The sequence below is a fragment of the Myxococcaceae bacterium JPH2 genome (assembly GCA_016458225.1).
Classification (GTDB): Bacteria; Myxococcota; Myxococcia; order Myxococcales; family Myxococcaceae; genus Citreicoccus.
The window spans coordinates 1-115,343 of sequence record JAEMGR010000041.1; the positions used below are offsets into that span (position 1 = coordinate 1).

Annotated in this window: 77 protein-coding genes and 2 pseudogenes (1 of these 79 running past the window's edge); 38 read left to right on the plus strand and 41 right to left on the minus strand. The window is 69.8% G+C overall.

Annotated elements, in window-relative coordinates; all coding sequences use genetic code 11:
• Nucleotides 1-14,154, plus strand: a 14,154-nt coding sequence (locus JGU66_33850) for an amino acid adenylation domain-containing protein (protein ID MBJ6765766.1), incomplete at its 5' end; no start/stop codon positions are given.
• A gap of 66 nt (nt 14,155-14,220) precedes the next feature.
• Here the strand turns inward: JGU66_33850 and JGU66_33855 are convergent.
• Nucleotides 14,221-14,550: a helix-turn-helix transcriptional regulator gene (locus JGU66_33855; protein MBJ6765767.1), complete on the minus strand. Its 330-nt coding sequence runs from the start codon at nt 14,548-14,550 to the stop codon at nt 14,221-14,223.
• A gap of 176 nt (nt 14,551-14,726) precedes the next feature.
• Here JGU66_33855 and JGU66_33860 point away from each other — a divergent pair, with 176 nt between their 5' ends.
• Complete coding sequence (locus JGU66_33860) at nt 14,727-15,677, plus strand: NmrA/HSCARG family protein (GenBank protein MBJ6765768.1); 951 nt, start codon at nt 14,727-14,729, stop codon at nt 15,675-15,677.
• Between the two features lie 194 nt (nt 15,678-15,871).
• A complete protein-coding gene (locus JGU66_33865) occupies nt 15,872-17,479 on the plus strand; it encodes a hypothetical protein (protein ID MBJ6765769.1) in 1,608 nt (535 codons plus the stop codon).
• Nucleotides 17,480-17,511: 32 nt separating this feature from the next.
• Here JGU66_33865 and JGU66_33870 read toward each other — a convergent pair whose 3' ends face one another.
• Nucleotides 17,512-18,423 (minus strand): LysR family transcriptional regulator, encoded by a 912-nt coding sequence (locus tag JGU66_33870; GenBank protein ID MBJ6765770.1) that lies wholly within the window; start codon nt 18,421-18,423, stop codon nt 17,512-17,514.
• A gap of 20 nt (nt 18,424-18,443) precedes the next feature.
• Between JGU66_33870 and JGU66_33875 the strand changes: the two genes are divergently transcribed.
• From JGU66_33875 to JGU66_33885, 3 genes are all read left to right on the plus strand, one after another.
• The gene (locus JGU66_33875; protein ID MBJ6765771.1) at nt 18,444-18,893 is read left to right on the plus strand and encodes a cupin domain-containing protein; all 450 of its coding nucleotides are present in this window, start codon (nt 18,444-18,446) and stop codon (nt 18,891-18,893) included.
• Nucleotides 18,890-19,807, plus strand: coding sequence for an MBL fold metallo-hydrolase (locus JGU66_33880; protein MBJ6765772.1), 918 nt, complete (start codon nt 18,890-18,892; stop codon nt 19,805-19,807). The genes JGU66_33875 and JGU66_33880 overlap by 4 nt, the downstream gene beginning before the upstream one ends.
• A gap of 204 nt (nt 19,808-20,011) precedes the next feature.
• Nucleotides 20,012-21,679: an AAA family ATPase gene (locus tag JGU66_33885; GenBank protein MBJ6765773.1), complete on the plus strand. Its 1,668-nt coding sequence runs from the start codon at nt 20,012-20,014 to the stop codon at nt 21,677-21,679.
• Nucleotides 21,680-21,681: 2 nt separating this feature from the next.
• Here JGU66_33885 and JGU66_33890 read toward each other — a convergent pair whose 3' ends face one another.
• A complete protein-coding gene (locus JGU66_33890; GenBank protein MBJ6765774.1) occupies nt 21,682-22,737 on the minus strand; it encodes an alcohol dehydrogenase catalytic domain-containing protein in 1,056 nt (351 codons plus the stop codon).
• Between the two features lie 283 nt (nt 22,738-23,020).
• Between JGU66_33890 and JGU66_33895 the strand changes: the two genes are divergently transcribed.
• The gene (locus JGU66_33895; GenBank protein MBJ6765775.1) at nt 23,021-25,354 is read left to right on the plus strand and encodes a glycoside hydrolase family 88 protein; all 2,334 of its coding nucleotides are present in this window, start codon (nt 23,021-23,023) and stop codon (nt 25,352-25,354) included.
• A 63-nt stretch (nt 25,355-25,417) separates the two neighbouring features.
• On the plus strand, nt 25,418-25,951 hold the full coding sequence (locus JGU66_33900; protein MBJ6765776.1) for a hypothetical protein: 534 nt from the start codon (nt 25,418-25,420) through the stop codon (nt 25,949-25,951).
• Here the strand turns inward: JGU66_33900 and JGU66_33905 are convergent.
• A complete protein-coding gene (locus tag JGU66_33905) occupies nt 25,929-26,639 on the minus strand; it encodes a helix-turn-helix transcriptional regulator (GenBank protein ID MBJ6765777.1) in 711 nt (236 codons plus the stop codon). The two genes, JGU66_33900 and JGU66_33905, sit on opposite strands and share 23 nt — an antisense overlap.
• A gap of 149 nt (nt 26,640-26,788) precedes the next feature.
• On the opposite strand from JGU66_33905, the gene JGU66_33910 reads away from it, so the two are divergent.
• The gene (locus JGU66_33910; GenBank protein MBJ6765778.1) at nt 26,789-27,046 is read left to right on the plus strand and encodes a hypothetical protein; all 258 of its coding nucleotides are present in this window, start codon (nt 26,789-26,791) and stop codon (nt 27,044-27,046) included.
• A 150-nt stretch (nt 27,047-27,196) separates the two neighbouring features.
• Here the strand turns inward: JGU66_33910 and JGU66_33915 are convergent, their stop codons facing one another.
• From JGU66_33915 to JGU66_33925, 3 genes are all read right to left on the minus strand, one after another.
• On the minus strand, nt 27,197-28,534 hold the full coding sequence (locus tag JGU66_33915; GenBank protein ID MBJ6765779.1) for a glycosyltransferase family 39 protein: 1,338 nt from the start codon (nt 28,532-28,534) through the stop codon (nt 27,197-27,199).
• On the minus strand, nt 28,531-29,226 hold the full coding sequence (locus JGU66_33920) for a methyltransferase domain-containing protein (protein ID MBJ6765780.1): 696 nt from the start codon (nt 29,224-29,226) through the stop codon (nt 28,531-28,533). Before JGU66_33920 ends, JGU66_33915 begins: the two co-directional genes overlap by 4 nt.
• A 76-nt stretch (nt 29,227-29,302) precedes the next feature.
• Nucleotides 29,303-30,181: a hypothetical protein gene (locus JGU66_33925; protein MBJ6765781.1), complete on the minus strand. Its 879-nt coding sequence runs from the start codon at nt 30,179-30,181 to the stop codon at nt 29,303-29,305.
• Between the two features lie 98 nt (nt 30,182-30,279).
• Here JGU66_33925 and JGU66_33930 point away from each other — a divergent pair, with 98 nt between their 5' ends.
• The 3 genes from JGU66_33930 to JGU66_33940 all read left to right on the plus strand — a co-directional run bounded on the left by JGU66_33930 (nt 30,280) and on the right by JGU66_33940 (nt 36,514).
• Entirely contained in the window at nt 30,280-30,444 is a 165-nt protein-coding gene (locus JGU66_33930; GenBank protein MBJ6765782.1) for a hypothetical protein, read from the plus strand.
• A complete protein-coding gene (locus JGU66_33935) occupies nt 30,441-30,563 on the plus strand; it encodes a helix-turn-helix transcriptional regulator (protein ID MBJ6765783.1) in 123 nt (40 codons plus the stop codon). Before JGU66_33930 ends, JGU66_33935 begins: the two co-directional genes overlap by 4 nt.
• Nucleotides 30,564-30,685: 122 nt before the next feature.
• Nucleotides 30,686-36,514, plus strand: coding sequence for a DUF3320 domain-containing protein (locus JGU66_33940; GenBank protein MBJ6765784.1), 5,829 nt, complete (start codon nt 30,686-30,688; stop codon nt 36,512-36,514).
• A gap of 9 nt (nt 36,515-36,523) precedes the next feature.
• Here the strand turns inward: JGU66_33940 and JGU66_33945 are convergent, their stop codons facing one another.
• The 7 genes from JGU66_33945 to JGU66_33975 all read right to left on the minus strand — a co-directional run bounded on the left by JGU66_33945 (nt 36,524) and on the right by JGU66_33975 (nt 49,469).
• Complete coding sequence (locus JGU66_33945) at nt 36,524-39,154, minus strand: chitinase C-terminal domain-containing protein (GenBank protein ID MBJ6765785.1); 2,631 nt, start codon at nt 39,152-39,154, stop codon at nt 36,524-36,526.
• Between the two features lie 47 nt (nt 39,155-39,201).
• Nucleotides 39,202-39,819 carry a sigma-70 family RNA polymerase sigma factor gene (locus JGU66_33950; protein ID MBJ6765786.1) on the minus strand — a complete coding sequence of 206 codons (618 nt, stop codon included), beginning with the start codon at nt 39,817-39,819 and terminating at the stop codon, nt 39,202-39,204.
• A 208-nt stretch (nt 39,820-40,027) separates the two neighbouring features.
• Nucleotides 40,028-42,721: a carbohydate-binding domain-containing protein gene (locus JGU66_33955; protein MBJ6765787.1), complete on the minus strand. Its 2,694-nt coding sequence runs from the start codon at nt 42,719-42,721 to the stop codon at nt 40,028-40,030.
• A gap of 63 nt (nt 42,722-42,784) precedes the next feature.
• Nucleotides 42,785-44,158 carry a carbohydrate porin gene (locus tag JGU66_33960; GenBank protein MBJ6765788.1) on the minus strand — a complete coding sequence of 458 codons (1,374 nt, stop codon included), beginning with the start codon at nt 44,156-44,158 and terminating at the stop codon, nt 42,785-42,787.
• Between the two features lie 88 nt (nt 44,159-44,246).
• Nucleotides 44,247-45,965: a PTS transporter subunit EIIC gene (locus tag JGU66_33965; protein ID MBJ6765789.1), complete on the minus strand. Its 1,719-nt coding sequence runs from the start codon at nt 45,963-45,965 to the stop codon at nt 44,247-44,249.
• A gap of 28 nt (nt 45,966-45,993) precedes the next feature.
• On the minus strand, nt 45,994-48,570 hold the full coding sequence (ptsP, locus tag JGU66_33970; GenBank protein ID MBJ6765790.1) for a phosphoenolpyruvate--protein phosphotransferase: 2,577 nt from the start codon (nt 48,568-48,570) through the stop codon (nt 45,994-45,996).
• Complete coding sequence (locus JGU66_33975) at nt 48,567-49,469, minus strand: N-acetylmuramic acid 6-phosphate etherase (protein MBJ6765791.1); 903 nt, start codon at nt 49,467-49,469, stop codon at nt 48,567-48,569. Before JGU66_33975 ends, ptsP begins: the two co-directional genes overlap by 4 nt.
• A gap of 245 nt (nt 49,470-49,714) precedes the next feature.
• On the opposite strand from JGU66_33975, the gene JGU66_33980 reads away from it, so the two are divergent.
• From JGU66_33980 to JGU66_34000, 5 genes and pseudogenes are all read left to right on the plus strand, one after another.
• Nucleotides 49,715-50,506 (plus strand): GntR family transcriptional regulator, encoded by a 792-nt coding sequence (locus tag JGU66_33980; protein ID MBJ6765792.1) that lies wholly within the window; start codon nt 49,715-49,717, stop codon nt 50,504-50,506.
• Nucleotides 50,503-51,540, plus strand: coding sequence for an SIS domain-containing protein (locus tag JGU66_33985; protein MBJ6765793.1), 1,038 nt, complete (start codon nt 50,503-50,505; stop codon nt 51,538-51,540). Before JGU66_33980 ends, JGU66_33985 begins: the two co-directional genes overlap by 4 nt.
• The gene (nagA, locus tag JGU66_33990) at nt 51,540-52,727 is read left to right on the plus strand and encodes an N-acetylglucosamine-6-phosphate deacetylase (protein ID MBJ6765794.1); all 1,188 of its coding nucleotides are present in this window, start codon (nt 51,540-51,542) and stop codon (nt 52,725-52,727) included. The genes JGU66_33985 and nagA overlap by 1 nt, the downstream gene beginning before the upstream one ends.
• Nucleotides 52,728-52,833: 106 nt before the next feature.
• Nucleotides 52,834-53,385, plus strand: a pseudogene (locus JGU66_33995) (glycosyl hydrolase).
• Nucleotides 53,386-53,655: 270 nt separating this feature from the next.
• Entirely contained in the window at nt 53,656-55,422 is a 1,767-nt protein-coding gene (locus JGU66_34000; GenBank protein ID MBJ6765795.1) for a glycosyl hydrolase, read from the plus strand.
• Nucleotides 55,423-55,478: 56 nt separating this feature from the next.
• Here the strand turns inward: JGU66_34000 and JGU66_34005 are convergent, their stop codons facing one another.
• Nucleotides 55,479-56,162 carry a glutathione S-transferase family protein gene (locus JGU66_34005; protein ID MBJ6765796.1) on the minus strand — a complete coding sequence of 228 codons (684 nt, stop codon included), beginning with the start codon at nt 56,160-56,162 and terminating at the stop codon, nt 55,479-55,481.
• 86 nt (nt 56,163-56,248) lie between these two features.
• Complete coding sequence (locus tag JGU66_34010) at nt 56,249-56,824, minus strand: TMEM165/GDT1 family protein (GenBank protein ID MBJ6765797.1); 576 nt, start codon at nt 56,822-56,824, stop codon at nt 56,249-56,251.
• 372 nt (nt 56,825-57,196) lie between these two features.
• On the opposite strand from JGU66_34010, the gene JGU66_34015 reads away from it, so the two are divergent.
• A complete protein-coding gene (locus JGU66_34015; GenBank protein ID MBJ6765798.1) occupies nt 57,197-57,451 on the plus strand; it encodes a ribbon-helix-helix domain-containing protein in 255 nt (84 codons plus the stop codon).
• A gap of 152 nt (nt 57,452-57,603) precedes the next feature.
• On the plus strand, nt 57,604-58,071 hold the full coding sequence (locus tag JGU66_34020) for a hypothetical protein (GenBank protein ID MBJ6765799.1): 468 nt from the start codon (nt 57,604-57,606) through the stop codon (nt 58,069-58,071).
• A gap of 3 nt (nt 58,072-58,074) precedes the next feature.
• Here the strand turns inward: JGU66_34020 and JGU66_34025 are convergent, their stop codons facing one another.
• Genes JGU66_34025 through JGU66_34035 form a run of 3 tightly spaced genes read right to left on the minus strand, consistent with a single transcriptional unit; the run spans nt 58,075 to nt 60,103 of the window.
• Nucleotides 58,075-59,151 carry a flippase-like domain-containing protein gene (locus JGU66_34025; protein MBJ6765800.1) on the minus strand — a complete coding sequence of 359 codons (1,077 nt, stop codon included), beginning with the start codon at nt 59,149-59,151 and terminating at the stop codon, nt 58,075-58,077.
• A 17-nt stretch (nt 59,152-59,168) separates the two neighbouring features.
• Nucleotides 59,169-59,900, minus strand: coding sequence for a protein tyrosine phosphatase (locus JGU66_34030; protein ID MBJ6765801.1), 732 nt, complete (start codon nt 59,898-59,900; stop codon nt 59,169-59,171).
• Entirely contained in the window at nt 59,897-60,103 is a 207-nt protein-coding gene (locus JGU66_34035) for a DNA gyrase inhibitor YacG (GenBank protein ID MBJ6765802.1), read from the minus strand. The genes JGU66_34030 and JGU66_34035 overlap by 4 nt, the downstream gene beginning before the upstream one ends.
• A 118-nt stretch (nt 60,104-60,221) precedes the next feature.
• Between JGU66_34035 and JGU66_34040 the strand changes: the two genes are divergently transcribed.
• Nucleotides 60,222-61,211 carry an NAD(P)H-quinone oxidoreductase gene (locus JGU66_34040; GenBank protein ID MBJ6765803.1) on the plus strand — a complete coding sequence of 330 codons (990 nt, stop codon included), beginning with the start codon at nt 60,222-60,224 and terminating at the stop codon, nt 61,209-61,211.
• Nucleotides 61,212-61,220: 9 nt separating this feature from the next.
• Here JGU66_34040 and JGU66_34045 read toward each other — a convergent pair whose 3' ends face one another.
• The 4 genes from JGU66_34045 to JGU66_34060 form a co-directional block, all read right to left on the minus strand.
• A complete protein-coding gene (locus tag JGU66_34045) occupies nt 61,221-61,607 on the minus strand; it encodes an MmcQ/YjbR family DNA-binding protein (GenBank protein ID MBJ6765804.1) in 387 nt (128 codons plus the stop codon).
• Entirely contained in the window at nt 61,604-62,818 is a 1,215-nt protein-coding gene (locus JGU66_34050; protein MBJ6765805.1) for a cyclic nucleotide-binding domain-containing protein, read from the minus strand. Before JGU66_34050 ends, JGU66_34045 begins: the two co-directional genes overlap by 4 nt.
• Before the next feature lie 99 nt (nt 62,819-62,917).
• Nucleotides 62,918-63,721, minus strand: coding sequence for an arylamine N-acetyltransferase (locus tag JGU66_34055; protein ID MBJ6765806.1), 804 nt, complete (start codon nt 63,719-63,721; stop codon nt 62,918-62,920).
• Nucleotides 63,722-63,765: 44 nt separating this feature from the next.
• Nucleotides 63,766-64,650, minus strand: a complete 885-nt coding sequence (locus tag JGU66_34060; GenBank protein ID MBJ6765807.1) for a LysR family transcriptional regulator — start codon at nt 64,648-64,650, stop codon at nt 63,766-63,768.
• Between the two features lie 81 nt (nt 64,651-64,731).
• Between JGU66_34060 and JGU66_34065 the strand changes: the two genes are divergently transcribed.
• Entirely contained in the window at nt 64,732-65,682 is a 951-nt protein-coding gene (locus JGU66_34065) for an MBL fold metallo-hydrolase (GenBank protein MBJ6765808.1), read from the plus strand.
• Between the two features lie 70 nt (nt 65,683-65,752).
• Entirely contained in the window at nt 65,753-66,790 is a 1,038-nt protein-coding gene (gene speB / locus JGU66_34070) for an agmatinase (GenBank protein ID MBJ6765809.1), read from the plus strand.
• A 64-nt stretch (nt 66,791-66,854) separates the two neighbouring features.
• On the opposite strand, the gene JGU66_34075 is transcribed toward speB, so the two are convergent.
• Entirely contained in the window at nt 66,855-68,246 is a 1,392-nt protein-coding gene (locus JGU66_34075; protein MBJ6765810.1) for a hypothetical protein, read from the minus strand.
• A 172-nt stretch (nt 68,247-68,418) separates the two neighbouring features.
• Nucleotides 68,419-69,432 (minus strand): response regulator, encoded by a 1,014-nt coding sequence (locus JGU66_34080; GenBank protein MBJ6765811.1) that lies wholly within the window; start codon nt 69,430-69,432, stop codon nt 68,419-68,421.
• Nucleotides 69,433-69,690: 258 nt separating this feature from the next.
• Here JGU66_34080 and JGU66_34085 point away from each other — a divergent pair, with 258 nt between their 5' ends.
• The 3 genes from JGU66_34085 to JGU66_34095 are packed head-to-tail and all read left to right on the plus strand — an operon-like array spanning nt 69,691 to nt 74,159.
• Nucleotides 69,691-71,031 (plus strand): trypsin-like peptidase domain-containing protein, encoded by a 1,341-nt coding sequence (locus JGU66_34085; protein MBJ6765812.1) that lies wholly within the window; start codon nt 69,691-69,693, stop codon nt 71,029-71,031.
• 51 nt (nt 71,032-71,082) lie between these two features.
• The gene (locus JGU66_34090; GenBank protein ID MBJ6765813.1) at nt 71,083-73,134 is read left to right on the plus strand and encodes a PEGA domain-containing protein; all 2,052 of its coding nucleotides are present in this window, start codon (nt 71,083-71,085) and stop codon (nt 73,132-73,134) included.
• A 29-nt stretch (nt 73,135-73,163) separates the two neighbouring features.
• A complete protein-coding gene (locus tag JGU66_34095; GenBank protein ID MBJ6765814.1) occupies nt 73,164-74,159 on the plus strand; it encodes a hypothetical protein in 996 nt (331 codons plus the stop codon).
• A gap of 42 nt (nt 74,160-74,201) precedes the next feature.
• Here the strand turns inward: JGU66_34095 and JGU66_34100 are convergent, their stop codons facing one another.
• Nucleotides 74,202-74,786 carry a superoxide dismutase gene (locus JGU66_34100; GenBank protein ID MBJ6765815.1) on the minus strand — a complete coding sequence of 195 codons (585 nt, stop codon included), beginning with the start codon at nt 74,784-74,786 and terminating at the stop codon, nt 74,202-74,204.
• A 369-nt stretch (nt 74,787-75,155) separates the two neighbouring features.
• Here JGU66_34100 and JGU66_34105 point away from each other — a divergent pair, with 369 nt between their 5' ends.
• The 6 genes from JGU66_34105 to JGU66_34130 all read left to right on the plus strand — a co-directional run bounded on the left by JGU66_34105 (nt 75,156) and on the right by JGU66_34130 (nt 83,641).
• Entirely contained in the window at nt 75,156-75,491 is a 336-nt protein-coding gene (locus tag JGU66_34105; protein MBJ6765816.1) for a PEGA domain-containing protein, read from the plus strand.
• A gap of 103 nt (nt 75,492-75,594) precedes the next feature.
• Complete coding sequence (locus tag JGU66_34110) at nt 75,595-77,580, plus strand: protein kinase (GenBank protein ID MBJ6765817.1); 1,986 nt, start codon at nt 75,595-75,597, stop codon at nt 77,578-77,580.
• A complete protein-coding gene (locus JGU66_34115; protein MBJ6765818.1) occupies nt 77,577-79,505 on the plus strand; it encodes a hypothetical protein in 1,929 nt (642 codons plus the stop codon). Before JGU66_34110 ends, JGU66_34115 begins: the two co-directional genes overlap by 4 nt.
• Nucleotides 79,505-80,881, plus strand: a complete 1,377-nt coding sequence (locus JGU66_34120; protein ID MBJ6765819.1) for a hypothetical protein — start codon at nt 79,505-79,507, stop codon at nt 80,879-80,881. Before JGU66_34115 ends, JGU66_34120 begins: the two co-directional genes overlap by 1 nt.
• On the plus strand, nt 80,878-82,329 hold the full coding sequence (locus JGU66_34125; GenBank protein MBJ6765820.1) for an IPT/TIG domain-containing protein: 1,452 nt from the start codon (nt 80,878-80,880) through the stop codon (nt 82,327-82,329). Before JGU66_34120 ends, JGU66_34125 begins: the two co-directional genes overlap by 4 nt.
• Before the next feature lie 19 nt (nt 82,330-82,348).
• Entirely contained in the window at nt 82,349-83,641 is a 1,293-nt protein-coding gene (locus JGU66_34130; protein MBJ6765821.1) for a hypothetical protein, read from the plus strand.
• 22 nt (nt 83,642-83,663) lie between these two features.
• Here the strand turns inward: JGU66_34130 and JGU66_34135 are convergent, their stop codons facing one another.
• Complete coding sequence (locus JGU66_34135; protein MBJ6765822.1) at nt 83,664-85,508, minus strand: general secretion pathway protein GspE; 1,845 nt, start codon at nt 85,506-85,508, stop codon at nt 83,664-83,666.
• A 60-nt stretch (nt 85,509-85,568) separates the two neighbouring features.
• Nucleotides 85,569-85,955 (minus strand): VOC family protein, encoded by a 387-nt coding sequence (locus tag JGU66_34140; GenBank protein MBJ6765823.1) that lies wholly within the window; start codon nt 85,953-85,955, stop codon nt 85,569-85,571.
• Between the two features lie 27 nt (nt 85,956-85,982).
• Between JGU66_34140 and JGU66_34145 the strand changes: the two genes are divergently transcribed.
• A complete protein-coding gene (locus tag JGU66_34145; protein MBJ6765824.1) occupies nt 85,983-87,344 on the plus strand; it encodes a response regulator in 1,362 nt (453 codons plus the stop codon).
• Here JGU66_34145 and JGU66_34150 read toward each other — a convergent pair.
• From JGU66_34150 to JGU66_34180, 7 genes and pseudogenes are all read right to left on the minus strand, one after another.
• On the minus strand, nt 87,341-90,403 hold the full coding sequence (locus tag JGU66_34150; protein ID MBJ6765825.1) for a hypothetical protein: 3,063 nt from the start codon (nt 90,401-90,403) through the stop codon (nt 87,341-87,343). The two genes, JGU66_34145 and JGU66_34150, sit on opposite strands and share 4 nt — an antisense overlap.
• A gap of 15 nt (nt 90,404-90,418) precedes the next feature.
• The gene (locus JGU66_34155; GenBank protein ID MBJ6765826.1) at nt 90,419-94,021 is read right to left on the minus strand and encodes a flagellar motor protein; all 3,603 of its coding nucleotides are present in this window, start codon (nt 94,019-94,021) and stop codon (nt 90,419-90,421) included.
• On the minus strand, nt 94,018-95,916 hold the full coding sequence (locus JGU66_34160; protein MBJ6765827.1) for a hypothetical protein: 1,899 nt from the start codon (nt 95,914-95,916) through the stop codon (nt 94,018-94,020). The genes JGU66_34155 and JGU66_34160 overlap by 4 nt, the downstream gene beginning before the upstream one ends.
• Nucleotides 95,917-95,989: 73 nt before the next feature.
• A pseudogene (locus JGU66_34165) lies at nt 95,990-97,820 on the minus strand (hypothetical protein).
• Between the two features lie 106 nt (nt 97,821-97,926).
• Nucleotides 97,927-98,886 carry a FecR domain-containing protein gene (locus JGU66_34170; protein MBJ6765828.1) on the minus strand — a complete coding sequence of 320 codons (960 nt, stop codon included), beginning with the start codon at nt 98,884-98,886 and terminating at the stop codon, nt 97,927-97,929.
• 33 nt (nt 98,887-98,919) lie between these two features.
• Nucleotides 98,920-100,761, minus strand: a complete 1,842-nt coding sequence (locus tag JGU66_34175; protein ID MBJ6765829.1) for a HAMP domain-containing protein — start codon at nt 100,759-100,761, stop codon at nt 98,920-98,922.
• On the minus strand, nt 100,758-104,090 hold the full coding sequence (locus tag JGU66_34180; protein MBJ6765830.1) for a response regulator: 3,333 nt from the start codon (nt 104,088-104,090) through the stop codon (nt 100,758-100,760). Before JGU66_34180 ends, JGU66_34175 begins: the two co-directional genes overlap by 4 nt.
• Nucleotides 104,091-104,287: 197 nt before the next feature.
• Here JGU66_34180 and lexA point away from each other — a divergent pair, with 197 nt between their 5' ends.
• A complete protein-coding gene (lexA, locus tag JGU66_34185) occupies nt 104,288-104,953 on the plus strand; it encodes a transcriptional repressor LexA (GenBank protein ID MBJ6765831.1) in 666 nt (221 codons plus the stop codon).
• Between the two features lie 16 nt (nt 104,954-104,969).
• Here lexA and JGU66_34190 read toward each other — a convergent pair whose 3' ends face one another.
• Nucleotides 104,970-106,109, minus strand: a complete 1,140-nt coding sequence (locus JGU66_34190) for a tetratricopeptide repeat protein (protein ID MBJ6765832.1) — start codon at nt 106,107-106,109, stop codon at nt 104,970-104,972.
• 14 nt (nt 106,110-106,123) lie between these two features.
• Nucleotides 106,124-107,347: a hypothetical protein gene (locus tag JGU66_34195; GenBank protein MBJ6765833.1), complete on the minus strand. Its 1,224-nt coding sequence runs from the start codon at nt 107,345-107,347 to the stop codon at nt 106,124-106,126.
• Nucleotides 107,348-107,495: 148 nt separating this feature from the next.
• Between JGU66_34195 and JGU66_34200 the strand changes: the two genes are divergently transcribed.
• Together JGU66_34200 and JGU66_34205 are read left to right on the plus strand one after the other, a co-directional pair.
• On the plus strand, nt 107,496-108,611 hold the full coding sequence (locus tag JGU66_34200) for an acyltransferase (protein ID MBJ6765834.1): 1,116 nt from the start codon (nt 107,496-107,498) through the stop codon (nt 108,609-108,611).
• A gap of 11 nt (nt 108,612-108,622) precedes the next feature.
• Entirely contained in the window at nt 108,623-109,867 is a 1,245-nt protein-coding gene (locus tag JGU66_34205; GenBank protein ID MBJ6765835.1) for a P1 family peptidase, read from the plus strand.
• Between the two features lie 73 nt (nt 109,868-109,940).
• Here the strand turns inward: JGU66_34205 and JGU66_34210 are convergent, their stop codons facing one another.
• Nucleotides 109,941-110,657 carry a tetratricopeptide repeat protein gene (locus tag JGU66_34210; GenBank protein ID MBJ6765836.1) on the minus strand — a complete coding sequence of 239 codons (717 nt, stop codon included), beginning with the start codon at nt 110,655-110,657 and terminating at the stop codon, nt 109,941-109,943.
• Nucleotides 110,658-111,125: 468 nt separating this feature from the next.
• Complete coding sequence (locus JGU66_34215; protein MBJ6765837.1) at nt 111,126-111,587, minus strand: YaiI/YqxD family protein; 462 nt, start codon at nt 111,585-111,587, stop codon at nt 111,126-111,128.
• A gap of 55 nt (nt 111,588-111,642) precedes the next feature.
• Between JGU66_34215 and JGU66_34220 the strand changes: the two genes are divergently transcribed.
• From JGU66_34220 to JGU66_34230, 3 genes are all read left to right on the plus strand, one after another.
• Entirely contained in the window at nt 111,643-112,692 is a 1,050-nt protein-coding gene (locus JGU66_34220) for an alpha/beta hydrolase (GenBank protein MBJ6765838.1), read from the plus strand.
• The gene (locus JGU66_34225) at nt 112,689-112,964 is read left to right on the plus strand and encodes a hypothetical protein (GenBank protein MBJ6765839.1); all 276 of its coding nucleotides are present in this window, start codon (nt 112,689-112,691) and stop codon (nt 112,962-112,964) included. The genes JGU66_34220 and JGU66_34225 overlap by 4 nt, the downstream gene beginning before the upstream one ends.
• Before the next feature lie 120 nt (nt 112,965-113,084).
• The gene (locus JGU66_34230) at nt 113,085-113,465 is read left to right on the plus strand and encodes a hypothetical protein (protein MBJ6765840.1); all 381 of its coding nucleotides are present in this window, start codon (nt 113,085-113,087) and stop codon (nt 113,463-113,465) included.
• A gap of 9 nt (nt 113,466-113,474) precedes the next feature.
• On the opposite strand, the gene JGU66_34235 is transcribed toward JGU66_34230, so the two are convergent.
• Nucleotides 113,475-114,389, minus strand: a complete 915-nt coding sequence (locus tag JGU66_34235) for a class I SAM-dependent methyltransferase (protein MBJ6765841.1) — start codon at nt 114,387-114,389, stop codon at nt 113,475-113,477.
• Nucleotides 114,390-114,536: 147 nt separating this feature from the next.
• Nucleotides 114,537-115,343 carry the 3' portion of a M23 family metallopeptidase gene (locus JGU66_34240; protein MBJ6765842.1) on the minus strand. It continues 153 nt past the right edge of the window, so only the last 807 of its 960 coding nucleotides appear in the window; its start codon lies off the right edge, out of view; the stop codon is at nt 114,537-114,539.

The following is a 115,343-nucleotide window of genomic DNA, read 5'->3' on the forward strand; positions in this document are numbered from 1 at the left end:
ACCTCTCACGGCAAGCTCGACCGTCGTGCCCTCCCTCCTCCCGAGGCCACCGATGCAGCAGCAGCGGCTCACGTCGCGCCGCGCACTCCCACGGAGGAACTGCTCGCCGGACTCTGGGCGGAGGTGTTGCGACTGGAGCGTGTCGGCGCCGAGGACGATTTCTTCGCGCTCGGGGGGCACTCACTGCTGGCCACGCAGGTCGTGGCGCGCTTGCGCAGCACCTTCCGGATCGATCTCCCGCTGCGAGCACTCTTCGAGTCACCCACGGTGGCTCGGCTCGCCGCGAACATCGATGCCGTGCTCCAGGCCCACCACGGCAGTGAGATTCCGCCACTCGTCCCCACCGCGTCCGAGGCCGATGCCCCGCTGTCGTTCGCGCAGCAACGCCTGTGGTTCCTGGATCAACTCCAGCCCGGGACGGGCACGTACAACATGCCCCGAGCGCTCCGGCTGGAAGGGCTGCTGGACGTCGCTGCCCTGGAGCGTGCCTTCACCGAACTGCTCCATCGTCACGCGGCGCTCCGCACGTCATTCCCCCAGCAGGACGGCGAACCCACGCAACGCATCACGCCGTCCGGTCCCTTTGCCCTGGAGGTCCTCGACCTGAGTGCCCGGGAGGATCGCGAGGATGCAGCCCGCCGCCTGACCGAAGCCGAAGCCTCAACGCCCTTCTTGCTCGCCACCGGGCCCGCGATCCGCGTTCGCCTGCTTCGTCTGGAGGCGCGCCGCCACATCCTCCTCCTGACGATGCATCACATCGTCTCGGATGGATGGACCATGGGCATCCTCGTGCGCGAGCTGTCCGAGCTGTACCAGGCCTTCACGCGCGACCTGCCCTCGCCCCTGTCGAAGCTTGGCCCGAGCTACGCCGACTATGCGCGCTGGCAACGCAGCTGGCTCCAGGGAGAGCACCTGGATCAGCAGCGCGAGTGGTGGCGCAAGCAGCTCGCGGGAGCAAACCAGGCGCTCGAACTGCCCACCGACTTCCCACGTCCGCCCACGCAGTCCTTCGACGGCGCGACGCTCCACTTCCAGCTCCCCCTCGCGCTGAGCGAGTCGCTCCAAGCGCTCGGACGGAAGCACGGCGCCACGCTGTTCATGACGTTGCTCGCCTCCATCCAGACGCTGCTGGCGCGTCACGCGGGACAGGAGGACATCGTCGTCGGCTCGCCCATCGCGGGGCGCCGCTTCGCGGAGCTGGAGGGACTCGTCGGCCTCTTCGTCAACACCATCGCCCTGCGCTCACGTCTGGATGATGACCCCACGTTCGTTCAGCTTCTCGGTCGCGTGCGCGAGGCCACGCTCGGCGCGTATGCCCACCAGGACATCCCCTTCGAGAAGCTCGTCGAGGAGCTTCAGCCCCGCCGAGACCTGAGCCGCGCCCCGCTCTTCCAGGCGATGCTCATCCTCCAGAACGCGCCGCAGTCGGTCGCGGATGCCTCAGTTCCCGACGCCCTCACCATCCAGCCCATCGAGGTGGACAACGGCGCGGCGAAGTTCGACCTCACGTTCACCTTCACGGCCTCCAGCCAGGGACTGGTCGGTGCGCTGAACTACGCCACCGCGCTGTTCCAAGAGGACACCGCGCGGCGCATGCTCGCGAGGCTGCGTGTCCTGCTGGAGGCCGTGGTCCAGACACCTGAGTCCCGCGTCCAGGACCTTCCCCTGCTCACGAGCGACGAGCGGCGGGAGGTGCTGCGAGCCTGGAACGACACCGCGCGCCCCTTCGACGCCACGTGCCTCCATCTCCAGTTCGAGGCGCAAGCCTCGCGGACACCCGATGCGCTCGCGGTCGCCTTCGGAGACACACGACTCACGTACCGACAGCTCCACGAGCGGGTGCTGCGCATGTCTCGCCAGCTCCGCGACTTCGGACTCCAGGCGGACGAGCGCGTGGCCCTGTGTGTGCGCCGCTCGCCGGACATGGTCGTGGCGCTGCTGGCCATCCTTCACGCGGGTGGCGCCTACGTCCCGCTGGATCCGGCCTATCCCATCGAGCGCCTGACCTGGATGCTCCAGGACTCTGGCGCGAAGGTCCTCCTCACGCAGCGGGACCTGCTCGGCTTCATCCCCGCGGAGGGACTCCCGACCGTCCTCCTCGACGAGGTCGCCCAGGCGCCCGAGTCAGCCCTCCCACCGAGCGACGTGCGAGCGGACAATCTCGCGTACATCATCTACACGTCGGGCAGCACGGGACGCCCCAAGGGCGTCATGGTGACGCATCGGACCGCAGCCAACTTCCTGCACGCGATGGATGCGCTGCTGGACAAGAACGCGGGCGGCACATGGCTGGCCGTCACCAGCATCTCCTTCGACATCCACGTCCTGGAGCTGCTGTGGACATTGTCGCGAGGCTTCCACGTCGTCCTGCATGACGAGCAGGCCGCGGCCCGAGGCGCCGCGCTCCCACTCCCGGAAGTGCTGCGTCGCCACACCATCACCCACTTGCAGTGCACGCCGCCCTTCGCGCGAGCGCTGCTCCTGGCGCCCGAGTCCCTCGCCTCGCTCGGCGCACTGCGGCACCTGATGATGGGCGGCGAGGCCCTGCCGCGCCCGCTGGCTGAACAGCTCAAACAGGTCCTGCCCAGCACGGCGCTGACGAACATGTACGGGCCGACCGAGGTCACCGTCTGGTCCTCCACGCACACCGTCGCCTCGGGGGAGGACTCCGCGACCGTCTCCATTGGCGCGCCCGTCGCGAACACCCAGTACTACGTGCTCGACACGAAGGGACGGCCCACGCCCCGGGGCGTTCCCGGTGAGCTGTTCATCGCGGGTGCTGGCGTGGTGCGCGGCTATCACGGACGACCGGAGCTCACGGCGGAGCGGTTCATTCCAGATGCGTATTCGGATCGTCCGGGCGCGCGCATGTACCGCACGGGAGACCTGGCGCGCTGGCGGCATGACGGCACGCTCGACTTCCTCGGCCGCACCGACTTCCAGGTGAAGGTGCGAGGCTTCCGCATCGAACTCGGCGAGGTTGAAGCAGTCCTCGCACGCCACGAAGCCGTGCGTCAGGCGGTGGTGGGCGCGCAGCAAGACAGCGCGGGAGACGGCCGGCTGGTGGCCTGGGTCGTGCCAACCACTGGGAACGGGGTGAGCGCGAGCGCCCTGCGCGAGTACGCCCGCAAGCACCTGCCCGAGCACATGGTTCCATCGCTCGTGGTGCCAATGGACGCCTTCCCGCTCACGCCGAGCGGCAAGGTGGATCGCAAGGCGCTGCCTTCGCCCGACACGTCGGGGTTGGAGCGCCGGCACGTGCCCCCCGCCACGGAAGCGGAGCAGCGCGTCGCGGACATCTACGCGGAGCTCCTCGGCGTTCCCACCGTGGGCGCCACGGATGGGTTCTTCGAGTTGGGAGGCCACTCCTTGCTCGCCACGCGGCTGATGTCGCGCATCCGCAACGCGTTCGCGGTGGAGCTGCCGCTCCAGGTGGTCTTCGAGGCGCCGACGGTGGCCGCCCTCGCCGCACGCATCGAGGCGTCGCTGCGGACTGGCGCCCACGCCGCGCGGGCCGCCATCGAGCCCGTGTCTCGCACGGACGAGCTTCCCGCGACGCACGCGCAGCAGCGCCTGTGGCTGCTCGATCAGCTCGCGCCAGGGAGCCCCGCCTACAACATCCCCATCGCCCTGCCGCTGTCCGGCACCTTGGACGTCGAGGCGCTCCGACAGGCCCTCGAGGCACTCGTGCATCGCCACGAATCGCTGCGCACGCGCTTCCGAGAGGGAACAGCCGGGCCGGTGCAGGTCATCGAGGCACCGTCTTCGCTGACACTCGACCTCGTCGATCTGCGTGAGCAGCCACGCGAGCACCGAGAGGCCGAGGCGGCGCGGCTCGCGGAGGCCGATGCGCAGCGGCCCTTCGACTTGGGGACGGGGCCGCTCTTGCGCGCTTCGCTCATCGTCTTGGAGGAGCACGAGCACGTGCTGCTCCTCAACGTCCACCACATCATCTCGGACGGCTGGTCCCTGGGAGTGATGGTGCGCGAGATGGCGGAGCTGTATCGCGGCTTCACCTCGGGCACGCCCGCGCGCCTCGCGCCGCTCCCGTACCAGTTCGTCGACCACGCGGTGTGGCAGCGACGCTGGCTGGAGTCCGGTGAGCTGGAGCGTCAGCTCGCGTGGTGGAAGACGCAACTCGATGACGTGCCGAGAGAGCTGGAGCTGCCCACGGACCGTCCGCGCGTCCATCGCGACATTCCCCGGGGCGAGCACCTGTCGGTGAACCTGCCGCTCGCGCTGTCCGAGGCGCTGGAGGCGTTCTGCATCCGAGAAGGCGTCACGCCCTACATGTTCCTGCTCGCCGGGTTCCAGCTCTTGCTGGCGCGCTACTCGGGACAGGACGACATCAACGTGGGCTCGCCGCTCTCGGGGCGCGATCGCTCCGAGATGGAGGGGCTGGTCGGCTTCTTCACGAACACGGTGGTGATGCGCACGCGCTTGGGAGGAGACCCCACCGTGCGCGAGCTGCTGCGCCGCGTCCGCACCACCACGCTGGATGCCTTCGCCCATCAGCATGTCCCGTATGAGCAGCTCCAGCCCATGCGCGACCTGCGGCAGGCCCCGCTCTTCCAGGTCATGTTCATCCTGCAGAACATGCCGCCCGCGGAGCTGGCGGTGACGGGCCTCACGTTCCGCCACGTGACGCGCCAGCCTCGGGCCGCCAAGTTCGACCTGACGCTCACCCTGCTGCGAGGCCCGCAGGGCTTCACCGGCGACCTGGAGTACGCCAGCGACCTGTTCGACCCCTCCACGGTCGCCAGGATGATGCGGCACCTGGAGACCTTGCTCGCGGCGTTCCTCGCGAAGCCCGAGCAGCGCGTCTCCACGCTGGACCTGCTCGGCGGAGAGGAGCGGGCCCAGCTCCTGTTCGCCTGGAACGACACGCGCGCGGACTTCCCCGACGCGTGCATCCACACCCTCTTCGAGGCACAAGCGCGCCGTGCCCCGCGCGCCATCGCCGCCCGCTACGAGGGCGTGGACCTCACGTACCAGGAGCTGGATGCCCGAGCGAACCAACTCGCGCACGCGCTGCGACGCCGAGGCGTGGGGCCCGAGACGCGCGTGGCCCTGAGCGTCGAGCGCTCGCTGGATGTGGTCATCGGATTGCTGGGCATCCTCAAGTCCGGCGGCGCGTGGGTCCCAGTGGATCCGCAGCTCCCGCGCGAACGCCTGGCCTTCATGCTGGAGGACAGCGAGGCCGCCGCCCTGGTGACACGCGCGTCGCTGCTGGAGCGATTCCCCGCGTCGCTCCATCCCCAAGCGCTCTGCCTGGACACGGATGCCGGGACGCTCGCGCGGGAGAGCGCCGAGGCGCCTCGGTCCGGAGTGACGCCCGAGCACCTCGCCTACCTGCTCTACACGAGCGGCAGCACGGGCAAGCCCAAGGGCACGGCGATCATCCACCGGGCCGTGGCCAACCTCGTCACACACGAGGCGGTGGCGTATGGCATTGGCCCCGGCAGCCGCGTGTTGCAGTTCGCCAGCCTGAGCTTCGACCTGTCGGTGGAGGAGATCTTCACCACGCTCTGCACCGGTGGAACGCTGGTGCTCGCGCCGCTGGAGAAGCTGATGCCCGGCGTGCCGCTCCAGGAGTTCCTGCGCGCCGAGGCCCTCACGGTCATCAGCCTCACGCCCGCCGCCCTGGCCGCCACGTCTCCCGAGGGACTGCCCGCCCTGCGCACGGTCATCTCCGGCGGAGAGGCGCTGCCGGTGGATGTCCTCGCCCGATGGGCCCCCTCGCGAACGGTCCTCAACACCTACGGCCCCACCGAGGCCACGGTCGTGGCGACGCTCGCGGAGGTCCGCGCGGATGGTCGCCGTCCCTCCATCGGTCGTCCGCTCGCCAACGTCCGCGCCTACGTGCTCGACGCGCAGGGCTCCCCCGTGCCCATCGGCGTGAAGGGCGAGCTGTATCTGGGCGGCGTCGGCGTGGCGCGAGGCTACCCAGGCCGCCCGTCGCTCACCGCCGAGCGCTTCATCCCGGATGCGCTGGGCACCGAGCCCGGAGCCCGGCTCTATCGCACGGGTGACGTGGTCCGCTGGCGCGATGACGGCACGTTGGACTTCGTGGGCCGCGCCGATGCACAGGTGAAGGTGCGCGGCTTCCGCATCGAGCTGGGTGAAGTGGAGGCCGCGCTCGCGCGACTGCCGCAGGTGCGCGAGGCCGTGGTGTTGGCGCGCGAGGACGGGCCCGGTGGGAAGCGGCTCGTCGGCTACGTCGTGGCACACGAGGGCGTGGAGACCGAAGGCACGCAGGTACGCGAGGCGCTCAAGGCCGAGCTGCCCGAGTACATGGTCCCCTCCGCGGTCGTCGTCCTCCCGCGCCTGCCGCTGACCTCCAACGGCAAGGTGGACCGCAAGGCCCTCCCCGCGCCGGACTACTCGGGAGACGCGCGCGCCTACGTCGCGCCCGCGACGCCCACCGAGGAGCAGCTCGCGGCGCTGTATGGCCAGTTGCTCGGCGTCCCGCGCGTGAGCGCCCGTGACAGCTTCTTCGACCTGGGAGGCCACTCGCTCCTGGCGACACAGGCCATCAGCCGGATCCGCCAGGGCTTCGCGGTGGAGCTGCCGCTGCGCACCCTGTTCGAGGCCCCCACCGTCGAGGGACTCGCGCGTCGCATCGACTCGGCCCTCGCGGGACAGGGACTCTCGCCGACGCCGCGGCAGGCCCGCGCGCGTCCGGTCCTGCCCCAGCCCATCCTCCCGCTGGAGGAGGCCGCCGCGAACGAAGCCCTGCGCCCGACGCCCGTCGAGGAGCAAGGTGTCCCCGAGGCCTGGAACGCCACGGACACGGCCTATGCGCCCGACGCATATCCCGTCCGGGGGCTCGCGGAACAAGCCGCGCGTCATCCCGAGCGCCTCGCGGTCGAGGGGAACGGCACGCGCCTCACCTATCGAGAGCTGTACGACCGCGTGCTGCGCATCTCCGGTCGACTTCAAGCCCTGGGCGTCCGAGCGGATGACCGCGTCGCGCTGTGCGTGCGCCGGTCTCCCGAGATGGTCGCGGCGATGTACGCCATCCACCACGCGGGCGCGGCCTACCTGCCGCTGGATCCGAGCTACCCCGTCGACCGCCTGGGCTGGATGCTCCAGGACTCGGGTGCGCGGGTGCTCATCACCGAGTCCCCGTTGTTGGGGCTCGTGCCCACGGAGGATCGCACCGTCGTCCTGCTCGACGAGGCGATGCAGGGCCCGCCTGCCACGGCGGAGGGCGCGGTCCATCCCGACAACATCGCGTACGTCATCTACACCTCGGGCAGCACCGGCCGCCCCAAGGGCGTGATGGTTCCGCACCGAGCCGTCACCAACTTCCTGCCGACGCTGGATGGGCCGCTCGAGAGCGCTCGGCCCGGCACGTGGTTGGCCGTCACCAGCATCTCCTTCGACATCCACGTCCTGGAGTTGCTGTGGACGCTGTCGCGCGGCCTCCAGGTCATCCTCCACGACGAGCACGCCGCCGCCCGAGGCACCGCGCCGTCCCTGTCACGGCTGCTCCGCGAGAACACCGTCACCCACTTCCAGTGCACGCCCGCGTTCTCGCGCTCGTTGGTGCTCGCGCCGGACTCCCTCCCGTTCCTCGGCTCGCTGCGACACATGATCGTCGGTGGCGAGGCGCTCTCGGGTCCGCTCGGCCAGAGCCTGCGCGCGGCCCTGCCGCAGGCAGCGCTCACCAACATGTACGGGCCCACGGAGACCACCGTCTACTCGACCCGCTACCCGGTGCCGGAGGGAGAGCTTCCGGCCACGGTCTCCATCGGCACGCCGCTCGCCAACACGCGCGTGTACGTGCTGGATGCCGAGGGGCAGCGCGTGCCCGTGGGCGTTCCCGGTGAGCTGTACATCGCGGGCGACGGCGTGGTGCGTGGCTATCACGGACGCCCCGACCTCACGGCCGAGCGCTTCGTGCCGGATCCGTTCTCGACGACGCCGGGTGCTCGCATGTATCGCAGCGGCGACCTGACGCACTGGAGCACCGAAGGCACGCTCGAGTTCATGGGCCGCACGGACTTCCAGGTGAAGGTGCGCGGCTTCCGCATCGAGCTGGGCGAGGTCGAGGCCGTCCTCGCGCGACACCCGGACGTGCGCCAGGTGGTCGCGGGCGCGCACCGCGATGCCTCGGGCGATGGGCGCCTGGTGGCCTGGGTGGTGCCACAGCCGGGGATGGACGTGAACGCGACCGCCCTGCGCGAGCACGCACGCCAGCACCTGCCCGAGCACATGGTGCCGTCGCTCTTCACCGCGATGGAGTCCTTCCCCCTCACGCCCAACGGCAAGGTGGATCGCAAGGCGCTGCCCGCACCGGACGCCTCTGGACTGGCACATCAGTACGTCGCGCCCGCGTCCGCGCGAGAGCGACAGGTCGCGGACCTCTACGCCAGCCTGCTCCGCGTGGGACGCGTGGGAGCCCTGGACAGCTTCTTCGAGCTGGGCGGTCACTCCCTGAGCGCGACCCAGGTCCTCTCCCGCATCCGGCAATCCTTCGGGGTCGACCTCCCGCTGAGCGACTTCTTCTCCGCCGCCACGGTGCGAGCCGTGGCGCGGCGAATCGACGAAGAGGCCGCGTCACAGCCCGTCACGACCTTGCCCGCCCTGAGGGCACGACAGGACATCGAGCATCCACCGCTCTCCTTCGCGCAGCAGCGCCTGTGGTTCCTCGCGAAGCTCGAGCCCGACAGCGCCTCGTACAACATCCCCGTCGCGGTGCTCCTGGACGGTGTGCTCGACGTGGCCGCACTCGCGGGCGCCTTCCGCGACCTCCAGCTGCGACATGAGTCGCTGCGCACCACCTTCCACGAGCACGCCCATCAGCCGTTCCAGCACATCGAGGCTCGGCCCGCGTTGCCCGCGAGCTGGGTGGACCTGAGCGGGCCTTCGAGCCAGGCGGCAGACACCCTCGTGCGAGACCTCTTCCAGTACGAGGCATGGCTGCCCTTCGACGTGGAGACGGGCCCCCTGTGGCGCGTCCTCGTGGCGCGTCTGTCGGAGGAGCGGCACGCGCTGCTGCTCACGATGCACCACGCCATCTCGGATGGCTGGTCCATGGGTGTGCTCATCCAGGAGCTGACCGCGCTCTACTCCGCGCGAGCGACCGGAGTGGCTCCGCGTTTGGAGCCGCTCCCCATCCAGTACGCGGACTTTGCGCTCTGGCAACGGGACTGGCTGCGCGATGACGTGTTGGAGGCCCAGCTCGACTGGTGGAAGGGCCAGCTCCAGGGCGCGCCGTCGTTCCTGGCCCTGCCCACGGACAAGCCACGGCCCGCCACGCGCAGCGTCCACGGCGCGGCGCATCCGTTCCAGTTCCCTCGGGAACTCTCCGACGCGCTGCACGCGCTCTGTCGCCAGGAAGGCGTCACGCCGTCCATGGTCATTCTCGCGGCGTTCCAGCTCCTGCTGTCCTGGTACAGCGGACAGGACGACATCAGCGTGGGCTCGCCCATCGCGGGCCGGACGCAGCCGGAGCTGGAGGGGCTCATCGGCTTCTTCGTCAACACGCTGGTGCTGCGCACCCGCCTCGACGGAGTCACGACCTTCCGCGAACTGCTCGACCGCGTGCGCACCCTGACGCTCGGGGCCTACGCGCATCAGGACGTCCCGTTCGAGAAGCTCGTGGAGGCGCTGCGCCCCGAGCGCGTCCCGGGCCGCTCGCCGCTCTTCCAGGTCATGGTCGCGTACCAGAACGCCCCCATGCCCGAGGTGCTGGGGCCCCAGCTGCGGATGTCGCCCTACAAGCTGGAGCACCGCGCCGCGCTGTTCGATCTCACCCTGGCCATCAGTGACCGAGGCCAGGGGCTTCGTGGACAGCTCGAATACAGCACCGACCTGTTCGAGCCCTCCACGGCGGCGCGCATCGTGGGACACCTGCGCATGCTCCTGGAGTCGGTCCTCGCGAATCCCTCGCGACCGCTCGCGACCGTCTCGCTGCTGACGGAGGACGAGCGCCGGCTCCTCATGGAGCGCTGGCGCGACGCGGACGCCGCGACCCTCGCCGACGCCAGCCTCTATCGCCTGTTCAAGGCAAAGGCGCTGGCGACCCCGGACGCGCTCGCGGCGGAGTGGGAAGGCCACACGCTCACGTGGCGGGAGCTGCACGAACGCGCCCGCACCATCTACCGGGCACTGCTCGCCCAAGGCGTCCTCTCGCTTCCCGCCGCGCCGCCCGTGGTCGCCGTGCCGCGCACGGAGTCGCTGCCGCTCTCCTTCGCGCAGCAACGCCTGTGGCTGATCCACCAACTCGAACCGGACAGCCCCAGCTACAACATCCCCTCGGCGGTCCGCCTGGAGGGCGCGCTGCACGTCGACGCGCTCCAGCAGGGACTCTCGGAGCTGGTGCGTCGGCACGAGGCGCTGCGCACGCTGTTCCAGGAGCACGCGGGCAACCCCGTCCAGCGCATCCTGCCGCCGACGCCGTTGGAGCTGACGCGCGTGGACCTGATGCACCTCGGCGCGGGCGCGTTGGACGAGGCCCGACGCCTCGTGTTCGACGAGAGCACGCGGGGTTTCGACCTCGCCAAGGGGCCGCTGCTGCGGGCCTCGCTCCTGAAGCTCAAGCCCGAGGAGCACCTGCTCGTGCTCAACATGCACCACATCGTCTCGGACGGCTGGTCCATGGGCGTGCTGGTGCGCGAGCTGGCCGCGCTCTACCAAGCCTTCTCCGAGCGACGCCCGTCACCGCTCCCCGAGCTACCGCTGCAGTACGCCGACTTCGCCGTGTGGCAACGAAAGTGGCTCGACGGTGACGCGCTCGACGCGCAGCTCACCTATTGGAAGCGGCAGCTCACGGGAGCGCCCGCGATGCTCGAGCTGCCCACGGACAAGCCGCGCCCCGCCGTGCAGACCTCGCGCGGCGCCTATGTCCCCGTGCAGTTCTCCACCGCGCAGAGCGAGGCGCTCGCCACGCTCTGCCAGCGCGAGGGCGTCACGCCGTTCATGGCCCTGCTGGCCCTCTGGCAGGTGCTGCTCGCCCGGTACTCAGGGCAGGAGGACATCAGCGTCGGCTCGCCCATCGCGGGCCGTCAGCGCGGCGAGACGGAGAGCCTCATCGGCTTCTTCGTCAACACGCTCGTCCTCCGAGGACGCGTGGAGGGCGCGCGATCCTTCCGACAGCTCGTCCAGGACGCGAAGGAGACCGCGCTCGGAGCGTACGCACACCAGGATCTCCCCTTCGAGAAGCTCGTCGAGGAACTCCAACCACAGCGCAGCCTCAGCCACTCGCCGCTGTTCCAGGTGCTGCTCGTGCTGCAGAACACGCCGGCCACCACGCTCGCCCTGCCGGGGCTCACCTTCCTGCCCTTCGAGCGGGACTTCGAAGCCGCGAAGGCCGACCTCACCCTGTCCCTGGTCCAGGCGCCCACCGGACTGTCTGGCTGGCTGGGCTACCGCACGGACCTCTTCGAGCGACGGACGGTGCTTCAGCTCGTCGAGCACCTGCGCACGTTGATGGACTCGGCGCTCGCGAATCCGGAGGCACGGCTCGACTCGCTGTCGTGGCTGACCGCCTCGGAGCGGACGCGCGTGCTGGAGACCCTCCAGGTCGCGCCGCTCGTGGAGACCCCGCCTCGCCTCCTGCACACGCTCATCGCGGAGCAGGCGGCACAGCATCCCGAGCGCCCCGCGGTCGCGAGTGAGGGACGCGTCCTCACGTATGGCGAGCTGGACGCACGGGCGAATCAGCTCGCGTGGCACTTGCGAGAACTGGGAGTGGGGCCGGACGCTCGCGTCGCGCTCTGCCTGGAGCGCTCGGTGGACACGGTCATCGCCCTGCTTGGCATCTGGAAGGCAGGGGGCGCGTATGTCCCGATGGATCCCGCCCAGCCGTCGCTGCGCCTGCAGTCCCTGGTGGAAGAGATCGGCGCCGCCGCGCTGGTGACCGTCACCACCCGCTCCCAGACCCTGCAAACGCCCCATACGCCGCACGTATGCCTGGATGGCGATGCACCGCGAATCACGCGGCATCCCACGTCCGCGCCTTCCGTCACCCAGCATCCGGAGCAACTGGCCTACGTGCTGTTCACCTCCGGCTCCACGGGACGGCCCAAGGGCGTGGGAGTCACGCACGCGAACCTGCACGCCTACGTCGAAGCCGTCACCGAGCGGCTCTCGCTCACCGAGTGCGCGAGCTTCGCGATGGTCTCCACCTTCGTGGCGGACCTGGGCAACACCGTGCTCTTCCCCGCGCTCCGCACGGGTGGATGGCTCCACGTGCTGTCCCAGGAGTGCGCGTCCAGCCCGGACCTGCTGGCGGAGTACTTCCGACGCCACGCCATCGACTGCATGAAGATCGTCCCGTCGCACCTCTCCGCGCTGCTGACCGCACGACACCCGCGCGACGTGCTGCCACGCAAGCGGTTGGTGTTGGGCGGAGAGTCCTCCACCTGGCCGCTGCTGGAGACCGTGCATGCCCTGGCTCCCGAGTGCGAGGTCCACAATCACTACGGCCCCACCGAGACGACCGTGGGTGTGCTGGCGGGGCGCGTGACGATGCCCGTCCCCCAGCCCGCGCCAACGTCGGTGCCGCTCGGATGGCCGCTGGCCGGGACGCGCCTGTACGTCCTCGACGCCACGCTGCGCCCTGTTCCCATGGGAGTCCCGGGCGAGCTGTACGTCGCGGGGGCGCAGGTGACGCGGGGATACCTCGGCCGGCCTGAGCTGACCGCGGAGCGCTACGTGCCGGACCTGCACGCCCCCACGCCGGGCGCGCGCATGTATCGCACGGGAGACCGGGTGCGCTGGCTCACGGACGGTCGGGTGGAGTTCCTCGGCCGCGTGGACTTCCAGGTGAAGGTACGCGGGTTCCGCGTCGAGCCAGGAGAAGTGGCCCAGGTCCTGCGCGAGCTGCCCACCGTGAACGACGTGGTCGTCGTCGCGCGCGCGGACGCCACGGGAGACCAGCGGCTGGTGGCTTATGTGGTGCCGGCGTCGCTGTCCGCGTCGGAGCTGCGTGAAGCCCTCCAGCAGCGGCTACCCGAGTACATGGTGCCGTCTACCTTCGTGCTGTTGGACGCCCTGCCCCTGACGCCCAACGGCAAGGTCGATCGAAACGCACTGCCTGCGCCCACGGCCATGGCCTCCACGGTCGAGCACGTCGCCCCCGCGACCGAGCAGGAGACCCAGGTGGCGCGGGCCTTCGCGGAGGTGCTGCGACTGGAGCGCGTGGGCGCCGAGGATGACTTCTTCCAGCTCGGTGGACATTCGCTCCTCGCGGTCCGGCTGATGGCGCTGCTGCGCGAACGGACAGGCGTGGCGCTCCCGCTCGCGGCGCTGTTCCAGGGCTCCACGGTGAGACGCCTCGCGGCGCGGCTCGAAGCCGGAGTCCACGCACGCCGCCCCAACCTCGCGCGGCTCGATGCGGGCCGAGCCGAGAGCCGCCCCGTCTTCTTCATCCACGGCGGCGGCGGCGAGGTGCTCAGCTACACGGAGCTGGTCCATCAACTGGGAGATGCGCACGTCCTCTACGGGGTGTCCGCACCGGGACTGGAAGGCGGAGCCCTTCCGCCGCCGACGATGGAGGCGCTCGTCCGCCACTACCTGGAGCAACTCCGAGACGTGCAGCCCAGCGGGCCGTACCGACTCGCGGGCTGGTCGTTCGGAGGCGTCGCGGCCTACGAGCTGGCGCGTCAGCTCGAAGCCCTCGGAGAGCAGGTCGAGCTGTTGGCGCTGCTGGACAGCTACGCGCCCAGCGGCACCCCAGAGCCCGAGCCGCCGCCGCTCGCGAGGCTGGCGCGCTTCGCGAAGATGCTGGGAGTCACCCTGGACGATGTCCCCGAGGACGAATTGGAGCGCCTGACCGAGCTGCGCGGGCAGGAGCAAGTGACACGGATGATGGAGTTGGTGCGCACGATGCCGACGGCGGGCGCCCTGGACGCGGCGCAGGCCGAGCGCGTCTTCTCCGTGCATGAGCGTTTGAGCGAGGCCCAACGCGGCTACGTGCCCGCGAGTCCCTTCGGAGGCACGGCGCACTTCTTCCCAGCGGAGTCACGTCGAGCCACCCCGGGCCTGGCCTCGGATGGAGGCTGGTCCACCTGGATCCACGGGGGCCTCACGGTGTGCGAGCTGCCCGGAGACCATCAGTCCATCCTCCAAGCGCCCCAGGTGGCGACGCTCGCGGAGCACCTGAAAGCGCTCTTGCTCGCGCTGGAGGAACAGCCTCTCTGACGCGAGGCAAGCAGTCCGTGAAGCTCAAGCCGGTCGGCGCCAGTGGATGGATGGCGCCGACCTCGGTCACGGAAGCCGTCGCCGATAGCGCTCCCCCCACTCCTTCAGCTCGAGGAGGACGGGGACGAGGCTGCGCCCGAATGGCGTCAGCTCATACTCCACGCGTGGAGGGACCTCGGCGAAGACCGTGCGCTTGACCAGCCCGTCCTGCTCGAGTTCGCGCAACTGCAACGTCAGCATGCGCTGGGTGCAGTTGGGCAACAGGCGGCGAAGCTCTCCGAACCGGAGCGTCCGCGTCGACAGCCAGTAGAGGACGACGCCCTTCCAGCGCCCACCAATCACCGCGAGCGCTGACTCCACCGAGCATCCGCTCTTGCCTTCCGTGCGTCGTGCCATCCCAATGGTTCCTTTTTGGGTACTACCTACCAACATTGTGCGTACTTGCGGATGCGCATGAATCTGACGAGAACGCACGTTATCAAGCCGCTGCGCGGGCGTACTCGTGAGCGACCTCGGGTGACGTGGGTTCAAGAGGTCCGACGAGGGACGGGGCAACCACAAGGAGAATGTCGATGTCGTCGACCAGCAAGCCACTCATCACGGTCGTAGGCGCAACGAGCAAGCAGGGGCGCAGCGCGGTCCAGTCGCTGCTCCAGAGCGGTCGCTACCGCGTGCGCGCCTTGACGCGCAAGACGGACACGCCGGAGGCCAGGAGCCTCGCGGAGAAGGGCGCGGAGCTCGTCGCCGTGCCGCTCGAACTCGGGCACAAGAAGGCGCTCGTCGAGGCGTTCCGCGGGTCCTCCGGCGCGTTCCTGATGACGCCACCCATGGCGCCCGGTTCAGGCGAAGTGGAGGTCGGCAAGCAGCAGGCGGACGCGGCCGTCGAAGCGGGCGTGCAGCACGTGCTCTTCACGGGCCTGGAGAACGTCGACACGATCTCCGGCGGGAAGAAGTACGCGCCGCACTTCACGGAGAAGGCCCAGGTCGAGGAGCACATCCGCACGCTCCCCGTCGCCAGCTCGTTCATCTACCTCGCGTACTTCTACACGAACTTCGTCGAGTACTACCCGCCGCACGTAGAGGGCGACACGGTCGTCTTCCCCATGTACCTCCCGAAGGACTTCCGAGCGCCGTTCGTGGATCCGCTCACCGCGGCCGGCCCAGCCGTTCTGGAGATCTTCAGCAACCGGGACAAGTACGCAGGTCAGGCGCTGCCAGTCATCGGAGAGTTGCTCACGCCCCAGGAGATGGTCGAGACGTTCACGCGCGTGACAGGCAAGAAGGCCGCCTACGCCTCCGCGTTCAAGCGGGAAGAGTTCATCCACCACTTCCCGCAGTTCGCTGGCAACGAGGCCTTCCTCCGAGAGGCGGAAGGGATGGTCCAGTACACCGTCGAGTACGGCTACTACCGCAAGGACCGCGACCTCGAGTGGAGCCGGCGGGTCGATCCCCACGCGGCCACCTGGGAGCAGTTCCTGCGCCGGACGGGCTGGCAAGGTGAAGCGCGGCGCTTCGGGCAGTAGGTCGGCGAGGCCCGTCGTTGACACTCCCGTGACATGAGCCACGGGAGCACCTCGCGCAAGGCGCGAAGGTTGACTGCGGGAATGCAGTTTCAGTGACAACCCGCAGTGGCTTCGGTGTTCTCTTGCGGTGCGTTCGCCACCTGCTCCCGCGCTTCTCGCGGACCGTGGCGTCACGCCTCAAGGGAAGAACCATCATGACTCCGTCACTCTCGTCACGGGCGTCCTCCATCCACGGCGCTCGACGCCCTCGATTCTTGAGGTGGAGGGCTCCCGTCGCGCTCGGGCTCTGCACCCTCATCGCCGTGGGCTGCGGAGACGACCCCAAGAATCCGGAGAACCCGAATCCGGTGCCCGAGTACACGCGCGTCGACAACGCGGCCCTGGACGCGATGCCGGGTGTCTACCCCAACACCCTCCGCAACTCGGACAGCGGGGACCTTCCGGTCGCCTTGCTGGGGTCTGAAGGACTCGATGTCACCACCGTTGACCTCAACACGGTGGCGCTCACGTCTCGCACGGGGAAAGGAAAGGTGCCGGCGCGCAGCGTGGAGACTCCGCGGGACGTGAACGGCGACGGACGCCTGGATGCCGTCTTCAACTTTCCCCTGTCGGCCCTGCGCGACGCGGGCGTGATCTCCGAGGAGGACAACCGGGTCCTCTTCGATGCGAAGACCCAGAGCGGCGCGGTCATCTCCGCGCAGGATGGCGTGAGCGACGCCCGCCATGTCGTGGCGAAGCTCCCCATCCCCACCGGGAAGTACGCGCTGGGTACCACCGAGTTCACGTGGACGGACTCGGCGCGAGAGGAGTCGTTCACCCAGGCCCCCGACGATCATCGCGTCGTGCAAGTGCGGCTCTGGTATCCCGCGCGCCCAATGCCGCAGGCCCAGCCGGCCCCCTACTTCCTCCATCCTGTCGAGGGAGAGTTGCTCGCCACGGATCAAGGCTTCCCGACGCAGATGTTCGGGTTCTACTTCGCCCATTCGGTGCGCGACGCGGCGCTGGCAGAAGGCTCCGAGCGCTTCCCCGTCGTGCTCTTCTCCCCAGGCTATGGCACGGGGACGGCGCTCTACAGCGGCGCGATCGAGGAGCTGACGAGCCAGGGCTACGTCGTGGCGGCCATCTCCCATCCCTTCACCGGAGGGCCCGTCGTGTTGCCGGACGGCAAGGTGCTGCCGCACACCATCGAGATCTCTCCGACCAATGAGGCCCAGAACGCCCACATCCAGGCGGTCTGGACCGGGGATGCGCGGTTCGTGCTCGACCAACTCGAGAAGCTCGGCACCGAGGCATCGGGCAGTCGCTTCGCGGGGAGGCTCGACTTCACGCGGGTGGGCATGTTCGGTCACTCGTTCGGCGGCTCGACCTCCGCGGATGCCTGCCGCACGGACGCGCGCTTCAAAGCGGGACTCAACATGGATGGGAGCTTCCACGGAGACATGGACGTCGAGGTCCACGCCCCGTTCCTGATGCTGAACAGCGAAGAGGCCGCCCTGGACCCCACGCGGTCCGCCTTCTTCAAGAAGCTGCGCGCCATCGGTTACAACGCGACCGTCCACGGCACCCAGCATTTCAGCTTCAGCGACATCGCCCTCGCCCTCCCGTTGGTGCAGGTCTATGTCCCCCAGCTCACCGGCAAGGACATCCAGATCGGGAGCCTGGAGGGCTCACGCGCGTTCTCGCTGACCAACACGTACGTGCGAGCCTTCTTCGACAAGCACCTGCGCGGGAACACCGCGCCCCTGCTGGACGGTCCCTCACCGGAGAACCCGGAAGTGGACTTCGCGGTCTACCGCCCCTGAGGGTGCACGCCCCACGAGCGCGGTGGCGCACGTCACCGCGCGCCAGCACGCGGTCCTGACGGACCAGACCGCGTGAAGCGCTCCCGCAGGAGTTCGATGAAGTGGGTCAGCGGCGCGGGCCGCTGGCGGGTCGCGCGGGTGACGGCGCTCCAACGACGCCGGACGCCCCGAGGCGTCAGCCGAACCGTGTGCAACCCCTGGCGCTGAGTCGGCAGCATCCACTCGGGCAGTGCCGTCACGCCAATGCCCCCACGCACCAGCTCGATGAGTGCCTCCGTGAGCGGCACGGGGGACACCCGCTGCGGCTCGACGCCCGCGGGCCAGAGCACGCGCGTGAAGACATCGAGCTGCTCGCGAGGCGCCGCGTACGTGAGCAAGTGCTCATGCACCAGGTCCTCCGCCGTCGCGTAGCTCCGACGCGCCAGCACGTGATCCGAGGGGACCACCAGCAACAGTTCATCCTGGAAGAGCGCGGTCTGCGCCAGCCGAGGCTGCCGGGGCACATCCGTCGTCAGCGCGAGATCCAACTCACCGTTCAGCAATGCCCCGAGCGGCTGACGCGTGGCCTCCAGGACGATGCGCAGCTCGACGCGTGGGAACTCGGCCTGCCATCGCCCCAGGATGGGCGGCAGCCAGCCGTATACCGTGTAGCAACCCGTGCTGAGCCGGAGCAGATCATCCTGCGGATTGGCGCGGCAGGCCGCCTCGGCCTGGGCCACCTCGTTCAGGACCCGCCGAGCGGAGAGGAGCAGCTTCTCCCCCGAGCCCGTCAGCAGCAGGCGCCGCTGACGGCGCTGAAAGAGCTGGACGCCCAAGCGCTCCTCGGCGTCGCGAAGTTGGTGGCTCAAGGCCGAGGACGTGAGGTGCAGCCGCCGGCTCGCGGCGGCAAGGCTCCCGGTGTCCGCGACCGCGGCGATCAGCTTGAAGTGGCGAAGCTCGAGCATGCACGCTGAGCTTCACATGAATGAAGTTCAGCATCTTCTCAAAATCGTTTCGCTGCGCTCATGACGGGGTCATCCCTAACGTAGGCGTCCCCCACCCAGGAGGACGAATGCCCCCGTCAGACCAAGCCCCAAGGAAGCCGATTCCCGTTGAATCTCCATGGACCACCCTGCGCGTCGATGACATCGAGCCAGTCGTCGTCGGCCCTGGGTGCATTCGAATCGACCTGCCGAGCCCACCCAACGTGAGGGTCTGGGTCGTGGACATGGCCCCAGGGAGTCAGTGGCCCATCGTGGACTTCCACGAAGCAGGTGAAGCGGTGTTCGTGGTGAGGGGAGAACTCATCGAAGGGGACCAGCGCCTGGGGCCGGGCTCGTACGTGGCCTTTGCTCCCGACAGTCGCCATCGCTCCCGAACCGAGACCGGCGTGCGCCTCTTCGGCATGAACCCTCTGGCCCCGGTGGAGCGATGAGCCAGAACGCCCTCCCCTCATCGCCCCACGAGGAACCGTCGAGCGAGCCAGCCGCGCACACGCCAACGCGTCGCCGAGACTTCCTGCGCGCGGCGGTGACGCTCTCCGCGGGCGCGCTGCTGCTCCCGCCTACGACGGCCCATGCACAGAAGCCCACCGACAGCGCCCCGCTCCGTGCGCAGCGGCTGGCCTGGGCCGGCGTGCGACTCCAACTGGGGCAGGACACCCTCTTCCTGGACCCGCTGGTCGATCCCGCCGTCTGGGGACCCGCGCTGAAGGATCCACTCACCGCAATGGAAGCCAGTGGAGGCAACCGCTTCGTCCTGGTGACGCATCGCCATCCGGACCACTTCGACCGGTTGGCCGTGAGACAAGCGCTGGGAGACTCCGGGACCCTGGTGTGCGCTCCAGACATGGCCGCCCTGGCTGCCGCAGCGGGATTCCGCGTGCGCACCGCTCCGCTCTACGAGCCCCTCCTGCTCAACGACTTCACCGCGACCGCCGTCCCGGCCGTGGATGGCTATGGAGACCCTCAGGTGTCGTGGATCGTCTCTGGCGGAGGCCGCCGCATCATCCACTGTGGCGACACGCTGTGGCACGGCTCGTGGTGGCACATCGGGCGCCAGTTCGGTCCGTTCGATGCGGCCTTCCTGCCCATCAATGGCGCACGCTTCGGCTGGCGCAAACCCGTGAGTGACGTGCATGCCGTCCTCACGCCTGAACAAGCGGTGGCGGCGGCCGTCGTCCTGGGCGCCCGACTCCTCGTGCCCATTCACTACGGCATCGCTCCCTCCGACGACTACCGCGAGGTGCCCAACGCGGAGGCCCAGCTCCTGGCCGCCGCGCGGGCGCGCAAGGTCGACGTGGAAGTGGCGCGCCCCGGAGAGTGGCTGACCTGGCGAGCCCGGACTTGACGAAGCGCGACACCGAGCATTTCAGCGTTCGCCGGCCCCAGACCGTGGTTTCGCGCCTCGCGGATCCACCCAGCAGCCGAGCCAGGGAGCGCTGAAGGGCACTGCCTCCCTCCCGAGCGACCCTCCCACGGGCCATTGCAGGAATGCCCTCGGGCGACTGCGCGCGACAGCAAGGGACCTCACCTTCTGTCCGAGGCACATGCCATGAGCCCGACCACGCCCAATGACCTGTCGCACGTGGTGGAGCAGCTCCGCCACAGGGATGCCTATGACCATCCCGTGGACCGCGTGAAGGTTCTCCAGACTCACATCTCGTACGTCCTGCTTGCGGGCGACTACGCCTACAAGCTCAAGAAGCCGGTCGACTTCGGCTTCTTGGACTTCCGCACGCTGGAGCAGCGCAAGCACTTCTGCCTGAGCGAGGTGGCGCTGAACTCCCGCCTCTCGCCCGAGATGTACCTCGGCGTGGAGCCCATCGTTCGCAGGGGCTCGCGGCTCCATCTGGGCGGAGAAGGCGAAGTGGTCGAGTACGCGGTGAAGATGCAGCGTCTGCCCTCGGAGCAGATGCTGGACGCGCGAATCGCCGCGGGGCGCGTGTCCACCGCGGACATCGAGCGACTCGCTCGGATGATGGAGCGCTTCCACCGCGCGGCCCCGAGCGGCCCCAGCGTGTCGCGCTTCGGAGTTCCCGCCGAGATTGCGCGCGACTGGGCGGAGAACTTCGACCAGTCCCGGCCCTTCATCGGGACGACGCACTCGGCCGCCCAGCATCGGCTGTGCCTCGAGTTCGTCCGCTCATCCCTGGTGCGCCTCCACAGCCTGTTCCTGGCGCGCATGCGGCAGCATCGGATTCGCGAGGGGCACGGGGATCTCCGCACGTCGGCGGTGTGCTTCGACGCGATGTGCCCCGATGGCATCTGTGTCTTCGACTGCATCGAGTTCAATCGCCGCTTCCGCTGCTGCGACGTGGCCTCGGAGATTGCCTTTCTCGCCATGGACCTGGAGCTGCACGAGCGCCCGGACCTGTCGGACGCGTTCGTGGACACCTATGTCGAGGCGAGCGGAGACCCAGGCGTGCGACGGCTCCTCCCCTTCTATGGCTGCTATCGCGCGTATGTGCGCGGCAAGGTGGACGGCTTCCGGCTCGACCAGTCCGAGTCCAGCCCACACGAGCGCGCCGAAGCCCTGCTCCAGTCTCGCAAGGCCTTCGAGCTGGCCTGTGGCTACGCGGACGAGGACCGGCCACCGCTGCTCGTCCTCATGAGCGGCCTGTCCGCCACGGGCAAGACGACCGTGGCACAAGCCCTCGCACGCCTGCGTGTCTTCGACGTGCTGTCATCGGACCGGATCCGCCGAGAACTCGCGGGCCTGACCTCCAATGCACGACACGTGACCGCCTATGGAGCGGGGCTCTACTCGAAGGAGCGTCGGCAGCGCGTGTACCAAGAGCTGCACCGCCGCGCCGCGGAGGCGCTCGCCGACGGGCGCTCGGTCATCCTCGATGCCACCCATGGAGAGCGGGCCCAGCGCGAGGAAGCGGCCTCACTCGCCCGCGAGCACGGGGCGTACTTCTTCGTCATCGAGTGTCGTGCGGACGAGTCCGCCGTGCGCCAGCGCATGGATGCCCGGGAGCGCGTCCACTCCGTCTCGGATGCACGCTTCGACACCTACCTCCAGCAACTCAGCCACTTCGAACCACTCGACGAACTGGATGACTGGAGCCACATCATCGTGGACACCTCGGCCTCGCTGGACGTGAGCACCGCGCGAGCGCTCCATGCGCTGGATGAGCGCCTGACTCCACGGGGCCTCGCGCCCGGGCCTCGCATCGACACGGCGCGACGACGCGAGGCCCTGGGCCTGCGAGGCTGACGTCAGGGTTGGATGGCGACCTTGAATACACCGTCCCGGCGCTCTCCGAAGAGGGCATAGGCCTCCTGGATGTCCGCGAGCCGGAAGCGATGGGTGATGAGCGGAGACAGGTCCACGCGCTTGCTGCGAACCACGTCCATGAGCCGCCGCATGCGCTCCTTGCCGCCCGGACAGAGCGTGGTGACGATGCGGTAGTCCCCGAGCCCAGCGGCGAACGCGTCATACGGAATCTGCAGCTTCCCCGAGTACACGCCCAAGCTGGACACCGTTCCACCGGGCCGGAGGCACCGCAGGCAGCTCTCGAAGGTCTGCGGCGTCCCGAGCGCTTCAATGGCGACATCCACGCCGCCACCGGTGAGTCGCCGCACCTCGGCCACGACGTCCTGCTGGCGGTAGTCGAGCACCACATCCACGCCCATCCGCTTGGCCATCTTCAGGCGCGACTCATCGCCATCGACCCCAATGACCAGCGTCGCGCCCATCAGCCGCGCGCCAATGGCAGCGCACAAGCCAATGGGCCCTTGCGCGAACACCACCACCGAGTCACCGATTCGCACCCCGGCCGACTCCGCGCCACTGAAGCCCGTGGAGGCAATGTCCGACAGGAGCACCACCTGCTCGTCCGTCAGCGCATCCGGGATGGGTGCGAGGTTCGCTTGGGCCGAGGGAACGAGGATGGACTCGGCCTGCGCACCGTTGAGGGTGTTGCCCAGGCGCCAGCCGCCCGCCTGCTCCCACCCACCCCCATGTCCACACTGCGCCGCCTGCCCAGACAGACACGCCCGACACTGGCCGCACGGCGTGATGGCGCCCACCAGCACGCGGTCCCCCACCTGGTAGCCCGTCACCCCCGGCCCCAGCTCCTGGATGACACCCACGGGCTCGTGCCCGATGACGAGCCCCGGCTTCACGGGGAACTCGCCCCGAACGATGTGCAAGTCCGTGCCGCACACCGTGGTGAGCGTCATCCGGATGACCGCCTCACCCGGTCCGGCACGGGGCGTCTTCACCTCTTCGATGCCGAAGCGGTTCACGCCGTGAAAGACATTGGCTCGCATGCGCTTCCTCCCTTGGGACATCCAATGGATGAAGTGTCTGCACGATGCCAACGGACGAGGCGCCCGGGGGCACACGGCCCCAGGCGCCCGCGCCCCCGTCCGCCGCGCGCGCCAGCAAGCGCCCAATCCGATGCTGAACGGCCAGCAGGACTGCCTCGACGGCCTCGTTCGCGCCGCGCGTCACTGACACCGATCGTGCTCCACCGGATACGTCATGCACCTCCAGGCCCGGCTGCTTCTCTCCTGGGTCGAAAACACTCTCCCTCCTCAAAAGGGGGTGGAAATGGCTCTTCGTGCGAGGACTTGGACATATCTCTTGGGGCTCGGCTGCATGCTCCTGGCTGGCGCAGCCCAGGCCATGGACGAGGCGACAGCGAATCGAGTCCTGCAGTTCGCCCAGCAGCAGGCGACCAAGACAGATGCGCTGGTCCCGGCGGGCCGCTATCCCCAGAGCACCACGAACGGCGGGTGGACCACCATCGACGCCGCCTCCCAAATTGACTGGACCCAGGGCTTCTTCCCTGGCGAGCTCTGGTACCTCTTCGAGGGCTCGGGCGTCGCCACCTTCAAGTCCCTGGCGACCACCCGCACGAACCCGCTGAAGGTCCAGCAGACCAACTCGACGACGCACGACACGGGCTTCAAGCTCATCACCAGCTTCGGCAACGCGTACCGCTTCACGGGGGACGAGGCCCAGCGGCAGGTGCTGCTCACGGGCGCGGCTTCGCTCGCCAAGCGATACAACGCCAATCTCGGCTACGTCGTGTGCTGCGATTGGAACCGGCCCAAGTGGCTCGCGCCGCTCTTCGTGGACACGATGATGGACATCGAGCTGCTCCTCTGGGGCGCCGCGCATGGTGGACAAGCCACCTGGCGGGACATGGCGGTCAACCACGCCCTCAAGACGCTCAATGTGCTCGTGCGCGCGGATGGCAGCTCCTTCCACATGGCGGACTTCGATCCGACCACGGGCGTCATGCGCCTGCGCGGCACCTTCCAGGGGGCCTCGGACAACTCCACCTGGGCTCGCGGCCAGACCTGGCTCATGTATGGCTACACCATGGTGTACCGGTACACGCGCGACCCGCGCATGCTGGCCGCGGCCCAGAAGACCACGGATTGGTATTTGAGCCACCTGCCCGCGGACAAGATCCCACTCTGGGATTTCAATGCTCCGGCGAACCAGCAGTTCAAGGACACCTCCGCGGCAGCCATCGCGGCCTCGGCGCTGTTGGAACTGGGCGGCTACGTGTCGGACACGGCCACCCGGCAACGCTACGGTGACGCGGCCCTCCGCATTCTCGATGCCCTCAGCGCGGCCCCCTACCTCGCCAGTGGGACGAGCAAGGCCAGCGTCCTCCAGCACGCCGTGGGCAACCTGCCCGCGGGCAAGGAGATCGATGTCGGCCTCATCTACGGGGACTACTACTTCGTCGAGGCCCTCCAGCGATTCCTGCAATGGGTGCGCATCCAGGCGGGCTTCGGCGCGCGGACCAGCTTCCCTGCGGGGGTGCATGCGCTCGGGACCAACAACACGGGCGTCGTCACGGTGAAGTTCGACGTGACGCCGCTGCGCTACCCCATGGATGGCGTCATCGGCTTCGCCGATACCTCCACGACCGTCACCGCCTTCTCCAGCCTCGCCATGGCCATCCGAATGAACACGGATGGCCGCTTCGACGTGCGCAATGGAGGCAGCTACGCCGCGCTCACCGCGGTGCCCTACGCGTTCAACACCACGTACCACGTGCGAATGGTGACGGACCTCAACGCCAAACGCTACAGCGTATGGGTAAGCCCTCCGGGCGGCGCCGAGATCCAGCTCGCGAACAACTATGCCTTCCGCACGGACGCGCCTCCCACGGATGATGTCGGCCAGGCGGTGCTCAACAGCACCACCGCCGACGACGCGTACTCGGTGACCAATCCCGTGGTGTCGGGCGCTCCTTCGACGGTCTGGCCTTCGCGGGTCGACTTCTCGGCGGCGGTGCACGACCTGGGAACCAACAACACCGGCACGGTTACGGCCGAGTTCGACGTGAAGCCCGCCCTGAGCCCGATGGATGGCGTCATCGGCTATGCCGACACGTCCACCCCCATCACCGGGTTCTCCAGCTCGGCCATGCTCATTCGCATGAGCACGGACGGCCGCTTCGACGTGCGCAACGGCGGGGGCTACACCGCGCTCACCACGGTGCCCTACACGGCCAACACGACGTACCACGTGCGCATGGTGACGGACCTCAACGCCAAACGGTACAGCGTGTGGGTGCGGCCCCCAGGCGGTTCGGAAATCCAGATCGCGAGCAACTATGCCTTCCGTTCGGACGCCCCCCTCACCAATGACCTGGGAAAGGTGACGCTCAATGGCACCACGGGGAATGACACGTACACGGTGACGAACCACATCGTGAGGCTCGGGGCCACCGTGATGCCTCCGCCCGAAGCCGCGGCCCTCGAAGGGGACAGTCCACTCGATGCCTCACTGCGGACCGAGGAGGGCTGCGCCGCGGCCCCGGGTCCCGGTGCGCTGGCCCTCTGCGGCGTCGTGCTGTGGTTGATGCGTCAGGGCAGGCGCTCGCGCAGGGCAGCCTCACCCGGTCCGACAGAGGGGTAACCCGATCTCGAGACCGCCGTTGCGTTCAAGCGTTCCATTTGAGCGCAGCCTATTCAGGGAGGCATGAACCCTCATCCTCCCATTGAGTCCGCTGTTGAGCCCGTCGCGCCCACGCCCCTCCTGACCCTCATGACGCACACCGCGTGGGCGAACCGGCAGCTCTTTGCCACCCTTCGCGCGGTCGAGTCCTGGGAGTCCCAGAAGGGCGCGGACTTGATCCTGCGGGTCCTCGATCACATCCATGTCGTCCGGCGCGTCTTTCAAGCTCACTTGCTGGGCGAGGCGCACGGCTTCCAGTCTCCCCAGCGGGCGCTCATTCCCTCACTCCAGGAACTCGACCTCGAATTCGAGACCATCGACCGCTGGTATGTGGAGACCACGGCGTTGCTCCGCCCAGAGGAACTCGCACGACCTCGCGAGGTGCGCTTCACCGACGGGAAGCTCGTGACGATGACCGCGGCCACGATGCTCCTCCACGTGGTCACCCATACCATCCATCATCGAGGCAACGTGGACGCCATCCTGTATCAAGCGGGACTGCCACGTCGGAGGGATGGCGTCCCCGAGTTCCTCGTCAGCCAAGCGTCCGCCACGTGACCGAGGTGAGCCCTTGCGTCGGCGTCATGCCGAACTGCTCCCGGAAGACGCGACTCAGGTGAGCGCTGTCCGCGAACCCGGCGGAGATCGCGGCAGCGCTCAGGCTCTCTCCGGCCTCCACGGCGGCGATGGCGCGGCGCAAGCGCTTCCACCGCAGATACGCGCGCATCGGGAGTCCAAAGTCACGCGCGAAGGCATGACGCATCTGCCGGGGAGACAGCCCGGCCTCGCGTGAAAGGCTTGCGAGGTCGACGGGGTCGGCGCGGTCGAGGTACTCGCACATCTTGCGTGCCGCCGGGTGACGCGGCCTCGGCGGCAGTCGCAATTCGACGGAGGCGAGGATCGCGGCGATGAGTGTGCGTGCCTGCTCCGGCGTCGGATTGCGAGGGATTGTCACCTCGAGCGTCTCACGCCTCCAGGTCTCGCACCGAGGCTCGGCGGAGCGAGCGAGCGCGCGGCTCACCCAGTCGTCTCCGTCGAGAAACAGCATGGCGGCATGAGAGCACGCGCCGTGTCCATGAGACAGGCGCGGAGGAATGACGGCCGTGCACGCATGAATGCGACCGTTGGCACCATCCTCGATGTCGAGCCCCGCTGGCGCGACGATGATCTGCGCCGCATGGTGCGCGTGCCGCTTCGTGGCCACCAGCGGCCCCACGTAGAGCATCGGCGCCCCAGACGCGAACAAGGTACCGTCCAACCGTGCCAGCGTGTTCAAAGGACCTCCTCGGCTCACGTTGATAATCACCGCCCCTTCCGCGGACCACCCTAAACCCGTTCTCGCCCTATCCCTTGATGTCCTGAGTTCCTCATGACAATCTATCCAGAGGAGGGCTCATGAAGCCACTGGCCAGTGCGTTGTCTGTTCTTGCATTCACGCTGCTTCTGGTGAAGGGGTTCAGTTCAAGTGCCGTGATATCAACGGCCGAGGCGGCGGCACCACCGGTCGGCCAGACGGTGCTTGCAACCGCGAAGACTGCAACCAAAACGGTAACGCAGACAGCAGCGCCAAAAACAACGCAAACCGCGATAACGAAGAAAGTAACGCAAACAAAAACAGTCACGAAGACTGGATCCGCGCCCAAGGATGAGTGAGACACCTCGCTGGGGATGACCTCTCTCGCAAGAGAGGGCGCCCTCAAGGGCAGGTTCCACAGGCGCACCTTCTGGAGCGTGTCGTCTGGTGGCAAGAAATAGAGAGTACCGGGGGGACTCTTTTTGCCAGACAGCCAATGCTCCAGGGACCTACTCCCAAGGAGCGAGCGGATTGCGTGGGAATCCATAGAAGAACCACGCCAGGACTCCGACACAGAATGTCAGCATGGCTCCGCGTGGCAGCTTCGAAAGTGCCAGCGCCGACAGGATGCATTGGCTGGGAACAAACACAAGCATGTAGAACGGATAGGTGACGCGCACGTGCGCGATCAAAATGAAGAGCAGGTACGGCACTCCGACCAGCAGAAAGGCGAGGAGTGCCAGCGGATGTCGCTCCTGAATGTCTGACCAGACGAGCGGGAGAGCCAGCCAGATGAACAGCAGAATGACCAGGTTGGGCTGATCCAGGTACTGCAAAACATAGCGCGGAATACTGCCGTCTTCGACCTGCATGGATGTGACGAAATACGGCGAATTCTGAAACCCTGAAAACCAATGAAGCGGATGCACGCTGTCGCTCACGCCCGGCGATCCCAGGGTCCGGTGGTAGCTCGCCATGCTCGCGAGGTGATGGAGCGGGCTGGGAAAGGCTCCATAGACGATGTCGTAGATGCCCAGACCCGCGAGAAAACACAGTGCCGCGGGAATGCCGACGCTGAACCCGACCCGTGCGGTCGCCTTGAGCGCGGCCTTGGAGAGCCAGCGTTCCTGGCTGATCCAAACGTAGAGGACAAGCACGATGAAGACCATCGCAACGACGCCCTTGGCGAGCATGCCAATGCCGAGCGCGAGTCCAGAGAGCCACCACCTTTGCCCCGTGAATAAGTAGACCCCCAGCATCGCGAAGAAGAACGCCGGGATGTCCAGCATGGCGATCGACGAGTGAACGAACCAGAGATTCTCGAACCCGAGCAAGAAGGCGGCAAGCAGCGCGACACCGCCGTTGGTGAACCTGCGCGTGAGCAGGTAGACCAGCACGAGCGTGAAGCTGCCGGCGAGGACGGAGGGCAGACGCCAGCCGAATCCGCGGTCACCGAACATCTGGATGCTGAGTGCGATGAGCGCCTTGGCAAGAGGTGGGTGTTCCTCGTTGCATACGGTCCCATTGATCAGACACTTGGCTGCCGGTACGTAGTGTGCCTCGTCGAAAACATAGGACGCAGGCGGCTGATCGATGATGAGCAAGTGAAGCAGCATGACGACCGCCACGAGCCCCACCAGCGCCCAGTCATAATTGAGAGTCGCAGGCTTCAAACCGGTGGTGCCCTCGGACAGAAAGGCATGACGAATCAATCGAGAAAGAACGCCCATCTTTTCCATGAAGAAGAGGCGGGTTGCTCGCTCGGAGTCACCGTACCCCTGAAGTGGCGCATCCTGTTCCTGGCGCAACTCCAGTTCGAGAGTCGCGTGCGGCCGTTGAGGGCTCAAGACCGAAACCAGAGGCCCGTACACTCGGGGTAGATGGTGCTGCCGAGGCTCGAGAACGAGCGGGCGCACTCTTCCCCAAAGAAGAAGTCCAGAAGGCGCACCCCTTCGTCCATCGAAGGGAACTCATAGTCCGTGCGAATCCACATGCGCTTGAAGCCCCAGGTGTCTTCAAGCAGTTCGTAGTAGCGACGGAGCTGCTCAGGAGGCTGAAACGGGACGGAGTGCCCTGTCCCGAGCGTCTCGATAACAATGGCCGTTCCGCCAGGGCGGAGGACCCGAAGCATCTGACGAAGCCCCGCCTCGACCAGCTCTCTCCACTGGGCGGGATCCCAGAAGGTCTGGTGGCCATACGTCCATCCCGCGATGGAGAGGTCTGCGCTCGCATCTGGCACGGGGAGCGAGCCATTGTCGGCCAAGTTGACGGAGCAGTTTGTCAGCCCGAGGCGCGTCAACTCTCGCTGGGCCAGGCGGAGCATGGGGGCGGAACCGTCGAAGGCGCGCACCGAGCGAACGTGGGGCCCCAGCAACGTGGTCACACGCCCCGTTCCGGCACCGAGTTCAACGACCTCCAGACCCGCCAACGAGACCCGAGACCGGATGGCCTTGAGGAGATTGCCCTCACGGTCTTCATGCTGAACCAGGGCAGCGTACTGGTCCGGGTACGACTCGTAGACCTCGCGGGCGTCGATCATGTGTCCCTCTCTCCAAGTCCAGGCCAAGCCACCAAGGCTCGGCCTACGTCACGACATCGACCGGCACTCACTCCGGTCACTCCCAGCGCTGCCATTCTGCGCCGTCGAATGAGCAGACGTTCTTCTGCCCAATCGACCAGAGCATGCCCTCCGCATCGGTGAGCTTGTAGAAACTCTTCGGCGCGTTGCGTCCGAAGTCGACCGCCACCAGCGCCCCATTCTCCAGCACATACAATGCGCTCAGGGTCGCCACGTACAGATGCCCCTTGAACCATCGGATGTCCCAGATGTCTTCACCCAGCCCGGTCTTCAGGGCCTCCCACTTCTTCCCGCGCCCTCGCAACAACGTCCCTGACTGCCCGCCGGCGTAGACTTGTCCATCTCCGGCACAGCACACGGCGCTCAGGATGACCCGCGCTGGGCTCGTACACTGCGTCCACGCTCCCTGGTCGCAGTGCCAGATCTCTCCGTCCCAGCCGACCGCGTAGAGGTCCTTCGCGTCGAATCCGTCGAGCGCCTCGAACCCCACCACCTGGTCGCCCTTGGCCTTGGGCGCATGCATGGCCCGCCAGCGCCCTTCCCCCTCACGGCGGAAGACCTCTCGCCCCATCCCGAAGGCATAGGCATGTCCCGCGATGCACGCGCAGCCTCGAAGGTCCGCGGGCTTGGCAATCGTCTCCGAGCCCTCTTTTCCGCCGACGTATGTGAAGACCTTCCCGTCGCCCGAGACCACCACCAGCTTCTCGCTCGGTTCCTTGACGACGCACATGCCCGCTGCGTTCCAGGGAAGATCCGCGACGCTGCCGAGCGCGCCTTTGTAGACGCCTCCAAGCCGCGTGTGGGCGACCTCCTTCTTGTGCAGCTTCTTGTCCTGCAGCGCCAAATAGACAAGGTCCTTGAACCGCGCCGCTCCGCGGGAGAGCAGATGCTCCTTCGACACGCCAAGACTCGCCATTGCACGTTCCTTGAATCGGGCCCCTCCCCACTTCGAGAGAAGCCCTCTGTCCACGAACCCGTCGCTCGCGATGCAGGACCTTCATACTGGATACCCCCATGAGCAACGAGCCCTCCGTGGCGTGCCTCCACAACACACCGTGGCGGATCCGCAGCCAGGACGCCCTGGTGGAGCGCTTCCGGCGCGTCGTGGGGGCAGCTCCCAAGCAGCTCGCCTCCATCATCCGCGTCCGCCATGCGGTGGGGCCTACCGACCGGGCATGAGCCTGTCTCGACTCTCGCTCGACGCGGGCTCCTGCGACCCGTCCCACTTCATCCGAGAGTTCCGCGCCGTCACTGGGAGCCCGCCGCAGCGCTTCTCCCGCGCGGACGAGCACTGCTGACCGCGCCCGCGAACGTTCGAGAGCGGGCGGCGCGACGAAGAGAGCACGACACGTTCCTCCCTCGGCGTGGCAATCTGCGCGCGTGGCTGGGAGGCACGTTGCCCCCTCCCTCGCGAGGCTCCATGTCCACTCTTGATTCCGGCCCCGTGACCTCCTCGGTCCGGGTGGAACTCCTGACCGCGCCCTCCCTGAACTTCGCCATGGAGCAGAGTGGCGTCCCGCTCATCCGCGAAGCACGGATCCGCAACCTGGGGACTCGCGCCGTCGGGCCCATGGTCCTGGACGTTCGCCTCGAACCCGAGCTGGGGGACTCCGTTCGTATCCCCGTCCCGCTCTTACCCGCGGGAGAGGAGGTCAGCCTTGGGGTGATCGACCTGCGCCCGCCCGCCGGACACCTGCGCACCGTGCTGGAGACGGAGCGGGCCCAGCTTCGCTGGTCGCTCCAGCAGGAAGCCCAGGTGCTCGCCGAGGGGACCGCGCCGGTGGAGATCCTCCCGTACAACCACTGGCCCGGAGCGAGCGCGCCGCTCGGTCTGCTGACCACCTTCGTCACGCCCAACCATCCCGTCATCCCCGAGATCCTCAAGGACGTCCGCGCTCGGCTCGAGAAGGCCCTCGGGGATGGCGACCTGCCGGGGTACCAGCGGCACCAGCCGCAGCATGTCCTGTCGATGATGGCGGCGCTCTATGGCGCCATCCAGGACCTGGGGCTCAGCTACATCGAGGCGCCTCCCAGCTTCGAGTCCCTGGGACAAAAGGTGCGCCTGCCGGATCAGCTCCTCCGGGAGCGGATGGGCTGCTGCCTCGACGTGACGCTGCTCTTCGCGTCCGCCCTCGAGGCCATGGGGCTCCACCCGGTAATCCTCCTCGTCCACGGTCACGCGCTGCTCGCCACGTGGCTCATCGACGAGCGGTTCCCGGAGGGCCTGGTCGAGGACGCGGCCCGGTTGCGGAACCTGGTGTCGCTGGGCGCGCTGATTCCCTTCGACGCCACGGCCGCGCTGGTCGCCGGGCGCCCCCACTTCGAGCAGGCGATGCTCAAGGGACGCGAGCACCTCGCGGAGGACTCGCACTTCCGCGCCGCGCTCGACGTGCGCGTCCTGCGCCACGATGGCTACCGTCCCCTGCCCCTTCGCAAGGTCGAAGCCCCTCCCGCAGACTTCGAGTCCACCGAGCCAGCGCGCGCCCGCCTCCACACCATCCTCGCGAGCGCAGCCGCCGCGATGCCCGCGCAGGAGCCGCCACCACCACCGCCCCAGGTCGTCTCACGCTTCGCGCGGTGGAAGGAGAAGCTGCTCGACCTCACGTTGCGGAACAAGCTGCTCAACTTCCGCCTGGAGACGCGCGGCGCGCTGCCGCTGCACATGCCCGACCTCGCCGTGTTCGAGGACACCTTCTCCAGCGGTGAGAGCTTCGAGATCCACCCCGCCCCCGAGTCCAGCGGCGCGGACGTGCGCGATACCAAGCTCCAACTCGCGCGGGGAACGGCGGATGAGCTGACCGCGCGCCGCCTGCAGGACCTGGACAAGTGCCTGCTGCACTCCCCACTGCGAGAGACCGAGCTGTGGACCCGCGCGCGCCACCTGGAGCGGACCGCGCGCACCGACCTGGAGGAAGGTGGCGCTCACACGCTGTACCTCTCGCTGGGGCTGTTGCGCTGGTTGGAGCCGGGGGATCCCACCCCGCGACTCGCGCCGCTCATCCTCTACCCCGCGACGTTCCGGATCGACCGCGCCCGCAAGCGCCTGCGCATCGAGCGGCTCGCCGACGAGCCGATGGGCAACGTCACCCTCGCGGAGAAGCTGAAGCAAGACTTCGGACTCGACGCGCGGGCGCTCACGGCCTTGGAGTCCGATGAGAAGGGATTGGATGTCCCCGGCATCCTTCGCGCGGTGCGGACCGCCATCCAGAGTCGCGCGGGATGGGAGGTGCTCGAAGAGGCCCACGTTGGACTCTTCGCCTTCACGAAGTTCCTGATGTGGAAGGACCTCGCGGACAACGAGGCGGGACTGTTGTCCAATCCCCTGGTGCGACACATCGCCGCGGCGGGGACGTCCGCGCCTCCGGTGGGCGGCACCGAGTTCCGTCCCGAGAAGCTGGATGACGAGGTCCCCGTCGCCGACCTGCCCTGTGTCGTCAACGGGGACTCCACGCAGCTCGCGGCGATCGCCTCCGCGCTCTCGGGGCGCTCCTTCGTCCTTCAAGGCCCACCGGGAACGGGCAAGTCGCAGACCATCACCAACCTGATCGCCGCCGCCGTCGCGCGCGGCAAGTCCGTCCTCTTCGTCTCGGAGAAGATGGCCGCGCTGGAGGTCGTGCATCGGCGCCTGAAGGACGTGGGGCTGGACGACTTCTGCCTCGAGCTGCACAGCCACAAGAGCAACAAGAAGGAAGTGCTCGAATCCTTCGGTCGCGCCCAGGACCGGATGCGTGGCATCCACGAACCCCCGTGGGAAGACCGGTCGCGCGAGTTGGGCAAGGCCAGGACCGCGCTCAATGACTACGTGCGCGCGGTTCATCAGCGTTGGCCCTTGGGCCAGAGTTCCTACGACGGAACGAACCGACTGCTGCGCCTGCGTGAAGCCCCGTCCATCGCCCTGCCCCATCCTGCTCCCGAGGCGCTCACCGAGTCCGAACTCCGCGCGGCCCAGGAAGAGGTCGCGGCGCTCGTCAGCCCGCTGCGCAACGTCCGGGCCCTGGGGGCTCACCCCTGGGGTGCCGTGCGCGGCGTCCATTGGACGAATGCCCTGGAGGATCAGCTGCTCCGGCTGCTGGGAGAAGTTCGCACCAGCCTCGACGGCGTGGAGGCGACAGCGACGGGCCTCGCCTCGGCCCTGGGGCTCGAAGCCATTCCGAACACGACCGCGAAGCTCCGCGACCTCGCGGAGTTGGGGCTCGTGCTGTCCACAGGTCCCCTTCCTCCCGCGGCCCAACAGGACGACGGGTGGGCGCTCACCGCGCAGCGCATCCGCGAGCAGGCCGGGTGCCTGCGCGAACAGTCCTCTCGCGAGGCGGACGTCGCGTCCCGCTGGAGTCCGAGTCTCTTCTCGTTGGATCTCACCCCGCTCCAGGCCCGCTTCGAGAAGTGGGCCGGCGCCTTCGTGCTCTTCGCGTTCCTCTTCCTGTGGAGCGCGCGACGCCTGCTGACGCCTCACGTCACCCGCGCACTGCCCGGCAACCGCGACATCGCCCGAGACCTCACCACGGCGCGACAGATCGTCGCGGGCCGCCAGCGCATCGAGACGCAAGGACGGGCGCTCGAAGAGCCCCTGCGCGTCCTCACGCCCGCCGAGCAGACCCAGCCCGACGCACTGGAGAGCCTCACCCAGCGCGCCTCCCAGGCTCGCGCGCTGAAGGAAACGCTGGGCGTCGCGCGATTGCAGCTCCCGGGAACTGCGCCGGCCCGTGACGCGCTGCGGACGCAAGCCAGCGCGATGCAGAGTGCACTCGAGCGGCTCGCCCGCGCCGAGGCGGCCCTGGCCGAGACCGTGAAGGCGCATCCCTGGGAACAGCCGACCTCCGCGCAGCACCGCGCGTCCCTGCGGAGCCAGGTCGACGCCTGGCGGGTCCACCTGCGCGCGCTCAAGCCGTGGTGTCAGTACCAGGCCCAGGCCGACCGGATCCGTGCCCTCGGCTTTGGTGCCTTCATCGACGCGGTCGAGCAAGAGAACGTCGCGCCCGACGCGCTGAGCGCCGCCTTTGAGCGGGCCGTGCTGACCACCTGGTCGCGCGCCCTCCGCGACAGCGAGCCATCACTCCGGGACTTCGACGCGGACGCCCACACGGGGCGCATCGAGCGCTTCCGCCAGCTCGACCTCGCGCACGTGAGCCTCTCCCGACAGCGCGTCCTGCATCAGCTCGAACAGCGACTGCCCGTGGGCCTCGGCGCGAGCGCGGAGAGCTCCGAGCCGGGAATCCTCGCCCGAGAGCTGCGCAAGAAGCGGGGACAGATGGCGCTGCGCAAGCTGCTCGCCTCCATCCCCAACCTCGCGCGCCGACTCAAGCCGTGCTTCCTCATGAGTCCGCTGTCCATCGCGCAGTACCTGCCCGCCGACGGGCAGCGGTTCGATCTGCTTGTCTTTGACGAGGCCTCGCAGATCGGCACCCATGACGCCATCGGCGCGATCGCCCGAGCCAACCAGGTCATCGTCGTGGGTGACTCCAAGCAGCTCCCGCCCACGAGCTTCTTCAGCCGCGGCGACGACGCGGAGGCCACGCCCGACGAGAACGACGTCGTCGAGCTGGAGAGCATTCTCGAAGAGGCGCTCGCCAAGCAGTTCCCCCAGCAGATGCTGGGCTGGCACTACCGCAGCCGCCACGACAGCCTCATCGACTTCAGCAACCGGCAGTACTACGAGGGCCGCCTCCAGGTCTTCCCGGCGGCGCGTGCGCGCGTGGCGGACCTGGGCGTGAAGTGGCACCCCGTCCCGGACGGCGTCTATCAATCCAAGACCTCCGGCAAGACAGCGGCCATCAATCCCCGCGAGGCCGAGGTCCTCGTCGCGGAGCTGGTGAAGGCGCTCCGCAAGCACACGCCCCAGGAGCGCACGTTCGGCGTCGTCACCTTCAGCATGGTGCAGCAGCAGGTCATCCTGGATCTGCTCGACGCCGAGCGCGCGAAGCACCCGGAGCTCGAGGCGCACTTCACGTCCTCCGAGCCCGTCTTCGTCAAGAACCTGGAGAACGTCCAGGGCGACGAGCGCGACGAGATCTTCTTCAGCATCTGCTACGCCAAGGACACCGAAGGGAAGCTGCGGATGAACTTCGGCCCCTTGAGTCGCGCGGGCGGCGAGCGGCGACTCAACGTGGCGGTGACACGTGCCCGCTGTGCCCTGCGCATCTTCTCCACCCTGACGCATGAGCAGATCGACTTGTCGCGCACGACCTCGGTGGGCGCTCGCCATCTGCGCGAGTTCCTGCGTCGCGCCGCGGAGTCCGCCGCCCCGTCGAGCGCGAGCACACGAGAGCCCGAGGACGCGCTCCCGCAGGACGTGGCGATGGCGTTGCGCGCGCGGGGCTACACGGTCCACGCGGACGTGGGCACGGGCGGCTATCGGGTGGACCTCGCCGTGGAGCATCCTTCGCGGCCTGGGGAGTACGTGCTCGGCATCGAGTGCGATGGTCCCCACTATCGCGCGGCGTCGAGTGCCCGAGACCGTGAGCGGCTGCGGCCCGAGGTCCTGCAAGGGCTGGGGTGGCGCCTGGTTCGCGTCTGGTCGCTCGCCTGGGAGGAGGACCGTGAGGGGCAGCTCCAGCGCCTCGCGGCGGCGGTGAAGGACGCGGTGGAAGGTGCGCCACCGGCTTCGCTGGCGCCCCCGGTCGAAGACACGCCCGCCGAGGTGGACACCCTGAGCGCACCGCCGGCGGACGGGCCCGTGGCCGCAGCCACGATGCGCAGCGCGGCGGTGCAGTCCTACGTCCCCGCGACGCTCCCGGCCGTGAAGGAGGGCACGGACTTCTTCGCGCCCACGTCGGCCTCGCGCCTGCGTGAGCAACTCCAGTCCGTGCTCGAACAGGAGGGCCCCATCCACGAGGAGCTGCTCGCGCGACGCATCCAGGAGGCGTGGGGCTTGGGCAAGCTGACGCCACGGGTCCGCAAGCGGATGGAGGAGCAGCTCGCGCAGCTGATTCAGCGCGGCGCCATCCTGGCGCAGGGCGAGTTCCTCTGGCCGGAGTCTCGGAAGCCCGCGCAGTTCACGGGCTTCCGAGGCGCGCATGACGACCGGGATGTCAGCCAGATTCCTCCCGAGGAGCTGGCCAACGCCGCCGCCGCCGTGCTCGCGCATGCGCTCTCGCTGGAGCGCGATGAGTTGCTGCGCGAGACGGGGCGGCACTTCGGAGTGAGCCGGCTGACGCGCACCGTGGTGCCCGTGCTCGAAGCCGGCCTGGAGCTGCTCACCCGCGAGGGGCGGTGCACCCTCGCGGGCGAGCGGGTCATCTGGCGGGAGTAGGCGCCGGGCTCAGCGCGCGGCGTCCTGCTTCAACCCATACGTCTTGCCGCCGAACGCGAGCGTGAAGTTGGCGGGGCTGGAGACGGGGAGCTGGTAGGAGAGCTTCACCGTCACGCTGCTTCCGCTGGGGAGGGTCTGCCACGTCGGCAGCGTGAGCTGCACCCGGTGGAAGTCCCCCTTGAGGCCGCCCACGTTCGAGCCGCTGTGGTCGCTGCGAATCACGCTCAGCGTCCAACCGGACTGCTGCGACATGGTCGCGGGCGCGGACGTGGCGTAGTCAAACTGAAGCAGCGCGCCTCCGGGGATGGTCTGCCCGGAGTTGTTGGTGAGCTTCATCGCGGGGTTGATGGGGTAGTTCGCATCACCGACGGCGAAGTCTCCTACCTCCACGGCCACGTCGAGCACGTCCGTGGGCATCCCCTGGTTCGCGCGCAGGTTGCGGTACGGCGAGGCGGTCTTGAACTTGTCGTAGATGAGGTTCGTCAGCGTCGAGCCCATGAAGTACTCGCCCTGGCCGTTGTTGCGGGTGGCATCGAAGGCGTAGTCCCCCGCCAGCTCCCAGAACATGATGCCGCCGATGCCCCGGTCCACCACGTACTGGGCCTTCACCGCGATGGACTCCTCGTCCTCGGTGGAGAGGAAGACCTTCTTCGTCGCGTTCCACAGCCACGGCGCGACCATGGAGGCGCTGTAGCTGCGGACATAGGTGCCCGTGAGCTTGTCCGTGGGGTCGTTCACCGGATCCAACCCATACGCCGTCACGTAGGTGCCCTGGAGCCCCGCCTGGAGGTTCTTCGCGTGCCACATCGGGTTGCTGCCCGAGCCCACCTCGGCCCCCAGCGAGTTCTTGTCGTGCCAGAGGTTGTCGATGCCAATGGCCCCGTTGCCACACGGCACCGTCGAGCCCACGTTCGGCCCCGTGCCCGGCGGGCACTTCGTCTGGTCTCCCAGCGGCGCCGTGCCCCACAGGCCGTTCGTGCCATTGCTCACGTTCTGCCAGCCACGGGTGTAGTACGGCACGCCCAGGTTGATGCGCCCCGCTTGCAGCGCGCCTCGGAAGTAGTGATAGGCCCAGTCCGTGTTCAGGTACCCGATGCCGCCGTAGGTCCCATACACGTTCCAGTTGAGCAGCTCGCCATCCTTGCCGTCGTCGAACAGCGGCGCGTTCGGCCCCACGAACTGGTTCCAGGCACCGTGCAGGTCGTACGTCATCAGGTTGGCGTAATCCAGATACTGGGTGACCTGATACGTCTCCGTCCCTCGCAGGATCCAGCCCGAGGCCGTGGTGGCCGCCGTCAGCAGGTAGTACTTGCCGTCCGCCGCGCTCGCCGCGTCGAGCTTCTCGCGCAGCGTCTTCATCAGCGCGACATATCCCTTCATGAGTCCCGAGCGCCGAGGCGTGGCGATGGAGAAGTCATCCGGGTTGCCCGCGTTGGGCATGGACGTGGCGTACTCGAAGTCGATGTCCGCGCCGTCAAACCCATACGTGCGCAGGAACGCGACGACCGAGTCCGCGAACGTGTTGATGGCCGCCTGGTTCACCGTGTTGCTGCTCGTCGTCGTCAGCGTATAGAAGCCGCCGCTCGCCACGCGGTTGCCATTGTCATCCAGGTAGCCACCCGACTCCGCCCAGCCCCCAATGGACACCAGCGTCTTCACCGCCGGGTACTGCTTCTTGAACTTGTTGAGCAGGTTGAAGTGCCCCTTGTAGGGGAAGGCGGGATCCATCTCCGCGCCGGCCACGCCGGGCCACTCCTGCCCCGTGGCGGGGTTGTTCGGCGTGTTCGCTCCCACGGAGACCTTGTTCTGGCCATCCACGTGCGCGAACGCGTAGTTGATGTGAGTCACCTTGTTCCAGGGAATCTTCGGCACCAGATAGGACGGGGCGCCGTTCTTGCCGTCTCGCCAGCTCGTGAAGTACCCGATGATGCGGCGCGGGTGGTCCGCCCCCATCTTCTCGCGGCCCGCCGAGTCGTAGACGAGGCAGTACGGCACCGTCACGCCCGGCGTCGAGTACAGGCCATCCGGACGGCAGCCCACCGGCTCGCTTCCGCCGTTGGTGGTCGTCACGGGGAGCGCGGTGCTCGCCGCGGAGACGTTGCCCGCCGCGTCGCGCGCCTTGACAGTGAATGAGTAGGCCGTGTTCGCGGTCAGGCCCGAAACGATCGCCGAGGGGTCCGTGACGGACACGGCCAGGGTGCTGCCCTGGTACACGTCGTAGCCCGTCACGCCCTTGTTGTCCGTCGACGCGGTCCACGCCAGCGCGACGCTGGTCGGGCCCACGCTGGTGGTGCGCAGGCCGGCCGGCACGGAGGGAGGAACCGTGTCCACCTCACCGCCGGTGCCGCACGCGCCCACCAGCTTGTACCAGCCGCTCGCCGTTCCGTAGACCGGGTCCGCGGTCCAGATGGCGACGAGGGCCTCATAGAGATTGTTCTGATACACGACGCGGTCGCCGGCCTTGTAGATGGTGCTGGCGTTCCACGCGGGGACGCCGGTGCAGTCCACCGCCAGCGCCGCGCGGCTTCCCTCCAGCGACGAGGGCGACGCATCGGCGGCGTCCGAAGACAGACACGCGGTCGTGCTCGAGAGCAGCAGCATCCCCGCCAGGGACGCGCTCCTCCAAGAAAGGCAATGCATTGCATTCTCCTCGGGACACGCGGCGCGCCAGGACAGCGCACCGGGTTTCAGGACCAGGGGCCCTGTCTCAAAGAGGAAGGCACCCGCGAGTTCGGGTCACCACCCGTCCGCCGGCGCGCCTCCGCGTTCGGCAGCCGATGCACGCCGCCTGGCACACCCTCTCGCGCCACCAGCGCGCGCAGGTGCGCTCGCCCGAGCCGCAGCCGGCTGCGCACCGTCTCGAACGGAACGCAGAGCACGCCCGCCAGCTCCGGCACGCTCATGCCATGCACGTGATGCATGACCAGCACGCGGCGCTGCTCACCCGGAAGCCGCTCCAGCAGCGCATCCACGCGCTGACGCCAGAGACAGTCCTCGCGGGTGTCGTCGAGGCTCGGCGCGGCCACCTCGGCCAGCGCCTCCTCGTCGAGGCGCGAGCGCTCCAGCCGCGCGCGACGGGAGGCCGCGAAGCTCACGCGCCGCACCACCTGGTCCGCCCAGGCGACGAGCGCCCCATCGCCTCGGTAGCTGGGCAACCCTCGGTAGATGGCGACGAGGGCCTCTTGCGTGACGTCGTCCACCTCGGTGTCTCGCCGGAGCAGCCCGCGCACCCGCGTGCGGACTCGCGGCAACAGCTCCGTGAGGAGCGCTCCCACCGAGTCACGCGACCACGCATGCGGGGCCATCAAAGGGAAGCCCTGCCCCACGCCCCGCCCGCCTCCGTCCCTGCGTCTGACGCTCGCCATGTGTTCTCCCATCGCGTGCGCTGGAAAGGTCGGGCACGGGGCCGCCCGGCCCATCGGGCGCACCCGATGGGCTGGCTCGCGGCACGTCAACGCGGCACCCGCGCCCCGTGCTCCTCCGGACCCGGAGCAGCACGGGTGCCGCGGTGCCTCAGTTCAGCTCGACCACGCGGCTGGTACGGCCATCCTCGGCGCGCGCCCGCAGCAGCACCCGGCCCGCGACCCGGACCGGCTGCGCGTAGGGCAGCCAACGCTTGCCACCATCGAGCGAGTACTCGAGGCCCAGTCCGGGGAAGCGCACGTTGGCGAAGAGCTGACCGCCGCGACGCTCGGCCCCCGGCAAGGGGATGCGGTAGTTGACGCCCACCCCGTCCGGCAGCTCCCCGCGCACGTCCACGGGACGATAGGCCCCGAGCCGCGGCAGCACGTACTGGCCCAGGCTGTTGGCGAAGCGCGCCCACAGCGCGGGCATCTCGGAGACGGGCGGCAGGTCCGGGTTCCACGCGCGCTCGGCCACGCCCAGCAGCTTGGGGAACGCGAGGTACTCCATCACCTCGGGCGTCTTCACGTTCTCGCCAAAGAGCAGGCCGTGCATGCCCAGGATGTTGCGGCGGCCCTCGGCGGTGAGGTGCTCCTTCGCGTCCCAGGACTCGGGCGGAATGGGGTTGCCCATCCGGTCATGCGTCCCGTTCACGTAGACATCGAACGGGCGGTACTCGAAGGTCTTCTTCTCGTCGACGAAGTTGGCCCAGTAGTAGCCGGGCTCGTCGGGGTCCTTGTTGTACGCGAGGTCCATGTACAGGTTCGTCGCGTGCGACAGGATGACCCGGTAGCCCTGGTTGGCGTACCGGTAGGCATCATCCTCGCGGCCCCAACCCCAGACATTGCTCCACGGCATGGGGATGAAGCCCGGCAGCGCCAGCCCGTGGTGGATGATGTCGTCCCAGCCCGTCACCGCGGCGCCCGATTGGGCAATGAGGCCACCCCACCGCGAGAAGAACAGGTTGAAGCGCTCCAGGTCGCTCAGGCCCTGCGTCTCCGGATTGCCCTGGCACGCGGGAGAGCCCGCCCACCACACGTTCGCCGCCAGCGAGGGCAGCTCATCGCCGCCCGCGTGGATGGCCACCAGCCGGGCCGCGGGCACCGCGTCGTAGCGGGCCTTCAGCTCGCGCACCACCTTGCCCAGGAAGGCATACGTGGAAGACAGACACGGGTTGACGAAGTTGTCCGTATAGCCTTGCACGCTGGTGTGGCGGGACGCGTCGTTGGGGTCCACCAGGCGATACTCCTGGGCCCGCGTGGGGTCCGAGTCCCGATACTGGCGATAGCGATACTCCATGGCCTTCACCGCGGCCCGCGCGTGGCCCGGCATGTCGATCTCCGGGATGATGTCGATGTGGCGCTCGGCCGCGTAGGCGAGCAGCTCCTCGAACTCCTTCGTCGTGTAATAGCCGCTGCCCCGGCCCACGAAGTTGAGCGTCGCGGTCTCGAAGCCCTGGTAGCTCGGGGCCGCGCCCCCATTGGCCTCGGTGGGGGAGCTGGCCTTGAAGGCGACGCGATCGCCAGACCCCAGGTCGCTGCCACTACCCAGGCCGATCTGCAGCATCTCCGCCTCTTGCAGATCATGGCCGCGCCGCGAGCCGTACGTCGTCAGCTCGGGGATGCCGGGCACCTCGATGCGCCAGCCCTCGTCATCCGCCAGCCGCAGGTGCAAGGCATTGAGCTTGTAGTGGGCCATCACGTCGAGCAGCTTCTTCACCGTCTCCTTCGACTGGAAGTGCCGCGCCACATCCAGGCTCATGCCGCGGTACGCGAAGCCCGGCGCGTCGACAATGCGCACGCGGGGGAGCGCCACGGACGCAGGCCGCGCCTCGCGCTTCACCGAGGCGGTGTAGGCCGCCACGGGGACGAGCTGGCGCAGCGTCTGGATGCCATGGAACACACCCGTGGCATCCGAGCCCACCAGGGACACGGCCGAGTCCGTGACCTCCAGGGTGTAGCCCTCCGCGTCTCGGGCGCCGTCGCCATCGACATCCAGCGTGGCGTCCACGCGCAGCTCGATCCGCTCCGAGCCCGCATTCGCCTCGCGCACACTCACCGGCGCGGCGATGACGTCACCGAGCGCCGCGGCCAGATAGGCGGCCTCGCCGGACAGGCCCGGCGCGTAGCGGATGCCCACCGCGCCCTCCAGCGTCAGCACGCCGTCGCGCGCCTCCACCTGGCGGGGCTGCGGCAGCAAGCGGCCCTTGAGGTCGAGCGCCTGGAACGAGGGGTTCTCCGCATAGCGCAGGCCCGGCGTCTGGACGGGGAGCACGTCTCCCTCGAAGCGCGTGGTCTGCTTGGGGTCCGCCGCGTCCAGCCGCACGGTGGCGGGGACCGCGATGGACACCGCGTCCTGGAGGGCGCCCCCCTCGAAGACGACGCGGAAGCCGGCGGGCGCGTCCGTCTTCAGGATGGCCCAGTCGGAGGCGAGCACGGACAGCGTGCGCCGCTCCCCTGGCCGCAGGGGCGTGAAGTTCGCCAGGGGCTCCAACACGTAGGCGTCGCCGCTCTGCGCCTGCCCCGCCTTGGAGATGCGGATGCCCTGCGCCGCGAGCGCCTGGATGCCCGTCGCATCCCCCTCGCCTTCATCGAGGACGCGGCGCACGAAGCTGAAGTAGAGCTTCCATCCGGTGGCCCCCAGCTCGCGCGTGCCGCGATTCTCCAGGGTGAACTCGGAGCGGAAGAACTTCCAGCTCCCCACCGAGTTGTCCACCGGCTGCCACTCGACGGCCAGCTCCGTCGGGCGACGGCAGGCCGAGGCCAGCAACGTCACGACTGCGAGGCACAGCACGAGCCGCTTCATCGGTTCTCCCTTCGCCACGTCGCCGTGGCCATGGAAACGAATGGGTTGGAGACAGCCAGGGACTCAGAGCCACCACTCGACGCGCGCGCCCAGGTAGTGACCGACCTTCGAGCCGCCCACCGTCTGGAGGTACGGCGAGATGACGCGATCCACCGCGGCCTGGTTGTAGAGCGCGAGCGTGTAGAACAGCCGCAGGTGCGGGCGGGCCCACACGTCACGCTTCCCGGTGGGCACCAGCGTGGGGACGATGGACAGCTTCATCGCCGTGCCGAACTTCTGGTGGCCCTCGCGCAACCCCTGGAAGCTCGCCTCGTTGACCAGGTGGAACTGATCATGGAGGTACAGGGTGCTCTGCGCGCCGACCGCGTACTCGACGTACCGGTCAGAGACCGCGCCGCTCGCGCCACGCCCCGCGTGGAGGATGCCGTAGCCATTGAGGCTGAGCAGCGGGTTCACGTTGACGAGGAAGTGATCGACCGCTTCCACGCCATAGGCTCCCGAGTACTTGCCGCTCTCGGAGGGCAGGCCATAGGTGTTCCAGGTCGGCGTACCGCCCAGGCTGCCATTCGCGATGCGGCTGCCGAAGCGCACGGACGCGTCGTTGAAGCTGCCATTGCCCAGGTCCAGGTGGCCCTTCACGCCGGCCACCACGCCCACGTCCTTCGGGAGGGTCCGCTGCTCATCGCCCAGGCGGGTGACGGCCTGGGGCAGCGAGTGCACCTCGGCCAGCAGGTGCACGGAGTGCTTGTTGGGGAAGGCTTGCGTGTACTGCGCCACCAGCACCGTGCGCTGGCGCCGCTGATCCGGCTTGCCGTCGCCATCCGTGTCGATGGCGTACTCCGCGAGGGTCGCGGAGGTCTGGAGCAGCACCGCCACGTCCAGCGGGCCGTACTGCATGCCCAGGCCCTGCGCGGACAGGTTGTTGAAGTACCAGTAGTCAGACAGGTACACGTTCGTGCCGCGATAGAAGCGCACGCCGCCCCAGAACTTCAGGCCCGGCAGCAGGATGTTCCCCGCCGCGACGTAGGCCTCGCCCAGCTCGAGCGCCAGCGTCGAGCTGAAGCGGTTGCTGGTGAGGCCAATGAACAGGCCGTTGTCCGCCCACATCGCCGGCGTCAGCACCGCGTACGCATAGGGCGCGTCCGGGCTGCTCTCCGCTTGCTTCAGCAGGTGCAGCTTGAGGGAGGGCTCCAGATAGTCACCCTCCTCCAGCCGACCGCCCACGGAGCGGCCCGTGAGGTTGAAGGTCTTTCCCTGGATGAACTCGCCGCTGGTGGGCGCCCAGCCCACGCCGACGCGGCCGTACATGGAGAACTCCAGCCGGTCCGCCAGGGATTGCGCGCTCGCGGACGACGCCAGCAAGAGACTCAGCGCGGCCACGAGCAGGCGCGCCGGACGGGACTGGAACAGGGGAACTGCGGGGCCACCGGGAATCATGTGTGAACCTCCGGGCAAGGCACGGCCAGCCCCTCCTCTTCGGAGGGGTTGAATCAGTGAGGGAGACTGCGACTGGAAGGGGTGTCGGCTAGAGCATGGCGCGCAGCTCGTCCGCGACGCGGTCCGCGGTGGGGCCGAGGATGACCTGCACGCTGCCACTGGCGGGCTTCACCACGCCGCGCGTCCCGAGCCCCTGGAGCTTCGCGTCGTTGACGAGCTGCTCATCGGCCACGCTCAACCGCAGCCGCGTGGTGCAGCTCTCCACGACGCGCACGTTGCCAGCGCCGCCCAGCGCATCGAGCATGGCGCGCGCGAGGATGCGGTGCTCGCCGCCCGAGGCCCCCTGGGCCTGGAGCACGCGCTGCACCTCGCCTGCAATGACATCCGCCTCGGGCCCGATGATGACCTGCACGCTGCCCGCCGCCGGGCGCAGCACCCCGCGCACGCCCAGCTGCTTCAGCGCGACCTCATCCACCCGCGCGCCGTCCTGGACCTGAAGCCGAAGCCGCGTGGTGCAGGCGTCGACCTCCTTCACGTTGAGCGCACCGCCGAGGGCTCGCAGGTAGGCCTCGCCGCGCGCCAGCACGGGCACCGCGTCTCCGATGCCGACAGGCGCGCTCGCGACGACGGCCTGCTCATCCTCGCGGCCCAGCGTCTTGAGGTTGAAGCGCGCGATGACCACGCGGAAGACGCCGTAGTAGACGAGGCCGTAGCCCAGGCCCACCGGCAGCAACCAGAGCGGGTGCGTGGACTTGCCGTAGTTCAGCACGTAGTCGAACAGCCCCGCGGAGAAGCCAAAGCCCAGCTTCACGCCGAGGGCATCCATGATGACGTGCGACAGGCCCGTCATCACCGCGTGCAGCACGTAGAGCAGCGGCGCCAGGAACATGAAGGCGAACTCGACGGGCTCGGTGACACCCGTCAGCGCCGAGGTGAGCGCCATGGACAGCAGCACCCCGCCCACGCGCGCGCGGTTCTTCGAGGGTGCCGCGTGGTACATCGCGAGGCACGCGGCGGGCAGGCCGAACATCATCACCGGGAAGAAGCCCGCCATCATCGCGCCCGCGGACGGGTCTCCCGCGAAGAAGCGCTTCAGGTCGCCCGTCACGCCGTTGTAGTCACCGAGCACGAACCACGCGAGGTTGTTGATGATGTGGTGCAGCCCCGTGACGATGAGCAGGCGGTTGAGGAAGCCGTAGACGAACAGCCCCAGGCTCCCCGCGCTCATCACCGAGCGGCTGAACCCATCCAGCCCCATCTCGACCACGGGCCAGCCGTACCCGAACGCGAGCGCATAGAGAAGACAGACGCTGCCCGTCACGATGGGCACGAAGCGCCGACCACCGAAGAACGCGAGGTACTCGGGCAGCTTCATGTCCTTGAAGCGGTTGTAGAGAAAGCCCGCGCTCAGGCCCGAGAGGAGACCGACGGGCGTGCTGATCTTCGCCGCGAGCCGCGCCTTGTACGTCGAGAGCGCCAGGTCGCGTGCGGCACCCGCCAGGCCCGCCGTCACCTCGGGGGGAATGGTGATGAGCGCCTCCGTCCCCTTGATGACGATGAAGTAGCCCACCGCGCCCGCGAGCCCCGCCGCGCCGTGGTTCTCCCGAGCGAAGCCCACGGCCACGCCCACCGCGAACAACAGCCCGAGGTTGGAGAAGATGGCGTCGCCCGCCGCCGCCAGGAAGGCGATGTCGAGCAGGTCCGGTTGCCCCAAGCGGAGCAACAAGCCCGCGATGGGCAGCACGGCAATGGGCAGCATCAGCGCGCGCCCGAGCTGTTGCACTCCACCAAACGTGTTTCTCACCACGATGTACCTCCGTTGTGGGGCCGGCCGCCTACAGGCCGGGCCAGGTGCTCCTCACCAGCGCGCGTACCGCCTCCGCGCTCTCCAGCGACAAAGCCGCCCGCGCGACCTGCTCGCAGTGCGCGAGCGAGAGCGTGCGGAGGGCCGCCTTCACATCCGGGATGACGGCGGGCGTGGCGGACAACTCCGTCACGCCCAGCCCCACGAGCAGCGGCGCGGCGAGCGGCTCCGAGGCCACGCCGCCACACACCGCCACCGGCCGGCCATGCACGCGCGCGCCCTCCACCGTCTTCGCCACCAGCCGCAGCACTCCGGGGTGCAGTCCATCCAACCGCGACGCCAGCTCCGCGTTGCCGCGGTCCATGGCCAGCACGTACTGCGTGAGGTCATTGGTCCCGATGGAGAGGAAGTCCGCCGCCGCCGCGAGCTGATCTGCGAGCACGGCCGCCGCGGGCACCTCCACCATCGCGCCCAGGGCAATGGGCTCCGCGCGCCCCAGGGCCCCGCGCTCGGCCTCGACCACGGCGCGCACGGCCCGCAGCTCGTCAGCGGACGTCACCATCGGGACGAGGATGCGGCACGCGCCCCGAGGCTGGACGCGCAAGATGGCGCGCACCTGAGCACGCAGCAGCTCCGGTGAGCGCAGGGACACGCGCACGCCGCGCAGGCCGAGCACGGGGTTCTCCTCCCGAGGGAGCGGCAGGTAGGCCAGCGGCTTGTCTCCGCCGACATCCAGCGTGCGGATGACCAGCGGCCGCCCCTGCAGGGCATCGGCGATCTCTTGATAGCGCGCGGTCTGCTCCTCCTCGTCGGGCGCGTGGACCCGCTCCAGGAAGAGGAACTCGGTGCGCAAGAGGCCACAGCCCTCCGCGCCCTTCTCAAAGGCAGACAGGGCATCGGCGGGCCGGCCCAGGTTGGCGAACACCTCGATGCGCACGCCGTCCGCGGTGCGGCACTCCTCGTGCGCGTTCGCGAGCCGCGCGCTGCGACGCTCCGCTCGCGCCGCGAGGCCTCGCGTGGTGACCTCACGCGTGGACTCGGACGGGAAGACGCGCACCTGCCCCGAGTCGCCTTCGAGCACGAGCGGCGCACCGTCCGGAATGCCCAGCGCCGAGGCGCCCATCGCGACCACCGCGGGGATGCCCATCCCCGCGGCCAGGATGGCCACATGCGAGGTGGGCCCGCCGCGCGCCATACACAAACCTGCAACGCGCCGAGGGTCGAGCGCCGCCAGCTCCGAGGGCAGCAGCTCGTCCGCGACGAGGATGGCATCGGGCGGAAGCTCGGCGGGCACTCGCGAGTGCGCACGCCCCATCAACTCCGCGACCACGCGCCGCGCCAGGTCCCGCAGGTCCGAGGCACGCTCAGCCAGACGCGCATCCTCCAACCCCACGAGGGCGGCGGCCTGACGCTCGACGACGGCACGCCAGGCCCACGGGGCGCTGCGACCTTGGGCCACCTCACGGCGCGCGGCCTCGAGCAACTCCGGATCCTCCAGCAGCGCGAGGTGCGCGCCGAAGATGTCTCCGCGCGCTCCAGCCCCTGGCCCCGCCGCGTGCGCGGCCTGAATCTCGGCGCGCACGCGCGCGAGGGCTTCATCGAGGCGCGCCGACTCATGCTCCAGACCCGCGCCTACCTCGGGTACCTCGAAGGTCAGCTCCGTGACACGCACCGCGCGCCCCAGCGCGAGCCCCGGAGACGCGAGCGTGCCGGAGAGGATCCGCTCGCCCTGCGCGGCATCCAGCTCGGGCACGGTCGAGGCAGGCACCGGAACGGGCATCGACACGGCCACGCCGGGCGCGGCCCGAAGGTGAATCGCCTCGCCGAGTCCCGCGGCCACCCACTCCACCAACTCGCGCGCCACCTGCTCCGCGCCCTCGCCTTCCACCTGGAGGGACAAGGTGTCGCCGTGCACCGCGCCCAGCGCCATGAGCGCGGACACGCTCTTGCCGTTGGCCGTACGCCCCTTGCAGGTCAGCACCACACCGCCCAGGTGCTGCCGGGCGCGCAGCGCGAACGCCGCCGCCGGACGCGCATGCAGTCCGTGCGCGAGGAGCAAGCGGACCTCACGCAGCACCCGCGCTTCTGCCTCCGCCTCGCTCGCGCGCGCCGCATCCCCGGTGACGGTGAGCAGCGGCTCACCCGCCTGGACCGAGCGACCCTCCACACAGTCCGACACGGTGTAGCCCTCGGCGTTGACCACCACCATGAGGGTCTGGAGGCTGCGCGCCTTGCGAGCGAGCAGGTCCATGTCGAAGGTGATGAGCAACGCTCCAGCGCGCACCTGCTGCCCGGTCTGGACGTGGCTGGTGAAGCCCTCTCCGCGCAGCATCACGGTGTCGATGCCGATGTGCAGGAGGATCTCCGCACCCGTCGACGCGCGCAGCGTGCACGCGTGACGTGAGGCATGCACGGACATGACGACGCCATCACACGGCGCGCGCAGCTCGGGGGACGTAGGGTCCACGGCCACGCCGTCACCCATCAGTCGCTGGGAGAAGGCCGGATCCGGCACCTCCTCCAAGCGCGCGGCCCACCCCGAGACGGGTGAGACCAACCGCAGACGCGCCGCCGCGACATCCGCGCGGGCCACCGAAGCACGGCTCATCGCTCACCCTCCTGCCGCAGCCACGTCATCGCGCGTCGCAGATTGCCGCCGGCTCGCGCCAACGCCGCGTCCACGCGCCCGTCATCCCATCCGCCCAGCCGCAGCACCGCCCGCTTGACGGTGCCATGTCGCGCGAGGGCCTCCGCGGCACTCGCCCCATCCACGTTCGCCAGTCGAGCCACCATCGCCACGCAGCGCTGACGCAGCTTCGCGTTCTCGGGCCGCACGTCGACCATCAGGTTGTCGAACACGTGCCCCAGGCGCGCCATGACCGCCGACGAGAAGAGGTTGAGCACGACCTTCTGCGCCGTGCCCGCACCGAGTCGCGTCGAGCCCGCGATGACCTCCGCCCCGGTCGAGACCACGAGCGAGTGCGCGGCCGTCCGCCCCAGCGGTGAGTCCGGACGACATGCCACCGCCACCGTGAGCGCATCGCGACCGCGCGCCTCGGACACCACGCCGACCGTGAAGGCACTGTGGCCACTGGCCGAGACGCCCACCACCACGTCCCCCGGCCCCAGTCGCGCCGCGCGCGCCCGCTCCGCGCCAGCAGCCGCGTCATCCTCCGCCGCGGCGTCGAAGCCGTGCGTGAGGTCCAACCCACCCGCGATCAACGTCAGCGTCCGCGCGGTGGGCCAATCGAACGTGGGCCCCAGCTCCAGCGCGTCCAACGCCGCCAGCACTCCGGACGAACCCGCGCCGGCGTACACCAGCCGGCCGTCCGTCTTCGACAGCCGCTCCACCGCCGCATCCACCGCCCCACCCAGCCCCGGCAGCACGGACAGGCACGCCGCCACCGCCCGGGACTGCCCGCTCCACAGCGACTCCAGGACGTCCACCGTCCCCCAGGTATCCAACCCCTGGAAGCGGCAGGCCATCTCCTCCGTGTCCTCCACCATGACCGTGTCCCCCCGTTCAAACTGGTATCAAACTGGACTCAACGACAATACCAGCAAAAAACGCGTTTTCAAGGACCACCACGCAAATCAAACTAGCCACATTGCGTCAACGAACGGCCATTGCACAGAATCTCACAGTTAATTCAGCAAGGTACGCGGGCGACTTCTCAGCACTTTCAGGATTGGCCGAGAGGACCTCTGGTGCTATATTGGTATTCAACTGGTTCGACACCTGGAGTAACGACATGTCGGTGGATCCCCGCAGAGGCGCCCCGTTCGACAAGGGAGCGATCTCGAGCGCGCTTCCCATGCCGCTCTATCTCCAGCTCGCGCGACACCTGCGAGGCCTCATCGTGGGCGGGCATCTGGGCCACCTGGACGCGTTGCCCGGCGAGCGCGAGTTGGTGGAGACCTTCGGCGTGTCACGCGTCACGGTGCGCAAGGCGCTGCGTGAACTCCAGACGGAGGGCCTGCTCCAGCAACGTCAGGGCGCCGGCACGTTCGTCAACCGCGTGCCGTATGTGGAGCAGCGCCTGTCCACGCTGACGAGCTTCTCGGATGACATGGCCTCGCGCGGGTTGTCGGCGGGCTCGGTGTGGCTCCAGCGACTGGTGGCGGTCGCCACGCCGGAAGAGACGCTGTCCTTGGGCTTGAGTCCGGGCGCGACGGTGAGCCGCCTGCATCGACTGCGCACGGCCAATGACACGCCCATGGCGCTGGAGCTGGCCGTGGTGCCCACGCGGTTCCTGCCGGATCCGCGCACGGTGGAGGGCTCGCTGTACGGCGTGCTGCGCGCCCGAGGCCACACGCCGTTCCGTGCGCTCCAACGACTGTCCGCGGTGCAGCTCACCGCCGAGCAGGCCGGACACCTGGGCGTGCGCGAAGGCACGGCGGCCCTGTCCATCGAGCGGCGCACGCTGCTGGAGGACGGCACGCCGCTGGAGCTGGTGCGCTCTCAGTACCGCGGGGACGCCTATGACTTCGTCGTCGAGCTGAACATGACCGGAGGCCCGAGCCCCCAGGAGCCCCACCGATGATCTCCTCTCATCCCCTGCCCGTCATGGCGCGCGAGGCAGCGCAGAGCGCGGAGGTCGCGCGGCTCCAGCTCCTGCACTGCGAGGACGCCTTCGCGGAGCTGGGCGAGCGGCTGAGGCACCATCCGCCGCGCTTCGTCGTCACCTGCGCGCGCGGCAGCTCGGACCACGCGACCGTGTACGGCAAGTACCTCATCGAGACGGTGATGGGTCGCGCCGTCGCCTCGGTGGGCCCCAGCATCGCGTCCATCTACGGCGCGCACGCGCTCGACTTGCGCGACGCGCTCTTCATCGCCGTCTCGCAGTCCGGGCGCAGTCCCGACCTGCTGCGCATGACGGAGGCCGCGCGCGCGGGCGGCGCCTTCGTGGTGGGCTTCGTCAACGACCCAACCGCGCCGCTCACCTCGCGCTGTGACCTCGCGCTGCCGCTGTGCGCGGGACCCGAGCGGAGCGTCGCCGCCACCAAGTCCTATCTGCTCTCGGGCCTCGCCTTCCTTCGACTGGTGGCGCACTGGTCCGGAGATGCGTCGCTGCGCGAGGCAGTGGCCGCGCTCCCCGAGGCGCTGGAGGCCGCGCGCGCGCTCGACTGGTGGCCGGCGCTGAGCGGACTCACGGACGCGCGAAGCCTGTACGTCGTCGGCCGTGGCAGTGGCCTGGGCGCCGCGCTGGAGCTGGCGCTCAAGCTCAAGGAGACCTGCCGCCTGCACGCGGAAGCCTTCAGCTCGGCCGAGGTGCTTCATGGTCCCCTCGGGCTCGTGCGGCCAGGGTTCCCGGTGCTCGCGCTGGGGCAGGACGATGGAACCGCGGAGGGGACGCGCGCGGTGGTGAAGCGCATGCTGGAGCTGGGCGCCGAGGTCCGCTCGGTGCTCCCCGTCCCCGGCGCGACGCCACTGCCGACTGTTTCAGACCTGCCCGCGGTCCTCGCCCCGCTGTGTCAGGTGCAGAGCTTCTACATGGCGGTCCATCGGCTCGCCTCGGCTCGCGGGTTGGATCCCGACGCGCCGGCCCACTTGCGCAAGGTGACGGAGACCGTGTGATGACGCAGGCACTGCTGGGCCCACGCGTGTTCACGGGAGACCGCATGCTCGACGGGCACGCGGTCGTGTTCGAGTCCGGCCGCATCGTCGCGGTGACGCCCGCGCACGCGCTGCCCGAGGGCGTCGCGAAGCACCGACTCCCCGATGACCACCTGCTCGCCCCGGGCTTCATCGACCTCCAGGTCAACGGCGCGGGCGGCGTGCTCTTCAACGACACGCCCACCGTCGATGCCGCGCTCGCCATCGCGGCGGCCATGCGACGCAGCGGCACCACGGGCCTCTTGCCCACGTTCATCACGGACGCGCCCGACCGGACCGCGCGAGCCTGTGCGGCCATCGAAGCGGCCCTCGAGCGCGAGGGCAGCGGCGTCCTCGGCTTGCACCTGGAGGGCCCCTTCATCAGCCCGGAGCGCCCCGGCGTGCATGACACCCGCTACATCCGGGAGCCGGACGAAGCCACGCTCGCCGCCCTCTGCACCCTCGCGCAGCGCCTCACACGACAGGGGGCGCGCCTGCTCATGACCCTGGCCCCCGAGCGCGTGCCGGACGCGGCCATCGCGCGACTGGTCGCGGCGGGGGCGGTGCTGGCCGCTGGACACACCGCCGCCAGCCATGAGCGCACGCGACAGGCGGTCCGCGCGGGCGTGCGCGGCTTCACGCATCTCTTCAACGCCATGCCGCCCCTGGGGAACCGACAGCCTGGACCCGTGCTCGCGGGACTGGATTCGGACGAGGCGTGGTGCAGCGTCATCGCGGACGGCTTTCACGTGCACCCCGCCAACCTCCGCCTGCTGCTCAAGGTGAAGCCGCCCGGCAAGGTCGTGCTCGTGACGGATGCCATGTCTCCCGTGGGCACGGCCGCGACGTCGTTCACGCTGTGCGGTCGCACCATCCTTCGCCGCGACGGCCGGCTCGTGACCGAGGACGGGACGCTGGCGGGCGCGGACATCGACCTCGCGCAAGCGGTGCGCAACGCCGTCGAGTGGCTCGGCGTATCGCTCGACGAGGCGCTGCGCATGGCCTCGCTGTATCCGGCGCGCGCGCTCGGAATGGAGCAGGAGCGCGGGCGCATCGCGGCGGGACATCGCGCGGACCTCACGCTGCTGCGCGCGGATCTCACCATCGCGGCCACGTGGGTGGCGGGAAGAGAACATCGCCCGGAGGACCTCGCGGTCGCGACGGATTGACCCGGATTAATGCGGGCGCACCTCTCCAGGGATGCGAGCCCGGGAAGCGATCGCCGCTCGGCGATCCGCGCTCCGGCGCTCATCCACCGCAGCGAGGAGAGCAAGCATGCGTCGCAGCAAGTGGTTCATCGGATTGATGGTGTCGGCCCTGTCCGTGACGGGCTGTGGCCAGAGCGGCTTCACGACCCACGACGAGGGCGCGGGCAGCGTGATGCGCGCCCCGCTCGTCGCGGAGTGGGCGGTGGGTGTCGCGTACACGACGGGGACGCAGGTCACCTACGGCGGACGGCTGTATCAGTGCCGCCAGCCGCACACGTCGCAGGCGGACTGGACGCCTCCCGCGGTGGCCTCCCTCTGGCTGGACCTGGGGCCGGCGGGCGGTGGTGACACCACGGCCCCCACCGTCACGCTGAGCGCCAGCGCCACGAGCATCACCGCCGCGGGCTCACTCACCCTCACCGCCACCGCCACGGACAACGTCGGCGTGGACAAAGTGGAGCTGCTGGAGAACGGCGTCGTGGTGGCGACGAGCACCAGCTACACACGCGCGTTCTCGGGCTCGGCGCAGAACGGCACGTACACCTACGTGGTGAAGGCCTATGACAAGGCCGGCAACGTGGGCTCGCAGTCCGTCTCCGTCAGCGTCGCCATCCCGGGCACGGGCGACACGATTCCGCCCACCGCCACGCTCAGCGCGAGCGCCACGAGCATCACCGCGCCGGGCTCACTCACCCTCACCGCCACCGCCACGGACAACGTCGGCGTGGACAGGGTGGAGCTGCTGGAGAACGGCGTCGTGGTGGCGACGAGCACCAGCTACACACGCGCGTTCTCGGGCTCGGCGCAGAACGGCACGTACACCTACGTGGTGAAGGCCTATGACAAGGCCGGCAACGTGGGCTCGCAGTCCGTCTCCGTCAGCGTCGCCATCCCGGGCACGGGCGACACGATTCCGCCCACCGCCACGCTCAGCGCGAGCGCCACGAGCATCACCGCGCCGGGCTCACTCACCCTCACCGCCACCGCCACGGACAACGTCGGCGTGGACAAAGTGGAGCTGCTGGAGAACGGCGTCGTGGTGGCGACGAGCACCAGCTACACACGCGCGTTCTCGGGCTCGGCGCAGAACGGCACGTACACCTACGTGGTGAAGGCCTATGACAAGGCCGGCAACGTGGGCTCGCAGTCCGTCTCCGTCAGCGTCGCCATCCCGGGCACGGGCGACACGATTCCGCCCACCGCCACGCTCAGCGCGAGCGCCACGAGCATCACCGCGCCGGGCTCACTCACCCTCACCGCCACCGCCACGGACAACGTCGGCGTGGACAGGGTGGAGCTGCTGGAGAACGGCGTCGTGGTGGCGACGAGCACCAGCTACACGCGCGCGTTCTCCGGCGCGGCGCAGAACGGCACGTACACCTACGTGGTGAAGGCCTACGACAAGGCCGGCAACGTGGGCTCGCAGTCCGTCTCCGTCAGCGTCGCCATCCCTGGGGGAGATCCGACGGGCAAGCGCATCGTCGCGTACTTCACCGCCTGGGGCATCTACGGCCGCAACTACCAGGTCAGCAACGTGCCGGCGGCGAAGGTGACGCACATCAACTACGCGTTCTCCAACATCTCCGCGGACGGCAAGTGCGTCCTCGGGGATTCCTACGCGGACATCGACAAGGCAGGCGGGTGGCCGGGCGAGTGGGACGCGGGCCAGCTGCGCGGCAACTTCCGCGCGTTCAAGGAGCTGAAGAAGAAGCAGACGCAGCTCAAGTTCATCATCTCCATCGGCGGGTGGACCTGGTCCAAGTACTTCTCACAGGTGGCGGCGTCGGCGGCGTCTCGCGCGTCGTTCGTGAAGTCCTGCGTCGACCTCTTCATCAAGGGCCAGTTCCCGGGCGTGGACCCGGCGAACGGCGCGGGCGTCTTCGACGGCATCGACATCGACTGGGAGTACCCCGTGGGCGGCGGGTTGGCGGGCAACACCAACAGCCCGGCGGACAAGCAGAACTACACGCTGCTGATGTCGGAGTTCCGCAGCCAGCTCAACGCGGTGACGGCGCAGACGGGCAGGCCCTACCTGCTCACCATCGCCACGGGCGCGTCACCGGACCTCCTCATGAACAAGCAGGAGACGAAGGCGCTGTCCGACGTGCTCGATTGGATCAACGTGATGAGCTACGACTACCACGGGGCCTTCGAGAGCACGGTGAACTTCCACTCGCCGCTCTACCGCGTGACGGGCGACCCCATGGCGAGCACCGGCTTCTACACGGACGCCACGGTGGCGAAGATGCTCGAGCTGGGCGTCTCGCCCTCGAAGATCGTCCTGGGCATCCCCTTCTATGGCCGCGGCTGGGGCAACGTGCCCAACGTCAACAACGGCCTGTTCCAGACGGGCACGCCCACCAAGGGCACCTGGGATGATGGCCAGTCCGGGCTCACGGGCGTGTTCGACTACAAGGACCTCAAGGCCAACTACGAGCGCGCCGGCTCCGGCTACACCAAGTACACCCATCCGGAGAGCAAGCAGGCCTACGTCTTCAATCCGTCCGCGAAGATCTGGATCTCCTATGACGACGCCCAGACGCTCAACGCCAAGGCCGACTACATCCTCGGCAAGGGCCTGGGTGGCGCCATGTTCTGGGAGCTGAGCGGCGACGACGGCTCGCTGGTGGATGTGCTGTACCAGCGCCTGCACTGAGTCATCGAACCTCGCGGCGCCGGCAGTCTTCAGGGCTGCCGGCGCCCACTCGAGGCTCAGCCCGCCTTGGCCCGGAGGTCCTCCAACCAGGTGCCAGCGTGCTGGGCCTCTTCCTCGTGCGCGGGCTCGCGCCACGTCTCCTTCAGCGCGTCCGCGTACCAGGTCCGCATCGACGGGAGCGCCAGCAGCCGCGGCGCGTACTCCGCCGCCCGGCCGTCGAGGACCAGCCCGTAGGTCTGCACACGGAACGCGACGGGCGCGAAGAACCCGTCCACCGCCGTGAAGCGCTTGCCCGCGAGGAACGGACCGCCGAACCGGGCCAGACCCTCGTTCCACAGCTCCGACACGCGCGCGATGTCTCGAATGAGCTCCGGGGGCATCTCATGCAGGCGCACGCGAATGCCGCAGTTCATCGTGCAGCGCATGCGCAGCACACCGAAGCCCGAGTGCATCTCCGCGGCGGCGGAGCGCGCCCACGCGCGGGCCCGAGCATCCTCGGGCCACACGCCCGGATGACGCTCGGCCAGATACTCGGCGATGGCCAGCGAGTCCCACACGGCCGTGTCCCCATCCTTGAGCAACGGCACCCGCCCCGACGGGGAGATGGTGCGCATCACGGCGTCCCCTTGCCCGAGCTTGATCAGATGCTCGTTGAAGGGGATGCCCAGCTCCTTCATCAGCCCCCACGGGCGCAGGGACCACGACGAGTAGTTCTTGTTGGCGACGTACAAGTCATACATGCGCTGGTGACTCCCGGCAGAGCCCCGCTTCGGGGCATGGACGGCGCGGCATTATGCGGCAACCGCGCCTCGGGCACGACGCGCGTCTAGCCCGCGCGCCACGCGGTCCACAGGGACACCGCGCCGAAGATGAAGAAGAGCGCGGCGGCCACCCACCGCACCCAGCTCATCTGCACCTTGCCCGCGAGCTTCTCGCCCAGGAACACCGCGAGTCCGTCCGACACCATCATCCCCGCGGTGGTGCCCAGCGTGACTGCCACCGGCATCTGGTAGCGCGCGGCCACGGCCATGGTGGCGAACTGCGTCTTGTCCCCCATCTCCGCGAGGAAGAAGAGCACCACCGTCGTGAGGAAGGGACCGAAGCGCGACGCCTTCTCGCCCTCGTCATCCAGGGTGTCGGGCTTGAGCGTCCAGAGCCCGAAGCCAATGAACAGCGCGCCGAGAATCAGGGCCATGATCCGCGCCGGCACGTGCGAGGACACCCACGCGCCCACGGTGGAGGCCAGCGCGTGATTGGCCACGGTGGCCACGAAGATTCCCGCCAGCACCACCCACGGGCGGCGGAAGCGTGACGCCAGGGAGAACGCGAGCAACTGCGTCTTGTCCCCCATCTCACTGGCGGCGACCAACACGAACGAGCTGACGATTGATTCCAGTACCATCACGACTCCACGGTTGAGTCCTGGCCTGGGTACGTGGGAGCAGTGCGAGCGCACGACGGACCTCGGCCAGGAAGGTGTCTTCCTGTCCGAAGGTCTCGTTCGCCTCGCGTGCTGCGAGGTGGGGGCCCGGGCTGTCACCAGCCAGTGTGTCGAGCGTCCCGACGCCGATGACTCCGGCGTGAACTACTCCCCTTGCGTGAGGGGGCACGTAGCAGTCCCCCTGCCCTCGCGTCAACGCGAAGGGCGCACGCGAGCAGGCCAGCGACGCAGCGGCGGCCCGGCCCTTTTTTTGACGGCGTGCCGGGGTGCCCCCCTAATGCCCGGGTCAGGTCAGTAGCGGCCTGTAGCAATTCCCCCGTGGAGGAAGCCCCGATGCAGGATGGAAGCGCCAACCCGCTGAGCCCCGAAGCTCCGTCTTCGCCGTCCACGGCGGAGTCGGTCGCCGTCCGCGGGCCCGATGCCGACGTCGTCTCCACCCACGTGCTCGTGCCGGAGGAGCAGGTCCAGAAGCTGCGCGAGCTGGCGCGCCGCACGCGCATCCACCAGAGCGAGTACCTGCGTGAGGCCGTGGAGGACCTGCTGTCCAAATATGGACGGATGCCCGAGCGCCCCGAAGGTGAGTCGTGACCACCTCCTCGCCGAGCGCGCCCGCGTCCATCGGCGAGGCGCTGCTGCGCTGGCTCGAACAGGCGCAGTGACTCACTGACCCGCGGTGGCTGGAGATGCATCGGGCGGGGCTCGTAGGATGGGTGGATTCCACCCTGCTTCCGGAGCCCCCCATGCGCACCTCGCGATTCACCGCCATCTGCGCGCTTGCCCTGACGGGCTGCGCCTCGACGGGCGGATTCGACAAGCTCTATCCCGGAATGACGGCCGCGCAGGTCGCCGAGACCATGGGACGTGGGCCCACCCAAGCCGAGCCGTACGCGGATGGCTGGGCCGCCTGGTACTACGGCGAGGATCGCTGCGTGCTCATGCGCGACGACAAGCTCGTCGGCAAGTCCGTCTCCGAGGAGCGGGCCGCCCTGAACACGCCCGTCCTCAGCGTGCGCGACACCGCCCGCGCGCAGTGCTCGCCCCCCGGAGTGGCAGGCAAGCCCGCGCGTCGGCAGGAGATCGACACGCCCTTTGGCACCATCAAGGGCAACATCGATCCCGCGACGCTCAGCAACCGCGCCAAGCGACTGGTGTCTCCCGAGGAGGCGCCCAAGCCCGCCGAGGCCCAGGCGCCCGCCCCCACCCCGTAGCGACTACGCGGCGGACGAAGGCGACGACGAGGCCGGCCCGCCATCGGGCCCCATCTTCCCGGCAATCTCGCGGAAGGACAGGTGGCCCAGCGACATCAGCAGCAGGCCGAAGCCCACCGTCTGCACCGTCTGCGCAAGCCACAGCACGTTGGCGTAGGCCAGCCCGCCCGCATTCACCACCGCGGGCGGCAGGAAGAGGCTCAGGCCCACCAGCGTCGCGGCCTGGAAGGTGCCCAGCATGCCGGGCGCCGCGGGGATCATCAGGCCCACCACCAGCACGCACAGCACCACGTAGGCCTGGAACAGCGACAGGTTGAGCGGCTGGCACATCGCCCCGGCCGCCGCGCCCGAGCAATCAAAGGCGCGCGCCAGCATCATCATGCCCACGCCGTTGATGCCCCAGTACGCCGCCGTGTAGGCGAAGAAGGCGAGGAGCTGCTTCGCGTCCGGGAGCTGGCGCATCGCGCCCACGAACGTGTCCACGATGTCCGCGACCTTGTCGGCCACGCCCGGGGACACACGGCCCACCGTGGCGCGGATCAACCGGACGGTGCGCTCCTGCTGCCACAGCCCGAAGAGCAGGAACAGGAGGCCGCCGCCGAACACGGCGAACATCAGCCACGAGCCCAGCTTCACGTAGCGGACCTCGGCCGTCTCAGCGGGCACGAAGAACAGGAGGATGCGCATGGAGGCCGCGACGAACAGGCCATCCACGATGCGCTCCAGCACCACGGAGGTCATCGCCGCGCTGCGCCGGATGGAGCTGCGCTGGGCGATGAGGAACGGCCGGGCGAACTCACCCAACCGGAACGGGAGGACCAGCAGCATCATGAACCCGATGCCCGAGGCCTCGTTCAACTGGCGGAAGGGGACGCGCTCCATGCCCGACAAGAGCGAGCCCCACCGCAGGGTGCGGCAGATGTGGATGAGCGTCAGGCAGACGAAATAGGGCAGCAGCCACAGGTAGTTCGCCGACTTCAGGCTGGCGAACTGGGCCGCCCAATCAGTCCGGCGAAAGGCCCACCACATGAATGCGACGGTGACCAGCACACTGGCCAACAGCTTGACGGCTCGTTTCACGGCGGGCGGGTATAGCGTCACTCCCCGCCAGACTCCAGCGACTCTCCCGCCAGCAGGCGAGCAGGGTGCTCGCGCATGAGCTGAACGAAGGCCTGCTCCCCTGCCCGGCCTCGCAGCTCGGCCAGTGCCGCCCCCACCCACTCGCGCGCACCCACGGGGCTGTGCAGATCCGTGGCTCCCACCGCGTAGAGCCCCTCGTCCAGGAAGGCCCGCGCCAGCTTGCGCGCCTGGGGACCGTAGCGCCCGGTGAGCGCCCCCACGTCCAGTTGGAGGAGCGCGCCGGCCCGTACCACCTCCGCGGCGCGGCCCTTGCGCTCGAACTCCAGGCAACGCTCCGGGTGGGCGATGACAGGGGTGACGCCACGGGTCCGGATGCGAAAGAGGACGTCCGGCAAGGCGGGCACGGGGGAGGTGTACGGCACCTCCACCAGCACGTGACGCCCGACGCCGAGCATGCGCGCGTGCGGCGTGCCCAGGCCGCGCACGAAGTCCTCGTCGAGGAAGTTCTCCGCGTTCTGCCCCAGGGTGAGGGGGATCCGGGCCGCGCCGAGCGCCTCACGCAGCTCGGTGAGCTTCTGCGCGACGACCTCGGGCGACGCGTACTCGGGCCGCGCGTGGGGGCTGGGCGCCACCGTCGCGAAGCCGAGGTCCACGAGCGCGCGCGCCATCTCCAGCGCGTCGTCCAGCGTTCGCGCGCCGTCGTCCACGCCAGGAATGAGGTGGCAGTGCAGATCGACGAAGCCGCTCACGCGTCCCCGCCCCGCCCGGGGAACCCGTCGGGGGGCAGTTCGTCCTCCCGCTCCTCGGCGTGGCGCTCGGGCATGCGGTACTCCTCGCCGAGCCAGCGGCCCAGGTCCACCGCGCGACAGCGGCGCGAGCAGAAAGGGAACGCGGGGTTCTCCGCGCGAAGAGCGACGGGCTTCTTGCAGATGGGGCAGTTGGGCAGCGACATGGTGAACGGTGTTCTAGATAAGCCTTGACGCTCCGCCGAGCCAGGACGTTTCGTGCCAGGGCGAGGAACTCCAGCGGCTGTCCCCCTGGGAGCCCGGGCCCTCGGGAGGCGTGTTCCCATGAAGGTCGTGCGCATCACGGAGTCGGGCGGCCCCGAGGTCCTCTCCTTCGACGAGCGTCCCCGCCCCGAGCCCGGCCCTGGCGAGCTTCTCGTGCGCGTGCGCGCCAGCGCGCTCAACCGGGCGGATCTCCTGCAGACGCTCGGCGTCTACCCTGCCCCGCCGGACGTGCCCCCGGACGTGCCCGGCCTGGAGTACGCGGGCGAGGTCGAGGCGGTGGGCCCTGGCACTCGCCGCTTCCGGGTCGGCGACCGGGTGATGGGCCTGGTCGGCGGCGGCGCGTGGAGCGAGTCCCTGACGACGCGCGAGCGCGAGGCACTGCCCATGCCCGCGGGGCTCAGCTTCGCGGAGGCCGCGGCCCTGCCCGAGGCGTACCTCACCGCGTATGACGCGCTGGTGCTCCAAGGCTGCCTGCGCGCCGGGGAGACGGTCCTCATCAACGCCGTGGCGAGCGGGGTGGGCTCGGCGGCGGCGCAGCTGTGCCGGGCCTCGGGCGCGCGCGTGGTGGGCACGGGCCGCAGCGCGACGAAGCTGGCGCGGGCCGCCGAGTGGGGCGTCACCCGCACCCTGCTCTGCGAGGACTCGCCCCCGAGGTTCGCCCACGCGGTCCGCGAGGAGACGGAGGGACGCGGCGCGGACCTGTGCCTGGAGCTGGTGGGCGGAGATTACGTCCCGGAGTCGCTCAGCGCCCTGGCGCCTCGGGGACGCCTGCTGCTCGTCGGGCTCGTGGCGGGAAGCACCACCGAGGTGGACCTGGGCATGGTGCTGGGCAAGCGCCTGAACATCATCGGCACCGTGCTGCGCAGCCGCCCGCCCGAAGAAAAGATGGCGCTGGCCCAGAGCGCGGAGCGGCACCTGTTGCCCCTCTTTCGCACGGGGGCCCTCAAGCCCGTGGTGGACGCGGTGCTGCCCATGCGCGACATCCGCACCGCCGCGACACGGCTCGCCACCAACGACTCGGTGGGCAAGCTCGTGGTGGCGTGGGAGTAAGACAGGCGCTCAGCGCGCGCTGCGCTTGCGGGCAGGCTTCGCCCCCAGCAGCCGAGGCGAAGCGCACCGCCGCCACGCCTCGGTCAACAGCGCGCGCAGGAGCGGCCGTCCCACGTGGGCCAGCCGCACGATGACCATGGGATAGTCCTGGTAGTGTGGCGTCACCGCGAACACGTCCGGCTGGTCGCGCAGCAGCGCCTCGCGGTGCTCGAAGTCCACCTTGACGACGATGGAGTCCTCGTCGAGCACCCGCGCGAAGAGCGTGTCGCTGACCCGGAACCCAGGCGTCCCGTAGGACGGGCGCTCCACCGCCTCGGGCAGCGCGAGCGCGAGCGCCCGCACATCCTCCACGGTGAGCCCCCGCCGCCGCGACACCGCTGACTTCGCCGCGCTCACGAGCTCAGCGCCCGGACTCGCGACGCGAGCGTGTGCGTGAAGAGCTTGTAGATGCGCAGCGCCGCCGCATCGTGCGTGTCCAGGTAGTGCTGGAAGCCCGCGCGGGTGATGCGCAGCGCGCGCACCGACGTGCGTGCCCGGACGTGCGCGGACACCGGGCCCTCCTGCACCAGGGAGATCTCCCCCAGGTGCGCCCCGGGCCCCAAGGTGTTCAGGTGCCGAGCCTCCGCCTCGGGCCCGCTGAAGACATCCACGGTGCCCTCCATCAACACGAAGAGCCCCACGCTCGCCGCGCCCTTCTCCAGCAGCACCGCGCCCGGCGCGATGATGACCTGACGCGCCAGCCGGTACAGGTCCTTCATGTCCTCCAGCGACAGGTCGCCGAAGATGGGAATCGCCTTGAGGTAGCGGTAGCCGTTGCCCGCCGGCACGGTCGTCCCCGCGTTGAGCCGCGCGAGCACCGCCTCGGCCTCCGCGTCCATGCCCATGCGCCGCAGGAGCCGCGCCTTCTCCGTCATCAGCGCGGGGTCCGCTCGCGCCACCTCGGAGTTGCTCAGCGCATCCGCCAGCACCGCGAGCGCCCGGTGCGTGAAGCCCTCCGCGTCCAGGAGCTTGCAGATCCGCAGCACGCCCTCGACGAAGCGCGCGTCGTCCGAGCGCACGCCCCCGAGCGCCTCCACCTCCGCGTGCGCCTGGCCCAGCTCCCGGTAGATGGCCGCCGCCTCGAAGGGGCGCCCCAGCCGCACCAGGCACTGCGCCATGGAGTCGCGCACGCCCAGGCCGCGGTACACCTCCAGCGCCCGCTCCAGCGCGCCCGCGCGCTCGAAGGCCGCCGCGGCCCGCTCCACGTCACCGTTGCGAAGGTAGGCCTCCGCCGCCGCCACGTACTGCCCACCCTGCGCGTAGAGGTCCGCGATGGTCGCGTCGTCGCCACTGCCGTCCAACAGGCGGGCCGCACCCGAGAAGTCATGCGCGCGCCGCAGCACATCCACCAGCCGCCGGCGCTCCGTCACCGAGCCCTGCGAGGCCTCACGCAGCAAGCGCTCGCGCTGCGCCGCGCCCAGCTCCTCGTAGAGCTGCACGGCCTTGTCCGCGTCATCGATCGCCACCAGCGACTGCACAGCCTGCAAGGGCCCCTCCACCACCGAGCCGGCCCGGGTGTCCACCGGTGCCAGAACATCCGCCACGCCTGTCATGTCGCTTCCCCCCATCTCCCCGGGGCCATCGAGGGTTGCCCTCGGCACCCCGTCAATTGCGATGAATCCGGAATCGAGTCAAGACGCTATCACTCCGCCCCCACCCCACGCACATCACCCTGGGGTGAGTTCCGGGAGGGGGCGCAGGTGCGCTCCCTCGGGGAGGACGAGCAGGAACTCACGCTCGAGGACCTCGCGATACTCCGCCTCGCTGTGGAGCTGGCGCACCTCCACGGAGGCGCCGCGACGGATCTTCAGCTCGGCGTTGAGCATGGTGCGCCGCACGCCGGGAGTGCAGCGGGCCAGCAGGCGCGACTTCACGAAGTGGGACTCGGGGAACGTGGAGGTGAAGTGGTTGCCTGACTCGATGTCCAGGTCCAGCACAGGCTCGCGCGGATCGAAGACATACATCGCCTTCCACTCGTCCTGGATGAGCAGGTGCAGCTCGTAGCCGGGCACCCACTGCGACTCCACCAGGCGCCAGCGCTCGCCGTGCGCCTCATGCTCGCGGCCTACCTCCAGCGGCATGGGGCTGATGAGCCCGTTGCCACCGAAGCCCACGTCCACGAGCCATTCGCGCCCGCCCAGCTCCACCCGAAGGACCTGATGCGTGCGAGCCCCCGGGCGCTCTCGCCCCCAGATGACGCGTCCAATCGAGCGGTGTACGCGGAAGCCCACCTGGCTCAGCACCGCGTTGAACAGAGTGTTCTGTTCAAAACAGTAGCCGCCACGGCGCGTGCCCACGAGCTTCGCCTCGATGCTCGGCAGATCCACGCGGATGGGCCGCCCCAGGTGGATGTCCAGGTTCTCGAAGGGGAACGTCCCCACATGCGCGCGGTGCAGGGCGTCGAGCGTCTCCAGATCGACGCGCACGGGCCCGACATAGCCCAACCGCTCCAGGTATGCCTCCAACGACATTCGCACTCCACGGACAAGCGGTGGGCATCAGGCCGCGCCGCGCATCAATCCTTCCGCGCGCGCTCCAGTTCTTCAACGAGGAGTTCTGCCACACGACGGACACGCGGAATGTCGAGCGCGGATTTCGCGCAGACCACATATAGGGGGCTGCGCTGATGAGGCCCCAGGTCGATGGGGAGCGGCACCAGTGAGGTCGTGCGCGCGAAGCGATGGCGCAGGCGCGGCAGCACCATGGCCCCGACTCCCGCCTCCGCCGCCGCGAGCTGGACGAGGAACTGATCCGACGCGAAGACGGGCGTGAACCCGGGAATGATGGCCGCGAGCTGCGGGTTGGGCGTCACCTCGTCGAATGGCGGCGCCCAGGCAATCCACGGCAGGTCCTGGAGTCGAGGCTTGCGCGGCAAGCGCTGCGCGAGCGTGCGTGACACGAAGACGGCGTTCTCCACCTCCACCGTGTGGACCAGGGTGAGGTCCGCCTGCGTGGGCGCGCGCGAGCGCAGCGCCAGGTCCGCCTCGCCACGTCCCAGGTCCAGGTGCGTCACCGACGAGAGCACCTCCACGCGCATCCCGGGATGCTTCTGCAGGAGCTTCCCCGCGAACGGGGCGAGGAAGTCGAAGGCGACGAAGGGCATGGTGGTGATGCGGATGACGCCTCGGGGCTCGCGGTCCGCGGTGTCCGCGGCGCGGCCCACCTCCCCTGCCCACTCAGCCATCCGCCGCGCGGGCCCCAACAAGCGCTCTCCAGCCTCCGTCAGGGCGGCGCCACTGACGCCCCGGCGAAACAGCGCCTCCCCCATCGCGTACTCCAGGGCCGCCAGTCGGCGGCTCACCGTGGGCTGCCCGAGCCGCAGCTTGCGCGCCGCACCGCTCACGCTGCCGGCTTCCGCCACGGCCAGGAAGAGTCGGACGTCATCCCAGGGGATATCCATATTCGGATGGCATCATGCGCGATTCGCTGTTTTCCATCCACCTGCGGATGGGTACCTTGAGGCCACTTCAGGAGACACACCATGCGCATCGCCCTCGCCATCCTCGCCGCCGCGGTCATCGCCGTTGCCCTCTGCGTCCTCATCGGCTTCGCCCCCACCCACCACCCGGTGCGTCCCACGACGAGCCTGGGCGTGGCGCGCTCCTCGCGCGATCTGCGGGCCGTGCTCGACACGCCGGGCCCCGTCGTCCTGGAGACCGTCAACTCGGCGGACTGGGCCGTCACCCGCGACGGCCTCATCAACCTGAAGCACCCCAAGGCCGTGGCCGCGGGGCTCACCGATAGCGACGAGCCCATCCAGATCTTCTTCCACGCGCTGCACCACCCCACGAAGGGCCTCTTCATCGTGGACACGGGCGTAGAGAAGGCCCTGCGTGATCAGCCCGACCACGCGGCCATCCGCGGGCTCGTCTCGTCGGCGATGCACCTGGAGAAGATGAAGTTCCACCAGCCGTTGGGGGACTACCTCGCGGCGCACGCCAACGAGCCGCTCCAGGGCGTGCTCCTCACGCACCTGCATCTGGACCACGTGACGGGCATGGCGGACGTGCCCGCGGGGACGCCCGTCTACACGGGCCCGGGTGAGGCCACGGACCGCAACGTGCTCAACGCCCTGATGGCCCCCAACATCGACCGCGCGCTCGCCGGCAAGGGCGACATCAGCGAGTGGCCCTTCCAGCCGGACGCCGACAATCGCTTCGACGGCGTGGTGGATGTCTTCGGCGACGGCTCGGTGTGGGCCCTCTGGGTGCCGGGCCACACGGCGGGCACCACGGCCTACCTCGTGCGCACGACCGAGGGCCCGGTGCTGCTCACCGGAGATTCGTGCCACACGCGCTGGGGCTGGGACAACGAGGTGGAGCCGGGCTCGTTCACCGCGGACGCGCCGCGCGGCATCGCCAGCCTGGGCCGCCTGCACGCGCTGGTGAAGGAGCACCCCGCCATCAACGTGCGCCTGGGCCACCAGCGCTGAAGCCCCAGAGCCAACGCTCCCCGCGCGACACCCATTGCGCCCCCGAGCGGGGCCTCTATCCTGCGCCGCCATGGCAACCCACTTCGACCCCAGCGCCGCGGCGCAGTCCGACTCCGGCATCTTCGGCCTCCCTCACACGCCTGAAGAGGCCCACGTCGTCGTCATCCCCGTCCCCTTCGAGGCCACCACCAGCTACGGCGGTGGCACGTCGGATGGCCCCTCGGCCGTGCTGGAGGCGAGCCGCCAGGTGGACCTGTTCGACGTGGAGACGGGCCGCCCCTATGAGCGCGGCATCGCCCTGCTCCCCGAGTCCGAGGACCTGCGCGCCTGGAACACCGAGGCCAAGGCGCGCGCCGAGGTCGTCATCGAGGCCGGCGGCATCCACTCCGGTGACGCTGCGCTCGTGGCCGCGGCCAACGACGTCAACGTGCTGTGCGAGAAGATGAACGACGCCGTCTACACCGAGGCGAAGCGCTGGCTGGCCGAGGGCAAGCGCGTGTGCGTGCTGGGCGGAGACCACTCCGTCTCCTACGGCATCATCCGCGCCCACGCGGAGAAGTACCCGGGCATGGGCGTGCTGCACCTGGACGCGCACGCCGACCTGCGCGTGGCGTACGAGGGGTTCACCTGGTCGCACGCGTCCATCATGTACAACGTGGCGCGCAACCTGCCGGGCGTGAAGACGCTGGTCCAGGTGGGCCTGCGCGACATGAGCCAGGAGGAGTTCAAGTACATCGAGGACTCGAAGGGCCGCATCCACGGCTTCTTCGACGCCACCCTCCAGCAGAACCGCTTCGACGGCATGACGTGGAACCAGCAGGTGAAGCAGATGGTGGAGCTGCTCCCCCAGCAGGTCTACCTGTCGTTCGACATCGACGGCTTGGATCCCACGCTGTGCCCGAACACCGGCACGCCCGTTCCGGGCGGTCTGTCCTTCGCGGAGACCGTGGCCATCGTCGCCGGCATCGTCCGCTCGGGCCGGACCATCATCGGCCTGGATCTGGTGGAGGTGGCGCCGGATCCGAACGGCGGTGAGTGGGACGCGAACGTCGGCGCCCGCCTCCTCTACAAGATGATCGGCTGGATGCTGAAGTCCGAGCAGCGCTAGTCACGCACCACACTGGCGCTCGAGTGGAACGCCCTCCACCCGAGCGCCGAGGCGAATCACGGCACTACAGCCTTGGACGGTCCTCGACCACGGGGGCGATGTCCTCGGTGGACGCAGGGGCCAGGGCCCGCGCGTTGACGTCCGGCAGAGTGACGCCCATCCAGGAAGCCAGTCGCGTCATGGCCAGCGTGCGCTCGGCCTCGGGCAGTCGAACAATCTGCGCGGTGAGGTGGTTGGCATTCGGCACCGTGAAGCGGAGCGAGTCGTTGCAAGCCCGCACGTCGAACGGGCCCGCGGACCAGGGATCGCGGTCCCCATAGAGGAACATCATCCGCGTCCCCTCGCGCCGGACCCAGTGCTCCACTCGGAGCATCAAGGCGTGGTCGAACCGCTTCTCCAGCGGGAACGCGAGATACTCAGACGGCACGTCCTCGCGCGGGTACTGCAACAACCCATGCAGGTGCCGCGTGGGGTAGCGGTTCCAGCCCAGCTCCGTGGCGGATTGGTAGTAATAGGCCGCGAAGTAGTCGAGCGAGGAGTCCCCATACGTGGACGCCATGCCAGTGATGTAGTCGAGGAAGGCGAAGACTTGGGTTGCCGTCGCGCCGGGCGCGGGAATCGCATCACACAAGGACGGCGTGCCGTACTGCCAGAAATAGAAAGGCATCTCGACGATGCCAAACTCCAGTGACCGCTCAACGCCCAGCACGCCATAGGTGTCCCCCGTGTCCGCCATGAAGGGGAGCAGCTCCGAGCGACGCGACAAGGCGTCTCGCTGGAAGACGCGCAGCTTCTCGCGGCACGTCTCATCGCCCACCCGCTCGAGGAAGTGGACGAAGCGACCGTCATCCAAGCCATGCGTGTTCGGCGCCACGTAGGCCACGGTGGCGTCCACATCATTCGGATAGTAATAGCGATGGTAGACGGCAGCCATGCCTCCCTTGCTGCCGCCCGTCGTCAGCCAATGGCCAGAATAGACAGGCTTGAAGGCCTGGATGATGCAGTGGTAGTCGCTCGCGGCCTGCCAGATGTCGAGCAGCTTCCAGTCATTGGACGCCGGCCGAGAAGGGCCGAAGAAGCGGTGCTCCAACGAGAGCTGATTGGCCCCGAGCAGCGCGGTGGGCTCGTACTGCGAGGGGCGACTGCTCAAGCTGTACCCGCCCGAATACACCACCACGGGCGCGGTCGTGGAGCGATGCAGCAACGTGGCCCGGAGCTGGAAGTGCTCCCCATTCGGGCGGTGGTGGTCCGCCGGCTGCTCGAAAGTGAGGCGGAAGAAGCGCGTGCCCTGGATGGGCGAGGGCGCCTCTGTCACCACCGTCAGCCCTGGGATGGACTGGAGCCGAGTGAGGATGTCCTCGGTCTCCGCCCCGGCCTCCAAGGCGCCCGCGACCTGGGCTGGCCGCACATCCAGGGCCTCGGGGCCCTCCGAGACAGGCCCCCCACAGGCTTGCATCACCAGGGCCGCGACCCACCACCCCAGGCTCCGAGACAAGCCAACGCGTCTTGACGAATTCATTCACGCTCCGCTGCTTGGGTTTGCGCTACGGAATGCCCCGCGCGGCCCGAGGCATCACAAACCTAACAGATGCGTGTGCGAGCTCCTCGGAGTGGAATCCTAGACTTCGTCAATTGTTGCGCGGCAGCTGGAAGTTGAATGCGGTGCCGGCCCCGACCGCGCTCGGCTCGACGGACATCCGGCCTCCGTGCAGCTTCGCCAGCTCGGCGGCGAGATAGAGGCCCAATCCCTCACTTCCGCGCGGGCCGTTTGGAAAGGGCTCGGTCCAGGAAGGCGGCGCCTCGGCGGGTGACTGGCTCCGCTCGTCCGCCACGCGCACCGTGACGAACGAGCAGGACGCGCGCAGCTCCACCGACACCCCGCCCCCGGGCCCCATCGCGCTCGCCAACAGGGCGTCCAGCGCCAGGCGGATCCGGTCCGCATCGAAGGTCAGTCCCACTGGCTCAGACGGGAGGGCCAGCCGCACCGCCGCGCCCGGCATTCGCTGTTGCCACTGGGCCACGACATCGCGCAGGGGCGCGCGGAGGTCGCCCATCACGGGCCGCAGGCGCAACGACCCCTCAGCCAGGAGCGCCGCGTCATGGAGGTGTCGTCCCAGCAGCTCCAGCGACTGGAGCTGGAAGCCCAGCGCGCTCACCGTGCCCAGGTCCACACCGGGGCTCTCGCGCAGGCGAGCGAGGTGCTCACGCGCCTGCCACAGCGGCCCCTGAAGCGCCTGCCCCACCCACTGCCCCAGCGCCTCCGCCGTGGTGTTCGCGGGCGCGGGCGGCGGAGGTTCGGCTTCGAGTGACTGGCGCACGAGCGCCTCGAAGTCGGTGATCTCGAAAGGCTTGTTGAGGAAGGCCCATGCATCGGGTGTCCCCGTGGACAGCACCCCACTCAGCAGGATGACCGGGACATGGTGAAGCACGGGCTCGGCCTTCATGCGCCGGCACAACTCCACGCCGCTCATTCGCGGCATCACATGGTCCGTCACCACCAGGTGGGGACTTCGCGCCCGGGCCAGCCCCAACGCCTCCTCTCCATCTCGTGCCTGCACCACGTCATGGCCCAGGTCTTCCACCACCTGACTCAGGACCTCCAACACCGCGGGTTCATCGTCCGCAACCAGGACGAGACTCATGCGTCCACTTCCTCTCGGCGGCCACGCACAGGGGAGTTCCACGCGTGCCTTCGCGCCACCCACACCGCTGCCCGCTCCCACGCCCGCCCCCTCGAGGGCCATGGGACCGCGGGACAGAAGGTCCACGGGTTCACGAAAGAGAGACCTGGACTATGAAGGTCCGAGCACTCATTCCGGACATCCTCGGGAATGCAGGAGCCTTCCCAACAGTCCGGATGTTGCTCGGAAGACACTCCGACACGGTGCATGGAGGAAGACATGAAGCCCGGAGTCATGGCGTGGGGTCTGATGGCGGTGTCCTGCCTCGTCACCTTCCCCGCCCGCGCGGACCTCGCCCGGCGGCGTGACGCCGTCGTGGAGGTCGTCCAGAAGGTCTCTCCCGCGGTCGTCTACATCGGGACCGAGCAGGAGGTGGAGTCACGCTTCCGCGGCCGTTCCCGCTCCCCCCTGGAGGACTTCTTCGGCCTGGGTCAGCCGGACTCCGGGGGACGGGAGAAGATTCAAGGGCTCGGCAGCGGCGCGCTCATCGACCCGAGCGGCATCATCGTCACGAATGACCACGTCATCCGCGGCGCCTCGGCCATCCACGTCGTGCTGGCCGACGGCCGCACCTTCGACGCCGAGGTGATGGGCAGCGACGCCACCAATGACCTGGCCGTCCTCAAGGTGAGCGCGAAGGAGCCGCTCCCCGCGGCCCGCCTGGGCACCAGCGCCGACCTCATGATTGGCGAGACGGTGGTGGCCATCGGCAGCCCGTTCGGCTTGAGCAAGACGGTGACGGCGGGCGTGGTGTCCGCCACCGGCCGCACGTTCCGCGCGGATGACCGCGTCTACAACGACTTCATCCAGACGGACGCCGCCATCAACCCCGGCAACTCGGGCGGCCCGCTGCTCAACGTGGACGGGGAGATCATCGGCATCAACACCGCCATCTTCGCCAACGGCCAGGGCATCGGCTTCGCCATCCCCGCGGACAAGGTGCGCCGCATCGTCGAGGAGCTCACGCGCTTCGGGAAGGTGCGCCCGGCGTGGGTGGGCCTGGACACGGAGGACCTCACGCCTCGGCTCGCGGCGCGGCTCGGTTGGGACCGGACGTACGGCGTCGTCGTCTCCAACGTGGATCCAGACAGCCCGGCCGCCCAGGCAGGCGTGCGCCGGGGCGACGTGGTGGCCGAGCTGGGAGGCTCGCGCATCCAGGACGCCGAGGACTTCGACTCACGCGTGCGCGGCTACCCCGCGCGCTCCGCCTTCCCGCTCGTGCTCTTCCGCGAGGGCACCTCGCGCACCGTGCAGGTGGCCCCCGTCGAGTTCCCCCGCCGGCTCATCGAGACCCTCGCGTGGGAGCGGCTGGGTCTACGAGTGAAGGAGGGCAAGGGACTGATGGCCGTGTCCTCGGTGCGGCCGGACTCCGCGGCGGCGCAGATCGGCCTGGAGCCGGGCGACGTCATCCTCCGGGTGAACAACCAGCCGGTGCCGGACGGAGACACCTTCCGTGAGGCGCTGCTCACGGCGCGACGGGGACGTAGCGTCCTGATGCTCGTGCGCCGGGGCCGATACGGCTACCACATCACCCTCCCCTTCGAGGGACAGCGCATCTAGTCCTTACAGGGATTCCAGGATCGGCGGGAACGGCACTAGCATGGGTCCCCCATGAGTCCGGTCCGCTACGTGTCGCTCGGTCCCCTTCTTTCCGGAGAGGGCTCGCGGGCCTTCCTCGGCCTGTCGATGGAGGAAGCCCGCCCCCCCATTCCCGTGGTGCTCATCTGGGCACCGCCGGAGATTGCGCAAGACGCGGACCTGACGGCGCGGCTGGAGCGCGAGACGGAGCGCGCGCTCGTCTTCGAGCACCCGAACATCCTGCGGGTGCACGGGCTGACGCGGCTGGACGGTGGGCTGGCGCGCGTCACCGAGTTCGCCGATGGCGAGCCGCTGCGCAAGGTGCTGGAGGCGCACCCGCGCATGCCGGCGCACTTCGCCGCGCTGGTGGTGGCCGACGCCGCGAAGGGCCTGCACTACGCCCACGTGGCCGGCAATGACGACGGCTCGCCGCTGGTGCACGGCGACATCCGGCCCGAGACGCTGATGGTCTCCTTCAGCGGCGTCACGAAGGTGACGGGCTACGGGGCGCTGACGGTGGCGCCCCGCGAGCGCGGCGGCAAGCGCGTGAAGAACCGGCGCGCGTACACCGCGCCCGAGCAACTCCTGGGAGGCCGCGAGGCCGTCAACGTGCAGTCCGACGTGTTCCTGCTGGGGCTCACGCTGCACGAGTGCCTCACCGGGAAGATGCCGTTCAAGGAGTCGGCGGATCCGGACAAGGCGGTCATCAACCGCGCCTTGCCGCCCATGCCCAACGACGTGCCGCTGAAGCTGGACGCGGTGGTGCGTCGCGCCACCAGCAAGCGCGCGATGGAGCGCTATCCCTCGGCGCTCGCGTTCCGCGAGGCGCTGGTGGACGCGGTGGGCAAGCTGCCCTCCTACGAGTCGTTCGCGGAGTATCTGGCCAAGCTGTTCCCGCCCGAGAGCGACGCGCGCTCGGCACGACGTCAGCTCATGGAGCGGGGTGCGGCGGAGGCGCTCGCCAAGGCCGGTGTTCCGGCGCCGCGCATCGCGGAGCTGATCGCGAAGGGAATCGGCTTCACCACGGAGACGCCGGGAGATCCCAACGGCGAGCCGGCCAGCGGCTCCCTTGCAGCGGTCCCGAGCGTCACCAGCACGGGCGCGGCCTCCACGGATCCGCGCCTCTCCGTTTCGACGGGCACCTCCGCGCCCCAGGCTGTCGCGAACGGAACGGGTCCGCACGCCTCCACCCAGCCCGTCGTCGCGCGCGCAGCCGGCCCTGCGAACGGAGCCGGCGCCAACGCCCCCGCTGCCCTGCCCGGCCACGGCTCGGCGCACGCGGCGAGCGTGTCAGCGCCTCCCTCGCAGGTGACGGGTGGATCCAACGCAGCGCCTGTTTCCGCCACGCCTCCGGGTTCGCAGGTCGTGCCGCTGGCGTCGCCGCCGCCGCCCCAGACCGCTGGCGCTCCAGGCGGGATGACGTCCGCCGCGCCTCCCGCTGCGCGCTCCTGGTGGCCCATGGTCGCCGCGGGCTTCGTGCTCGTCGCGGGCGCGGGCGCCTTCGTCGTGCAGCGCGTGTTGCACGGCACGGCCAGCAGCGAGCCTCCTCCCTCGCAGCCAGCTCCCGTGGCGCCCATCCTGGCCGCGGTCGACGCGGGCGTGCTCGTGGACGCGGGCACCGACGCGGGTTCGCACGATGCGGGAGCCCCGGCCGTCGTGAGCGAGAACCTGGGCATCCTCGATCTCGTCGTCGAGCCGCGCGTGGAGGTGTCGCTCAACGCCGCGCTGCTGGGGCGCACGCCGCTCACCGTCTCGCTGCCCCCTGGACGGCACACCCTCACCCTGACCAACGGCGCGCTCGGCATCACCGTGGCGCGCACCGTGACGGTGGCGCCCACGGGCAAGACGTCCGTGCAGATCTACCTCAACAAGGCGTTCGTCAATGTCCGCGCCCCGGACGGCGCGAACGTCACCGTCGACGGCCGCCCCGTGGGCACCGCCCCTGTCGATGAACTCGACGTGTACGAGGGTTCGCATCGGCTGCTCGTCACCGTGGGCGCGGCTCGCTGGCAGAAGTCCTTCACCCTCGAAGCCGGACAGCGCACGACCTTCACCGTGGACTTCCAGGAGCCGCCCGAGGAGTAGGCTCCCCGCCTCGGACACCCTTTCGCCCCATGAGTCTGTCCCTCCTCGCCGCGCTCCTCCTTCACGCCAGCCCAGCGGAAGGAACCCTCTCCCTGCTGGAACCCACCGCGCACGGCTGTGACTGGGTGCGCGTCGATGCGCGCACCTCCGAGCGCCGCGTCCTCACCACGCTCGACGTGGACTGCCAGGGAGGCACCACCGCGGTGAGCAAGGACGGCGCGCGCGGCGCACTCCGCTTCTGGCGAGGCGGCGTCAGCGCGCCCGTGCTGGGCCGCCCCACGTTCCCGGAGAAGTTCCCCTCGCCCGCCTTCAAGGACCGCCTCTTCGAGGTGGAGACGGCCACCGGCACCCATCAGGAGCTGCCGCTGCCTCCCATCGGCGAACTCATCGAGTTCGGCTACGACGCGAGCCAGCGACTCCTCGGCCTCACCGTGCAGCGGGTGACGCCTGAGCAGGAACAGGCGGGCTTCGCCGAGGTGGAGGGTCAGCGCATCGTCTTCGACAGCGAGGCACCGGGCCGCCCGCTGCTGGCCCACGCCTTCGTCTTCCGGGACAAGGCCTGGGTTCGGCTGACCACGGAGGCCACCGACAGCATCCGCGGCATTCGCGGCATGCCGCTGCGCAAGAAGCTGGGTGAGCGCGCCAGCGCGGCGCTCGACCCTCGCTTCACGCCGGGCGACCTCGACGACAACACGCTGCTGGATCAGCTCGACACGCTCGCCCCCGAGCAGCCCGAGGGAGAGTGGTCCCTGCTCAAGCGCGGGGGCGTGTCGCTCGCGGTCTGGGCCACGCCCTTCGAGGACGACATGCTCTCCACGGGGCTGGTGCGTCGGGTGGAGGGGCATCAGGCGCTCGCGCTGCCCGGCCACGCGCTCCACGAGAACGACCTGGCGGGAGTCCAGGTCCGTGGCACGTGGCTGCTCGTGACGCTCGCGGACTCGGGAGGACACCCTCGGCTCTATCGGGGCAAGACGCTCATCTGGAGCTCGGAGAGCGCCCGAGCCGTGACGTTCTGGCCCCGCTGAGCGCGGCACCCGGCGACTGCCGAGCACCGCGCTCGGGACGACTCAGCCGCCCTTGAGGTTCTGGGCGACGAAGTCCCAGTTCACCAGGTGGTTGAGGAACGTCTCGATGTACTTCGGCCGCAGGTTGCGGAAGTCGATGTAGTAGGCGTGCTCCCACACGTCGATGGTCAGCAGCGCCTTCTGGCCGTGCTTCATCGGGAGGTCCGCGTTGCCCGTCTTCGTGATGGACAGGCGGCCCTTGTCCAGCACCAGCCACGCCCAGCCCGAGCCGAACTGCGTGGCGGCCGCGGCGGAGAACTCCTCCTTGAACTTCTCGAAGGAGCCAAAGTCACGGGTGATGGCGGCGGCGAGCTCGCCCGTCGGCTGACCGCCCCCGTTCGGCTTCATGCAGTGCCAGTAGAAGGTGTGGTTCCACACCTGGGCCGCGTTGTTGAACACGCCGCCGTCGCTGCTGAGGATGATCTCCTCCAGGGTGCGGCTCGCCTCGGGCTTGCCGTCCAGCAGCTTGTTGAGGTTCACCACGTAGGCGTTGTGGTGCTTGCCGTGGTGGTACTCGAGCGTCTCCTTGCTGATGTGCGGCGCGAGCGCGTCCAGGGCGTACGGAAGGTTCGGGAGCGTGAAGGGCATGTTCGGATTCCTTTCGGGAGCGGGCACGTTACCCGCCTTCGGAGCGTGGTGTGAACGGGAACTACACCCGCCCTGACCACGAATCGTCCGGGGCGCCAATATATTGGCGGGAAGTCAATCCCGTGGAAGTCCCTGGACGCGGTGCTCGCGAGCCAACGATTCGTGGGGACGCCCCTGCTTCAATCCCTCACATCGGAAACGACTCACGCTTTTGACTTTAAGCTTGAGATAGCGGACGGAGCCCCGCGGAGCGTGTGAGGGAAGGAACACCCCTCCTCCGCGGGCCAGAGCGTGTCTTGACTCTGTTTCGGCGCGGGCGCTCCATGGACAGTCATGGATGCACGCAAACCGCTATGTCTGGTATTGGCCATGGCCACCGGAGGGGGAGCCTGCGCGACCCACCCGGTCCGTGTGGCCACGGCGGAGCAGGTGGCGGTCTCGGTGTCTCCCGCGACCGAGGCGCCCAAGCCACTGGAAGGCCCGGGCCTGCGCTTCGACGTCCAGCCGGGCGCCGCGCGCGTGTTCGTGGACGGGCGCGCCGTGGGCACCGCGGGGAGCCTGCGCGACGCGGGCGGATTGCTGACCCTGGCGCCCGGCGTCCATCAAGTGAGCATCCGGCACGCGGGCTATGCGACCTGGCGCGCCGAAGTGACCGTGGGCGAGGAGGCCGAGGCGATTCAAGTACGTCTTTCTCAAGACCCCTGACGCGAGGGCACATCCCGACTTGCAACGGACCGGGTGACGCGCGCGGACGATGGGTGACGGCACGTCTCCCCCCCTTCCGCGAGCCGCTCCCCTGGGAGGCTGCGTGAAACAGACCAGGAAGCACCATCGGGTATTCCGACTCCCCTTCGCGGACGAACCGGCCTCACGCGCACGGCTGAACCAGAGTCTCGCGTCGCATGGCCTCTTCGTCCCCGCGGATCCACCCGAGCCCATCGGCGCGGAGTTCCCCCTCCAGCTCACGTTCCTGGGCGGCGCGCCCATCGCCGCGGGGCGCGCTCGCGTCACGGAGCATGGACTCGCGGGCCGACTGCGCGGCTACTTCGTCAAGTACGTGGAGCTGGAGCCCGGAAGCTGCGACCTGCCCCTGACGCCTCGGCACTCGGTCACCTCGCGAAGCGTCGTCCGCCCCCCGCCCTTCCGACACCGGGAGCCCATCACGGAGAGCTGGGGCACGCAGCGCCTCGCCCTCTCCACCGTGCCCGAGGAGCTGACCCCCGCGGGCATCATCCCGCGCACCGCCGAAGGCGACACGCTGTCGCTCGCGGACTACACCCACGAGGAGCTGCTGCACGCGAGGGATCCGCACGCATGGCAAGGCGGGCTGCGTCCCTTCGACTTCTTCGGCAGCTACCAGCTCATCAAACGGCTGGGCGCCGGAGGCATGGCCGAGGTCATCCTCGCGCGGCGTCGCATGGGCGAGGGCGTGGACAAGCTCGTGGCCCTCAAGCTGGTGTTTCACGAGTACGCGTGCCACCCGCGCCTCTCCGAGCTGTTCCTCACCGAGGCCCGCGTCAGCGCGACGCTCCAACACCCCAACGTCATCCAGGTCTTCGACGTCAGCTCCGCGGCGGGGCGCCCCTTCCTCGCCATGGAGTATGTGAATGGCCGCAACGGCGCGGAGCTCATCCACCGCTTGCGCGAGCGCCGGCAACCTCCGCCCGTGGGGCTGGCGGTGGCGCTGGGGCTGGAGCTGAGCAAGGCGCTCGAGTATCTGCACGGGAAGCGCGACCTGGATGGACGTCCGCTCCAACTGGTTCATCGCGACGTCAGCCCCAGCAACCTGCTCATCAGCCTGCACGGCGCGGTGAAGCTGGTGGACATGGGCGTCGCGTCCGCCAGCTTCGCCAGTGGGGACTCCGCGCTGACCGTGGGCAAGCGCGCGTACATGGCCCCCGAGCAGGCCCTGGGAGGTACGCCCGAGCCCGCGTGGGACCTCTACGGCATGGGGCTCGTCATCCACGAACTGCTCACGCTGGAGCGCCCCTTCGAGCGCATCTCCAGCCCCGCCGCCATCGCCGCGTCGCGGCAGGTGCGCCTGCGTCCGTCCGCCTTCCGCCCCGGGGTGCCAGAGGCGCTGGATCGCCTGGTGCAGTGGGCCACTGAATATGACCGCGAGCGCCGCGCGCCCAGTGCGCACGCGCTGCGCGAAGCGCTGGAGAAGGTCCGCGATTCGCTGCCGCCCTTCGACCTCGTGCAGACCATGCGCGAGCTGTTCGGTGACGAGCTGGCCGAGTCCCAGCGCGAGACGGAGACGCTCATCGGCGTGGCCCGACAACGCGACGGCACGGACGCAGCGCTTGTCTGGCGCCGGTTCGCCAAGCGCGTCTGGGGTTGGGTGCCGCGCCCGGTGAGACTCGTCGCCGCGAGGCACCCGCGTGCCTTGCGAGGGTTCGCGCTGAGCGCCTGGGTCGCGCTCACCGTGGCGGGGGGCGTGCTCTGGACGCGACACCAACGTGGCGCCGCGCTGGAGGCCCACCTGATGGCGGCGGATCGCCTCATCGCGGCGGCGCGATTGGTGGGACCGGGTGAGGACACCGCGCTCGCCCAGCTCAAGGCGGCCCGGACCTTGAAGCCCGATGACCCACGCATCCGCGCGCGCCTGCAAGCGCTCGCCGCGACCTTCGAGTGGCTGGGCGACGTGGCGGACTCGCGCGGAGACGTGGCCGAGGCCGTGGCGCACTTCCGCGCGGCGCTGGAGGCAGACCCCGAACGCGAGGCCCTGCGCGCGCGCGTGCTGGCCCTGGAGTCCTCGCTGCGGGCTCGCCCCGTGGGCCGGAGAAGCCCATGAGGACGGCCGTCGCGCTGCTGGTGCTGCTCGCCCTGGAGCGCTCGGCGTTCGCGGCCTCGCTGGAGCTGGACGCCGAACCCATCGTGCTCGGCAAGACCGAGGCCGTGGGCGTCACCTTCCACGTCCAGGAGCCCGCGCTCACGCCGCTCCCCGCGCTGCGCCTCGTCGTCAACGTGGGCGCGTTCAGCGAGGTGACGCGCCAAAGCCCGGGCGTCTATCGCGCCGTGTACACGCCGCCCGTGACGCGCTTTCCGCAAGTGGCGCGCGTGGTGGTGTGGCACGACACCGGGCCTGACGCCGAGCTCTCCGCGCTGACCATTCCCTTGTCGGGGACCACGCGCGTGGAAGTTCGCACGCGACCGCGCGCCCTGGTGCGAGGCACGCTAGGAGGGCGCACGTTCGGCCCTGTGCGAGCCGGGGCTCGCGGCCTCGCCTTGCTCCCCATCGAGGTGAGCCCGGACATCCACACGCTGGAGGTCACGACGCGCCAGCGCGATGGCGCCACGGCCACCCATCGCGTGCCCATCCAGGTGCCGCCCTACAACCGCATCGCCGTGGCGCTCGTCACGCCCGCGCTGCTCGCGGATGGGCGCGGGCGTGCGCGCGTGGACGTGTTTCATCCAGGCGTCGAGGACGGAGTGAGCGCCACCTCGGTGCAGCTCCGCGCGGAGTTGGGCACCGTCACGCGCGTGGCGTCGAGCGACGGTCATGAGCAGTTCCAGTACCAGCCCCCGGCTGGCACGCTGGAGACCGAAGCGCGCCTCCAGGCACGCATCGAGGATGAGGCCGCGTCCGAAGTCAGCCTCCGCGTGGCGCTGGCTCTGCCCGCGCCCGCCAACCTCGTGCTGCACCCACCCGAGACACCTCTGCCCGCGGATGGCACCTCGCGCGCGGAGCTGTCGCTCCAGGTGTTCTCCGCCTCGGGCTCCGGACTCCCTGCCCAGCAGGTCGAAGTCTCCGCCAACGGCCAGCCCCTCCGCGGAATCACCGATGCGGGCAACGGCCTGTATCGCGTGCCGTTCGTGGCGCCTGCGTTCTTTCCGCCGGGCGGCGTGGTGCGCTTCGAGGCCACCGTGAGCGGACGCTCGGGCCCTTCGGCGCGCACGGAGGTTCGCTATCAACTGCGCCCTCCCCCCATCCCCCGAGCCTTGCACGTCGCGCTGGCCCAGGTGCCCGTGCCCGCGGATGGTTCGACGCGCGTGAGACTGGCGCTCGACGTGCGCGACGCGGCGGGGCTCCCGCTCGAGGGCGCGCGGCTCATCGTCGTGGCGAACCAGGGCGCGGTGAGTCCCCCCCGTGCGCTCGCGGATGGCCAGTACGAATCGATGTATCTGGCGCCCGCGGGACTTCCCGACGACCCCGTCGAGCTGACCATCACGGATGCGTCCGGGCAGTTCATGCAACGCGTGCCCGTACCGCTGCGCGCGGCACCTCACCGACTGCTGGTGGGCGTGCGCGCGGGCGTGGTCCGAGGCGCGGACCTGGGGCCCCGCGCGGGCCTGGAGGCGTGGGTGCCCTTCACGGTGCGGGGGCATTGGTGGGGCTTGGGACTCGCCGCCGCGGCATCGCGGTTCCAGCGAAACGTGCAGGACACCACGGGTTCGCTCACGTCCCGGTCTGAGGCCTGGGCGCTGCCCGTGAGCCTCCGTGCAGGCGTGGAGCTGTTCGCCTCGCGTCGCGCGAGCCTCATCCTGGGGGCCGGGGCCACGGCCACCTGGGCGCGCTTCCGGACCTCGCTCTCCGACACACGCGTCGAGGCGATGGGCCTGGGCGGGCTGGGCTTCCTCACGGCCAGCTACGCGCTCGGCCCCGGCCAGTTCTTCACCGAGGCCTCCTTTGTCCACGCCCCGGTCTCCGCGAGCGGCTTCCGCCTCGATGCGGGCGGTCCCGGGCTCGACGTGGGCTATCGCCTCGGAGTGCTCTGATGCGCGCCGCGAGCCTCCTGCCGCGCGGTGGCGCCCTGGGCCTGAGCCTCATGCTCACGTCGTGCGCGCCCGGCGACGACTCTCCCGCACGCGTGCTGGCCGTCCGCCCGGCGCAAGGCGCGATGACGGCCACTGTGGCCGTGGACATCCTCGGACGCGACCTCCACCCCCAAGTGCAGACCGACTTCTCGGCCAAGACCGGCTCGCTGGACGCCACGTTCCAAGCGTGGCTCTCCCCCCTCGACGCAACAGGCGAGGACGTCGCCCTGCTCGATGTGCGGTTCCTCTCCGATGACCACCTGAGCGCGCGAGTGCCCGCGGGGCTCTCGCGCGGGGACTATGCCCTTCGCGTGGTGGAGCCCTCCGGCGCCGAGGCCGAGGGACGGCTCCGCTACCGCGTCACGCCCGCGCCACCTCCGGTCGCCGGCTTCCAGGTCGTGATGGAGGCCGTGCAACACGCGGGCATCCCCTTCCCCATCACCGTCACGGCGGTGGATGCGCAGGGTCAGCCGGTGCCGGACTTCCAGGAGACGGTGCGGCTGGGCGCGAGCAGCGGCGCGGTCGTCCCCGCGAGCGTGGGTCCCTTCTTCCAAGGACGCGCGAGTGCCCTCGTGACGCTCGCCATGCCCACGCCGCAGAATCGCCTGCGCCTCGAAGCCACGGGCGGAGTGACTTCCGAGTCCGCGACCATCGACGTGCGCCAGGCACCTCCCGCGCAGGTCGTCTGGTCGAGCCCCGCGCTCACCGCCGAGGCCGGCACGTGCATGGGGCCCGCCACGCTGGAGGTGCGCGACGCGCTGGGCGCGGTGACCGCGTTCGATGGCCCCATGCGCGTCGCGATTCGAGCGGATCCTTCCGACGGAGTCGGGCTGTTTGCCGATGCGACCTGCACCCAGCCCCTGCCAGCCGAGGGACTCTCCCTCACGCGTGCCACGCAGTCGCTCTATGTCAGCGCGCGACACGCGGGGCCCTTGCTCCTTCGAGCCCGTCCCGCCGCGCTTCCCGGGGACAGCCAGCAGCATGAAATCCAACCCGGTGTCGCGGTCGCGCTGGCCTTCACGTCCCCGGCGCGCGTCGTGAGCGCGGGTGGCTGTTCCGCCACCTTGACGGTCTCCGCGCGCGATCGCTTCGGCAACATCCATGGCCCCAGCACCCCCATCGAACTGGGAATGAGCGTTCCCGCCGCGGCTCGGCTCACGCTGCACGCGGATCCAAGCTGTACGACGCCCAGCGGACCGCTCGCGGTCTCCGAGCGCACACCGAGCGTCACCGTCTACGTCCGCGCCCCCGTCGCGGGCACCTGGCTCGTGGAATCCGCCGCGCCCACGGCCTCGGGACTTGGCCGTGCCTCGCAAGAACTCCGGGTGGATCCATGAGCCTGTCCATCCACGTTCGCACGCATGCGCTCTACCTCGCGCTGGGTGGGTTGGTGGCCTGCGGCGCTGCTGTCGATTCCGAGCCGCGTCTGCTCTCACTGTCCCCCACGCGTGGCGAAGCCAGCGCCCCCCTGCGCGTCACCATCACCGGCGAGGGCCTGCGTCCGAGCGTCTGGACCGACTTCTCCCACGATGGCCGCGACACCGTGGATACGACCTTCCAGGCGCGACTCGGCCCGGAGGCGCTCGACGAGGTCCAGCTCATCGGACCGGATCAACTGGAAGCCACCGTCCCCGCGGGACTGGCCAGTGGGTTGTATGACCTGACCGTGGTGGATCCCTCGGGCCGAGAGGCGACGCTGGCGCGAGCCTTCGAGGTGCTCGCCACCTCGGGTGAGCGCACGCGCGCGCTCGCGGGCTTTCGCTTCGAGGCCGTGAACGCGCAGCACGCCTGGGAGCCCTTCACCGTCACGGTGCTCGCGGTGGATGGAGAGGGCCAGCGACTGAGCGGCTTCAACGGCTCGGCGAAGCTCACGGACGACTCCGGAACCGCCGTGCCGTCGATGGTGGGGCCCTTTCGCGATGGTGTCTGGAGCGGACAGTTGGAGGTGCGCCGCACCATGAGCGCGAACGTGCTGCGGCTCGATGACAGCACCGGACACACCGGAGTGTCCGCGCCCTTCGAGGTCACCGCCCGCGCGGCCGTGGCGCTGCGCTTCGTCACCCCGGCGAGGAGTGTCACCGCGGGCGAGTGCACCTCCGTGGTGACGCTCGCGCGCATCGATGACCAGGGCGATCGCGTGGCAACGCGCGAGGCGCTCGACATTTCCCTGGAGGAAGACCTGCCGCGCACGCGCACGCTCTACGCCGACGCGAGCTGCGCGACACCGCTCGCGCGACTCTCGATGGACGCGGGCGCGGACTCGGTCAGCTTCTATCTGCGCATCGAGCGCGCGGGCGGCTCGTCCCTGACCGCGAGCACGGGCACCTTGCGCTCGGCGGTGCAGCCGCTGAAGGTCGTCCCGGCCGCACCCGCGCGGCTCGCCTTCGCCTCGTTCCCGGATGCGCTCGTCCTGGGGACTTGCTCGGGCCCCGTGGCGCTGGAGGTTCGCGACGCCTTCGACAATCCCACCCTCACTCCAGGCCCGACCCAGGTGGACCTCGCGGCCGAGCCCACGCAGGACTACACCTTCAACGGAGACCCAACCTGCGCGAGTTCCATCGCGGGGCTTGCCTTGACGCCCGCCTCGCGCGTCGCGTTGTTCTACGTGCGCGGCATGAGCGCGGGGACGGTGATCATGCGCGCGTCCGCGCCGGGGCTCGACAGCGCGAGGGGCGCAATCTCCGTGCGCGCTCCGCTGCGCCCAGAGGCCATCTCTTCGAACCGCCCCGCTCGCGACACCACGGAGGTCTTCACGCTCGACCTCGACGACCGCGAGCGCCCCTGAGGTGAGAGGACCCGCGCGAATGCACGTCCCCCTTCCATCGCGAGCGCGCCCTTGGGTCTGGGCCCTCCCGCTCGCGTGGTTCGCGTGCCTTGGGTGCACGAACGCACCTGCGTCAGCCCAGGACACCGAGCAACTGGCGCGGCGCCTCTCCTCCATCGTGGCCACGTGCGCGGCGTCCACGGGGCAAGTCGAGGTGATGCGCGCGGGGCAGTCCTTCTGGGAGCGCATCGAGGAAGGCGCCACGTTCCGCCCCGGAGACTGGGTCCGGACGGGAGCGCTCGCGTCCGCGCGCATCGAGTTCCTCGAGGGAGGCCGCATCGAGCTGGAGGAACAATCCGTGGCCCTGGTGGAGCGCGCTCCCGAGGGCGACGCGGGCACGCATCACAGTCCGCTCGTCGCGCTGGAGAGCGGCTCGGCGCGGGGCTTCCTCCCTGCCAGCGCGAACGGGGACGCGCATGCGCTGTTGGTGCGGACCGAGGACGGCTCCATCGTGGCCGTCTCCCCAGGAGAGGCGGGCCAGCCCGCCGAGTTCCGGCTCACTCGGACACATCGCGGCGCCCTGCTGTCCGTCGCGCGGGGACGGCTGACGCTCGTCTCGGGACAACGGCAGCAAGCGGTCCTCGAGGGACACGGCGTGGAGCTGAGCCGGGGCCTCGCCGCTCCGGTGTTCCCGCTGCCGGTGTTCCCCACCAGTCTGGAGCCCGGCATCGATGCGCGCTTCACGTGGGCCGCGGGGTTGCGCGTCGCGCTGGCGTGGAGCGAGGTGATTGGCGCGGACCACTACCGCGTCCAGATTGCTCGGGACCTGGGCTTCGAGCAGCTCGTGGTGAGCACCACGTCCGCGCGAGGCCCCTTCACCTTCACCCCCGAGGGCCCCGGCACCTACGTCTGGCGCGTGGCCACCGCCGACGCGGACGGACACCAGAGTGAGTTTGGCTTCGCGCGCCGCATCTACGTGGACGCGGAGGTGAACCGCGACCTGCTCGTCACCCCGAGCGATGGCCATGAGACGCCCTTCGTCGCGTCGCGAGGCATCGTCTTCGCGTGGCAGTCCATGGGCGGGCGACAGCGCTTCCGGTTGGTGGTGGCGCGCGACCCCGAGCTTCAGCAGGTGGTGCGCGTGCAGCGAAGCAGCATGCAGCAGCTCACCTTGATGCGCCTGCGACCGGGCACGTACTACTGGGGGGCCTACGTGGACTCGAGTCCAGCCAGGCCCTTGTTCCAGAAGGCGCGCAAGCTGGTGGTGCTCCCGCCCGTGACGAAGAAGGCTCGGCTCAAGACGCCGAAGGTCGTCGACACCTGGGGACACTGAGTTCCCCAGGTCAGCGCGACGCTCAGGAGCCCTTGCGGCGGCGCATCATGGCTTCGTACGAGCGGCCCACGCTCTGCGAGAGGATGAGCAGCTCGCCCACGTCCGGCGTCGTGAGCTGATCCGGACCGTTGTCCACGTAGAGCAGGTGGACCACCTTGCCGCGCACGAGGAGCGGAAGGATGACCGCGGTCGTCGGAAAGCCTCCACCGACGAGCTTGTAGAACACCCCCATCGCCGCATCGCGCTTCACCGGCCCGACGTAGTGCGAGCGCGTGTCGCGCACGAGGCGGAAGGTGCTCTGGTCTCGCAACGCGACGCCGATGCGCCGCACCGCCGCGTCACGGACGCCCTGCCCCATGCCGTGCCAGCCCGTCACGAGGCTGCCCTGCACGGACAGCAACAGGCAGCGCCGCCACTTGCCCACGGCGAAGCGGAGCACGGTGCGCGCCACGTCCTCGCGGTCCGAGCTGCGTCCCAGCTCGGCCTGCGCCTCCGCGAAGGTCAGAGGGGACGGAGGCGGCTCGGGCGGACGCGCCGGGGCCTGGGGAACGGGAGTCCGTGCGGCGGCATCGCTCGGAGGCGCGGCCACCGGGACGGCTCCCCCCAGCGCCCCCACGGAAGGTGGCGCGGCCGGGGGCACACCACCGCGAGCAGCGACAGGCGCTCCACCGACTCGCCCCGGAGCCTGGACCGCTGCGGGCGGAGGAACCTGCGGAGTCCCGCCCGGCACAGGGAAGGAAGCGGGAGCCTGAGGTGGAAGCGCGCTCGGCCCCGCCGCGGGCTGCGGCTGGCTGGGAAGCGCCCCTGGCAACACGTTGCCCTTGGGCGCCCCACCGAGCGGCGCGGGCGGCACAGCCCCCCGAGGCATGGGCACGGCAGCGTTCGGCGCACCGCCCTGCGGGGCCAACGCGCCCGGAGGAACGCCACCACCGCCCTGCGGAACCAGCGCCCCCGGCAGCACCGCGCCCTGCGGACGCGCGGCAGCATGGCCTCCCGCCTGCGGAGGCATCGGCGCGCTCGGATGGGAAGGAACGCCGGCCTGCGGCCTGGCCCCTTGCGCCTGGACAGCGGCCGGGGGCGCGCCTCCCGTCATGGGCTGCAACGTTCCTGGCGGAGGTGCGCTCGCGCCGCGCGAAACCGCACCGGCCGGAGCCATGCCTCCCGGCACCACCGCTCCCGCGTGCGCGGCCCCCGGGAACGCACCAGGTCGCTGCGCCGCGATGGGGGCCGGAGCAACCTCCTCCAGCACCACCCCCGTGATGACCTCCTCGGAGTCGACCCCGTCCGCGTCCTGCTCCCCGCCCCCGCGCAGCGCCTGCGCGTAGACCGCCTGGAACTCCTCCTCGCTCATGAGGTCGGGCGGCCGCTCCTGCACCTTCTCCACCGCGCCGGAGACACCCACGGGTTTGCGAGGCCGAGCCGCGTCGACGTCAATGGCCCGCAGCGGCCGGAACGCCTTGCAGTAGCGGCGCAGCAGCTGGTTCATCCGGAACTCGGGGATGACCACCGGCACCACGCGCTTGCCCGTCTTGAACGCCACCGCGTCCAGCGTCGTGAAGTCGTGCGGGTTGACCACGGCGAGGCTCAGCCGCGTCGCATCCACCCGCATGGGCAGGAACTCCTTGTCGTCCGCCTGGTGCGCGTCCACCAGCGCGATCGCCTTCGGGTCGGGCACCATCTCACCCGAGGCGTGCGCGCAGTTGTGGAGCTTGCCCAGCGAACGCGCCAGGTCCTGCTCCGACAACAGCCCCAGCTCGACGAGGTTCGTCCCCAGCCGACCGCCGTGCACCACCTGGGATTCGAGCGCCTCTTCCAGGGCCTCAGCGGTCACGAGGCCTTCGTTCACGAGCTGTTCACCGAGGCGCATGGGCTCGCTTGTAGTCGCGGCCCCTCGCGCTTCGCAAGCCAGCAACCGGGCATCCGGACGCTAGTCCTCGGGGTGGTGACTGAGCGCCACCCGGTTGCCCTCGGGGTCGCGTACGTACACCGTCCACCGCGTCTCGTGCTCCAGCGGAACCCCGGCGCGCGCCAGGGTCTCCACCGCCTCCGCCCGCTCCCCGCGCGGTATCCGGAACGCCAGCATCAGCAGGCCGGGATGCTCGTGGCGGAACGGCAGCTCCGGGGGAGCCCCCTCCACCGCCTCGATGGCCAGGAAGGCCCCCCCAGGGACCCCGACCCAGATGCTCCGCAGGGAGCCGTCCGGCCTCCGGTGTCGGGTCAGCTCCGGGAAGCCCAGAAGGTCGCGATAGAAGGCGGTAACGCGCTCCACGTCCCTCGCCTGGATGGCCACGTGGTGGAAGCCCTGAACGTGCATGGGGTTGATGGTAGGGTCTGCCCGCCCATGGCGCGACTGCTCATCGTCGAGGACAATCACGAACTGGCCTCCCTGGTCGCCACCATGGCGCAGAACCGGGGCCATGACGCCATCGCCGTGCACACCGGCGAGGCGGCACTGGAGACGCTCGGTCCGAGCGCGCGCTTCGACGCCGCCCTCGTGGATCTGCTGCTCCCCGACATCCGTGGCAGCGAGGTGCTGGGCGCGCTGCGTGCCCATCGCATCCCGGCCATCGCCGTCAGCGGCGTCTACAAGGGCGACCGCTTCGCGCAGGAGGCCACGCAGGTGCACGGCGCACGGGCCTTCTTCGAGAAGCCCTTCGAGCTGGACACCGTCCTCGATGCCCTGGAACTCGCGGGCGGAGTGCCGCGCGCCCGACGCCCCGACGCCGCGGACGCAGTGGAGACGGTGCCCGCGCCACAGCAGGAGGAGCTGCTCGACGAGGTGGACCTGCTCGTCCTGGAGGAGCTGGTCCCCGAGCCGGACGACGCCGCCGATGCGGAGCTGGCGCCTCTGGAGCCGGTGGAGGACGAGGCGCAGCCCCTGCCCTTCGCCCAGCGCGAGAAGGTCTGGGCCGAGGGCGCCACGCCCCTCCCCGAGCGCCGCCGCCGCGCGCTGCCCGAGTGGTCGCTCGGAGGGGACCTGCGAGACACGTCCGTGCCGCGCCTCCTCAACGCCTACTACGAGGCGCGCCATCACGGAGAGCTGAAGCTCAAGCAGGGCTCGGTGCTGAAGGTCGTCTACTTCGAGTCCGGGCGCATCGTGTACGCGGCCTCCAACCTCGCCCCGGAGCGCTTCGGCCGCTTCTGCGTGCGGCGCGGCGTGCTGACCGAGGCGAAGCTCGCGGAGGTCGCCGCCTACGCGAAGGCTCACGCGCTGCGCACCGGCGAGGCCATGCTTCGCATGGGCGTGCTGGACGCGGGCAAGCGCCAGGCCTTGCTGGGCGAGCAGGTCAAGGAACTCATCTGGTCCACGTTCGCGTGGACCGAGGGCGCGTATGGGTTCAGCCCCATGCGTCCCCAGCGCGCGGACCTCGTTCGCCTGTCCGTGTTCCCGGGCGACCTCATCCTCGAAGGCACGGAGCGCACCGAGACGCTCGTGGCCCTGCGCCAGCGGCTCGCGCGCACCCGCCGCCTGTCGCCCACCGCGGATCCGCCGTACGCGCTGCACGAGCTGAAGCTCGGCGGTCCCCAGGCCCTGCTGCTGGCCTATGCGGATGGCACCAAGACGGTGGCGGACCTGCTCGCCGTGAGCGACCTCTCCGAGCGCGAGGCCCTGGCCACGCTGCGAGGATTGGAGCTGCTCGGGGTGCTGGAGGAGCGCCAGGACGCGCCCACGCGGCGTCAGCGCATCTCGTTCGGTCTCTAGCGCGCGGCGCGGCGCCGCAGCACGCGGGTCAGCGCCAGCAGGCCGAAGAGGGCGGCGCTCGAACCGCCCCCCGAGCATCCGCAGCCCGACGGTGGCGAGCGAGGCCCCTGCCCCGTCGTCAACGGCACCCCGCGCAGCAGCGCCACCCCGCCGAAGCTCGCCTCGGACAGCAAGCGCGAGCGCGCCACATACGTCACGCGCGTGACGCCGTCCGGCCGAAGCGCGAGCCCCTCCACCGCGAAGCCATCGCTCGTGGTGTTGGCGACGACGGGCACCCCATCCACCTTCACGCTGCTGGGCACCAGCTCCGCGCCGCGCAGGGACTCTTCGTAGCGCACCGTGCTCACGCCGCAGGTCGTGGTGTTGCTCAGCACCACCTCCACGCCCACGAGCCCGCCCTCCGCCCCCGAGGGCGTCTCCATGCGACGCCGCAGCTCGACGAAGGGCTTCACGCCGATGGACACCACATGCCGAGCGACAGCGGGCGCGGAGCCCTCCGCCGAGGCCGTCACGCGCAAGGTGACGTCGCGCCCCACCAGCGCATCGAGCTCCGTGTCTCGCGTGGATACAGCAACGGTGGCACCTGACACCGAGGGCTCCGTCAAAGCCGGACCGTCCTCCTGGGCCCACGCGAGGTTCACGACCGAGCACGCCCCCGGGGGCAGCACCTGCGTCAGCGAACCCGTGGCGCCCTGACCGCAGGTCGCCACGAGCGAGCCCTCCACGTCCCCCAGCGCTGCGGCGCGCGCGGACACCTCGACGCTCTGGTCGATGGTGCGGCCCTGCTCCTGCGTGACGGCGTCGGACAAGCGAGCCTGCACGACGTAGTGCGCGGCACCACACTGCGGGGGCAGCGGCAGCTTCCAGGCCCCATCGGGCCCGGGCGCGACGGACTGCGTGGCGAGCACCTCGCCGGACTCGCGTCGCAGCGCCAGGTCCACGCGAAGGGAGCGCCCCGCTGGGCAGTCGAGATCCGTATCGGCGACGCCCCGCACCTCGTGCTCATCCGACTCCACGCGAGACAACACGGGCCCGCCCTGGGACACGGGCCGCACCACGGGCCGCACGCGCAACAACACCTCGGACGCGGGGCCATCCTCCGTCACGCCGTCCAGCAGGATGCGGTTGCGCGCGAGCAAGGGCACATCCACCGGCGCGCAGCCCGTCACCGTGGGGACGATGCCCTGGCTGAGGACCGGCAAACCCTCGATGGGAAGCTGCTCGTCCGTCACCAGCGAGAGGCCCGAGGGAGGCGCACCGAGGCCCTGCAAGGACCACGCGGTGTACACGGTCGGCAGGCCCGCGGTGCCCGCGCATGCATGCAGCGCGGCGGCAGCCACCCGCGTGCCCGAGGACACCGTGAGGGTCGTCGCGTTGTTGAACGGTGCCAGCGGACGTCCCCAGGGACGAACCTTCACCTTCACGGACGTGGGCGCCGAGTCGAGTCCTCCGACGTCTCGCGCGAGGACCTCGTAGGTGTGGAAGATGTTCGCGGGCTGGCACAGCTTTGGATCCGGCGTGAACGTCGCGACGCCCGCGCTGTCCACCGTCAGCGTCGCCGTCCCCGACGGGCTCCCCGACTCCGTCCACACGTAGCCTTGGATGGCGCAGGGCCCGCCGCTCGGGCTCGGGATGATGCGCACGGGACCTTCTCCCGCCAGGTAGCTGCCCCCATCCGGAACCTCCACGAGCGGCGTCTTCGGCTTCACGTCGTGGACCACGTCCACGCTGACGGTCCGCAGCTGCTCGTGGGCCTTGAGCCCGTCCGTCATCGCGACAGCGACGCTGGACGACTCGTTCGCGCACAACCCCGGCGCGGCGGTCAGGTCGAGCATCACCCCGTCCGTGCCCCCATCGAGCGCGCGCTGCTGCATCGCGAGCGACGGCGAGGTAGGGCCCGGCGTCACCGCCAACCGCACCGCGTCCCCGTCCGCGTCGAGGGGCGCCACGGGCACGCTCACCGTCGTGCCCTCACTCACCTGGACCCGCGCTGGAGGCATTGGCATCAGCTCGGGTGCGTAGCTGTTGGTGTAGACGAGGACGTTGTCGAGGTCTGGCTTGCTCAGGATGATGACGCACGCCTCGGCGCCCAGGCAGCGCACCTGCCGCACGCTCAGGCTCTGCCCGGCCACGGGGAGCTGGGAGAACTTCGGGCTCACCCGCCACGCGGTGGCGATCTCCGACGCAGTCAGCGCCGGCACCGCGCTGAGCACTTGCGTCTGCGCACTGCGCACGCCCACCACGACGCCAAAGCCATCGCCGCGGCTCGACCCCGTCCCGGTGTTCACGTCCATGCCCAGGACGTTCATCGCTCCGCCCGGGAGCGCCACGGGGACGAAGGGATAGGCGCTCGTCCCAAGCGTTCCCCGATACAGCCCGCTGTCATTGCCGAAGAGGGCCGTGGGGTTGCTCGCATCCTCCCCCGCGAACAGCGCCAGCGCGTTCGCCTTCTTCGGAGGATTGGAGCTCGGCGCCGCGATGACTGTCATCGCGGTGTCCCGGAACCAGCGGAAGTTCGCGTTGGGAATCTCCGAGAAGAGCGCGTGCGTCGCGCCCCCATGCGTCAGCACCGCGGCGAAGTCGAGCCCGGCGGGAGTGGTGCCGGGGGTCAGCAGCGGGCCCCACAGGAAGGAGCCGTCCTGAGGGGGCACGAGCGACGAGCGGTAGTCAAACTCGAGAGGGGTCGAGTTCGCGAGCGCGAACCCCACGCTGCCATCCGGCGTGAAGCGCACCGCTTTCATCGTGTAGGCCACGGAGGTCGGATACAGATGGGCGCCCTCCAGGCTCGAGCACGCCCCCACACTCACGACCGTGCTGTCCCCTCGGACAGCGAGAACACAGCCTTGCGCGGTCCGGCCCAGGCCCATGAAGGCGCCCCCCAGGCCCATCGTCGCCGTGCCATTGGAGAAGAGGGACAGGCCGTTGTTGGTGGCCACGCCGAACTCGGTGCGCGACCACACCTCCACGGCCGAGGGCGTCCCCGGAACGCTCTTCACCTGCCAATCCGCCCACGCGGATGAGGACACGAGCAGAGTCAGGCTGAGGATCCACGCGCGCACGCTCGACTCCGTCCCCTAGTAGGCCACTTCCGCCCGAAGGTAGAGGCGCCCCTGATCATCCGATGAATCCGCCTGGAGCCCCAAGCCATGGAAGCCCAGCAGTGTGTAACCCGCGGCAACACGCAGCCGCTCGTCCGTCCGCCAGGCCACTTCCACTCGGTAGGATTCCAATCCTTCGCTGTCAGGCGATGACGTGCGCCGTGCCACCTCGCCGGCCACTTCCAGCCCTCCAACCACCCGGACCGAGGGGCGCAACGTCCCCGTCCAGACCCAACGCACGGAGTCGCCCAGGCTGGAGCGCCCCGCATGCAGCCCCGCCGCGACGGAGAGCCGGTCTCCCAGGCGCAAGGCCGGCATGAGCGACAGCACGTCGAGGCCACGGTCGCCAAAGGCCTCGCGCTCACCGGGCAACAGCTCGTGCGTGAAGCCATAGCGCGCCATCACCACCCAGGGCCCCGGTCGCCACGCGAGCGCGGCGAAGCCCTCCACGAAGCGAGCCTCCAGTCCCGCCCGGCCCGCCGTGCGGCCCCAATCCAAGCGGCCCGAGGCAGTGACATCGCGAGACAGCCGGGCCTCCGTCGCCAGCGCCAACACGAGCTGCGTGCGGTCCACCAGCGTGGGGTCTCCGCGCGCGGGCGTGCCCTTCTCATGTCGGACTTCGGCACGCAGGTCCGCGCGCACGCGCTCGCGCAGCCAGCGCGCATCGACGGCGCCGACATCGCGCGTGAGGTCGCTGGGGGTATCGAGCGGGTGGCGCACACCGCGCTCGTAGCGAGCCCCCACCTCAAGGCCCTCCAACACCCGATGTCGGAAGCCCATCGCGCGAGCGAGCCGCACCGCGTTGGCATCGTGCGCGCCGACGTCCTCCACGAACACGGCCGTCGAGCCGTCGATGTCGGTACGAGCACCCGAGACGGCGCGGCCCTCTCCGAAGTCGGGGCCGTCCACATCCACCGAATATCCGCCGTAGTAGGTGTCCGGCCCACGCTGCACGCGCGCATCCAACCAGGCCTGCGGCCCCAGCTTCGGACCCCAGCCGCCGCGAACACCGACCGCCGCGTCTCGCGTCAACTCCACGTCCACGCCCGCGGACGAGAACGTGTCGTTCACTCGGCCGGGACCCTCGCCGCGATCCACCAGCATCTGGCGATGGCTCGCGGACACAGACACGCCCCGCGCGACTTGCAGCCGCCCGGATACGCCCGCGGACGTGCGCCCACCGGAGAGCAACGGTCCCTCACCCGCGATCTCCGTGGCGCGCAGCCAGCCATCCCGAGCCTCCGCGCGCACCTCCCACCCATCGCCCACGTAGCCCACGCCCACGCCGAGCGTCCGCGCCCCGAAGTCGCCATCCTCGAAGGGCAGGCGCGGATCCGCCGAGCGGCGATCATCTCCCAGCAAGGTCAACCGCAGCGGCCCCACGGGCTGGGTCGCGCGCAACGAAAGCTGACGGAAGCGCGCGGCATCGAAGTGCGCGCCATCCGAGAACCCTCGCGAGCGCTGCCGGAACGAAACGTCCAGCGAACCCCCATGCATCAACGGCCCGGGCCCTCGCACGCGCAAGCCCACCGCGCCACCCGAGTCATCGAGCACGAGCCCAGGACGCAGGAACGAAAGCCCACCGTCATCCGACACGCCGAAGTCCAGCGGCGCCACCGCGACGCCGCGACTGGACGCCACCTCGGCCACCAGGGTGTATGCGCCCACGAGCGACGTCGCCTGTCCGGACACGAGCTGGAACGGCGAGCCCTCGCGACGCTCCCGCACCGCGGAGACGCCCAACCGAGTCGCGCCCCACCGCCCCCACGCCTCGCCACCTACTGCGTCGCGCGAGGCACCCGCCTGGAGCGCCGCGTAGTCCGCCACCAGCACCGGCTCCGGAGACTGAACGAGCGCATCCGTGCGCAGCAGCGATGCGCCGAAGAGGAACGACAACGGACGGGCGAGCAGGATGCGACCCGCGAATGCATCGATGTCGTAGTCGCGCCCGCGCACGAGGTGCTGTTCGGCCACGGGCAGTCCCGTGACGCCATCGCGCAGCTCCACGCGAAGCACTTCCGAACCCTCGGCCACCACCCCGCCCAGGTAGTACAGGCTGCCGCCCGTGGCGCGCAGCTCCTCATGGGCAGGCACCGCCGTCACACCCAGGGTCGGATCCGCCAGTCCCCCCGCGAACACGTTCAACCCGGCGACCACCGGGCCCTCTCCCGTGCTCAGCTCCGCGTAAGGACCAAACAGAGGCCGGTGATAGCGCCCCACCTCGCGGTCCATCTTGAGCGCGCGATAGGAGCCCAGGCCCACCCGACCATAGTCATCGTGACGGACCTCCAGGCGCAGGCGCCCCTCGCTGGGATTGGGCGTCAACGAGACCGAGTCATCCCCCCACTCCGCTGGCGTCAGGTCAGGATCCAGTGCGCGCTCGAAGCGCTCGGGGACGCGGGGGCGGAGCCAGTCAGAGGCCTCGGCGGAATGCAGCGCGCGGAAGTCCGTGTCGCGCAGCTCCAACTCACCCACCAGGCGGAGCCGTCCCCACCGCGCCTCGGCATGAGCCGCGCCGCGCCCGCGAAGCTGCACGTCTCCAGTGCTCGGCGACAGGCTGGCTTCCAGGTCCAACAGCCCCACGGCGAACGGCTGCGCGGCCGCGGTGAGGGTGACCGTCTCGTCGCGCGTGGGCTCACCGGGACGCTGCCAGCTCAGCTTCACCGCGTTCGCGCCGGGGACCAGGTGCACCGGCAACTCCGCCGAGCCATCGGGCCCGAGCACCACCTCGCCACGCGATGAACTCACGCGCGTCCCAGGCGCGCCCTCCACGCGGACGCTCGTGAAGCCGCTCGCCACCGGCGCCTCACCCTCGGCCGGGAGCCGCAGCGCGCCCGACGGATCCAACGCGCGAGGAATCACCAGCCAACCCGTGGGACCGCGACGCACCAACTCCACGCGCTGCCGATAGAAGCGCACCCCGCCCTCGCGCGCCGTGACGGTGACGGCGAGGACGTTCTGGCCCGGCTGGAGGGGAACCATCACCCACCAGCTCCCGGACGCATCGACCTCGGCCTCGGTGCCCGCCACCGTGACGCGATCTCCAGGCCGCGCACGCCCCGCCACGAGGAAGCGCAGCCCATCGACCGTGACTCGCGCCTCGGGAGGCGTGCGCGAATAGGACAGCGTCGTCGGAGGCGCGGGCGCGCCGCGCATGCTCACCGCGAAGTCCTGGAGCGCCACCGCGCCCCAAGGCAGCTCGACCGTGGCGCCCCGAGGTGTCACCACGCTGGAGACCGGGAGGCTGCGGGGATCGACGCGCATCCGGTGGCGCCCGGGACGCAGGTGCACTCCACCCGTCGCGTCGGGGCTCCGGCTGTCCACGGCCGTGAGGTGGTAGCGGCCCTCGGCGTCCGTGAGGACCTCGCGCCCCGTGTCCAGCACGACGCGCACCTCCGCGACGCCCGGCTCCTCAGGGCTACAGCGGCCATCGCCATCCAGGTCCCGGCACACGCGGCCCGCGAGCGTCGAGGCCAGCGAGGGGACCTCCGCGCCAGGCCGCTGCGCCATCGCCACCATGGGCCCCCACACGAGCACCAGCAGGGCCCAGCGCAGCAATCTCGCCAGGGCCGCGCTCATGGCCGCACCTCCTCCAACGCCGTCACGCCCGTATCGACATCCGCGACCGAGACGGTGACCGCGCCGCGCGCGCCGCCCACGGTGAAGCTGTGACGACCTTCGCGCTCCGACTCGGCCTCGCGCGCGCCCGCGGACAGCGACACATGCACCGGCCGCGAGGGCAACACCCGCCCCTTCGCGTCCTCCACCCAGTACGTGACGCGTGCGCCCTCCACGCGGATCCGCACGTTGACAGGCAGCGGCGGCCCCAGCGTCACCGCGCGCGAGACAGCTCCCGGCGACAGCGGCGGTGCAGCGGGGAACACCGGCCCCGACGGGCCCAGCACGTACACCGTGGCGCCGAGCCCCGGCCACACCGCGTGCTGGACCTGAAGCGTCCCGGGCCGAGCCGGGCCCAGCTCCACGGTGCCATCGTCCCCCGTCACCCGCGTCTCCGGGCCCATGCGCAACCGCTGCCCTGGCACCGGCAGCCCCGCCAGGTCCGCCACGCCCGCGAACAGCACACCCTCGCGCAACCACACGGACAGGCGCGCGGGCTCCGACCCCTGCGGCCCCAAGGCGTGAGCCACGACCTCGCCGCGCGTCACCTCCCCGGAGTCCGGCAGCGACCACGTGGCGCGGAAGGTCCCCGCCGGTCCCTCCGTGATGGGGCTCAGCGCGCCCACCGGCACCTTCACCGCGACCTGGGCCGCGGGACGCGCGCGCTCCAAGGCATCCCGCGCCGTCACGGTGACCTGGGCCTCACCACCGTAGTGCACGAGCGGCTCGGACACCTCCACGGCCACCGAGGCCACGGGGCCCTGGACGAGCTGCAGGGGTCGCTCCTCGCGAGACTCCGCGCCGCGCTGAGGCCACGACGCCTCGATGACTTCATCGGTCGCCAACACCCGGGGCGCGGTGTAGCGCCACTCGAGCACGCCGTTCGGATCGCGACGCGGCCCCTCGAGCTGACCATGCCGAGCCCGCGCCACCACGCGCGCATCCGCCACGGGACGGCCCAGCGGATCACTCGTGGCGCATAGCAAGCGGGCCTGCGCGACGCCATCCGCGGGGAGGCGCTGGGGATGGAGCACGCACGCCAGCCCATCCGTGGGCGGCAGCATCAGGTCGATGGGCATCCGGCGCACGTTGCCCACGCGGTCCACGACCTGCCCCTTGCCGAAGCGGTGTCCCGGCGGCACGACGATGGGCAGGCGGAAGCGACCATCGGTGCCCGCCGCGACAGGACCGAAGCGCGTGCCGGCGATCTCCACGGAGATCTGCGCATCGGGCTCGGTGGTGCCCGGCAGCTCCACCGACGCCGCCAGCGGCACCAGCACCTGCCCGTAGGCGCCATGGACGGACTGCGGATGAGGCCACGCGGAGAGGGCCACCAGGATGGCCACCTCGGGGTAGCGCGTGTCCGGCAGGACATAGCGCGCGGTGTACTCGCCCGGGCCCGTGCGGCGGAGTCCTTCCACCTGTCCCGCGCTGGCGTGCAACACGGGAGGCGCGCCGCTGTCATCCGGGGTGCCATCCGGGCGCAGCAACCGCACGGCGAGCACTGCATCCGTGTCGCGGCCCTTCACGGGAGCAGGCGGAGTCAGCGCGAGCTGGACGCGCGCGGCCGGAGGGCCCACGGCATAGCGCGCCACCGCGTCCTCGCCGTGGTCCCGCGCCTTCAGCACCACCTCGCGCGAGCCCGGAGTGGGGACGACCGTGAACGTGCGCAGGGGGGGCACGTCGGGGCCTGGCCGAACCACCGCGCCCTCCGCCGTCACGGACGCCGAGGCTGCGGACACCGGCGCGCCGTCCGCCCCACGCCGCGCCAACGCCACGACGAAGCCCTCGGGCGGCACAGCGGACGTTGGCCCGAGGAGATCGAGCGTGTCCGCCCAGGCCGGGGCGCAGAGCAGCAGGAGGACTGGAACGAAATGTTTCAGGGCTGGCTGACTCTACAAGGCACCGGCTTGGGCGACCGAACTTCTTTCACCCTCTCCGGAGCGCCGCCCCCGTGGGGATCCGCCGTGAGCGGATCAGCGCCGCGAGCACGAGCAGCACGCCGGACAGCGTCAGCGAACCGCCCCCCGCGCTGCACCCCGTTCCCGCCGCCATGCCGCGCACCGGCCCCTCGCGCACGAAGACGGACGAGGGCACCGCGGACGCCGTCGCGGAAATCACCGGCACCGACTCAGCCACCACGCGCGTCCCCACCACGGTGCTCGCTCCCGAGGGCGCCGTCTCGGTGAGCTGTGGCCGCTCGCACACCTCGCCCGGCGGCCCGTACGCGCGGATCCGGAACGAGCTGCCCGCCTTGCCGGAGATGAGCGCGGCCAGCGAGTTGTTCCCCGCCAGCGCCACCGACTTGGCCACGAGCGCCACGCTCTGCTTGAACTCCGAGGGGTCCACCACGGGGTTGTTGGAGATCCACACCCAGCCGGACGTCGCGCGCTCGCCATTGAAGCCGTTGTCCACGCACAGCACGCCCTGCCCCGAGCCACCGAAGCCCAGCGACACCGCGTTGGGCTGCCCCGTGGTGCGCGCCACCTCCATCGAAGCCAGCAGCGGCCACGAGCCGGACAGCTGACACACCTGCTCCGGCGTCGCCTTCGCGTCGGGCGCGGGGTGACACTGGGGTTCGCGCGGGAGCTTGAAGCTGAAGGCGCGCACGTTGGAGTCGCCGTTCTCCGGCACGGCCCACACGACGTGCACCGTGCCATCCGACTCCACGCTCAAGTCCGTGAGGCTCTCGTTCGCGTCGGAGTCCGTCAGCCGGTAGAGCGTCTGCGTCTTCATGTCATACAGCACGATGTCGAAGTTGGGCGTCGGCGCCGTGGGGTCCTGCCGCTCGAAGGCGATGAGGTCCCCGCTGATGCTCGGGTTGGAGTCCGGGCCCGGCAGCGCGAGGCGCTGCTCGATGCCACCGCCCACCGGCTTCCAGTAGATGTCCCGCTCCGACACGCCGTTCACCGTGCGCGTGCTCGCGTAGACGATGACCTTCCCGTTGGTGTCGGGCTGCGACTCCTCGCCCTCGGCGCCCGTCACCTGGGTCGTCAGGTAGCCGCCCTTCGTGCTCGACGCCTGGTAGATGTCGCACTGCAGGCCGCGCGGATCACACTTCGTCCACACCACCACCGCGCCATCCGGGCTCACCGACGGGTCGCGATCCAACTGGAGATCATCCGTGAGCCGCGTCAGCGTGCCCTTCTGGAGATCGAACGCGGCGATCTCCGGCGCAATCGAGCTGCCGGTGTAGCCGAAGTCCTGCCACGACACCGTCGAGCCGCCGATCACCGCCGCGCGCCGGCTGCTGCCGACCTCGGGCGCCAGCTCCACCGGAGGGCCCTTGCTCGCCACATCGAAGGTGAAGATGGCGCTGGCGCTGTTCACACGGGTGAACACCACCGTGCTGCCGCTGATGTCCGACACGAAGTCGAACGCGCCGTTGTTGGGGATGCCCTCGTCCGCGCCGGACGTCAGGTCGTGAAACCGAATCTCGCTCGTGCCGCGTGACTCGCTGGTGTACGCGACCCAACCGCCGCTGACGTGGGGATCCGTCTGATCGCCCGGACCATTGTTGACGACAGTCGTGGTGCCCTGGAGGGACTGGTAGACCATACCCTCGGCGGATGCGAGCGCCGGAAGCAGGCCCATGAGAGTGGCGAGTGTCCGCAGCATCGGAAGCGACCTCCCGGTAGGACTCCGAGACGACGAACCCATGCCCGCACAAGGAACGGTGGGTCCGGGCGGTCCTTTCCCGGTGATCATCTCCCACGGCGGTCACGGCCGGCCGTACGTCAGGCCCCGCGGCTTTGCGCACCAGGACTTTCGTCCAGGATTGCCCTTGTACAGGAACGTCTTCGCACGAGTGTAGGGAGCCCTTCGACCAGGGGTCAAGGTGATTGCTCGTCCCCTGGCCGAGCAGGCTACGGACTTCCGCCCTTTGCAGACTTCCAGATGTCCTGGGTGTCTGGCCTCATCGCAGGAGGCGTCGTGTCCACGACGACGTCGTGTTTCTCCTCCTGTTTCGCGCCGCCCACGCCCACCGCGCGCACGTTCACGGTGTTGCGCCCCTCTTGGAGCACGACCTTCCGGGTGAAGCGACCTTCCGCATCGGGCGTGAGGAAGACGCCCTCGACGGCAACGCGGCTGCCGGGGTCCGTGCGGCCCGTGACGAGCAGCTCGCGCTTGCGTCGCTCGCGCTCCACGGGCCAGTCCACCTTCAGGAGCAGGCTGCTCGGCACGGGCGCGGGCTCGGTCGGAGCCTGACCCGGGCGGATCACGGACTGTTGTCCCGCGCGGACGATGACGACCTTGCCCTGGCCGAGCAGCGTCACTTCACCCTCGCGCGTGCCCACCGCCACGGTGCCCGCGCCGTTGTTGCTCATGGTGAACGTACCGGCGCCGGTGCGCGCCACGGCGTCGCTGCCGGCGGCCCGCACCTCGAACGTGTGGCGCTGTCCCGGACGCACCATCGCGGTGGCCATACCGTTGCCCAGCAAGATGCGCGACAGCGAGTCCGTCAGCTCCTCCACGGAGACCTCGGTGCTCGGCTCCAGGTGGACCTCCACGGACTCGTTGCCCAGGAGCACCACCGAGCCCCCTTCGAGCGTGCGCACCGCGTCCGAGGGATGCAGCGCCACACCGGGGCGCGCGGGCTCCCATGAGCCACCGCCGTGCCGCACTTCCACCGTGCCGGTCAGCTCGCCCACTTCCAGTTGAACGGGCTTCTTCTCCACTGGACGCGCCACGGGAGGAGGCGGCGGAGGAGGCGGCGGCGCGGGCGGCTCACGAAGGAATACGAACCACCCCACCGGCAAGGCGGCCAGGATCAGCACCAGTCCGAGCAGGAACAGGATGGGGCGTCGGGTGGGGGGAGCGGCCATTCGGGCGACCTCGTTACCACACTCGCACGCGCGTCACGCTCGGGGAAGTCGCACGGTGAAGCACGCGCCCTGCCCCTCTTCCGAGCGCACCTCCAAGGTCCCTCCCGCCTCGGTGACGATGCGCCACGCCACGCTGAGTCCCAACCCCACGTTGGACCACACATCCTTGGTGGTGAAGAACGGCTCGAAGATGCGCGGGCGGATGTGCGGCGCGATGCCCTTGCCCGTGTCCTCCACCTCCAGGATGCAGGCGCCGTCTCGCGTCCCGGTGCGCAGCGTCAGCTTGCGGGTGGGCGACTTCATCATCGCGGTGCGCGCATTGGACAACAGCGCCAGCACCACCTGCGACAGATGTCCCGGGTCGGCCTTCACGCGAGGCAGGCCCGCGGTCAGCTCCGTGTTCAGCTCGATGCCCTCGCCCCGCGTCTGGTTCTCCGTGAGACTCAGCGCGTCGCGAATGACGGCGTTGAGGTCCACCGGCCGCAGGTCCGCGCGCTCGCGCTGCTGAGAGAAGCGCAGCAGGTTCTGGGTGATCTCCTTGCAGCGCTTGGCGCTCTGCTCAATCTTCCGCAGCGTGTCGACATCGGGGTCCGCGACGCTGCGATCCAACAGCAGCAACTGCACGTTGCCGAGGATGCCCGCCAGCGGGTTGTTGATCTCATGCGCGACGCCCGCGCCGAGCTGCCCCACCGCGGCCAGCTTCTGCGCCTCCAGCAACTGCGCCTGGGCCGCCTTGAGGTCGGACGTCGCCTCGTCCACACGCGCGCGCAAGTCGTCGTTCCATCGCAGCAGCCGCGCGCGAGCGGCCTCCAGCTCCGCGCCCATGCGATTGAACGTGGAGGCCAGCGCGCTGAGCTCGTCGTGGCCGGACACGCGCACGCGGCGGTCCAGCTCGCCACGCCCGTAGGCCTCGGCGCCCGCCACCACCTCCGCCAACCGCAGGTTGACGCGTCGGGTGAAGAGCCCGCCCAGCACGAGCAGCACGCCCAGCGCCGCGCCCACGGACACCAGCACCGTGCGCCGCATGGCCCGCACCGGCGCGAGCGCCGCGGACTCATCCACCGCGACAATGACATCCAGCCCCAGCCCTTCGGGCACGCGCGCCACGCTCACCCGACGCGCGAGCGCCTCGACCCGAAAGCTGTGCGCCACCTCCGGGCCCACGCTCGCGCCGAGCACGCGCCCCAACTCGGGCTCGAGCGGACCCATCCGTCGCGCCGGATCCGAGCTGGCCAGCACGCGCCGGTCGCCATCCACCAAATCCAGGCGCGCCATCGAGTCCGCCGCGCGCCGCCGCAAGAGCGCCTCCAACTGGGTGAAGACGACCTCCGCGAGCGCGAACGGAGCCCCCTCGCCGTCCGCCAGCTTCACCGCCACGGCCATCGCGGCCCGACCACTGCGCGCGTGCACGTAGGCGCTGCCCAGCGCGGCCTGGCCCTTGCCACCTCCGCGCAGCGGCTGCACCGGCACGGAGCGAACGAGCTGCGTGAGGCCCGAAGGATCGAACCCGGGGTGCCCGCCCACGGACTGCTCGCGATACACCGCGTTGCCCAACGGATGCCCTTGCGCGTCCAGCTTGAGCACCGCGCTCACCGTGGGGGATTGACCGTACAAGAGCGCCAGGCCGCCCCGAGACTCCTCGGCGGTGGCGCGCTCCCAATCAATCATCTCCGCCGAGCGGGCCAGCCCGTTGACGACCTCCATCAAGCTGGTGGCGACGGCCTCGGCGGTGGCGGCGGCGAGCGCGCGGTGCTCGGCGTCGATGCGCGCGGCCAGCTCCGCCTCGGCGCGTGACAACAACAGGAAACCGACGGCGGCCAAAGGAAGCACCGTCGCGGCGAGCATGAAGAGGACCAGTTGCTGGTAGAGCCTCACCCGGCCACGGACTGTACCACCCGTTCGCGGTCATTCCGCAGGAAGACCGACCCGAGGATGGCCTTCGCCTGCTTCTTCATGTCCGCTGCCCGACGGGCCAGCTCGGCGTGGTCATGCGACACGCCGTCTGTCATCACCGCCACCACCGACACGCTCATGATGGGGAAGCGACGCTTCTCCCCGAAGCGATCCTCCGCTTCGATGTGGCCGCGCTCGCGATCCTGTCGGTCGTAATACAGCGGGATGATGCGGTCGAAGGTCTCGATGGTCCGCTGGCAGATGCGGTCCACGGACTCCGGCGAGGTGATGAAGACAAAGTCGTCCCCCGCCACGTGACCCAGGAAGTCTCCTGGCGCGCCCTCCTGCTGGAAGATCTCCCGCATCAGGTCGCCCGTCTGCCGCACCACGCCATCCGCCTTCGCGAAGCCGTAGTAGTCGTTGTAGGCCTTGAGGTTGTCCAGGTCGAGGTAGCAGAAGGCGAACGGCCGCCGCGCCGACAACCGCCGCTGCACCTCGCGCTCGATGGCGGTGGAGCCCGGCAACTGCGTGGTGGGCGACGACGACAGCTCCTGCTCCTTGCGGCGCAGCACACTCTCCACGCGAGCGCCCAGCTCCAGCGCGTCGAACGGCTTGGTGAGGTAGTCGTCCCCGCCGAGCTTGAGCGCGCGCACCTTGGAGGACGTCTCCGCCCGCGCGGAGATGAAGATGACCGAGATGTGTCCGCTGGCGCGCTCGGCCTTGATCTCTTCCAAGAAGAGGAAGCCGTCACCATCCGGCAGCGTCACATCCAGGAGGATGACGTCGGGCCGGCGCTCGCGCAATCCTCGGCGCGCCTCCTCGAGCGATGCGGCCACCGCGACATCGAAGCCGATGCCCTCCAGCACCTCGCGGCAGATGGAGGCGATCTTCGCGTCGTCGTCCACCACCAGCACGCGTCCATGCGGTGCGCCCGCGCTGCCGCGCACCAGCGAGTCCACCGTGGCCAGCAGCTTGTCCGCCGCCAGCGGGCGCACGAGGAACGCGTCGGCACCCGCGCGGAACGCCCGCTGGCGCTCGTCGAACGCGGAGGTGAGCAACAGCGGCGCGCGGCGCGTCTCCGGATCATGCCGGAGGATCTCCGCCAGCCGCAGCCCCTCCACGTCCGGCAGGCGCACGGACACGAGCACCACGTCCGGATGCGTGTTGCGCGCGGCGCCCAGTCCCTCTTCGGCCGTCACCGTCAGCCGGACGTCGTAGCCACGCGCGCCCAGCAGCGCCTTGATGATGTGACCGACCTCGGGCTCACCCTCGATGACGAGCACCTTGCCGCGCTTGACGTCGGTGGGCTTCGGCTGCGGGTTGATCTCCAGGGACTCCGCGCCCATCAACTCGTGCGGCGGCTCGGTGGGCAGCACCGCGATGAAGCGGACGCCATCCGGGCACGGCTCACACCAGATGCGCCCGCCGTGGGCCTCCACGATGTTGCGGCAGATGGCCAGCCCCAGGCCCGTGCCGCGCACGGTCCGATTGGCCGCGGTGCGCGCCTGCTCGAAGCGATCGAAGATGCGCTCCAGGCTGCTCTCCGCGATGGGCTCGCCGCTGTTCCAGCACGACAGCACCACGTAGCCTGGGAGGCTCGAGGTCGCGCGCAGCTCCACGCGCACCTCGCCGCCCTCGGGCGTGAACTTCACCGCGTTGTTCAGCAGGTTGTTGAGCACCTGGTTGATGCGGTTCGGATCCGCCACCGAGCGCAGCGGGTGCTGTGGCAGCACCGGCACCACGCGCACGCTCTTCTCACCGAAGGCGGGCCCGTACTTCTCCACCACGCGGTGCACCAGCTCTTCCAGGTACACCACCTCGAAGTTCATCCGCAGCCGGCCCTTGGCGAACTTCGACAGGTCCAGCAGGTCATCCACGATGCCGTTGAGCTTCTCCGTGGAGTCCTTGGCCAGGGACAGGTAGCGGCGCTGCCGCTCGTTGATGTCCCCCGCCATGAAGTTGAGCACCAGGTCCAGGGCGCCGGTGATGGACGTGAGCGGCGTGCGCAGCTCGTGGCTCACCATGGAGACGAACTCGTCCTTGCGCTCCTCCAACCGCTTCTGCTCGGTGATGTCGCGCAGCACCACGCACACGCCGCGCAGCGTGCCGCGCGCGTCGCTCACCGGGGTGACGGTGGTCTGCACGTGCCGCTCGAAGAGGACCACGTCCTCGCGCAGCACCTGGCTGCCGCTGTATTCCCAGCCGCGCACCAGTTGGAACGGCGCGAACCCCAGCCGCTCCTCCATCATCCGGCTGGTCAGCTCCGCGGGGTCCTCTCCCGCGCGCAAGAGGCGGCGCGCCGCGGGGTTCATCACCACGATGTCGTTCTTCTCGTCGGTGAGCACCACGCCGTCCGCCATGGACTCCACCATCCGCTCCATGCGGTGGCGGGCCTCCTCCTCGGCCGAGCGCAGCGACTGGATGGCGTCCGCCGTCTGATTGGCGAGCACGTCCAGGAGCACGCCGTCGTCCTCGGTGAAGACGTTGGGGCGCTGAGAGAAGAGCGACAGCATGCCCACGGGCCGGCCGCCGGCCATCAGGTTCACCGTGAGCTGGCTGGCGTAGATGGCGGGCGCGGTGGCGTCCTGCGTGGTGGTGCCCGCCACGCGGGTGATGACGCGGTCCTCGGGGAGCAGGAGCCCGCTGCTCTTGCGATAGGCGCCGAGCATGGACTCCTTGACGCCCAGGAGGGCCTGCTCGCCCACCGTGCCCATGCAGCGCAGCCGCAGCGATGCGCCGCGCGAGCCGTCCGGGGCAATGAGCGCCGCGCCGCAGTCGTAAGGCAGGATGCGCGCCACGGCGGTGAGCACGCGGTCGATGATGGCGTCGTAGCTGGCCGGATCATTCGCGCTCGCGCGGCTGACTTCGTACAGGACGAAGAGCGCTTCCACTCGCTGGTGGAGCTGCCGGAGCAACCGCTCCTTGTCGCGCTTGAGCTGGGCGAACTCCACCGCGTTCTTCACGGTGATGAGCAGGTCGTTCACGTCCCAGGGCTTGGTGACGTAGCGGTAGACCTGGCCCTGGTTGATGGCCGCGATGAGGTCCTCCGGGTCCGTGTAGCCCGTGAGGAGGATGGTCGTGACGTCGATTCCCTCGCCTCGCGCCGTGGTGACCAGCTCGATGCCCGTCATCTCGGGCATGCGCTGGTCCGTGACGAGGACGTCCACCGTCTCGCGCCGCAGCAGTTCCAACGCCGCGCGTCCGGAGGTGGCGGTGAGGACGCGGTACCGACGCGAGAACATCCGGGTGAGGATGTCCAGGACGTCGGCCTCGTCGTCGACGAAGAGCAACGTGTGGCGGAGATCGGACAAGGCGGCCAGAATTGTACGCTGAGTTCGTCACCGCTCCTCAACATGTGAGAAACGCGGACGTTGGGTGCTCACCCTGGGTGCGGGTGGCAGCACTGAACGCATTGACTCTACACGTATGTTCAGGGAGCATGGAGCACTGAAAGCTTGTTGCCTGGGTACTCGCACGTCCGCGTGCCCAGCGAGCAAGGGAGTGCGGCATGGAAGAGCTCACCGACCGCCAGCGCGAAATCCTGGCCTTCATCGTCAAGGAGACAGAGGTCCGCGGCTTCCCTCCCACCATCCGGGAGATTGGGGAGCACATGGACATCCGCTCCACCAACGGGGTGAACGACCACCTGAAGGCCCTGGAGCGAAAGGGCTACCTCAACCGGGGAGAGCAGCAGAGCCGCTCGCTGGTGCCGACCAAGCGGGCTCGCCTGCTCTTGGGGCTCGGGGTCCGCAAGGACGCCGGCATGGTCGAGATTCCCCTCTTGGGCAAGGTGGCCGCCGGTCTTCCGGCGCTCGCCCAGGAGAACATGGAGGACTCGGTCAAGATCGACAGCTTCCTCCTGGGAGGCGTCAACGGCCGCGAGGTCTTCGCCCTGCGCGTCAAGGGACAGTCGATGATTGACGACGGCATCTACGACGGGGACTACCTCTTCGTGAAGAAGACGCCGGCCGCGCAGCCTGGGGAAATCGTCGTGGCGCTCATCGAGGACGAGGCCACGGTGAAGCGCTACTACCCGGAGGGCGAGCGCATCCGCTTCCAGCCGGCGAACGCCACCATGCAGCCCATCTACGTGAGCCGCACGGACTTCCGCTCGACCATGATTCTGGGTCAGGTGGTGGGCGTGTACCGCAAGCTCCAGGGCGGGCGCGCGTAGCACCCGCGGGCGGGCGTCACGGACACTTCGTGACGCCGCCATCCCCCGCGGTCGTCACACGGGCACAGGCCGCCTTCTGGGTGGCCACGTCCTTCACGTCCTTCGCCATCCGCGCGGTGGTGAGCTGAAGCTCCACGTCCTTGGCGTGGTCCGGCTCCGCGCTGAGGCTGGAGAGGATGCGCAGCGCGTCCGCCTTGCGTCCCAAGGTGGACAGCAGGTTGGCCAGCTCCATCAGCTCGCGCACGTCCGAGCCGGAGACGGTGTCGAGCGCCAGCTTCAGCTCATCCTCGGCGGCCTTCCGGTCCTCGCGGGCGAGGTGCAGCCGGGCCAGCGCCACATGCACCACGGCGCGGTCCTTCACACGCAGGGACTCGCGATAGGACGCCAGGGCGTCGGCGGACTTGCCGAGCCGGGTCTGGATCTCCCCCACCAGCTCCCAGAGGGTCGGGTCGCGCGGCGCCTTGCTGGCAGCCTCGCGGTAGGCTTCGACAGCCTCGGGGAGGCGCGCGGCGCGGACCAGCTCATCGCCCAGCGTGGTGAGCAACTCCGCCGAGCGCACGCCCTGGTCCACGGCCTTCTTGGCGGTCGCGAGCACGTCCTCGTGACGCCCCTGCTTCGACAGCACGTCCACGGCGCGCATCAGCAGCGGGGACTTCTCCGCGTCCGGCGCGGACTCCGAGGCGAGGCGGAAGTGGCGGACGGCGTCGTCGGGCTGGTTGCGCTTGACGTCCAGCTCGCCGAGCTGCTCCAGCGCGTTGAAGTCGTGCGGGTACAGGGCCAGGGCCCGGCGCAGCGCGCTCTGCGCCTCGTCGACGCGGCCGAGCTGCGCATGGATGAAGCCCAGGCGGCTCCAGTTGGTGGAGCGCTTGGGGTCCATCTTCGCGGCGGTCTCGAACTCCTTGAGCGCGTCGTCGAGGCGGCTCATGGACAGGTAGACCTCGCCGCGCGCGGCGGGCAGGCGCGGATCATCCGGGAGGATCTGCTTCACCTCGTTGAACGAGAGCAGCGCGGCCTCGAAGTTGCCCTGGAGGTACTCGGCCGACCCCTTGATGTAGAGGCCCTCGGCACGGTCCTTCGGGTCGATGGTCGGGGTCTCGTTGCAGGCGGTGCTGGCCAGCAGGGCGAGGAGCGGCAGGGCGCGCAGACGCGGGAACATGGAGGCTCCGAAACTCAGAAGTGATACGCGATGCCAGCGTTGACGTCGAGGTTGAGGCCGTCACCCAGCCCACCGTCCGCGAGGCCAAGCACTGCCTGCGCCAGGTTGGTGCCCAGCTCGAGCTGGAGTCCGACGTGGCCCGCGATGAGGTACTCGGCGCCCAGGAAGCCCACGACCGTGGGCAGAGGGCCCGTGTTCTGGAAGATGCCGAAGTCGCCGAAGGACAGCTGCACGCCCAGGCCGAAACCCCAGTAGGGCCGCAGCGAGGACTCCAGGCGGTGATAGTGGCGCGCGCCCAGGACGCTCGGGAGGATGTTGATGCGTCCCTCGCGCCCTTCCCCATTCGAGCGCACCAGTGAGAAGCCCACCTGGAGAAAGCCTTGCCACTCGGGGTGGAACCAGTACCCCAGCTCCAGGTCCACGCCTGGGTTCAGGGACGCCAGCTTGTCGATGAAGCTGTTGTTGATGCGCAGCCCCAGCGTCAGTCCGCCGCCCGGCGCGGAAGGCGAGCCCCCCAAGAGCGGCCGAGCCACGGGAGCGCCGCCAGGATTGAGCAGCGCGGCGGACAGCTCGTCCGCGACGGCCTCGGCCATGCGCAGGAGCGCCGCGGTGTCGGACGCCTCGGCGCGAGGCTTGGCGAGGCTGCGTCCACTCACCGTGTCCATCAAGCTGGTGGTGAGGAGGAACTGACTGCCGAAGCGGTCGATGCGCCCGGTGACGACGTAGCGCGCGCCCACGAGTGAGGACAGCTCCTGGAGACAGCCACTGCCCTCCTTGCACGCATCGCCCAGGAGCTGGCGCTGGCGCTCGGCATCGAGGACGGCCTGGATGTCCCGCTGTCCCACGACGCGCAGGCGGGGGGACTCCGCGAGGCGACTGGCCACGAGCGAGGTGATTCCGGGCGCGACGTCGCGTGCGGCGGGGTTGGACTCGAGCGGCAGCATCGCCGTGGTCAACGGCTGTACGGCCTCGGTCGCTCCGGTGGCCTTGCCCGCCTCGTGAGTCTCCACGACAGGCGGAATGGATGGGGCGGCGGCGTGCTCCGGGCCAGAGGGACTGGACTCCTCGCCCTCCGGAGCAGCGGGCACGGACTCCGAGACGGGCTGGGGGGGAGCAACCCTCACGGGCGCCGGGGCAGGCGTCTCCGCGACGGGCGCTGGAGTCGATGCGCCCCGCGCCCAGGTGGGCACGGCCAAGATGGCGAGCAGGCAGACGGGCAGCGGGAGGAGGCGCGGCACGCGCGACACTCTACCCTCCCCCGGCCCGGCGCCCAGAGGGCGGTGGCGCACTCGCCACGAAATCGCTCGGTGAAAAAGGGGGCAGTAGGCTTGGGCGCCTTCTTCCGCCCGAACTCCCGTGACCACTCCCAGCGCTGTCTCCCGTCACTTGCCGGGGCTCGATTTACTTCGAGGCCTCGCGATTCTCCTCGTCATCACGTGGCACTACCCGAAGGGCGGGGCCCCCGACGCGTTCCTCACGCTCTCCAAGGTGGGTTGGACGGGCGTCGAGCTGTTCTTCGTGCTCAGCGGCTTCCTCATCGGTGGCCAACTCCTCGAGCCCGTGGCACGTGGAGAGACGCCGTCCCTGAGCCGCTTCTATCTGCGCCGCGCCTTCCGCATCCTGCCGAGCTTCTGGGTGGTGCTGGCCGTCTACCTGTTCCTGCCCGCGCTGCGCGAGCGCACCCTGGTGACGCCCGCGTGGCGCTTCCTGACCTTCACCCAGAACTTCGGACTGCACTTCAACGCGTTCTCCCATGCGTGGTCGCTGTGCGTGGAGGAGCACTTCTATCTGGTCCTCCCGCTGCTCGTGCTGGCGCTGCGGCGTGCTCGGGCGAGCCACGTCCTCGTGGGCTCCGGGGTGCTGATGGTGCTCGGGGCCGTGGTCCGCGGCGTCCTGTGGCAGCGCTTCTTCGCGAACGTGGAGGAGTCCGCTCCCGTGTGGAACGACTACGACACGCTGCTCTACTACCCGACCTATGCACGCCTGGATGGCCTCACGTGTGGCGTGCTGCTCGCGCTCGCGCGCGTGTACCGTCCCGCGCTGTGGGCCCGCGTCACCGGCACGCCATGGGTGCCTGGTGCGCTGGGCTTCGCGAGCCTCGCGCTGGCGGCCTGGGTGGGGGCGGATCGCGCCTCGTGGGAGTCCACCGTGTTCAGCTTCCCGCTGTACTCGTTGGGGTACTCCTGCGTGCTGGTGGCCCTGGCCAGTCCGGCGGCATCACGCATCCTCGGCCGCGTGCCGGGGCTCCAGTTCTTCGCGACGCTCGCCTTCACCATCTACCTCACGCACAAGATGGTGGTTCACGCCGTTCATGATGCGCTCGCGCCCCATGGGCTCGGGGCCTATGACGTCGTGACGGTCCTCGCGTGCGCACCCGCCATCCTCGCGACGGCGTGGCTCCTGCATCGGATTGTCGAGCGCCCCATGCTTCGCATGCGAGAGTCCTTCGAGCGCGCCGTTGGTCTCGCACGCCTGCCCCCACTTGGAACCCCTGCTTCCTGATCGAGGTCCCCATGTCCCCGTCCGCTGGTCGCTCCGCGTTCCTCTTCGCCCTCCTGGGGCTCGTGTGCCTCCTGCCCCGAACCGGCGGAGCCCAAGGAGCACCGCGTCCCCGGGCTCGGGACCTGGGCATTCCTTTCGGCGGGCAGTCGGGGCCGCTGGACGCCATCACGGACGTGCCCGGCGTGGAGGTCGGGCACGTCACGCTCAAGGCCGGCAAGGTGCGCTCGGGAGTCACCGCCATCTTCCCGCTCGGACGCGACGCGGTGGCGCGTCCGGTCTTCGCGGCGACGCACTCGCTCAACGGCAGCGGGGAGATGACCGGCACGCTGTGGATCAAGGAGTCCGGCCTGCTGTCGGGGCCGGTGATGCTCACCAACACGAACGGCATCGGCGCGGTGCGTGACGGCGTGATTGCGTGGGCGCAGCAGCGCGACCTCGCTTGGGACCTGGGCCTGCCCGTGGTCGCCGAGACATGGGACGGCTTCCTCAACGACATCGACAGCTTCCCCGTGAAGCGCGAGCACGCGCTCCAGGCCATGGACGCGGCTCGCCCCGGCCCCGTGGCGGAGGGCTCGGTGGGCGGCGGCACGGGGATGATCTGTCATGGCTTCAAGGGCGGCATCGGCACCGCCTCGCGTCAGCTCCCGGACGACGCGGGCGGATACACCGTGGGCGTGCTGGTGCAGTGCAACTACGGCAGCCGACGCCTGCTGTCCGTCGCGGGTGTTCCCGTCGGCGAGGAGCTGGCGGACCTGCTCCCCTGCTACACCGGCGATATCGCGCCCAAGGGCCAGTTCACCGCGAAGCTGCGTCCGTGCTCGCAGCGGGCCAGCACCGGAGCGCCCCTGCCCGAGGGCCAGGGCTCCATCATCGTCGTGGTGGCCACGAACGCGCCGCTGCTCCCGCATCAATTGGAGCGCCTCGCGCACCGCGTTCCGCTGGCCATCGGCAAGATGGGCGGGCTGGGTGAGAACTACTCGGGCGACATCTTCCTCGCGTTCTCGACGCAGGCCGCGAGCCCGCCCACCGGGGCACCGGTCGCGACCGTCAGCATGCTCGACCACGAGCGGATCAACCCGCTGTTCGAGGCCACGGTGCAGGCCACCGAGGAGTCCATCCTCAACGCGATGCTCGCGTCCGACACCATGACGAGCGCCCAGGGCACTCGTGTGTATGGCTTGCCCGTGGACCGTTTCGTCGGCGTGATGAAGAAGCATGGGCGCCTGAAGGACGCGCCCGCCCCGACGCCGCGTTGAGTCCGGCGCCACCGCGGCGAGGGCCGTTTGCTCGGCCCCGCGCGGCGTTCAGCACCGCCAGGGAGCGAGCGGCTCACACCGTCTCGCGCAATCCCTCCTGAAGCGACTCCAGCAGCCCGGGAGGGTCCCCCCTGCGAAGGGCCGCGATGCCGGCCTCGAAGTCCGCGCGAGCACCGACCCCGTCCCCAGCGCGAGCGCGCAGAACGGCCCGCGCGTGGAGCAGCTCTGCGTCCACTTCATCGCCCGCCTGCGAAGAGAGCGCCGCGCTGAGGTCCCGAATGGCCGCATCCACCTGCCCCAGCCGCGCCCGCGCTCCGGCCCGGCGCTGAAGCAACCAGGCGTTGCCAGGATCCTCCGCCAGCGCAAGCGTCCAATCCCGCTCCGCCTCGGCAAAACGGTCGAGCGCCTCCAGGGACTCCGCGCGCTTCATGTAGAGCACGAGCGGCTTGCGGAACCCTCCAGCCTCCGCGGTGTCGAAGCCCGCGACGGCCTCGGCGTGGCGCCCGAGCCGCGCGAGCATGAGGGCGTGGTGGAAGCGCGTCGCGAGATGGCCCGGCGCCAGCTCCAGCACGCGCTCGAACCACACGAGCGCCTCGGCCGGAGCCCGTCCCCAGACTCCGAGCGTCAGCGCCAGCTCGATGAGGACACGCACCTGGTCCGGATGTGCCTCGGCGAGCGCGCGGATCCGCCCGAGCGCCTGGGTGTAGCGCCCGCTGCGTCGGAGGCGATCCACCTCCCGCAGCGGCTCGGACAGCTCTCGTGGCCAGGCCTTGCGCCCGTTGTGCTCCATCGACTCGCGCTCCCAGGTGGATGCGAGGCGACTCGTTACCAGCCCCAGCTGCACACAGCCACCGTCGAGACGGGCCGCGTCGACCGGGGCGGGCCCCGCCGTTGGAGGCGGCGCGGGCCCCACCCCGGTGCACGGCGCCCGGTTCAGGCCCCCCGACCTGCTCCGGCCCCCCCGGCGTATCGAGCGATGTCTGTGCCCCCGGACCGCAACGGACGCGCGGAGTCGGGAGTTGATGGGCACATGCCACTGCAAGGACGGGGCCTCCACGAGTCCCGTGGGACTCGGAGGCCCGAGGGGTGGCTCCGTGGCGCCGGATGTCACAAAGCCAACAGTGGTGTTGCTCGAAAGGTCACAACCCGCCACGTGGCGCACCGCACCACCGCGTCCGCCGAGAACGCGCGAGCGTCCGAGCCGAACGCATGCCCGTGACGTTCGGGAGGGATGACGCGATGCGTGTGTCGGGGGATGTCAGCGACCGGACGACCTGAGCAGCCGAGTCAGCTCGCGATCCAACGCCGCGGCGAACTCCTGGCGGTCCTTCGCGGAGAAGCCGCTGGGCCCGCCTGTCGTCACGCCACTCTCACGCAGCTCCTGCATGAAGTTGCGCACGGAGAGGCGCTCCTGGACGTTCTCCTCGGTGAACAGCTCTCCGCGCGGGTCCAGCACCACCACGCCCCGAGGGACGAGGAGCGCGGCGAGCGGGATGTCTTGTGTGACGGCCAGGTCACCGGCCTCGGCCGTGGCGGCGATGTGGCGATCGGCCACGTCGAGCCCGGCGCCCACCTGCACGCTCGACACCCACTCGGAGCGCGGCAGGCCGAGCGGGCGGTTGGCCACGAACACGGCCGGCACCCGCAGGCGCTGAGCCGCCCGCACGAGGATCTCCCGCACGGGGCCCGGACAGGCATCTGCATCCACCCAGATTCGCATGAGCCTGTCATTGTCGCAGGGTTCCCCAAGACTGGGAGCCCGAGGAGGCCGCCCCATGCACAATCCCGAGACACCGCCGGACCCTTCGCCCGAGCCCTCCCTCGACACCGAGGCCCCCGCGGATGCCCCCCGCGTGGGAGGCGGCAAGGTGGACCTCGCCCTCGGCGTCCTCAACGGCGTGGTCGGGGACTACCTCCACGCGAACGACAACGGCCTCGCCATCTCCATGGCGCTGCACCATGAGGGCAAGCCCGTCGCGCTCACCCGCGAGGCGCTCCAGCGCGCCTATCCACGCTCGACGGGTCGGCTGGCGTTGTGGGTCCACGGCCTCGCGGTCACCGAGTCCATCTGGGCCTTCCCGGGCGACGCGACCCGCACGTATGGCGCGATGCTGGAGCGCGACGCGGGCCTCACCCCGCTCTACCTCCGGTACAACACGGGGCTCCACGTCTCCGAGAACGGAGCCGCCCTCGCGCGCCTGCTGGAGACACTCGTCACCGAGTTCCCCGTGCCCATCGAGGAGCTGGTCCTCGTGGGCTACAGCATGGGCGGGCTCGTGGTGCGCAGCGCCTGCCACGTCGCCGCGCGGGACTCACTGACGTGGCTCTCCCACGTGAAACAGGCGCTCTATCTCGGCGTACCCCACCTGGGCAGCCCGCTGGAGCGCGTGGGAAGCGCCGTGTCGTGGGTGCTGCGCGCCATCCCCAATGCCTATACGCGGCTGGTGGCGGACGTGGCGGACCTGCGCAGCAACGGCGTGAAGGACATGGGCTACGCGAACCTGCTGCACGAGGACTGGCAAGACGCCGATCCCACCGTGCCGCTCCAGAATCGCCGACACCCCGTTCCGCTGCTGCCGACGATCTCCCATCACCTCATCGCCGGCGCGCTGTCACGCGACGAGCGCAACTGGGTCTCGCTGCTCTTCGGCGACGGCGTCGTGCCCGTGTCGAGCGCGACCGGGCGCGCGAAGCCCGAGGATCGCAGCCCCGTCTTTCCCCAGGAGAACGTGAAGGTGGTGAACGCCATCGACCACGTGGCCATCGCGCATCACGAACAGGTGTATGCCCTCATTCGCGAGTGGTTCGCCCCGGAGGCCGCATGAAGCGCTGGCGAGGATTGAAGAACCTGGTGCAGGACGCCGTGGACCATGGCGCGACCGCCATCGAGGAGGTGCACCGCAACAGCGCGGCGACCCCGTTCCAGTTGCTGGAGCAGGTGCCCGGCCTCGAGAAGCCCGCGCGTGTGGCCCACGGCATTCATGACCTGGCCCTGTCCGGCTCGTACGGAATGGTTCGGCTGGTCACGCGACAGGTGGGCAAGGCGCTCGATCACGTGCTCGACGCGATCGACACGCCGTCCGAACCCAAGCCCTGAGGGCCATTACCTCGCGCGTCATCGCGGCACCTCGGCCTCCTGCGTACAAGACACCCATCGGCGCGACGGAAAAGCCCGCGCGCCGATGCGTGAACCCTGTCACCACCGAGGAGCCTCCCCATGACCGCCACCGAGCTGACGCAGATCATCGACCTCTACCTCGCCGCCTGGAACGAGCTGAACCTCGATCGCCGCGCGACGGTCATCGCCCAGGTCTGGGACAAGGAGGGCCGGCTCATCGATCCGCCCCTCGCGTCGAGCGGACACGCCGGCATCAGCGAGCACATCAGCGCGCTGCACTCCCAGTTCCCGGGGCACGCGTTCCGGCGCGCCAGCGGCATCGACTCGCACAACGGATTCGTCCGCTTCGCGTGGGAGCTGATGACGCCCCAGGGCACCGTGGCGATGACCGGCATGGACGTGGGCGAACTGACGCCCGAGGGCAAGCTGCGCCGGGTGACGGGCTTCTTCGGCCCGCTGCCTGAACTCACGAAGGCGTGAGCCCCGCGCTCAAGCGACGACGGCCGCCGCGAAGTGGACGTGATCGAACGCGCGGTAGCCGTCGCTCCGCCCCGCGAAGTAGCGCTCCTGGATGTCGGCGGGCGTGAGCTGCTCGCGCGCAGTCAGCCCCACCTCGCGCAGCAGCGCGGGCAGCTCCGCGGCATCGAGTCCCGTCCGCATCGGCTCGCCCGCCTGTCGCACCGCCGCCAACAACCGCTGCGCCCGTGTCGAGGCCCGCTCCGGCACGAAGGCCTCCGTCTCCAGATGATCGAACACCACCGTGCTGCCACGCGCCGCCACGGTGGCGATGGACCGCAGCGTCCGCAGCACGCTGTCGCGTGGCAGGTAGTACGTCACGCCCAGCCAACTGAAGAACGCGGGCACACGCGAGTCGAAGCCCGCCTCGCGCAGCACGTCCTCCAGCGCGTCTCGCGAGAAGTCGATGGGGACGAAGCGCAGCCGCGGGGGCTCGCGCCATCCCGCCCGCGCCACGCGGCGCCGCATGTCCGCCTGCGTGACGGGGTGGTCCAACGAGAACACCCGCACCTGTCGCGCGGACTCAGGGCACCGGTACGCGAACGTGTCCAGGCCCGCGCCCAGGATGACGTACTGCGCGATGCCCTCGGGCACCGAGGCCACCAGGAGCGACTCGGTGTAGCGCGCCCGAGACAGCGAAATGGAAGCGCCCAGCGCCCGCATCGAGCGAGCCAAGGCGACAGCCGGAGCCATCCCGGGCACCCAGTCCTCCGGCGCGAAGTACGCGGCCGCCGATCCCAGATGCTGACTGATTGTCGCCCACTCCTCGGGCGCGAAGAGCTGCTCCGCCAGGAAGTCATCGAAGATTCGGGGCGTGTCGTTCCGGGCGTGGTGCGCGCGGGTGAACGCACTGATCAGCGCGGTGACGCTCGGCGTGGATTCGCTCATGGGTCGGCTCCTCGGGAGCGCGAGACAGGCCTCGCGCATGCACCTTCGAGTAGCACCCGGGCTTCAGGCGAATCAACAAAACATCAATAATTTCGGCACCTTACAACAACAAGCCCCCTCCTGTCAATCCCTCGACGGGGCGGGCGCTCACGACGGCGGCATCGGCCCCAGGTAGTCGAGCGGCTCCATGGGCTTTCCGTCCACGCGCACCTCGAAGTGCAGGTGCGGTCCGGACGTCTTGCCGGACTCGCCCACGGTGGCGATGACCTGCCCCCGGCGCACCTTCTGCCCCGTGCGCACGCGCAGGTCGCGGTTGTGGGCGTACAGCGTGATGAGCTGCGCCGAGTGCTCGACGATGGCGATGAGTCCATAGCCCTTCTGCTCGCCCGCATAGAGCACGGTGCCTTCCTGCGCGGTCTTCACGGGCGTGCCCGCGGGCGCCGCCAGGTCCACGCCGTCGTGCGGCTCCTTGCCCTTCTTGCCGAACCGGCCGTACAGCACGCCCTTGAGCGGCCAGTCGAGCAGCCCTTGTGTCGCCACGCGCGGACGCGCGGACGCAGAGCCAGGACGTCCCGACAACACCCGGCCTCGCGCGGGCGGTGGATCCTCTCGCCGCGCCACCGGAGGTCGCGCACGACGCGGTGAGGACACCGGCGCGGAGCCCGGAGAGGAGAGCACCAGTTCGGGCTCCTCATCCGAGTCCACGTGTCCCGAGGACTCCATCTCCACCGGGCCGGACGCGGTGCCGGGGATGGTCAGCTCCTGCCCCACCGAGATCGCCCGCGCGTCGGAGATGCCGTTGGCCTTGGACAGCTCCTCCACCGTGAGGCCGTACGTCTTGGCGATGCGGTACATCGTCTCGCCGGGAGCCACGGTGTGGCGCATGGCCACCAGCTCGGGCTCCACGTGAGCGGGGCGCAGGGCGAAGGGCAGCGGCTCACCGGCCGCCTTCTT

Excerpts from the sequence above, each read along its gene's own strand:
- JGU66_33855 (MBJ6765767.1), bottom strand. The coding sequence starts at position 14,550 with ATGGCACGACGCACGGAAGGCAAGAGCGGATGCTCGGTGGAGTCAGCG.
- JGU66_33860 (MBJ6765768.1), top strand. The coding sequence starts at position 14,727 with ATGTCGTCGACCAGCAAGCCACTCATCACGGTCGTAGGCGCAACGAGC.
- JGU66_33865 (MBJ6765769.1), top strand. The coding sequence starts at position 15,872 with ATGACTCCGTCACTCTCGTCACGGGCGTCCTCCATCCACGGCGCTCGA.
- JGU66_33870 (MBJ6765770.1), bottom strand. The coding sequence starts at position 18,423 with ATGCTCGAGCTTCGCCACTTCAAGCTGATCGCCGCGGTCGCGGACACC.
- JGU66_33875 (MBJ6765771.1), top strand. The coding sequence starts at position 18,444 with ATGAAGTTCAGCATCTTCTCAAAATCGTTTCGCTGCGCTCATGACGGG.
- JGU66_33880 (MBJ6765772.1), top strand. The coding sequence starts at position 18,890 with ATGAGCCAGAACGCCCTCCCCTCATCGCCCCACGAGGAACCGTCGAGC.
- JGU66_33885 (MBJ6765773.1), top strand. The coding sequence starts at position 20,012 with ATGAGCCCGACCACGCCCAATGACCTGTCGCACGTGGTGGAGCAGCTC.
- JGU66_33890 (MBJ6765774.1), bottom strand. The coding sequence starts at position 22,737 with ATGCGAGCCAATGTCTTTCACGGCGTGAACCGCTTCGGCATCGAAGAG.
- JGU66_33895 (MBJ6765775.1), top strand. The coding sequence starts at position 23,021 with ATGGCTCTTCGTGCGAGGACTTGGACATATCTCTTGGGGCTCGGCTGC.
- JGU66_33900 (MBJ6765776.1), top strand. The coding sequence starts at position 25,418 with ATGAACCCTCATCCTCCCATTGAGTCCGCTGTTGAGCCCGTCGCGCCC.
- JGU66_33910 (MBJ6765778.1), top strand. The coding sequence starts at position 26,789 with ATGAAGCCACTGGCCAGTGCGTTGTCTGTTCTTGCATTCACGCTGCTT.
- JGU66_33920 (MBJ6765780.1), bottom strand. The coding sequence starts at position 29,226 with ATGATCGACGCCCGCGAGGTCTACGAGTCGTACCCGGACCAGTACGCT.
- JGU66_33925 (MBJ6765781.1), bottom strand. The coding sequence starts at position 30,181 with ATGGCGAGTCTTGGCGTGTCGAAGGAGCATCTGCTCTCCCGCGGAGCG.
- JGU66_33930 (MBJ6765782.1), top strand. The coding sequence starts at position 30,280 with ATGAGCAACGAGCCCTCCGTGGCGTGCCTCCACAACACACCGTGGCGG.
- JGU66_33935 (MBJ6765783.1), top strand. The coding sequence starts at position 30,441 with ATGAGCCTGTCTCGACTCTCGCTCGACGCGGGCTCCTGCGACCCGTCC.
- JGU66_33940 (MBJ6765784.1), top strand. The coding sequence starts at position 30,686 with ATGTCCACTCTTGATTCCGGCCCCGTGACCTCCTCGGTCCGGGTGGAA.
- JGU66_33945 (MBJ6765785.1), bottom strand. The coding sequence starts at position 39,154 with ATGCATTGCCTTTCTTGGAGGAGCGCGTCCCTGGCGGGGATGCTGCTG.
- JGU66_33950 (MBJ6765786.1), bottom strand. The coding sequence starts at position 39,819 with ATGGCCCCGCATGCGTGGTCGCGTGACTCGGTGGGAGCGCTCCTCACG.
- JGU66_33955 (MBJ6765787.1), bottom strand. The coding sequence starts at position 42,721 with ATGAAGCGGCTCGTGCTGTGCCTCGCAGTCGTGACGTTGCTGGCCTCG.
- JGU66_33960 (MBJ6765788.1), bottom strand. The coding sequence starts at position 44,158 with ATGATTCCCGGTGGCCCCGCAGTTCCCCTGTTCCAGTCCCGTCCGGCG.
- ptsP (MBJ6765790.1), bottom strand. The coding sequence starts at position 48,570 with ATGAGCCGTGCTTCGGTGGCCCGCGCGGATGTCGCGGCGGCGCGTCTG.
- JGU66_33975 (MBJ6765791.1), bottom strand. The coding sequence starts at position 49,469 with ATGGTGGAGGACACGGAGGAGATGGCCTGCCGCTTCCAGGGGTTGGAT.
- JGU66_33980 (MBJ6765792.1), top strand. The coding sequence starts at position 49,715 with ATGTCGGTGGATCCCCGCAGAGGCGCCCCGTTCGACAAGGGAGCGATC.
- JGU66_33985 (MBJ6765793.1), top strand. The coding sequence starts at position 50,503 with ATGATCTCCTCTCATCCCCTGCCCGTCATGGCGCGCGAGGCAGCGCAG.
- nagA (MBJ6765794.1), top strand. The coding sequence starts at position 51,540 with ATGACGCAGGCACTGCTGGGCCCACGCGTGTTCACGGGAGACCGCATG.
- JGU66_34005 (MBJ6765796.1), bottom strand. The coding sequence starts at position 56,162 with ATGTATGACTTGTACGTCGCCAACAAGAACTACTCGTCGTGGTCCCTG.
- JGU66_34010 (MBJ6765797.1), bottom strand. The coding sequence starts at position 56,824 with ATGGTACTGGAATCAATCGTCAGCTCGTTCGTGTTGGTCGCCGCCAGT.
- JGU66_34015 (MBJ6765798.1), top strand. The coding sequence starts at position 57,197 with ATGCAGGATGGAAGCGCCAACCCGCTGAGCCCCGAAGCTCCGTCTTCG.
- JGU66_34020 (MBJ6765799.1), top strand. The coding sequence starts at position 57,604 with ATGCGCACCTCGCGATTCACCGCCATCTGCGCGCTTGCCCTGACGGGC.
- JGU66_34035 (MBJ6765802.1), bottom strand. The coding sequence starts at position 60,103 with ATGTCGCTGCCCAACTGCCCCATCTGCAAGAAGCCCGTCGCTCTTCGC.
- JGU66_34040 (MBJ6765803.1), top strand. The coding sequence starts at position 60,222 with ATGAAGGTCGTGCGCATCACGGAGTCGGGCGGCCCCGAGGTCCTCTCC.
- JGU66_34050 (MBJ6765805.1), bottom strand. The coding sequence starts at position 62,818 with ATGGGGGGAAGCGACATGACAGGCGTGGCGGATGTTCTGGCACCGGTG.
- JGU66_34055 (MBJ6765806.1), bottom strand. The coding sequence starts at position 63,721 with ATGTCGTTGGAGGCATACCTGGAGCGGTTGGGCTATGTCGGGCCCGTG.
- JGU66_34060 (MBJ6765807.1), bottom strand. The coding sequence starts at position 64,650 with ATGGATATCCCCTGGGATGACGTCCGACTCTTCCTGGCCGTGGCGGAA.
- JGU66_34065 (MBJ6765808.1), top strand. The coding sequence starts at position 64,732 with ATGCGCATCGCCCTCGCCATCCTCGCCGCCGCGGTCATCGCCGTTGCC.
- speB (MBJ6765809.1), top strand. The coding sequence starts at position 65,753 with ATGGCAACCCACTTCGACCCCAGCGCCGCGGCGCAGTCCGACTCCGGC.
- JGU66_34075 (MBJ6765810.1), bottom strand. The coding sequence starts at position 68,246 with ATGCAAGCCTGTGGGGGGCCTGTCTCGGAGGGCCCCGAGGCCCTGGAT.
- JGU66_34080 (MBJ6765811.1), bottom strand. The coding sequence starts at position 69,432 with ATGAGTCTCGTCCTGGTTGCGGACGATGAACCCGCGGTGTTGGAGGTC.
- JGU66_34085 (MBJ6765812.1), top strand. The coding sequence starts at position 69,691 with ATGAAGCCCGGAGTCATGGCGTGGGGTCTGATGGCGGTGTCCTGCCTC.
- JGU66_34090 (MBJ6765813.1), top strand. The coding sequence starts at position 71,083 with ATGAGTCCGGTCCGCTACGTGTCGCTCGGTCCCCTTCTTTCCGGAGAG.
- JGU66_34095 (MBJ6765814.1), top strand. The coding sequence starts at position 73,164 with ATGAGTCTGTCCCTCCTCGCCGCGCTCCTCCTTCACGCCAGCCCAGCG.
- JGU66_34100 (MBJ6765815.1), bottom strand. The coding sequence starts at position 74,786 with ATGCCCTTCACGCTCCCGAACCTTCCGTACGCCCTGGACGCGCTCGCG.
- JGU66_34105 (MBJ6765816.1), top strand. The coding sequence starts at position 75,156 with ATGGCCACCGGAGGGGGAGCCTGCGCGACCCACCCGGTCCGTGTGGCC.
- JGU66_34115 (MBJ6765818.1), top strand. The coding sequence starts at position 77,577 with ATGAGGACGGCCGTCGCGCTGCTGGTGCTGCTCGCCCTGGAGCGCTCG.
- JGU66_34120 (MBJ6765819.1), top strand. The coding sequence starts at position 79,505 with ATGCGCGCCGCGAGCCTCCTGCCGCGCGGTGGCGCCCTGGGCCTGAGC.
- JGU66_34125 (MBJ6765820.1), top strand. The coding sequence starts at position 80,878 with ATGAGCCTGTCCATCCACGTTCGCACGCATGCGCTCTACCTCGCGCTG.
- JGU66_34130 (MBJ6765821.1), top strand. The coding sequence starts at position 82,349 with ATGCACGTCCCCCTTCCATCGCGAGCGCGCCCTTGGGTCTGGGCCCTC.
- JGU66_34135 (MBJ6765822.1), bottom strand. The coding sequence starts at position 85,508 with ATGCGCCTCGGTGAACAGCTCGTGAACGAAGGCCTCGTGACCGCTGAG.
- JGU66_34140 (MBJ6765823.1), bottom strand. The coding sequence starts at position 85,955 with ATGCACGTTCAGGGCTTCCACCACGTGGCCATCCAGGCGAGGGACGTG.
- JGU66_34145 (MBJ6765824.1), top strand. The coding sequence starts at position 85,983 with ATGGCGCGACTGCTCATCGTCGAGGACAATCACGAACTGGCCTCCCTG.
- JGU66_34155 (MBJ6765826.1), bottom strand. The coding sequence starts at position 94,021 with ATGAGCGCGGCCCTGGCGAGATTGCTGCGCTGGGCCCTGCTGGTGCTC.
- JGU66_34170 (MBJ6765828.1), bottom strand. The coding sequence starts at position 98,886 with ATGGCCGCTCCCCCCACCCGACGCCCCATCCTGTTCCTGCTCGGACTG.
- lexA (MBJ6765831.1), top strand. The coding sequence starts at position 104,288 with ATGGAAGAGCTCACCGACCGCCAGCGCGAAATCCTGGCCTTCATCGTC.
- JGU66_34190 (MBJ6765832.1), bottom strand. The coding sequence starts at position 106,109 with ATGTTCCCGCGTCTGCGCGCCCTGCCGCTCCTCGCCCTGCTGGCCAGC.
- JGU66_34205 (MBJ6765835.1), top strand. The coding sequence starts at position 108,623 with ATGTCCCCGTCCGCTGGTCGCTCCGCGTTCCTCTTCGCCCTCCTGGGG.
- JGU66_34210 (MBJ6765836.1), bottom strand. The coding sequence starts at position 110,657 with ATGGAGCACAACGGGCGCAAGGCCTGGCCACGAGAGCTGTCCGAGCCG.
- JGU66_34215 (MBJ6765837.1), bottom strand. The coding sequence starts at position 111,587 with ATGCGAATCTGGGTGGATGCAGATGCCTGTCCGGGCCCCGTGCGGGAG.
- JGU66_34220 (MBJ6765838.1), top strand. The coding sequence starts at position 111,643 with ATGCACAATCCCGAGACACCGCCGGACCCTTCGCCCGAGCCCTCCCTC.
- JGU66_34225 (MBJ6765839.1), top strand. The coding sequence starts at position 112,689 with ATGAAGCGCTGGCGAGGATTGAAGAACCTGGTGCAGGACGCCGTGGAC.
- JGU66_34230 (MBJ6765840.1), top strand. The coding sequence starts at position 113,085 with ATGACCGCCACCGAGCTGACGCAGATCATCGACCTCTACCTCGCCGCC.
- JGU66_34235 (MBJ6765841.1), bottom strand. The coding sequence starts at position 114,389 with ATGAGCGAATCCACGCCGAGCGTCACCGCGCTGATCAGTGCGTTCACC.